This is a genomic window from Cellulosimicrobium sp. TH-20 (assembly GCF_002105775.1).
Taxonomy (GTDB): domain Bacteria; phylum Actinomycetota; class Actinomycetes; order Actinomycetales; family Cellulomonadaceae; genus Cellulosimicrobium; species Cellulosimicrobium funkei.
In genome coordinates this window covers 3033219-3146686 of record NZ_CP020857.1, presented here as the reverse complement: position 1 = coordinate 3146686, position 113468 = coordinate 3033219, and the positions used below count along the sequence as shown (strand labels likewise).

104 protein-coding genes, 7 tRNA genes and 1 riboswitch (2 of these 112 cut by a window edge) are annotated in these 113468 nt (G+C 74.6%); of the genes, 67 read left to right on the top strand and 44 right to left on the bottom strand.

Features of this window, described 5'->3' with window-relative positions; all coding sequences use genetic code 11:
- The 3 genes from B8281_RS13980 to B8281_RS13970 form a co-directional block, all read left to right on the top strand.
- A protein-coding gene (locus tag B8281_RS13980) for a trimeric intracellular cation channel family protein (protein ID WP_085388037.1) crosses the window boundary here: on the top strand, positions 1 to 602 show its 3' portion. 52 nt of this gene lie to the left of the window's left edge; 602 of the gene's 654 nt are visible here — the last part of the coding sequence; its start codon lies off the left edge, out of view; the stop codon is at positions 600 to 602.
- 3 nt (positions 603 to 605) lie between these two features.
- Complete coding sequence (locus B8281_RS13975; RefSeq protein WP_232322575.1) at positions 606 to 1457, top strand: inositol monophosphatase family protein; 852 nt, start codon at positions 606 to 608, stop codon at positions 1455 to 1457.
- Positions 1458 to 1734: 277 nt separating this feature from the next.
- Positions 1735 to 2034 carry a DUF4193 domain-containing protein gene (locus B8281_RS13970; protein ID WP_021483601.1) on the top strand — a complete coding sequence of 100 codons (300 nt, stop codon included), beginning with the start codon at positions 1735 to 1737 and terminating at the stop codon, positions 2032 to 2034.
- Positions 2035 to 2171: 137 nt separating this feature from the next.
- Here the strand turns inward: B8281_RS13970 and B8281_RS13965 are convergent, their stop codons facing one another.
- Positions 2172 to 2687 carry a DUF3093 domain-containing protein gene (locus tag B8281_RS13965; RefSeq protein WP_034652389.1) on the bottom strand — a complete coding sequence of 172 codons (516 nt, stop codon included), beginning with the start codon at positions 2685 to 2687 and terminating at the stop codon, positions 2172 to 2174.
- 72 nt (positions 2688 to 2759) lie between these two features.
- On the opposite strand from B8281_RS13965, the gene dut reads away from it, so the two are divergent.
- The 4 genes from dut (at position 2760) to B8281_RS13945 (ending at position 5483) form a co-directional block, all read left to right on the top strand.
- Complete coding sequence (gene dut, locus B8281_RS13960; RefSeq protein ID WP_034652386.1) at positions 2760 to 3236, top strand: dUTP diphosphatase; 477 nt, start codon at positions 2760 to 2762, stop codon at positions 3234 to 3236.
- A 106-nt stretch (positions 3237 to 3342) separates the two neighbouring features.
- A complete protein-coding gene (locus B8281_RS13955) occupies positions 3343 to 4086 on the top strand; it encodes a DUF3710 domain-containing protein (RefSeq protein WP_043652079.1) in 744 nt (247 codons plus the stop codon).
- A gap of 1 nt (position 4087) precedes the next feature.
- On the top strand, positions 4088 to 4462 hold the full coding sequence (locus B8281_RS13950; RefSeq protein WP_034652381.1) for an OB-fold nucleic acid binding domain-containing protein: 375 nt from the start codon (positions 4088 to 4090) through the stop codon (positions 4460 to 4462).
- Between the two features lie 109 nt (positions 4463 to 4571).
- Positions 4572 to 5483, top strand: a complete 912-nt coding sequence (locus B8281_RS13945) for a DUF3159 domain-containing protein (protein WP_085388036.1) — start codon at positions 4572 to 4574, stop codon at positions 5481 to 5483.
- 25 nt (positions 5484 to 5508) lie between these two features.
- On the opposite strand, the gene B8281_RS13940 is transcribed toward B8281_RS13945, so the two are convergent.
- Positions 5509 to 6237 (bottom strand): TrkA family potassium uptake protein, encoded by a 729-nt coding sequence (locus B8281_RS13940; RefSeq protein ID WP_085388779.1) that lies wholly within the window; start codon positions 6235 to 6237, stop codon positions 5509 to 5511.
- Positions 6237 to 6890 carry a TrkA family potassium uptake protein gene (locus tag B8281_RS13935; protein WP_031316042.1) on the bottom strand — a complete coding sequence of 218 codons (654 nt, stop codon included), beginning with the start codon at positions 6888 to 6890 and terminating at the stop codon, positions 6237 to 6239. Before B8281_RS13935 ends, B8281_RS13940 begins: the two co-directional genes overlap by 1 nt.
- A gap of 94 nt (positions 6891 to 6984) precedes the next feature.
- On the opposite strand from B8281_RS13935, the gene B8281_RS13930 reads away from it, so the two are divergent.
- The 5 genes from B8281_RS13930 (at position 6985) to B8281_RS13910 (ending at position 14844) form a co-directional block, all read left to right on the top strand.
- Positions 6985 to 8988 (top strand): APC family permease, encoded by a 2004-nt coding sequence (locus tag B8281_RS13930; protein WP_034652378.1) that lies wholly within the window; start codon positions 6985 to 6987, stop codon positions 8986 to 8988.
- Between the two features lie 136 nt (positions 8989 to 9124).
- Positions 9125 to 10507: a class I SAM-dependent RNA methyltransferase gene (locus tag B8281_RS13925; protein ID WP_034652375.1), complete on the top strand. Its 1383-nt coding sequence runs from the start codon at positions 9125 to 9127 to the stop codon at positions 10505 to 10507.
- 78 nt (positions 10508 to 10585) lie between these two features.
- Positions 10586 to 10819 (top strand): hypothetical protein, encoded by a 234-nt coding sequence (locus B8281_RS13920; protein ID WP_034652372.1) that lies wholly within the window; start codon positions 10586 to 10588, stop codon positions 10817 to 10819.
- Positions 10820 to 11029: 210 nt separating this feature from the next.
- Complete coding sequence (locus B8281_RS13915; protein WP_076404955.1) at positions 11030 to 13849, top strand: aconitate hydratase; 2820 nt, start codon at positions 11030 to 11032, stop codon at positions 13847 to 13849.
- A 110-nt stretch (positions 13850 to 13959) separates the two neighbouring features.
- Positions 13960 to 14844: an arginase family protein gene (locus tag B8281_RS13910; RefSeq protein ID WP_085388035.1), complete on the top strand. Its 885-nt coding sequence runs from the start codon at positions 13960 to 13962 to the stop codon at positions 14842 to 14844.
- A gap of 34 nt (positions 14845 to 14878) precedes the next feature.
- Here the strand turns inward: B8281_RS13910 and B8281_RS13905 are convergent, their stop codons facing one another.
- Together B8281_RS13905 and B8281_RS13900 are read right to left on the bottom strand one after the other, a co-directional pair.
- Complete coding sequence (locus tag B8281_RS13905; protein WP_144682611.1) at positions 14879 to 15586, bottom strand: CoA pyrophosphatase; 708 nt, start codon at positions 15584 to 15586, stop codon at positions 14879 to 14881.
- Positions 15583 to 17034, bottom strand: a complete 1452-nt coding sequence (locus B8281_RS13900) for a GuaB1 family IMP dehydrogenase-related protein (RefSeq protein ID WP_085388034.1) — start codon at positions 17032 to 17034, stop codon at positions 15583 to 15585. Before B8281_RS13900 ends, B8281_RS13905 begins: the two co-directional genes overlap by 4 nt.
- A gap of 203 nt (positions 17035 to 17237) precedes the next feature.
- Between B8281_RS13900 and dxs the strand changes: the two genes are divergently transcribed.
- Positions 17238 to 19160 carry a 1-deoxy-D-xylulose-5-phosphate synthase gene (dxs, locus tag B8281_RS13895; protein WP_085388033.1) on the top strand — a complete coding sequence of 641 codons (1923 nt, stop codon included), beginning with the start codon at positions 17238 to 17240 and terminating at the stop codon, positions 19158 to 19160.
- 90 nt (positions 19161 to 19250) lie between these two features.
- On the opposite strand, the gene B8281_RS13890 is transcribed toward dxs, so the two are convergent.
- The gene (locus B8281_RS13890) at positions 19251 to 20348 is read right to left on the bottom strand and encodes a glutamate--cysteine ligase (protein ID WP_232322574.1); all 1098 of its coding nucleotides are present in this window, start codon (positions 20346 to 20348) and stop codon (positions 19251 to 19253) included.
- Between the two features lie 378 nt (positions 20349 to 20726).
- On the opposite strand from B8281_RS13890, the gene pflB reads away from it, so the two are divergent.
- The 7 genes from pflB to B8281_RS13855 all read left to right on the top strand — a co-directional run bounded on the left by pflB (position 20727) and on the right by B8281_RS13855 (position 28562).
- Entirely contained in the window at positions 20727 to 23042 is a 2316-nt protein-coding gene (gene pflB / locus B8281_RS13885; RefSeq protein WP_061268197.1) for a formate C-acetyltransferase, read from the top strand.
- 20 nt (positions 23043 to 23062) lie between these two features.
- Positions 23063 to 24055 (top strand): pyruvate formate-lyase-activating protein, encoded by a 993-nt coding sequence (gene pflA / locus B8281_RS13880; RefSeq protein ID WP_085388031.1) that lies wholly within the window; start codon positions 23063 to 23065, stop codon positions 24053 to 24055.
- Between the two features lie 132 nt (positions 24056 to 24187).
- Positions 24188 to 24808, top strand: coding sequence for a GrpB family protein (locus tag B8281_RS13875; RefSeq protein ID WP_085388030.1), 621 nt, complete (start codon positions 24188 to 24190; stop codon positions 24806 to 24808).
- Between the two features lie 64 nt (positions 24809 to 24872).
- A complete protein-coding gene (locus B8281_RS13870; RefSeq protein WP_085388029.1) occupies positions 24873 to 25076 on the top strand; it encodes a ribbon-helix-helix protein, CopG family in 204 nt (67 codons plus the stop codon).
- 1 nt (position 25077) lies between these two features.
- The gene (locus tag B8281_RS13865; protein WP_085388028.1) at positions 25078 to 25467 is read left to right on the top strand and encodes a type II toxin-antitoxin system death-on-curing family toxin; all 390 of its coding nucleotides are present in this window, start codon (positions 25078 to 25080) and stop codon (positions 25465 to 25467) included.
- A complete protein-coding gene (locus B8281_RS13860; RefSeq protein ID WP_157446637.1) occupies positions 25464 to 27746 on the top strand; it encodes a DEAD/DEAH box helicase in 2283 nt (760 codons plus the stop codon). The genes B8281_RS13865 and B8281_RS13860 overlap by 4 nt, the downstream gene beginning before the upstream one ends.
- Positions 27747 to 27806: 60 nt before the next feature.
- Positions 27807 to 28562 carry a PIG-L deacetylase family protein gene (locus tag B8281_RS13855; protein WP_085388026.1) on the top strand — a complete coding sequence of 252 codons (756 nt, stop codon included), beginning with the start codon at positions 27807 to 27809 and terminating at the stop codon, positions 28560 to 28562.
- Positions 28563 to 28659: 97 nt separating this feature from the next.
- On the opposite strand, the gene B8281_RS13850 is transcribed toward B8281_RS13855, so the two are convergent.
- From B8281_RS13850 to B8281_RS13830, 5 genes are all read right to left on the bottom strand, one after another.
- Positions 28660 to 30822, bottom strand: a complete 2163-nt coding sequence (locus B8281_RS13850; protein ID WP_085388025.1) for a 3-hydroxyacyl-CoA dehydrogenase NAD-binding domain-containing protein — start codon at positions 30820 to 30822, stop codon at positions 28660 to 28662.
- Between the two features lie 2 nt (positions 30823 to 30824).
- Entirely contained in the window at positions 30825 to 32120 is a 1296-nt protein-coding gene (locus tag B8281_RS13845; RefSeq protein WP_085388024.1) for a thiolase family protein, read from the bottom strand.
- 190 nt (positions 32121 to 32310) lie between these two features.
- Complete coding sequence (locus B8281_RS13840; RefSeq protein WP_228485323.1) at positions 32311 to 33354, bottom strand: peptidoglycan bridge formation glycyltransferase FemA/FemB family protein; 1044 nt, start codon at positions 33352 to 33354, stop codon at positions 32311 to 32313.
- Positions 33355 to 33375: 21 nt separating this feature from the next.
- Complete coding sequence (locus B8281_RS13835; RefSeq protein WP_085388023.1) at positions 33376 to 34650, bottom strand: ribonuclease D; 1275 nt, start codon at positions 34648 to 34650, stop codon at positions 33376 to 33378.
- Positions 34647 to 35267: a DUF3000 domain-containing protein gene (locus B8281_RS13830; RefSeq protein WP_034655857.1), complete on the bottom strand. Its 621-nt coding sequence runs from the start codon at positions 35265 to 35267 to the stop codon at positions 34647 to 34649. Before B8281_RS13830 ends, B8281_RS13835 begins: the two co-directional genes overlap by 4 nt.
- A gap of 258 nt (positions 35268 to 35525) precedes the next feature.
- Here B8281_RS13830 and gndA point away from each other — a divergent pair, with 258 nt between their 5' ends.
- Complete coding sequence (gene gndA, locus B8281_RS13825) at positions 35526 to 36962, top strand: NADP-dependent phosphogluconate dehydrogenase (protein ID WP_085388022.1); 1437 nt, start codon at positions 35526 to 35528, stop codon at positions 36960 to 36962.
- A 220-nt stretch (positions 36963 to 37182) separates the two neighbouring features.
- The gene (locus B8281_RS13820) at positions 37183 to 38352 is read left to right on the top strand and encodes a DegT/DnrJ/EryC1/StrS family aminotransferase (protein WP_085388021.1); all 1170 of its coding nucleotides are present in this window, start codon (positions 37183 to 37185) and stop codon (positions 38350 to 38352) included.
- A 102-nt stretch (positions 38353 to 38454) separates the two neighbouring features.
- On the opposite strand, the gene B8281_RS13815 is transcribed toward B8281_RS13820, so the two are convergent.
- Positions 38455 to 39687, bottom strand: a complete 1233-nt coding sequence (locus B8281_RS13815) for an ATP-grasp domain-containing protein (protein WP_085388020.1) — start codon at positions 39685 to 39687, stop codon at positions 38455 to 38457.
- 100 nt (positions 39688 to 39787) lie between these two features.
- Between B8281_RS13815 and B8281_RS13810 the strand changes: the two genes are divergently transcribed.
- Positions 39788 to 40528: an aspartate/glutamate racemase family protein gene (locus B8281_RS13810; RefSeq protein ID WP_051876965.1), complete on the top strand. Its 741-nt coding sequence runs from the start codon at positions 39788 to 39790 to the stop codon at positions 40526 to 40528.
- Between the two features lie 61 nt (positions 40529 to 40589).
- On the opposite strand, the gene B8281_RS13805 is transcribed toward B8281_RS13810, so the two are convergent.
- Entirely contained in the window at positions 40590 to 41075 is a 486-nt protein-coding gene (locus B8281_RS13805) for a hypothetical protein (protein ID WP_085388019.1), read from the bottom strand.
- 5 nt (positions 41076 to 41080) lie between these two features.
- On the bottom strand, positions 41081 to 41950 hold the full coding sequence (locus B8281_RS13800; protein WP_085388018.1) for a dihydrofolate reductase family protein: 870 nt from the start codon (positions 41948 to 41950) through the stop codon (positions 41081 to 41083).
- 37 nt (positions 41951 to 41987) lie between these two features.
- Between B8281_RS13800 and zapE the strand changes: the two genes are divergently transcribed.
- A complete protein-coding gene (gene zapE / locus B8281_RS13795) occupies positions 41988 to 43109 on the top strand; it encodes a cell division protein ZapE (protein ID WP_043656975.1) in 1122 nt (373 codons plus the stop codon).
- Positions 43110 to 43112: 3 nt separating this feature from the next.
- Here zapE and B8281_RS13790 read toward each other — a convergent pair whose 3' ends face one another.
- The 4 genes from B8281_RS13790 to glgX all read right to left on the bottom strand — a co-directional run bounded on the left by B8281_RS13790 (position 43113) and on the right by glgX (position 50786).
- Complete coding sequence (locus B8281_RS13790; RefSeq protein WP_051028334.1) at positions 43113 to 44003, bottom strand: polyphosphate kinase 2 family protein; 891 nt, start codon at positions 44001 to 44003, stop codon at positions 43113 to 43115.
- Between the two features lie 14 nt (positions 44004 to 44017).
- Positions 44018 to 45847: a malto-oligosyltrehalose trehalohydrolase gene (treZ, locus tag B8281_RS13785; protein ID WP_085388777.1), complete on the bottom strand. Its 1830-nt coding sequence runs from the start codon at positions 45845 to 45847 to the stop codon at positions 44018 to 44020.
- A gap of 62 nt (positions 45848 to 45909) precedes the next feature.
- On the bottom strand, positions 45910 to 48582 hold the full coding sequence (gene treY / locus B8281_RS13780) for a malto-oligosyltrehalose synthase (RefSeq protein ID WP_085388017.1): 2673 nt from the start codon (positions 48580 to 48582) through the stop codon (positions 45910 to 45912).
- The gene (glgX, locus tag B8281_RS13775) at positions 48579 to 50786 is read right to left on the bottom strand and encodes a glycogen debranching protein GlgX (protein ID WP_085388016.1); all 2208 of its coding nucleotides are present in this window, start codon (positions 50784 to 50786) and stop codon (positions 48579 to 48581) included. The genes treY and glgX overlap by 4 nt, the downstream gene beginning before the upstream one ends.
- Before the next feature lie 214 nt (positions 50787 to 51000).
- Between glgX and B8281_RS13770 the strand changes: the two genes are divergently transcribed.
- On the top strand, positions 51001 to 51216 hold the full coding sequence (locus B8281_RS13770) for a hypothetical protein (protein ID WP_021482368.1): 216 nt from the start codon (positions 51001 to 51003) through the stop codon (positions 51214 to 51216).
- Positions 51217 to 51235: 19 nt separating this feature from the next.
- Here the strand turns inward: B8281_RS13770 and B8281_RS13765 are convergent, their stop codons facing one another.
- From B8281_RS13765 to B8281_RS13725, 9 genes are all read right to left on the bottom strand, one after another.
- Positions 51236 to 51550 carry a hypothetical protein gene (locus B8281_RS13765; RefSeq protein ID WP_306303318.1) on the bottom strand — a complete coding sequence of 105 codons (315 nt, stop codon included), beginning with the start codon at positions 51548 to 51550 and terminating at the stop codon, positions 51236 to 51238.
- 56 nt (positions 51551 to 51606) lie between these two features.
- Complete coding sequence (locus B8281_RS13760; RefSeq protein ID WP_085388015.1) at positions 51607 to 51930, bottom strand: DUF2277 domain-containing protein; 324 nt, start codon at positions 51928 to 51930, stop codon at positions 51607 to 51609.
- Between the two features lie 47 nt (positions 51931 to 51977).
- Positions 51978 to 52862 carry a hypothetical protein gene (locus B8281_RS13755; protein ID WP_085388014.1) on the bottom strand — a complete coding sequence of 295 codons (885 nt, stop codon included), beginning with the start codon at positions 52860 to 52862 and terminating at the stop codon, positions 51978 to 51980.
- A 51-nt stretch (positions 52863 to 52913) separates the two neighbouring features.
- Positions 52914 to 52988, bottom strand: a tRNA-Val gene (locus B8281_RS13750).
- Between the two features lie 14 nt (positions 52989 to 53002).
- Positions 53003 to 53073: transfer RNA gene (locus tag B8281_RS13745), tRNA-Cys, on the bottom strand.
- A gap of 54 nt (positions 53074 to 53127) precedes the next feature.
- A tRNA-Gly gene (locus B8281_RS13740) sits at positions 53128 to 53200 on the bottom strand.
- Between the two features lie 159 nt (positions 53201 to 53359).
- Positions 53360 to 53431 (bottom strand) — tRNA-Val (locus tag B8281_RS13735).
- Between the two features lie 21 nt (positions 53432 to 53452).
- Positions 53453 to 53523 (bottom strand) — tRNA-Cys (locus B8281_RS13730).
- A 48-nt stretch (positions 53524 to 53571) separates the two neighbouring features.
- A tRNA-Gly gene (locus tag B8281_RS13725) sits at positions 53572 to 53644 on the bottom strand.
- Positions 53645 to 53817: 173 nt separating this feature from the next.
- Between B8281_RS13725 and B8281_RS13720 the strand changes: the two genes are divergently transcribed.
- The 3 genes from B8281_RS13720 (at position 53818) to B8281_RS13710 (ending at position 55970) form a co-directional block, all read left to right on the top strand.
- Positions 53818 to 54927 carry an anthranilate synthase component I family protein gene (locus tag B8281_RS13720; protein WP_085388013.1) on the top strand — a complete coding sequence of 370 codons (1110 nt, stop codon included), beginning with the start codon at positions 53818 to 53820 and terminating at the stop codon, positions 54925 to 54927.
- Entirely contained in the window at positions 54924 to 55844 is a 921-nt protein-coding gene (locus B8281_RS13715) for an aminotransferase class IV (protein ID WP_085388012.1), read from the top strand. Before B8281_RS13720 ends, B8281_RS13715 begins: the two co-directional genes overlap by 4 nt.
- 54 nt (positions 55845 to 55898) lie before the next feature.
- A tRNA-Val gene (locus B8281_RS13710) sits at positions 55899 to 55970 on the top strand.
- Positions 55971 to 56043: 73 nt separating this feature from the next.
- Here B8281_RS13710 and B8281_RS13705 read toward each other — a convergent pair.
- The 4 genes from B8281_RS13705 to B8281_RS13690 form a co-directional block, all read right to left on the bottom strand.
- The gene (locus tag B8281_RS13705; protein WP_085388011.1) at positions 56044 to 56928 is read right to left on the bottom strand and encodes a hypothetical protein; all 885 of its coding nucleotides are present in this window, start codon (positions 56926 to 56928) and stop codon (positions 56044 to 56046) included.
- Positions 56929 to 57526: 598 nt separating this feature from the next.
- Entirely contained in the window at positions 57527 to 58615 is a 1089-nt protein-coding gene (locus B8281_RS13700) for a hypothetical protein (RefSeq protein WP_085388010.1), read from the bottom strand.
- The gene (locus B8281_RS13695) at positions 58612 to 59022 is read right to left on the bottom strand and encodes a hypothetical protein (protein ID WP_085388009.1); all 411 of its coding nucleotides are present in this window, start codon (positions 59020 to 59022) and stop codon (positions 58612 to 58614) included. Before B8281_RS13695 ends, B8281_RS13700 begins: the two co-directional genes overlap by 4 nt.
- Positions 59015 to 59482, bottom strand: a complete 468-nt coding sequence (locus B8281_RS13690) for a hypothetical protein (RefSeq protein WP_085388008.1) — start codon at positions 59480 to 59482, stop codon at positions 59015 to 59017. Before B8281_RS13690 ends, B8281_RS13695 begins: the two co-directional genes overlap by 8 nt.
- A gap of 182 nt (positions 59483 to 59664) precedes the next feature.
- Between B8281_RS13690 and B8281_RS13685 the strand changes: the two genes are divergently transcribed.
- From B8281_RS13685 to B8281_RS13645, 9 genes are all read left to right on the top strand, one after another.
- Positions 59665 to 59880, top strand: a complete 216-nt coding sequence (locus B8281_RS13685; RefSeq protein WP_031316353.1) for a hypothetical protein — start codon at positions 59665 to 59667, stop codon at positions 59878 to 59880.
- Positions 59881 to 60007: 127 nt separating this feature from the next.
- A complete protein-coding gene (gene thrS / locus B8281_RS13680) occupies positions 60008 to 62038 on the top strand; it encodes a threonine--tRNA ligase (RefSeq protein ID WP_085388007.1) in 2031 nt (676 codons plus the stop codon).
- 6 nt (positions 62039 to 62044) lie between these two features.
- A complete protein-coding gene (locus B8281_RS13675) occupies positions 62045 to 62683 on the top strand; it encodes an HIT domain-containing protein (protein WP_369824893.1) in 639 nt (212 codons plus the stop codon).
- Complete coding sequence (gene pgsA, locus B8281_RS13670) at positions 62683 to 63351, top strand: phosphatidylinositol phosphate synthase (protein WP_034652127.1); 669 nt, start codon at positions 62683 to 62685, stop codon at positions 63349 to 63351. Before B8281_RS13675 ends, pgsA begins: the two co-directional genes overlap by 1 nt.
- The gene (locus B8281_RS13665; protein ID WP_085388006.1) at positions 63351 to 64331 is read left to right on the top strand and encodes a phosphatidylinositol mannoside acyltransferase; all 981 of its coding nucleotides are present in this window, start codon (positions 63351 to 63353) and stop codon (positions 64329 to 64331) included. Before pgsA ends, B8281_RS13665 begins: the two co-directional genes overlap by 1 nt.
- A 2-nt stretch (positions 64332 to 64333) precedes the next feature.
- Entirely contained in the window at positions 64334 to 65539 is a 1206-nt protein-coding gene (locus B8281_RS13660; protein WP_198163234.1) for a glycosyltransferase family 4 protein, read from the top strand.
- Positions 65536 to 66186 carry a hypothetical protein gene (locus B8281_RS13655; RefSeq protein WP_085388004.1) on the top strand — a complete coding sequence of 217 codons (651 nt, stop codon included), beginning with the start codon at positions 65536 to 65538 and terminating at the stop codon, positions 66184 to 66186. The genes B8281_RS13660 and B8281_RS13655 overlap by 4 nt, the downstream gene beginning before the upstream one ends.
- A gap of 284 nt (positions 66187 to 66470) precedes the next feature.
- Complete coding sequence (pdxS, locus tag B8281_RS13650; RefSeq protein WP_051027591.1) at positions 66471 to 67319, top strand: pyridoxal 5'-phosphate synthase lyase subunit PdxS; 849 nt, start codon at positions 66471 to 66473, stop codon at positions 67317 to 67319.
- A 59-nt stretch (positions 67320 to 67378) separates the two neighbouring features.
- On the top strand, positions 67379 to 67942 hold the full coding sequence (locus B8281_RS13645) for an NUDIX hydrolase (protein ID WP_085388003.1): 564 nt from the start codon (positions 67379 to 67381) through the stop codon (positions 67940 to 67942).
- 6 nt (positions 67943 to 67948) lie between these two features.
- Here B8281_RS13645 and B8281_RS13640 read toward each other — a convergent pair whose 3' ends face one another.
- Complete coding sequence (locus B8281_RS13640) at positions 67949 to 68620, bottom strand: hypothetical protein (RefSeq protein ID WP_085388002.1); 672 nt, start codon at positions 68618 to 68620, stop codon at positions 67949 to 67951.
- Between the two features lie 83 nt (positions 68621 to 68703).
- Here B8281_RS13640 and pdxT point away from each other — a divergent pair, with 83 nt between their 5' ends.
- The 11 genes from pdxT to B8281_RS13585 all read left to right on the top strand — a co-directional run bounded on the left by pdxT (position 68704) and on the right by B8281_RS13585 (position 80856).
- Positions 68704 to 69366: a pyridoxal 5'-phosphate synthase glutaminase subunit PdxT gene (gene pdxT, locus B8281_RS13635; RefSeq protein WP_076404917.1), complete on the top strand. Its 663-nt coding sequence runs from the start codon at positions 68704 to 68706 to the stop codon at positions 69364 to 69366.
- A 6-nt stretch (positions 69367 to 69372) separates the two neighbouring features.
- Complete coding sequence (locus B8281_RS13630) at positions 69373 to 70134, top strand: YebC/PmpR family DNA-binding transcriptional regulator (RefSeq protein WP_021483558.1); 762 nt, start codon at positions 69373 to 69375, stop codon at positions 70132 to 70134.
- Positions 70135 to 70334: 200 nt separating this feature from the next.
- Entirely contained in the window at positions 70335 to 70904 is a 570-nt protein-coding gene (gene ruvC, locus B8281_RS13625; protein ID WP_034654762.1) for a crossover junction endodeoxyribonuclease RuvC, read from the top strand.
- Positions 70905 to 71101: 197 nt separating this feature from the next.
- The gene (gene ruvA / locus B8281_RS13620) at positions 71102 to 71737 is read left to right on the top strand and encodes a Holliday junction branch migration protein RuvA (protein WP_043651863.1); all 636 of its coding nucleotides are present in this window, start codon (positions 71102 to 71104) and stop codon (positions 71735 to 71737) included.
- Positions 71738 to 71739: 2 nt separating this feature from the next.
- Positions 71740 to 72816: a Holliday junction branch migration DNA helicase RuvB gene (ruvB, locus tag B8281_RS13615; protein WP_061267253.1), complete on the top strand. Its 1077-nt coding sequence runs from the start codon at positions 71740 to 71742 to the stop codon at positions 72814 to 72816.
- 188 nt (positions 72817 to 73004) lie between these two features.
- Entirely contained in the window at positions 73005 to 73463 is a 459-nt protein-coding gene (gene yajC, locus B8281_RS13610) for a preprotein translocase subunit YajC (RefSeq protein WP_021483634.1), read from the top strand.
- An 81-nt stretch (positions 73464 to 73544) separates the two neighbouring features.
- Positions 73545 to 75542: a protein translocase subunit SecD gene (gene secD / locus B8281_RS13605; RefSeq protein ID WP_232322573.1), complete on the top strand. Its 1998-nt coding sequence runs from the start codon at positions 73545 to 73547 to the stop codon at positions 75540 to 75542.
- The gene (gene secF / locus B8281_RS13600; protein ID WP_043651870.1) at positions 75542 to 76660 is read left to right on the top strand and encodes a protein translocase subunit SecF; all 1119 of its coding nucleotides are present in this window, start codon (positions 75542 to 75544) and stop codon (positions 76658 to 76660) included. Before secD ends, secF begins: the two co-directional genes overlap by 1 nt.
- The gene (locus B8281_RS13595; protein ID WP_081895974.1) at positions 76657 to 77262 is read left to right on the top strand and encodes an adenine phosphoribosyltransferase; all 606 of its coding nucleotides are present in this window, start codon (positions 76657 to 76659) and stop codon (positions 77260 to 77262) included. Before secF ends, B8281_RS13595 begins: the two co-directional genes overlap by 4 nt.
- A 74-nt stretch (positions 77263 to 77336) precedes the next feature.
- Entirely contained in the window at positions 77337 to 79679 is a 2343-nt protein-coding gene (locus B8281_RS13590; protein WP_043651895.1) for a bifunctional (p)ppGpp synthetase/guanosine-3',5'-bis(diphosphate) 3'-pyrophosphohydrolase, read from the top strand.
- 70 nt (positions 79680 to 79749) lie between these two features.
- Positions 79750 to 80856 (top strand): ATP-dependent DNA ligase, encoded by a 1107-nt coding sequence (locus B8281_RS13585; RefSeq protein ID WP_085388001.1) that lies wholly within the window; start codon positions 79750 to 79752, stop codon positions 80854 to 80856.
- Positions 80857 to 80886: 30 nt separating this feature from the next.
- On the opposite strand, the gene ligD is transcribed toward B8281_RS13585, so the two are convergent.
- From ligD to B8281_RS13565, 4 genes are all read right to left on the bottom strand, one after another.
- Positions 80887 to 81963: a non-homologous end-joining DNA ligase gene (gene ligD, locus B8281_RS13580; RefSeq protein ID WP_085388000.1), complete on the bottom strand. Its 1077-nt coding sequence runs from the start codon at positions 81961 to 81963 to the stop codon at positions 80887 to 80889.
- A 10-nt stretch (positions 81964 to 81973) separates the two neighbouring features.
- Complete coding sequence (locus tag B8281_RS13575) at positions 81974 to 82627, bottom strand: hypothetical protein (protein ID WP_085387999.1); 654 nt, start codon at positions 82625 to 82627, stop codon at positions 81974 to 81976.
- 90 nt (positions 82628 to 82717) lie between these two features.
- The gene (locus B8281_RS13570) at positions 82718 to 84499 is read right to left on the bottom strand and encodes a DUF349 domain-containing protein (protein WP_085387998.1); all 1782 of its coding nucleotides are present in this window, start codon (positions 84497 to 84499) and stop codon (positions 82718 to 82720) included.
- Positions 84496 to 85245, bottom strand: coding sequence for a peptidylprolyl isomerase (locus B8281_RS13565; protein WP_085387997.1), 750 nt, complete (start codon positions 85243 to 85245; stop codon positions 84496 to 84498). The genes B8281_RS13570 and B8281_RS13565 overlap by 4 nt, the downstream gene beginning before the upstream one ends.
- 212 nt (positions 85246 to 85457) lie before the next feature.
- Between B8281_RS13565 and B8281_RS13560 the strand changes: the two genes are divergently transcribed.
- The 3 genes from B8281_RS13560 to B8281_RS13550 all read left to right on the top strand — a co-directional run bounded on the left by B8281_RS13560 (position 85458) and on the right by B8281_RS13550 (position 88396).
- Positions 85458 to 86240 carry an MBL fold metallo-hydrolase gene (locus tag B8281_RS13560; RefSeq protein ID WP_338074497.1) on the top strand — a complete coding sequence of 261 codons (783 nt, stop codon included), beginning with the start codon at positions 85458 to 85460 and terminating at the stop codon, positions 86238 to 86240.
- Positions 86241 to 86301: 61 nt separating this feature from the next.
- The gene (gene hisS, locus B8281_RS13555; protein WP_085387996.1) at positions 86302 to 87699 is read left to right on the top strand and encodes a histidine--tRNA ligase; all 1398 of its coding nucleotides are present in this window, start codon (positions 86302 to 86304) and stop codon (positions 87697 to 87699) included.
- A gap of 28 nt (positions 87700 to 87727) precedes the next feature.
- Positions 87728 to 88396: a M23 family metallopeptidase gene (locus B8281_RS13550; RefSeq protein WP_085387995.1), complete on the top strand. Its 669-nt coding sequence runs from the start codon at positions 87728 to 87730 to the stop codon at positions 88394 to 88396.
- 17 nt (positions 88397 to 88413) lie between these two features.
- On the opposite strand, the gene B8281_RS13545 is transcribed toward B8281_RS13550, so the two are convergent.
- The 3 genes from B8281_RS13545 to B8281_RS13535 are packed head-to-tail and all read right to left on the bottom strand — an operon-like array spanning position 88414 to position 91746.
- A complete protein-coding gene (locus B8281_RS13545; RefSeq protein ID WP_198163072.1) occupies positions 88414 to 89202 on the bottom strand; it encodes an energy-coupling factor transporter transmembrane protein EcfT in 789 nt (262 codons plus the stop codon).
- Positions 89199 to 91049 (bottom strand): ABC transporter ATP-binding protein, encoded by a 1851-nt coding sequence (locus B8281_RS13540; protein ID WP_085387994.1) that lies wholly within the window; start codon positions 91047 to 91049, stop codon positions 89199 to 89201. The genes B8281_RS13545 and B8281_RS13540 overlap by 4 nt, the downstream gene beginning before the upstream one ends.
- Positions 91042 to 91746, bottom strand: a complete 705-nt coding sequence (locus tag B8281_RS13535; RefSeq protein ID WP_085387993.1) for an ECF transporter S component — start codon at positions 91744 to 91746, stop codon at positions 91042 to 91044. The genes B8281_RS13540 and B8281_RS13535 overlap by 8 nt, the downstream gene beginning before the upstream one ends.
- A 105-nt stretch (positions 91747 to 91851) precedes the next feature.
- Positions 91852 to 91970, bottom strand: a riboswitch (TPP riboswitch).
- A gap of 144 nt (positions 91971 to 92114) precedes the next feature.
- Between B8281_RS13535 and B8281_RS13530 the strand changes: the two genes are divergently transcribed.
- The gene (locus tag B8281_RS13530; RefSeq protein ID WP_085387992.1) at positions 92115 to 92552 is read left to right on the top strand and encodes a hypothetical protein; all 438 of its coding nucleotides are present in this window, start codon (positions 92115 to 92117) and stop codon (positions 92550 to 92552) included.
- Between the two features lie 43 nt (positions 92553 to 92595).
- Positions 92596 to 94251 (top strand): Rv2578c family radical SAM protein, encoded by a 1656-nt coding sequence (locus tag B8281_RS13525; protein WP_085387991.1) that lies wholly within the window; start codon positions 92596 to 92598, stop codon positions 94249 to 94251.
- A gap of 6 nt (positions 94252 to 94257) precedes the next feature.
- On the opposite strand, the gene B8281_RS13520 is transcribed toward B8281_RS13525, so the two are convergent.
- Positions 94258 to 94725 carry a PPOX class F420-dependent oxidoreductase gene (locus B8281_RS13520; RefSeq protein WP_085387990.1) on the bottom strand — a complete coding sequence of 156 codons (468 nt, stop codon included), beginning with the start codon at positions 94723 to 94725 and terminating at the stop codon, positions 94258 to 94260.
- 284 nt (positions 94726 to 95009) lie between these two features.
- Between B8281_RS13520 and aspS the strand changes: the two genes are divergently transcribed.
- The 3 genes from aspS to B8281_RS13510 all read left to right on the top strand — a co-directional run bounded on the left by aspS (position 95010) and on the right by B8281_RS13510 (position 97569).
- A complete protein-coding gene (gene aspS / locus B8281_RS13515; protein ID WP_085387989.1) occupies positions 95010 to 96845 on the top strand; it encodes an aspartate--tRNA ligase in 1836 nt (611 codons plus the stop codon).
- 197 nt (positions 96846 to 97042) lie between these two features.
- Positions 97043 to 97180 (top strand): hypothetical protein, encoded by a 138-nt coding sequence (locus tag B8281_RS19310; RefSeq protein ID WP_157446635.1) that lies wholly within the window; start codon positions 97043 to 97045, stop codon positions 97178 to 97180.
- The gene (locus tag B8281_RS13510; protein WP_085387988.1) at positions 97177 to 97569 is read left to right on the top strand and encodes a hypothetical protein; all 393 of its coding nucleotides are present in this window, start codon (positions 97177 to 97179) and stop codon (positions 97567 to 97569) included. The genes B8281_RS19310 and B8281_RS13510 overlap by 4 nt, the downstream gene beginning before the upstream one ends.
- Here the strand turns inward: B8281_RS13510 and B8281_RS13505 are convergent.
- A complete protein-coding gene (locus tag B8281_RS13505; RefSeq protein ID WP_085387987.1) occupies positions 97545 to 98303 on the bottom strand; it encodes a response regulator transcription factor in 759 nt (252 codons plus the stop codon). The genes B8281_RS13510 and B8281_RS13505 overlap by 25 nt on opposite strands.
- Positions 98304 to 98393: 90 nt before the next feature.
- On the bottom strand, positions 98394 to 100640 hold the full coding sequence (locus B8281_RS13500; protein ID WP_332306524.1) for an MMPL family transporter: 2247 nt from the start codon (positions 100638 to 100640) through the stop codon (positions 98394 to 98396).
- A gap of 121 nt (positions 100641 to 100761) precedes the next feature.
- Between B8281_RS13500 and B8281_RS13495 the strand changes: the two genes are divergently transcribed.
- From B8281_RS13495 to B8281_RS13460, 8 genes are all read left to right on the top strand, one after another.
- Positions 100762 to 102255, top strand: coding sequence for a replication-associated recombination protein A (locus tag B8281_RS13495; RefSeq protein ID WP_061267269.1), 1494 nt, complete (start codon positions 100762 to 100764; stop codon positions 102253 to 102255).
- A gap of 198 nt (positions 102256 to 102453) precedes the next feature.
- On the top strand, positions 102454 to 103080 hold the full coding sequence (gene rpsD / locus B8281_RS13490; protein ID WP_021483439.1) for a 30S ribosomal protein S4: 627 nt from the start codon (positions 102454 to 102456) through the stop codon (positions 103078 to 103080).
- A 247-nt stretch (positions 103081 to 103327) separates the two neighbouring features.
- Positions 103328 to 103726 (top strand): DUF948 domain-containing protein, encoded by a 399-nt coding sequence (locus tag B8281_RS13485; protein ID WP_034650677.1) that lies wholly within the window; start codon positions 103328 to 103330, stop codon positions 103724 to 103726.
- Positions 103726 to 104085: a hypothetical protein gene (locus B8281_RS13480; RefSeq protein ID WP_043657021.1), complete on the top strand. Its 360-nt coding sequence runs from the start codon at positions 103726 to 103728 to the stop codon at positions 104083 to 104085. The genes B8281_RS13485 and B8281_RS13480 overlap by 1 nt, the downstream gene beginning before the upstream one ends.
- 66 nt (positions 104086 to 104151) lie before the next feature.
- Positions 104152 to 106839: an alanine--tRNA ligase gene (alaS, locus tag B8281_RS13475; protein ID WP_085387986.1), complete on the top strand. Its 2688-nt coding sequence runs from the start codon at positions 104152 to 104154 to the stop codon at positions 106837 to 106839.
- The gene (ruvX, locus tag B8281_RS13470; RefSeq protein WP_232322572.1) at positions 106836 to 107372 is read left to right on the top strand and encodes a Holliday junction resolvase RuvX; all 537 of its coding nucleotides are present in this window, start codon (positions 106836 to 106838) and stop codon (positions 107370 to 107372) included. Before alaS ends, ruvX begins: the two co-directional genes overlap by 4 nt.
- Positions 107369 to 108523 (top strand): endolytic transglycosylase MltG, encoded by a 1155-nt coding sequence (mltG, locus tag B8281_RS13465; protein WP_034654989.1) that lies wholly within the window; start codon positions 107369 to 107371, stop codon positions 108521 to 108523. The genes ruvX and mltG overlap by 4 nt, the downstream gene beginning before the upstream one ends.
- A complete protein-coding gene (locus tag B8281_RS13460) occupies positions 108520 to 109398 on the top strand; it encodes a shikimate dehydrogenase (RefSeq protein ID WP_034654987.1) in 879 nt (292 codons plus the stop codon). Before mltG ends, B8281_RS13460 begins: the two co-directional genes overlap by 4 nt.
- 14 nt (positions 109399 to 109412) lie before the next feature.
- Here B8281_RS13460 and B8281_RS13455 read toward each other — a convergent pair whose 3' ends face one another.
- Positions 109413 to 110123, bottom strand: a complete 711-nt coding sequence (locus B8281_RS13455) for an A24 family peptidase (protein WP_051028470.1) — start codon at positions 110121 to 110123, stop codon at positions 109413 to 109415.
- 170 nt (positions 110124 to 110293) lie between these two features.
- On the opposite strand from B8281_RS13455, the gene aroC reads away from it, so the two are divergent.
- From aroC to aroB, 3 genes are read left to right on the top strand one after another with little or no spacing between them, the layout of a single operon-like run.
- Positions 110294 to 111511, top strand: a complete 1218-nt coding sequence (aroC, locus tag B8281_RS13450) for a chorismate synthase (protein WP_085388771.1) — start codon at positions 110294 to 110296, stop codon at positions 111509 to 111511.
- Positions 111511 to 112137 carry a shikimate kinase gene (locus tag B8281_RS13445; protein ID WP_085387985.1) on the top strand — a complete coding sequence of 209 codons (627 nt, stop codon included), beginning with the start codon at positions 111511 to 111513 and terminating at the stop codon, positions 112135 to 112137. Before aroC ends, B8281_RS13445 begins: the two co-directional genes overlap by 1 nt.
- A complete protein-coding gene (gene aroB, locus B8281_RS13440; RefSeq protein ID WP_198163071.1) occupies positions 112134 to 113309 on the top strand; it encodes a 3-dehydroquinate synthase in 1176 nt (391 codons plus the stop codon). The genes B8281_RS13445 and aroB overlap by 4 nt, the downstream gene beginning before the upstream one ends.
- 15 nt (positions 113310 to 113324) lie before the next feature.
- On the opposite strand, the gene B8281_RS13435 is transcribed toward aroB, so the two are convergent.
- On the bottom strand, positions 113325 to 113468 hold the 3' end of the coding sequence (locus B8281_RS13435; protein WP_085387984.1) for a glycerophosphodiester phosphodiesterase family protein. 624 nt of this gene lie beyond the right edge of the window; 144 of the gene's 768 nt are visible here — the last part of the coding sequence; its start codon lies off the right edge, out of view; the stop codon is at positions 113325 to 113327.

Here is a 113468-nt window from a genome sequence, read left to right as displayed (position 1 = left end):
TCGCGGCGCTGTCCGGCGGGCTCGCCGCGGTGCGCAAGCGGTTCGACCTCGTCGGCGTCCTCGTGCTCGCGTGGGCCGCGGGACTGGGCGGCGGGCTCCTGCGCGACGTCCTCATCGGGGCGATCCCGCCCGTCGGCATCTCCGACTGGCGGCTCGTGGCCGTCGCCGCCCTCGCGGGCGTCGTCACGTTCTTCTGGCACCCGCGGCTCGAGCGGCTGCGGCGCAGCATCATCGTGCTCGACGCCGGCGCCCTCGCGCTCTTCGTGCTGTCCGGGACCATGAAGGCCCTGGAGTACGGCGTCGGCCCGCTCGCCGCGGTCTTCGCGGGCGTGCTCACGGGCGTGGGGGGCGGCATCCTGCGCGACCTGCTGACCAACGAGGTGCCGCTGCTGTTCCAGGACAAGCAGCTCTACGCCATCCCGGCGCTCGCGGGGGCCGCGCTCACCGCGGCGCTCGCCGAGGCGGACCTGCTCGGGCCGTTCTCGCAGGCGGCGGTCCTCGCGCTCGTGTTCGGCTTCCGTCTCGTCTCGCTGCGCCTCGGCTGGTCCGCGCCCGGCCCGTGGGAGGGTCGCCGGGCAGGCCGCGGGTCGGGCAGGATGTGAGCCGTGCGCCTCTTCATCGACGACCCCCGGCAGCCCGACGACGTCACCGTGGCCGACCTGCGCGACCTGGCCGAGCGCCTCGCGCGCGAGGCCGGCGAGCTGGTCCGCTCCGGCCGTCCCGACCGGGTCGAGGTGGCCGCGACGAAGTCGACCGCGACCGACGTCGTGACACGGATGGACGCCGACTCCGAGGCGCTGCTGCGCCGCGGCATCGCCGCCGCCCGCCCCGACGACGCGATCCTCGGCGAGGAGGAGGGCGCCTCGTCCGGGACGTCGGGCGTCACCTGGGTCATCGACCCGGTCGACGGCACGGTGAACTACCTCTACGGCGTCGCGTCGTACGCGGTGTCGGTCGCCGCGGTGGTCGGCCCGCCCGACCCGCTGGAGTGGACGGTGCTCGCCGGGGCGGTGCACTCGGTCGTCGACGACCGCACGTGGACGGCGGGGCTGGGAGCGGGGGCGACCCTCGACGGCCGGCCCGTGCACGTCAGCGCCGAGACCGACCTCGGCCAGTGCCTCGTGGGCACGGGCTTCGGGTACGACGCCGACCGGCGCCGCGCGCAGGCCCGCGTGCTGCTCGACGTGCTGCCGCAGGTGCGCGACATCCGCCGCCTCGGCTCGGCCGCGATCGACCTGTGCCTCGTCGCCACGGGCGAGCTCGACCTCTACTACGAGCGTGGTCTCAACCCGTGGGACATGGCCGCGGGAGCGCTCGTCGCGCACGAGGCCGGGGCGCTCGTGACGGGCCTGCGGGGTCGCGCCGCGGACCGCGAGATGACGGTCGCGGGACCGCCCGAGGCGGTCGCCCGGCTCGTCCGGATCCTCGAGGGCGCGGGAGCGGACTCCGACTCCTGACGGGGTGCCGTGCACCCGTGACCAACGACACCCGGGCGGGTGCCCGGCCACAGGGTGCATCACTCAGGGAAATGGTGCAGAATCCGGGGGCCCACCGGGAACAATTCCGGTGCGCCGCGCATTGATGAGCGTGCAGTGCCACGAACCCCCTCGGGGCACGACACGTCACGGGGTGCCCCCGCACCCCGCACCCGTGCCGCCCGGCACGACCGGCCGTCGCCGGTGGTCCGGACGTGCACAGTCGCGATCGACGATATTCCGGAGAGTGACCCCACAGATGGCAACAGACTACGACGCCCCCCGCAAGAGTGAAGAGGAGCTCAGCGAGGACTCGCTCCAGGAGCTCCAGGCTCGTCGCTCCGACAAGAGCTCGGGCGTCGTTGACGAGGACGAGACCGAGGCGGCCGAAGGCTTCGAGCTGCCCGGTGCCGACCTGTCCGGCGAGGAGCTCTCCGTCCGGGTCCTTCCCCGTCAGGCGGACGAGTTCACGTGCGCGAGCTGTTTCCTCGTGCACCACCGCAGCCAGCTCGCCTACGAGAAGAACGGCCAGCAGATCTGCTCGGAGTGCGCTGCCTGACCCGCCGCGCGCCACGGCCGACGGCCGCCGCCCCCTCCCCGGGGCGGCGGCCGTCGTCGTCCGCGGGGCCCGTAGGCCGAGCGGGGCGCGGGCGCGCGGTGAGCGGACGACCCGCCGCCGCGTGCGAGCGCCCTCGCTCAGGCGGCGTGCGCGGCGCGGACCGCGTCCGCCAGGCGCTGCGGGTGCCGGGTCGAGACGAGCCAGTACGGCGTCGGGTCCTGCGGGTCCTCGAGCACGACGTGCACCCCGGTGCGCGCCCACGCGCGCAGGCACACGTAGGCGCGCGCGTCGAGGCGGGGGCCGAGCTGGACGCGCATCGCGTCGGCGTCGAGCGTCGTCACCTGGCCGAGCAGCGACGCCGGGACGTGGGCCCGCCCCGCGCGCAGCTCGCCGTCGGCGACCTCGACGACGGGCGACGTCCACCACAGCGCGACGACGCCCGCGACGGCGGCCAGGCCGCCGACCCCGAGGGCGACGGCGTGGCTCGCCGGCCACAGGGCGATCCCGAGGACGAGCGCGAAGCCGAGCGCCGCGGCCCAGCCGCCGACGCCCGGGACGAGGCGCTCGCGGTAGGAGGCCGTGCCCGCGGTGCCGGGCGTCCCGGCGGCTCCGCGGGTCGAGGACGGGGTGCTGCGGTCGGCGGCGTCGGTCATGGGTCCATCATCCCAGCCCCGCGCACCGCGGCCGACGTGCTCGCAGCGCGCCGCGCGCACTAGGCTCTGCGGGTGCCGAACCACCAGCAGCCCTCGACCGGCGACGTCGACGTCCTCATCACGCTCCTCGACGACGTCCCCCTGCCCGCCTACGCCCACCCGGGCGACGCGGGCGCGGACCTCGTGACGACCGTCGACGTCGAGCTGGCGCCGGGGGAGCGCGCCGTGGTCCCGACGGGCGTGTCGATCGCGCTGCCCGACGGCTACGCGGCGTTCGTGCACCCGCGCTCGGGTCTCGCGGCCAAGCACGGCCTCACCGTCGTCAACGCGCCGGGGACCGTGGACGCCGGGTACCGGGGCGAGATCAAGGTGACGCTGCTCAACACCGACGCACGCGAGCCCGTCGTCCTGCGGCGCGGCGACCGGGTCGCGCAGCTCGTCGTCCAGAAGGTCGAGCGGGCGCGGTTCGTGCAGGCCGAGCGCCTGCCCGGCTCGCACCGCGGCGAGGGCGGGTTCGGGTCGAGCGGCGGCTGGACGCCCGCACCCTGACCGGCGCACCCGGCCCGCCGCTGCGCGGGCTAGTGTGGAATCAGTGCGGGGCGAGCGCCCCGTGAGGAGTCCCGGCCGAGTGCCGGGCAGGTGAAGGAGTTCGTCCGTGGGTCTGTTCCGTCGCTCCAGGTCGTCCGAGCCGACCGAGTCGCCCGAGCCGTCGGGCACGACGTCCGAGCAGGTCGGCGACGGCGCGTCCGCCCCGGAGGCGGCCGCCGAGGCCCCCGCACGCGGCCCGTACGACTCCGCCCAGGTGCCCGAGCGCGGCCCGCGCCTCGACCTCGGCGCGGTGTGGCTCCCCGGCGTGCCGGGCATGGAGCTGCGCATGGAGGTCGACAAGAAGACGCAGCGCATCACGGGCGTGGCGTGCGCGGTCGGCGGCTCCGGGCTCCAGGTGCAGGCGTTCGCCGCGCCGCGCACGGAGGGCATCTGGGACGAGATCCGCGGCGAGATCGCGGCGTCCGTCACCAAGCAGGGCGGCACCGTCGACGACCTGCCGGGCCCGTTCGGGCGCGAGCTGCTCGCGCGCATCCCCGCGCAGACGCCGGACGGCCGCCCGGGCGTGCGGCCCGCGCGCTTCGTGGGTGTCGACGGCCCCCGCTGGTTCCTGCGCGGCGTGCTCACCGGCAAGGCCGCGGTCGACCCGGCCGAGGCGCGCCTGCTCGAGACCGTGTTCGCGAACATCGTCGTCGTGCGCGACCAGAACCCGCGCCCGCCGCGCGACCTGCTCACCCTGCACCTGCCGGGCAAGGGCCCGGAGGCCGCCCCGGCCCCGACCCCGGCCGGTGCCCCCGAGACGCCGTCGTTCGACCCGCTGACCCGTGGGCCGGAGATCACGGAGATCCGCTGACATGGTCCCCACCCTGCGTGACGCCTGGCGCACCGCGCTCGCCTCCCAGGAGGAGCTCGCGGCCGACGAGGAGCGCACCGAGGCGGCCCGGCAGAAGGGCTGCCGTGCCGTCGCCGAGCTGCCCAACCGCCGCCGCGCGAAGATCTCCGGCGTCCTGCGGTCCGTCGTGCTCCGCCCGCGCGAGGGCGTACCGACGGTCGAGGTCGAGCTCTTCGACGGGTCCGGCGTCGTCGACCTCGTCTGGCTCGGGCGCCGCCGGATCGCGGGCATCGAGCCCGGGCGCCGCGCGCTCGTCGAGGGCCTCGTGTGCGACGTCGACGGCCGCCGCACCATCTTCAACCCGCGCTACGAGCTCCTGGCCAAGCCGGGGGAGTGAGCCCGGCGGCCGTCGTGGACGGCCGTGCCGTACGATCCTGCGCACCCGACCCGGCCGCACCGGCCCTCCCGCCGGCGCCGCCCACCCGAGCCCCCGAGGACGCCACGACATGACGAGCAGCAGCGACGCGACCGGCGGCCCCGTGGGCGGGCGCCCCGACCCGGGCCGCGCGCCCGAGCCCGTCGCGCACGACGCCGAGGTGGTCGAGACGGTCGTCGACGACGTCGCGGCGCCCGAGGACGGCCGCGCCCGCGGCGTGCGCGCGCTCGCGGGCGAGGACTTCTCGGTGGCCGACGCGATCGGCGGCGTGCGCGGGCTCGTGGAGTCCGTCGCGCCCGGGCTCGTGTTCGTCGTCGTCTACGTCGCCACGACCAACCTGCGCTGGGCGCTCGTCACGTCCGTCGCGGCGGCCCTCGTGGCCGTCGCCGCGCGCCTCGTCCAGCGCACGCCCGTGACGCAGGCGTTCGGTGGCCTTCTGGGCGTCGGCATCGGCGTCCTGTGGGCGTGGCGCTCGGGGGAGGCGCAGGACTACTTCGCGTGGGGCCTGTGGACCAACGCCGCGTACCTCGTCGCGCTCCTGGTGTCCGTGGTGGTCCGCTGGCCGCTCGTCGGGCTCGTCGTGGAGGGCTTCCGCAGCGGCTTCGGCGTGGGGACGGCGTCCGGCGGCACGACGGCGGACGCGACCGACGGCGAGCCCCGCGAGGGCGCGGACGTTCCCGCGCCGCAGCCCGCCGAGCCGGCCGCCGGGAGCGCAGGAGAGCCCGGCGCGTTCGCCCGCTGGGCGCGGGCGTGGCGGTCGGACCGCGCGCTCGTGCGCCGCTACACCGCCGCGACGTGGCTGTGGATCGGGCTCTTCGGGGCGCGCCTCGCCGTCCAGGTGCCGCTGTACCTCGACGGCGACGTCGGCTGGCTCGGCACCGCGCGCCTCGTCATGGGGATCCCGCTGTGGGCCCTCGTGCTGTGGCTCACGTGGATCCTGGTGCGCCGCCCCGCGACCGCCGGACCGCGGCCCGCGGCGTAGCCGCCCCGCCGCGCAGGCCGCGTCGTCAGAGCAGGTCGCCGCCGAGCTCGGGAGCCTCGACGGGCGCGTCCGGCGCCGTCGGGCCGTCCTCGTCCTCGCCGGCGAGCAGCCGCGCGAGCGCGCCCTCGTCCGCCTCGTTCCCCGTGACGAGCAGGAGCTCGTCCCCGACCTCGAGCGTGTCGTCCGCGCTCGGCGCGATGGGGCGCGTGCCACGCACGATCGCCGCGAGCACGGTGTCCGCCGGCCAGCGCACCTCGCCCACGCGTCGGCCGAGGAGCGGCGACGACGGCGGCAGCGTCACCTCGAGGATGTCCGCGCCGGACTGGTGGAACGTGAAGATGCGCACGAGGTCGCCCACGGCGACGGCCTCCTCGACCATCGCCGTCATGATGCGCGGCGTGGACACGGCGACGTCGACGCCCCACGACTCGTCGAACATCCACTCGTTCTTCGGGTTGTTGACGCGCGCGACCGTGCGCGGCACGCCGAACTCGGTCTTGGCGAGGAGCGACACGACGAGGTTCACCTTGTCGTCGCCCGTCGCGGCGACGATGACGTCGCACTCGTCGACCTTCGCCTCGGCGAGCGACGACAGCTCGCACGCGTCGGCGAGGAGCCAGTCGGCGTCCGCGACCTGCGCGACGCGCATCGCCGCGGGCTGCTTGTCGACGAGCATGACCTCGTGGTCGTGGCTGAGGAGCTCGCGGGCGATCGAGCGGCCGACGGAGCCCGCCCCGGCGATGACGACGCGCATCACTCGGCCTCGACCTTCGGTGCGTGGGTGAGCTTGCGTTCGACGACGGCGGCCCGCTCGTCGTCCATGAGCACGTGCAGCACGTCGTTCTCCTGCAGGACGGTGCGGTCGGTGACGAGGACGCCGTCGCCGAAGCGGCTGACGAACGCGACGCGCGCCTCGGTCGCGTCCTCGATGGCGCGCACGGTGCGGCCGATCCAGCCGGGGTGGAAGTCGACCTGGGCGAGCCGCACGCGCCCGGACGGGTCGCGGTACTCGTCGGTCGCGCCGAACGGGAGCATGCGGCGCAGCACCTGGTCGGAGGTCCAGCGCACGGTCGCCACGGTCGGGATGCCGAGCCGCTGGTAGATCTCGGCACGCTGCGGGTCGTAGATGCGCGCGACGACCTTCTCGACGCCGAACGTCTCGCGGACCACGCGCGCGGACAGGATGTTCGAGTTGTCGCCGTCGGAGACGGCGGCGAACGCGTACGCGTCCTCGATCCCGGCCTGCACGAGCGTGTCGCGGTCGAAGCCGACGCCGGTCACCTTCTTGCCCGTGAACTCCGCGGGCAGGCGCCGGAACGCGTCGGGGTTCTGGTCGACGACGGCGACCGAGTGGCCGCTCGACTCGAGGGACTGGGCGAGCGTCGCACCGACGCGCCCGCAGCCCATGATCACGAAGTGCACGCACCGAACGCTACCGCCCGCCGGGCCCGCGGGCGCGCACCAGCGCGACCGGGCGCCGTCGGGCATAGCATGTGGCCTCGTGTCGGAGATCGCTGATGCCGCGAAGCGGCTGCTGCTCGGACGGCCTGTCCGTTCCGAGCACCTGGGGCACACGCTGCTCCCCAAGCGCGTCGCGCTGCCCGTGTTCGCGTCCGACGCGCTCTCGTCCGTCGCGTACGCCCCGGACGAGATCCTCCTGACGCTCGCGCTCGCGGGCCTCAGCGCGACGATGATCTCGCCGTGGGTCGGCCTCGCGGTCGTGGTCGTGCTGCTCACGGTCGTCGCGTCGTACCGCCAGAACGTGCGGGCGTACCCGTCGGGCGGTGGCGACTACGAGGTCGCGACCGTCAACCTCGGCCCGACGGCGGGCGTCGGTGTCGCCTCGGCCCTCATGGTCGACTACGTGCTCACGGTCGCGGTCTCGATCTCCTCGGGCGCGCAGTACGCCGCGAGCGCGATCCCCGCGCTGCGGGACCACGAGGCGGCGTTCGCGATCGGCCTCGTCGTGCTGCTCACGCTCGTCAACCTGCGCGGGGTGAAGGAGTCGGGCACCTTCTTCGCGATCCCCGTCTACCTCTTCATGCTCGCGATCGGCACGACGGCGGTCGTCGGCTTCTTCCAGTACGTCACCGGCAACCTCGGCCCGGCGGAGAGCGCGGAGTTCGAGCTCACGGCGGAGAGCGGGTTCGACCAGGGGCTCATGGGCATCGCGGGCGCGTTCCTCGTGGCGCGCGCGTTCGCGTCCGGGTGCGCCGCCCTCACGGGCGTCGAGGCCATCAGCAACGGCGTGCCCGCGTTCCGCAAGCCCAAGTCGCGCAACGCGGCCACGACGCTCGCCCTGCTGGGCGGCATCTCGGCGGCGATGATGCTCTCCATCCTCTTCCTCGCCCGGGCGACGGGCGTGCACTACGCGGAGGACCCGCACGCGCAGCTCTCGCTCAACGGCGAGCCGCTCCCGGTCGACTACGTGCAGCACCCCGTGATCGGGCAGCTCGCGGAGACGGTGTTCAGCGGCGCGCCGATCCTGTTCTACGTCGTGTCGGCCGTGACGGGGCTCATCCTCGTGCTCGCGGCGAACACCGCGTTCAACGGGTTCCCGGTGCTCGGCTCGATCCTCGCCAAGGACGGCTACCTCCCGCGCCAGCTCCACACGCGCGGCGACCGTCTCGCGTTCTCGAACGGGATCATCACGCTCGCGGTCGCGGCGATCGTGCTCATCTGGGCCTTCGACGCCGAGGTGACGCGCCTGATCCAGCTCTACATCGTGGGCGTGTTCGTGTCCTTCACGCTGTCCCAGCTGGGCATGGTGCGGCACTGGACCCGCGCGCTGCGCACCGAGCACCAGCCGCGCGAGCGGTCCCGCATGCGCCGCTCGCGCGTCGTGAACACCGTGGGCCTCGGCATGACGGGCACGGTGCTCGTGATCGTGCTCCTCACCAAGTTCACGCACGGCGCGTGGATCGCGATCCTCGCGATGGCGATCGTCTTCGTGCTCATGAAGTCGATCCGCAAGCACTACGACACGGTGCGCGACGAGCTCGCGCTCGGCGACGACGCCGCGGCCGCCCGCGCGCTGCCGAGCCGTGTGCACGCGATCGTGCTCGTCTCGAAGATCCACCGCCCGACGATGCGGGCGCTCGCGTACGCGCGGGCGTCGCGGCCGTCGGTGCTCGAGGCAGTCACCGTCGGCGTCGACGCCGAGGACGTCGAGGACCTCATGCGGCAGTGGGAGGCCCTCGACCTCCCGGTGCCGCTGCGCGTGCTGGACTCGCCGTTCCGCGAGATCACGCGCCCCGTGCTGTCGTACGTGCGGTCGGTCCGCCGCGAGTCCCCGCGCGACCTCGTGGTCGTCTACATCCCGGAGTACGTCGTCGGGCACTGGTGGGAGCAGCTCCTGCACAACCAGAGCGCGCTGCGCCTCAAGGGCCGGCTCCTCTTCACGCCGGGCGTCGTGGTGGCGTCGGTGCCGTGGCAGCTCTCGTCGACGGAGGGGCAGACCGGGCTCGAGGGCGAGGGCTTCCGCCAGCGCTTCACCGGGTACTGATCGCGCCGGCGCGACTCCCGGAGGAGGCCCGGTCCCGACGTCGGGGCCGGGCCTTCGCGCGTCCGCGGCGGGGGGCGGCGGGAGCCCGGGGGAGAGTGCGGGGGGAGCGCGCGGGAGAGTCCGGGATACTGGGGGCATGCCGTCCTCCTCGCGTGGTCCTGCCGTGCCCTCCGACCGACCGTCCGACCCCGGCGCGGGTCGTCCCGAGCGCGCGCCGCGCCGGTCCGGCCGACGACCCGGCCGGCAGACCCGGCAGTCGCCGCGCGCGCTCCCTCGACCTGAGGTCGAGGTCGAGCTCGAGGTCGGCCCGGTGGCGCACGGCGGCCACTGCGTGGCACGGCACGAGGGCCGGGTCGTCTTCGTGCGGCACGCCCTGCCGGGCGAGCGCGTGCGCGCCCGCGTCACTGAGGGCGGCGACGCCGCGAAATTCTGGCGCGCCGACGCGGTCGAGGTCCTCGAGGCGTCGCCCGACCGCGTGCCGTCCGCGTGGCCCGAGGCCGGTCCGGGCGGCGTGGGCGGCGGGGAGCTCGCGCACGTCGCGCTCGGCGCGCAGCGGCGGTGGAAGCGCGACGTCCTGGCCGAGCAGCTGCGCCGCCTCGCGCACGTCGACCTCGACGATCTTCACCCTCAGGTAGAGGTCGAGGGTCTGCCGGGGGACGACGAGCGCGGCGGCCTCGCCTACCGCACGCGCGTGGACCTCGTGGCCGACGGCGGCGGCCGCGCCGGCATGCACCGCTTCCGCTCGCACACCGTCCTCCCGCTCGACGCGATGCCGCTCGCGAGCGAGGACGTCGCCGACCTCGCGGCGCACGAGAAGGTCTTCACCCGCTCGTGGCGCCCGGGCACCCGGATCGAGCTCGTCGCGCCCGTCGGGTCCGCGCCGGTCCTGCTCGTCGACGGCGAGCCCTGGCGCGGGGGCTCTCTCGACCACCGGCCCAACGCGCGGCGCAGCGTCACCGAGCGCGTCGTGCTCGGCGACCGCGAGCACACGTACCGGGTCGCCGCGGACGGGTTCTGGCAGGTCCACCGCGAGGCGCCCGCAGCCCTGACGCGCGCGGTGCTCGACGGCGTCGGCGACGTCGACGGCGCGCGCGTGCTCGACCTCTACTCGGGGGCCGGGCTGTTCACGTCGCCGCTCGCGGCCGCCGTCGGGGACGCGGGCACCGTGCTCGCGGTCGAGGGCGACGAGCGCGCCGTGCGCGACGCCCGGCGCAACGCGCACGGCCTCGAGCGGGTCGAGCTGTGGCACGGGCCGGTCGAGCAGGTGCTCGCCCAGGACGGGAGCGGCGCGGACGTCGTCGTGCTCGACCCGCCCCGCGTCGGTGCCGGGCGCGCCGTCGTCGAGGCCGTCGTGGGCCGCGAGCCGTCGCGCGTCGTCTACGTCGCGTGCGACCCGGCCGCGCTCGCGCGCGACGTGTCGTACCTCGCGGAGCACGGCTACGGGCTGTCGTCGCTGCGCGCGTTCGACCTCTTCCCCATGACCCACCACCTGGAGGCGGTGGCGGTCCTCACGCGCTGACCGCGTGGCGGCGCGGGCGCGCCGCTACGGGCGCATGATGAGGGGGAGACCCCTACGAGCACGGACGGTGAGGCGCGCATGACGAGCACGGCGGCGACGGGGACCCGGACGGTCGTCCGGGCGGCGAGCCAGGACGGGCCCGGCGACGGTCCGGACGACGTCCGGGACGTCGTCGGCGTGGGCGTCCTCATGCCGAACGGGCGGCTCGCGGGCCGGAGCTTCGCGTCGCGCGCCGAGGCGGAGGCGTGGGCGCGGCCCGAGGAGGGGGAGCAGGTCGTCGAGCTCAACGTCCTGTGCGACTGCGACCTCTGAGCCGTCGCCGACCCCATATATCTTGACGTCAAGATATATGGGGTATGCTGGTTGCGGTGCAGGTCGCAGCGGGTCGTGGACGAGCCGCCGGCCACCGCCCCAGCCGTCCTCCGGGACGCGGCCGGAGCGGCGCACCGGCCCGGCGTAGTCTGGGCGAAGCCCCCTGAACCATGGCATCCGTGCCACCGTCTCGCCACGAAGGAGCTACGAGTGAGCAGCGTCGACACGTTCGGGTCGAAGGGAACGCTGGAGGTCGGTGAGAACTCGTACGAGATCTTCCGCCTCTCCGCCGTCGAGGGTGTCGAGCGCCTCCCGTACAGCCTGAAGATCCTCGCCGAGAACCTCCTGCGCACGGAGGACGGCGCCAACATCACCGCGGACCACGTCCGCGCGCTCGCGTCCTGGGACCCGGACGCGCAGCCGGACACCGAGATCCAGTTCACGCCGGCGCGCGTGATCATGCAGGACTTCACCGGTGTCCCGTGCGTCGTGGACCTCGCGACGATGCGCGAGGCCGTCGCGGAGCTCGGCGGCGACCCGTCGCGCATCAACCCGCTGGCGCCGGCCGAGATGGTCATCGACCACTCGGTCCAGATCGACGTCGCGGGCCGCTCGGACGCGTTCGAGCGCAACGTCGAGTTCGAGTACCAGCGCAACCACGAGCGCTACCAGTTCCTGCGCTGGGGCCAGACGGCCTTCGACGACTTCAAGGTCGTCCCCCCGGGCACCGGCATCGTGCACCAGGTCAACATCGAGTACCTCGCGCGCACCGTCATGACCCGTGAGGTCGGCGGCGTGCTCCGCGCCTACCCGGACACGTGCGTCGGCACCGACTCGCACACGACGATGGTCAACGGCCTCGGCGTGCTCGGCTGGGGCGTCGGCGGCATCGAGGCCGAGGCGGCCATGCTCGGTCAGCCCGTCTCGATGCTCATCCCGCGCGTCGTGGGCTTCAAGCTCAACGGCTCCATCCCGGCGGGCGTGACCGCGACGGACGTCGTGCTCACCATCACGCAGATGCTGCGCCAGCACGGCGTCGTCGGGAAGTTCGTCGAGTTCTACGGCGCGGGCGTGGCCCAGGTGCCGCTCGCGAACCGCGCGACCATCGGCAACATGAGCCCCGAGTTCGGCTCGACCGCCGCGATCTTCCCGATCGACGGCGTGACGATCGACTACCTGCGCCTCACGGGCCGCAGCGACGAGCAGCTCGCGCTCGTCGAGGCGTACGCCAAGGAGCAGGGCCTGTGGCTCGACCCCGAGGCCGACGGCTACGTCGAGCCCGTCTTCTCGGAGTACCTCGAGCTGGACCTCTCGACGGTCGTCCCGTCGATCGCCGGCCCGAAGCGCCCGCAGGACCGCATCGAGCTCGGCGAGGCGAAGGAGTCGTTCGCGTCCGCGATCCTCGACTACGTCGACGCCCAGGAGGCGGCGCCGTTCACGGGTCTCGACGAGTCCGTCGAGGAGACGTTCCCGGCGTCCGACCCGATCGCCGCGGCCGCGCACGACGACCCGTCCGACCAGCCGGTCGCGCCGGGCCACGCCGACAGCGCGAAGCGCCCGCACAAGGTCGTCCCGGTCACGCTCGAGGACGGCACGACGACCGAGCTCGACCACGGGCACGTCGTCATCGCGTCGATCACGTCGTGCACCAACACGTCGAACCCCTCGGTCATGCTCGCGGCGGCCCTGCTCGCGAAGAAGGCGGTCGACCGCGGTCTCGCGTCGAAGCCGTGGGTCAAGACGTCGATGGCGCCCGGCTCGCAGGTCGTGACGAACTACTACGAGAAGGCCGGCCTGTGGCCGTACCTCGAGAAGCTCGGCTTCCACCTGGTCGGCTACGGCTGCGCCACGTGCATCGGCAACTCGGGCCCGCTCGCCGACGAGATCTCGGCGACGGTCAACGAGCACGACCTCTCGGTCGTCTCGGTCCTCTCGGGCAACCGCAACTTCGAGGGCCGCATCAACCCCGACGTGAAGATGAACTACCTCGCGTCGCCGCCTCTCGTCATCGCCTACGCGCTGGCCGGCACGATGGACTTCGACTTCGACGGCGAGCCCCTGGGCACCGACCCGCACGGCGAGCCGGTCTTCCTCAAGGACATCTGGCCCTCCCCGGAGGAGGTCCAGGCGACGATCGACGCGTCGATCGACCGCGACATGTTCACGAAGGACTACGCGGACGTCTTCACGGGTGACGACCGCTGGCGCGCGCTGGAGACGCCCGAGGGCGACACGTTCGCGTGGGACACCGAGTCGACCTACGTGCGCAAGCCCCCGTACTTCGACGGCATGGGCATGGAGCCGTCGCCCGTCACGGACATCTCCGGCGCGCGCGTGCTCGCGAAGCTCGGCGACTCGGTGACGACCGACCACATCAGCCCCGCCGGTGCCATCAAGGTGGACTCGCCGGCCGGCAAGTACCTCGCGGAGCACGGCGTCGCGCGCCGCGACTTCAACTCCTACGGCTCGCGCCGCGGGAACCACGAGGTCATGATCCGCGGCACGTTCGCGAACATCCGCCTGCGCAACCAGCTCCTCGACAACGTCGAGGGCGGCTACACCTTCAACTTCGTGAAGGACGCGCAGGACACGATCTACGACGCCGCGCAGGACTACGCCGCGCAGGGCACCCCGCTCGTCATCCTGGGCGGCAAGGAGTACGGCTCCGGCTCGTCGCGCGACTGGGCGGCCAAGGGCACGGCGCTCCTGGGCGTCAAGGCCGTCATCACGGAGAGCTTCGAGCGCATCCACCGCTCGAACCTGATCGGCATGGGCGTCCTGCCGCTGCAGTTCCCGGCGGGGGAGAGCGCCGAGTCGCTCGGCCTCGCGGGCACGGAGACCTTCGACATCGAGGGCATCACCGCGCTCAACGACGGCACCACGCCGTCGACCGTCAAGGTCACGGCCACCAAGCCCGACGGCACGAGCGTCGAGTTCGACGCCGTCGTGCGCATCGACACCCCGGGCGAGGCGGACTACTACCGCAACGGCGGCATCCTGCAGTACGTGCTGCGCTCCCTCGTCGCCTGACACGCACGCGCGTCCCGACGGCGCGTCCACCCCGGCCGGGGCGGGCGCGCCGTCGCCGTTCTCCACCAGCCCCTGCGCGGGTGTCGGGAGTCCGGCGTAGCGTCGGTCGCATGACACAGCGGTCGTGGTCGGTCCTGGGCGTCCCGTCGAGCGCGGCCGCCCACGGCCCCGGTCTCGAGAAGGCGCCCGCGGCGCTGCGTGCGGCCGGGCTCGTGGACGCGCTCCGGGCGCGCGGGCTCGTGGTCACCGACCAGGGCGACGTCGAGCCGGCCCGCTGGCGCGCGCACCACGTACCTGGGCGCCTGAACGATGTCGAGCGTGTCGCCGTGGGCGTCGGTCGCGTCCGCGAGGCGGTGGGGCGCGAGCTCCGAGCGGGTCGTGTGCCGCTCGTGCTCGGCGGCGAGTGCACCGTGACGCTCGGGGTCGTCGCCGCGGCCGTGGACGTGCACGACGACTGCGGCCTGGTCTACGTCGACGGCGGGCAGGACCTCTTCACGGTCGCGTCGCACCCCGAGGAGCCCATCGCCGACGCGACGGGCGTCGCCCACCTCCTCGACCTCCCGGGCGCGAGCCCGGAGCTGAGCGCCGTGGGGGCGCGACGACCGCTCCTGGACGCGCGACGGCTCGCGTTCCTCGGCTTCTCCGACGCCGAGGAGGACGAGGACGGCCGCGTCGCCGCGACCCGGGTCCCCGCCGCCGAGGTCTCCGCAGGTCCGGAGGCGGCGGCCCGTCGTGCCGTGGACGGCGTGGGCAGCAGGCCGTTCGTGCTCCACGTGGACGTGGACGTCCTCGACTTCTTCGCGCTGCCCGCCGCCGACGTGCCCGTCTTCGGGCGCGGGCTCGTCCCCGCCGAGCTGGAGCGCGTCGTGCGCGAGGTCGTCTCCGACCCGGACCTCGTCGCGGTCACGCTGGTCGAGTTCAACCCGGACCACGGCGGGTCGGCGACGGCCCGCGCGCTGGTCGACCTGCTCGCCCGCGCGTTCGCGCCCGGCTGACGCGGGGTACGGGCACCGAGGGCCGGGCGGGCCGTCAGAGCGGGGCGTCGAGCGTGCGCGTCCGGTCCCACGGCTCGGTCCAGCCGAGCCGGTCGAACAGCGCGTCGAGGATGCCGCCGGTGAAGCCCCAGACGAGGTGCTCGCGCCCGTCGGCCTCCACGAGGAAGCCGGGGCTCTTGTGCACCCGGCGGTCGCGGCGGACCGTCACCGTGCGGCGCCGGCCGGGGTCGAGCAGGTCGGCCACGGGGACCCGGAACACGTGGGCCGACTCGGCGGCGTCGACGGCGCGGACCGGGGTGGGCCGGGCCCACCACCCGAGCACGGGCGTGACGACGTGGTTGCTCACCGGCACGGGCAGCCGACCGAGCGTGCCGAGCACCTCGACGCCGTCCGGGTCGAGGCCCGTCTCCTCCTCGGCCTCGCGCAGCGCGCCGCCCACGGGGCCGTCGTCGTCGGGCTCGAGCCGGCCGCCCGGGAACGCGACCTGGCCCGGGTGGTGGCCGAGCGTCGTCGCGCGCGCGAGCAGGAGCACGTCGAGGTCGGCGGGGACGGCCGCGGCCGGGTGCTCCGCGGGCACCCCGTCGAGGACGCCGAAGAGCAGCAGCACGGCGGCGTCGCGCGCGTCCGGGCGCAGCGTCCCGACGGCGTGGCGCCACGGCTCGGGCCAGGCGCCGCCGTCCCGGGCGAGGGTCGCGAGCTGCGCGCGCGCCGACGCGCGCGCAGCCTCGGGCGGGGTCGTCACCAGCTCACCGGGAGCGGGCGGCCCTCCTCGTAGCCCGCGGCCGACTGCACGCCCACGACGGCGCGGTCCGCGAACTCGGCGAGGCTCGACGCCCCGGCGTAGGTCGCGGAGCTGCGCAGCCCGGACGTGGTCTGGTCGAGCAGGTCCTCGACGCCGGGCCGCTGCGGGTCGAGGAACATGCGGCTCGAGCTGATGCCCTCCTCGTACAGCGCCTTGCGGGCGCGGTCGAACGGCGAGCCGCCCGCGGTGCGGGCGGCGACGGCGCGCGCCGACGCCATGCCGAAGCTCTCCTTGTACAGGCGGCCCGTGCCGTCGTCGTGCAGGTCGCCCGGGGACTCGTAGGTGCCCGCGAACCACGAGCCGATCATCACCTGCGAGGCGCCCGCGGCGAGCGCGAGGGCGACGTCGCGCGGGTGGCGCACGCCGCCGTCGGCCCAGACGTGCTTGCCGAGCTCGCGCGCCGCGGCGGCGCACTCCAGCACCGCGGAGAACTGCGGGCGGCCGACGGCCGTCATCATGCGCGTGGTGCACATGGCGCCCGGCCCCACGCCCACCTTGACGATGTCCGCACCCGCCGCGACGAGGTCGCGCACGCCGTCGGCGGTGACGACGTTGCCCGCCACGACGGGGACGTCCGGGCCCACCGAGCGCACGGCGTCGAGCGCCTGGAGCATCTTGGCCTGGTGGCCGTGCGCCGTGTCCACGACGAGCACGTCCACCCCGGCCGCGAGGAGCTCCTTCGCCTTCGCCGCGACGTCGCCGTTGATCCCGACGGCGGCGCCGACCCGCAGGCGCCCGGCGTCGTCGAGCGCGGGCGCGTAGACCGACGAGCGCAGCGCGCCCTTGCGCGTGAGGACGCCGACGAGCGCGCCGTCGCGCGTCACGGGCGCGACCTTGAGGCGAGCGGTGTGGAGCTGCTCGTAGGCCGCCTCGAGCCCGGCACGACCGCCGTCGAGCACGGAGGCGTCGAGGACGAGGGGGTGGTCGGTCATCACCTGGTGGACCTGGGTGAAGCGGTCGACGTCGGCGCAGTCGGCCTCCGTGACCACGCCGACCGGTCGCCCGCCGTCCACGACGACCGCGGCGCCGTGCGCGCGCTTGCCGATGAGCGTGAGGGCGGTGTGGACGGTGTCGTGCGGGCCGACGACGACGGGCGTCTCGATGACGGGGTCCTTGGACTTCACGTCCGCGACGACGTCCGCCACGACGTCGGTCGGCACGTCCTGCGGGATGATCGCGATCCCGCCGCGGCGCGACACGGTCTCCGCCATGCGGCGCCCCGCGACGGCCGTCATGTTGGCGACGACGACGGGGATGGTCGTGCCCGTGCCGTCGGCGGAGGAGAGGTCGACGTCGAAGCGCGACGCGACCTCGGAGCGCGACGGGACGAGGAAGACGTCGCCGTAGGTGAGGTCGGTCGCGGGGGACTGTCCGGGCAGGAAGCGCATGGCTCCATCCTACGAGGTCGCATCCCGCCGTTGTCCGCACTGCGGAAGGAGAATTCCACGAACGTCGCGTCCGTGCGTCCGCGGCGCGAGTGTGCGTCAATGACGTGAAGGTCCCGTCGCCCGGCGCACCGCGGCGCAGGTCATCGGCCCGGACGGCCTAGAGTTGTCGGGCTGGTCGCACGGGAACGGAACGGAGCATCTGCATGAGCCTGCTTGGCACGATCACCTCGCCCGAGGACGTGCAACGGCTGACCCCGGGGCAGGCGCGCGAGCTCGCCGCGGAGATCCGGGCGTTCCTCGTCGACTCCGTCTCCCGCACGGGCGGCCACCTCGGCCCGAACCTCGGGGTCGTGGAGCTGACCATCGCGATGCACCGCGTGTTCTCCTCGCCCACGGACACCTTCGTGTTCGACACGGGCCACCAGTCCTACGTGCACAAGCTCCTCACGGGGCGCCAGGACTTCTCCGCGCTGCGCAAGCAGGGCGGGCTGTCCGGGTACCCGTCGCGCGCCGAGTCCGAGCACGACGTCGTCGAGAACTCGCACGCGTCCACCGCGCTCTCGTGGGGCGACGGCATCGCGAAGGCGAACGTCGTGCGCGGCCTCACCGACCGGCACGTCGTCGCGGTCATCGGCGACGGCGCGCTCACCGGCGGCATGGCCTGGGAGGCGCTCAACAACATCGCGGAGAGCCAGGACCGCCGGCTCGTGGTCGTCGTCAACGACAACGGGCGCTCGTACTCGCCCACGATCGGCGGCCTCGCGCACCACCTGTCGACGCTGCGCACCACGCACGGCTACGAGAGCTTCCTGCAGTGGGGCAAGCGCACCCTCAACCGGTCCGGGGCGCCCGGGCGGTTCGCGTACGAGTGGCTGCACGGCCTGAAGAAGGGCCTCAAGGACGTCGTCGCGCCCCAGGGCATGTTCGAGGACCTCGGCATCAAGTACGTCGGGCCGGTCGACGGCCACGACGTCGAGGCCATGGAGCACGCGCTGCGCCGCGCGAAGGCGTACGGCGCGCCCGTGATCGTGCACGCGCTCACCGAGAAGGGCCGCGGCTACACGCCGGCCGAGCAGGACGTCGCCGACCGCTTCCACGCCGTGGGCAAGATCCACCCGGAGACCGGGCTCCCGGTCGCGCCCTCGCGCTTCGGCTGGACGAGCGTCTTCGCCGACGAGATCGTCCAGATCGGGCGCCGGCGGTCCGACGTCGTCGCGATCACCGCGGCGATGCTCGAGCCGGTCGGTCTCAAGCCGTTCTCGCAGGCGTTCCCCGAGCGCACGTTCGACGTCGGGATCGCGGAGCAGCACGCCGCGACGTCCGCGGCCGGCATGGCGTTCGCCGGGCTGCACCCGGTGGTCGCGGTGTACGCGACGTTCCTCAACCGCGCGTTCGACCAGGTGCTCATGGACGTCGCGCTGCACAAGGCCGGCGTGACGTTCGTGCTCGACCGCGCGGGCATCACGGGCGACGACGGCGCGAGCCACAACGGCATGTGGGACATGGCGATGCTGCGCATCGTGCCGGGCCTGCGCCTGGCCGCGCCGCGCGACGAGGAGACCCTGCGGACCGCGCTGCGCGAGGCCGTGGACGTCGACGACGCCCCGACGGTCGTGCGGTACCCGAAGGGCGCGCTCTCGGACGCCCTGCCCGCCGTCGAGTCCGTCGACGGCGTGGACCTGCTCGCGGTGCCTGCGGGCGCGGGCGACGAGGCCGCTCCCGCCGCGGCGGCGCCGGGTGGTCCGCGCCGCGTCCTGCTCGTCGGCCTGGGCTCGATGGCCCGCGTCGCGCTCGACGCCGGGGAGTCGCTCACCGCGCACGGCGTCGACGTCACGGTCGCGTCGCCCACGTGGGTGCTCCCGATGCCGAGCGCGCTCGTCAAGCTCGCCGGGGAGCACGACCTCGTCGTGACGGTGGAGGACGGCGTCGCGGACGGCGGGGTCGGCGCGCTGCTGGCCCAGCGGGCGCTGGAGTCGGGCGTGCGCACGCCCGTGCACCCGATCGGCCTCCCGGCGCAGTTCCTCGACCACGCCACGCGCGATCAGGTCGTGTCCGCGTACCGCCTCACCGGGGCAGACGTCGCGCGCGACGTGCTGGACGCGCTCGCGGCGCTCGCACGCGGCTGACGACCCCTGCCGCGCACCCGGCTCCCGGGTGCGCGGCTCCGGACACGCGGACGGCCCGCGGCGCAGGTGCGCCGCGGGCCGTCGCGTCGGTCAGGAGTGGGTGACCTCGACCGCCTGCTCGACGACGGCGCGCAGGTCGCCGCCGGACGCCGCGTGCCACGCGCGCTGCCGGGCGGCGCCGTTGCCCCCGGACCACAGGCGCCCGAGCAGCTCGGTCACCGCGTCCAGGTCCCCGGCGTCGACGAGCGCGTCGCGCACGTGCGCGACGAGCTGGCCCACGACGTCGTGCGCGGGGGCCGGGCGCCAGGTGAGGGGCGAGACGAGGTCCTCCTCGAGGCCCGAGCGGCCGGCGCGCCAGGACGCGGTGCGCAGGATCTCGGGCCGCAGCTCGGGCGCGGGCGCGCCGTCGGCGGACTCGCGGGCCGCCGTCTCGACGAGGCCGCGGGCGAGCGCCGCGAGCAGCGTCGCGGTGTCCGGGTCGAGGCACACGTCCGCGACGCGGATCTCGACCGTGGGGTAGCGCGACGACAGGCGGGCGTCGAAGTAGACCATGTTCTCGTCGAGGATCGTCCCGGTCGCGACGAGGCCGTCGACCGCCGCGCGGTACGCCTCGGGCGAGCCGAACGCGCGTGTCGGGCCCGAGGTGGGCCAGCGCGACCAGACCTGCGACCGGAAGCTCGCGTACCCGCTGTCCTGGCCCTGCCAGAAGGGCGAGTTCGTGCTCAGCGCGAGGAGCGTCGCGAGCCACGGCCCGATCCGGTCGAGCACCGCGACGCCCTCGGTGTCGTCCGCGACGGCGACGTGCACGTGGCAGCCGCTCGTGAGCTGCTCGCGCGCGGTGAGGCCGAACGCGGCGCGCGCCTCGAGGTAGCGCAGGCGCGACACGGTCGTGCCCTCGAACGGCAGGGGAGACGTCGAGAGCGCGGCGACCCGGGCCCCGACGCGGTCCGCGGCCTCCTGGGCGCGACGCCGGCCCTCGCGGATCTCGGTCGCGAGCTCGTCGATCTCGCGGCGCGGGTGCGTCGCCGTCTCGAGCTGCTCCTCCATGAACTCCGACTCCAGCGAGCCGGTGCCTCCGCCCTTGTCGTCGGTGCCGGAGGCCTCGAGGGCCTCGGCCGCGCGGGCGACGGGCTGCCCGTCGTCGCCGACGAGCAGGAACTCTTCCTCGACCCCTACGGTGCGTTTCACCCGGGCAGTCTCACACGGATGCGCGCGGCACGTCCGGCGAGCGTGTGACGGGCGCCCGTGTCGTGCGTCACGACGGCGGCGCGGGGTCCCCGGCGGGAGGGGCCGGGGGCTTGTGAAGGTCATCACAAGACGTCCTCGACACGGGGCTTGAGGGGGCGAGGAACCGCGGGATCCCGCCATTCCTGCGGGGTCCCGCCCGCCTCGGGACCTAGGTCCCCGGGCGGTCCCGAACGCCTCCGCCACGGGCTCCGGGAACCTAGCCTGGAGGTGGCGAAGGAGCCCGTCGGAACCTCGGCCGAGGGCCCCACCCGGGACCTCGCGAGGCCGGCGGGTCCGGCCGGCGCGCGGACCCGCGCGTCAGGCACGAGGGAGGTCCAGATGACCAGCGTTTCCGAGGCAACCGGCACGACGAGCGGCGGCCGCGCGACGGGGGCGGGCGCCGTCGACCCGCAGCGCGACACCGCGCACGTCCCTGCGTGGGAGGGCTTCACCGACGGCCCGTGGCGCGACACGGTCGACGTGCGCGACTTCATCCAGCGCAACTACCGCCCGTACACGGGCGACGCGTCGTTCCTCGCCGGCCCCACGGAGCGCACGACGGGCATCTGGAGCACGCTGTCCGCCATGTTCCCGGAGGAGCGGGAGATGGGGATCTACGACGTGGACACCCGCACGCCCGCCGGCATCACGGCGCACGCGCCGGGCTACATCGACAAGGCGCACGAGGTGATCGTCGGTCTGCAGACCGACGCCCCGCTCAAGCGCGCGATCATGCCGAACGGCGGCTGGCGCATGGTCGAGGGCGCGCTGGAGACGTACGGCTACGAGGTCGACGAGACCCTGCGGAAGGTCTTCACCGAGTACCGCAAGACGCACAACCAGGGCGTGTTCGACGTCTACCCGCCGAACGTGCGCGCGGCCCGCAGCTCGCACATCATCACGGGCCTGCCCGACGCCTACGGCCGCGGCCGGATCATCGGCGACTACCGCCGCGTCGCGCTCTACGGCGTCGACGCGCTGATCGCCGCGAAGAAGCTCGACAAGCTCGGTCTCGACACGCAGCCCTTCAGCGAGAAGGTCGTGCGCGAGCGCGAGGAGCACGCGGAGCAGATCCGCGCGCTGGGCGAGCTCAAGGAGATGGCGGCCTCGTACGGCTACGACATCTCCGGCCCGGCGACGACGGCCCGCGAGGCCGTGCAGTGGCTCTACTTCGCCTACCTCGCCGCGGTGAAGGAGCAGAACGGCGCCGCGATGTCGCTCGGCCGCACGTCGACGTTCCTCGACGTGTTCATCGACCGCGACCTCGAGGCCGGCCGCATCACGGAGTCCGAGGCGCAGGAGATCATCGACGACTTCGTCATCAAGCTCCGCATCGTGCGGTTCCTGCGCACACCCGAGTACGACGCCCTGTTCTCCGGCGACCCGACGTGGGTCACCGAGACGATCGGCGGCATGGGCGAGGACGGGCGCCCGCTCGTCACGAAGAACTCGTTCCGGTTCCTCCAGACGCTCTACAACCTCGGCCCGGCCCCGGAGCCGAACATGACCGTCTTCTGGAGCCCGGAGCTGCCGCAGGGCTTCAAGGACTACTGCGCGCAGGTCTCGATCGACACCTCGGCCGTGCAGTACGAGTCGGACGAGCTCATCCGCCAGCACTGGGGCGACGACGCGGCGATCGCGTGCTGCGTGTCCCCGATGCGGGTCGGCAAGCAGATGCAGTTCTTCGGCGCTCGCGTGAACCTCGCCAAGACGCTGCTCTACGCGATCAACGGCGGCCGCGACGAGATCTCCGGCAAGCAGGTCTCGCCCGTGGCGGCGCCCGTCGAGGGCGACGTGCTCGACTTCGACGACGTCATGGCGAAGTTCGACGCGACGATGGACTGGCTGGCCGCGACGTACGTCGAGGCGCTCAACTGCATCCACTGGTCGCACGACAAGTACGCGTACGAGCGCATCGAGATGGCGCTGCACGACAAGGACGTGCTGCGGACCATGGCGTGCGGCATCGCGGGCCTGTCCGTCGCCGCGGACTCGCTGTCGGCGATCAAGCACGCGAAGGTCTCCGTCGTCCGCGACGAGCGCGGCCTCGTCGTCGACTACGTCACCGAGGGCGAGTACCCGACGTTCGGCAACGACGACGACCGGGCCGACGCGATCGCCGTCGACCTCGTCGAGCGGTTCATGGCGAAGGTGCGCACGCACCCGACGTACCGTGACGCGGTGCCCACGCAGTCGGTCCTGACGATCACGTCGAACGTCGTGTACGGGAAGGCGACGGGCAACACGCCCGACGGCCGCCGCGCCGGCGAGCCGTTCGCCCCGGGTGCCAACCCGATGAACGGGCGCGACACGCACGGCATGCTCGCCTCGGCGCTGTCGGTGGCCAAGCTGCCGTACGACGAGGCGCAGGACGGCATCTCGCTGACCAACACGGTCGTGCCGAGCGGCCTCGGGCGCACCAAGGAGGAGCAGGTCACCAACCTCGCCGGCCTCCTGGACGCCTACATCGGGTCCGAGGGGTACCACATGAACGTCAACGTGCTGAACCGCGAGACGCTCCTGGACGCCATGGACCACCCGGAGAACTACCCGCAGCTGACGATCCGCGTGTCCGGGTACGCGGTGAACTTCGTCCGCCTCACGCGCGAGCAGCAGCTGGACGTGCTCTCGCGCACCTTCCACGGCGCGCTCTGACGAGCGCTGAGGAGCCAGCCATGACCGTCACCCTTCCCGGCCCCGCCCTCCGCCCGTCGCGCGGGTGCGGCGTCGCCGGGGGCACCCTGCCCGACGACGCCACGCGCCTCGAGGTCCCGGGCGTCCCGACCTCCGCGGCCGAGCCCGCGGCGTCGGGCGCGCCCGTGGGCCACGCGCGCCGGGCCGGCGCGGGCCTGGACGGGCTGACGGTCGCGGACGTGGACCGGGCCGACAAGCTCGCGGCGATGCGCGCGGGCGAGCTCGGCTCGGTCCACTCCTGGGAGCTCGTCACCGCCGTGGACGGGCCGGGGACCCGGCTCACCGTGTTCCTCAACGGGTGCCCGCTGCGGTGCCTGTACTGCCACAACCCCGACACGTTCGCGATGAAGGACGGCAGGCCCGTCACGGCGGACGAGCTCCTCGGGCGCGTCCGGCGCTACCTTCCCGTCTTCCGGGCCACCCACGGGGGGCTCACGCTCTCGGGCGGCGAGGTGCTCATGCAGCCCGCGTTCGCGGCGCGCGTCCTGCGCGGTGCGAAGGCGATGGGCGTGCACACCGCGCTCGACACGTCCGGCTTCCTCGGTGCGAACGCGACCGACGCGATGCTCGACGACACCGACCTCGTGCTGCTCGACGTGAAGTCCGGCGACCCGGAGACCTACACGAAGGTCACGAGCCGCGACCTCGAGCCGACCCTGCGGTTCGGGCGGCGGATCGCCGAGCGCGGGCTCACCGGCCACGCGCCCGAGGTCTGGGTGCGCTTCGTGCTCGTCCCGGGCCTCACCGACCACCCGGACAACGTCGAGAAGGTCGCCGCGTACGCGGCGTCGCTCAACGCGATCCGGCCCGGCACGGTGACGCGCGTCGAGGTGCTGCCCTTCCACCAGATGGGCCGCGACAAGTGGGACGCGCTCGGGCGCACCTACGAGCTCGACGACACGCCCGCGCCGTCGGCCGAGCTCACCGAGCGCGTGCGCGGCCAGTTCCGCGCCCACGGCCTGACGACGTACTGACCCGACCCGCCGACGAGCGCCCGCTCGCCGAGACGGGAGAGGTGGCCCCGGACCGCCGTGCTCCCGGGGCCACTTCTCCCGTCTCGGCGGGTGCGCGCTCCCCGGGGCGGGGTCGGGTCGTAGGGTGCGCGGGTGCCTGCAGCGACCGTCGACGCCCACGACCCCCGATGGATCGACGCCGGGAGGCGGTGGACGGAGCGCGTCGCCGGCGCGCTCGCCGACCTCGCGAGCCCCGACGGCACGGGCCCGGTCGTCGTCGAGCACATCGGGTCGACGGCCGTCCCCGGGCTCGCGGCGAAGCCGATCATCGACCTCCAGGTGCGCGTCGCGCCGCTGCCCTCCGAGCCGGAGCTCGACGCTGCGCTCGGGCCGCTCGGGTTCTCGATCGAGCGCGGGGCGCGCCCCGACTCGCCCGGCGTGTACCGGGACGTCCCGCGCCCGGGCGCCGACCCCGCCCCCGAGCTCTACGCCAAGCGCCTGCTCACCCGCCCCGGTGACGAGGGTGAGCCGCCCGTGATCCTGCACGTCCGGCGCCTCGACTCGCCGTTCGCGGCGTACGTCGTCGCGTTCCGCGACTGGCTGCGCGCCGTCCCCGCCGAGGCCGCGGCGTACGAGGCGACGAAGCGCGACCTCGCCGCGCGCCACGCGGACGCCGACGACTACGACGACTACACGCGCGACAAGACGGCGTTCCTCGACGCGGCGCAGTCCCGGATGGAGCGCTGGACGGCGGAGGCCGGCAGGTCGTCGTGAGGGCGCCGGAGCGTGCCTGCGGCCGGGAGCGATACTGTGGTGATACCACGTCGGGAGGTGCGGGATGAGCGGCAACCAGATGGTCGTGCGGTTCACCGAGGACGAGAAGCGAGTCCTCGAGGCGGCCGCGGAGCGCGAGGGGCGCTCGCAGAACGAGATCGTCCGTGAGGCCGTACGACGGTACGGCGCGGAGCGCGACGCCCTCCGTGATCGACTGATCGCGGACGCGATCCGCGAGTACGGACCCGTGCTCGACAAGCTCGCCTGAGGTGGTCGCGTCGCGAGAGGTCGAGTACCTCGAGGTCGGGGACCTGCTCGCGGCGGCGCGCGCGCTGCTCCGGGCGGAGCCGGTCGTCCGCGACTGGGGTGCGCTCGACTCGGCCGTGCATCGTCCTCGCGCCTCGATGTTCGGTGAGGAGGCGTACCCGTCGCTCGACCTGAAGGCGGCCGCGCTGATGCTCTCCGTCGTCCAGAACCACGCGCTCGTCGACGGCAACAAGCGGCTCGGTCTCGTCGCCGTCGTCGTGTTCTACGGCATGAACGGTGTCGCGCTGCGTGCCCCCCACGACGACGTGTACGAGCTGACGATGTCGATCGCCGACGGCTCGACGCACGACGTGACGTACGTCGCCGAGTGCCTCGCTCGTTGGCACGCGTGACCGCGCCGCGCGCGGCGCTGCCCGACGTCGCCACCGCGCGGGCGGTCGTCGCGGACGCGGACGCCCTCGTCGCGCTGCTCGCGACCCTTTCCGCCGCGCCCGGGACGGCGCGCGACCAGGTGCGCGCCGCGTTCGGCGACAGCCGCGAGGAGAAGGTCCTGGCGCGCCTCGACACCGTCGACGTCGCGTCGCTGCGCGACGTCACGCGCGAGCGCCTGCGGCTCGGGGCGCTCGCGGACGCCGGTGTGCGGACGGTCGGCGAGGTCACGCGGCTCGGGCGCGACGGGCTGGAGAAGCTCCCCGAGATCGGCCCGCAGACGGCGACGCACCTGCTCGCCGCTGCCGAGCAGGTGGCGCGCGCCGTGCGCGAGAGCCTGCGCTTCCGGATCGACCTCACGCCGACGGACCCGGTCGCGACCGCGCTCGTCCAGGCGCTGCACACGCTCGACCAGGCCGACGCCGCCGTCGCGCGGTACGGCGACCAGGTGCGGGCCGCGCTCGCGGAGCACGAGCGCGTGCGCGCCGACGCGCTGGTGGCCGCGAGCGGGGCGCGCCGCCTGCTCGCGTGGGGCGAGCGGCGGCGTCGGGCGTCCGCGGCGGTCACGGTGCTCGCCGCGGTCGTCGAGCGGGCCCGGGTCACCGGGCTCGCCGAGGAGGCGCGGCGCGTCGTCGGGCTGCTCGCCGAGCCCGCGCGCCCGTACGACGTCTGGGAGGACTTCCGGCGCCGGTCCGCGGGGTACTACGCGCTGCTCGACGGCGTCGCCCCCACGGGCCGCGACGTCGCCGCCGCGGCCGGGCACCTGCCTGCCGAGCTGGTCGACCGCGTGCAGACGCAGGCGCTCGACGAGTCGCTGCTGACCGTCTCGCTTCGCGGGTACCAGGCGTTCGGGGCCCGCTTCGCGCTCGCCCAGCGCCGCGTCGTCCTGGGCGACGAGATGGGCCTGGGCAAGACGGTGCAGGCCGTCGCCGTCGTCGCGCACCTGGTCGCCCGCGGCGCGACCCACGCGCTCGTCGTGTGCCCGGCGAGCGTGCTGGAGAACTGGGTGCGCGAGCTGCGCGCGCACGCGAGCCTCCCGGTGCACGCCGTCCATGGCGAGGACCGGGAGGAGGCAGCCGCCGCGTGGCGCGCTGCGGGCGGCGTCGCCGTCGTGACCTTCGCGGGCCTGCGGCGCGCGGGGACCGAGGCGTTCGCGGCGGCGGCGCCGGCCGTGCTCGTCGTGGACGAGGCGCACTACGTGAAGAACCCGCTCGCGAAGCGGTCCGTGGCCGTCGCGGCCCTCGCGCGGACGACCGAGCACGTGCTGCTGCTCACGGGCACGCCCATGGAGAACCGGGTCGAGGAGTTCCGCACCCTGCTGGGCTACCTCCAGCCCGAGCTCGCGGCACGCCTCGACGCCGCGCACGGCGCCGCGGGCCCCGACGCGTTCCGGCACGCTGTCGCGCCCGCGTACCTGCGCCGCAACGCCGAAGACGTGCTCGAGGAGCTGCCCGAGCTCGTGCAGGTCGACGAGTGGGAGCGGCTCGGCCCGGTCGACGGCGCCGCGTACCGGGAGGCGGTCGCGGCGGGGTCGTTCATGGCCATGCGGCGGGCGGCGTTCGCCGTCGAGCACCCCGAGGACTCGGCGAAGCTGCGCCGGCTCGTCGAGATCGCGCGCGAGGCGGCCGAGAACGGGCGCAAGGTCGTGGTGTTCTCGTACTTCCGGGACGTCGTGGACGTGGTCGTGCGCGCCCTCGGCGACCTCGCGCTCCCGCCCCTCACCGGCTCCGTGCCCGCCCGCACGCGACAGACGATCGTCGACGACTTCACCGCGGCCGAGGACCCGCGCGTGCTCGTCAGCCAGATCGACGTCGGGGGAGTGGGTCTCAACCTCCAGGCGGCGTCCGTCGTGGTCCTGTGCGAGCCGCAGACCAAGCCCACGACCGAGGCGCAGGCCGTCGCGCGCGCCCACCGCATGGGGCAGGTCGAGACCGTCCAGGTGCACCGCCTGCTCACCGTCGACAGCGTCGACGAGCACCTCGTGCGCCTTCTCGGCACCAAGGCCCGGCTGTTCGACGCCTATGCGCGCCGCAGCGCGCTCGCCGAGGAGGTCGCGGGCGCGGTCGACGTGTCCGAGGCGTCGCTCGCGCGCGCGGTGGTCGACGCCGAGCGCGCCCGGCTGTTCGTCGACCCGGCCGTGACGTCGGTCGAGGACGCGCCCGTCGCGGGAGCGCCCACCGACGAGGTCCCTCCCGCCGGCGCGCTCGGTCACGCGACCGAGGACGCGCCCGCCGAGCACTGACGCGGCCCGGGCCTGCGCCGTCGTCGCGCTCGGCACCGGGACGGGGCATAGCGTGGCGTCATGACCGAGATCGACACCTTGCCCGCGCTCACCCCGCTGCGAGAGGACTGGTCGACGGCGCTCGCGGTCGTCGCGCACCCGGACGACATGGAGTTCGGCGCGGCCGCCGCCGTCGCGCGGTGGACCGCGCAGGGCAAGCGGGTCGTGTACTGCATGGTCACGAGCGGCGAGGCGGGGATCGACGGCATGGACCCGGACGAGGCGCGCCGCGTGCGGGAGGCGGAGGAGGTCGAGTCCGCACGCATCGTCGGCGTCGACGAGGTCGAGTTCCTCGGGCTGCCCGACGGCGTGCTCGAGTACGGCCTCACGCTGCGGCGCGCGATCGCGGGGGCGATCCGCCGTCACCGGCCCGACGTCGTGATCACCGGGAACTACCGCGAGACGTTCCCGGGCGGGATGCTCAACCAGGCGGACCACGTCGCGACGGGGCGGGCCGTCGTGGACGCCGTGCGCGACGCGGGGAACCGGTGGGTGTTCCGCGAGCAGGTCGAGTCGGACGGGATCGAGCCGTGGGGCGGCGTGCGCCAGGTGTGGGTCGCCGCGTCGCCCGACGCCCGGCACGGCGTGGACGTGAGCGCGACCTTCGACGCGGGCGTGGCGTCCCTGCGCGCGCACGCCGCCTACCTCGACGGCCTCGACTGGGAGGACTTCGACCCGGCGGCGTTCCTCGCGTCGATGAGCGCCCCGACGGGCGAGCGGATGGGCGTGGAGCACGCCGTGGCGTTCGAGCTCCTGCTCATGAACGGAGAGGACTGACCCACCCCCTCCGGCGGCCGCCGAGCAGGCGGTCGTGGCCCGTCCTGTACTCAGGACGGGCCACAACCACCTGCTCGGCGGAGGGGGAGGGGTTTCGTCAGACGCGCGATGTCGCCGGGACGTTGGCGACGCCGTCGGGCAGGAAGCGGCGGCCCAGGACCTTCTCGCTGTAGCCCGTGCGGTCGAGGTACGGCGTGATGCCGCCCAGGTGGAAGCCCCACCCCGCGCCGAGGATCATGCACAGGTCGATCTGCGACGGGCTCGCGACCACGCCCTCGTCGAGCATGAGCCCGATCTCCTGCGTGAGCGCCGTGAGCACGGAGTCGAGGACGCCCGCCTCGTCCAGTGCTCCGTCGCCGCCCGCCGCACCCGTGCCGAAGACCCGCTGGATCGCCGGGTCGACAGGCTTGGGCAGGCCCTTCGGCGCGTCGAGGACGACGGGGATCTGCTCGTCCACGATGCGCTGCAGGCCGGGGGACTCGGGGAACCGGTCGCCCAGGTCCTCGCGCAGCGACGTGAGGACGTGCAGGCCGACGGCCGGGCCGACGAGGTCGAACAGCGCGAACGGCGGCATCGGCAGGCCGAGCGGTGCGACGGCGCGGTCCGCGACCTCGACCGACGTGCCGTTCTCGACCGCCTCGACGATCTTGCCCATGAGCAGGATGAGCAGGCGGTTGACGACGAACCCGGGGCGGTCGGCGACGAGCACGGCCGTCTTGCGGAGCTTCTTCGTCATGGCGAACGCCGTCGCGAGGGCCGCGTCGTCGGTCTTCGCCGCCTGGATGATCTCGACGAGCGGCATCTGGGCGACGGGGTTGAAGAAGTGCATCCCGACGACGCGCTCGGGGTGCTGCAGGTCGGCCGCCATCTCGGTGATCGACAGCGCGGACGTGTTGGTCAGCAGCACGGCCTCGGGCGACAGGACGCCCTCGAGCTCGGCGAAGACCTTCTTCTTGAGCCCGAGGATCTCCGTGACTGCCTCGATCACGACGTCGCAGCCCGCGAAGTCGCCGAGCTCGGTCGTGCCGTGCACGGAGCCGACGATGCGCGCGCCGGTGTCCGCGGACATGCGGCCCGAGCGTACGAGCTTCTCGACGGTGGAGCGGACGTAGCCGAGGCCCTTGTCGACGCGCTCCTGGTCGAGGTCGCGCATGACGACCGGCACCTGGAGGCGCTGCGCGAACAGCAGCGCGATCTGCGCGGCCATGAGCCCCGCGCCCACGATCCCGACGCGGGTGACGGGGCGGGCGAGCTTCGCGTCGGGCGCGCCCTGGGGCCGCTTGCCCTTCGAGACGAGCTGGAACGCGTAGACGCTCGCGCGCATCTCGTCGCTCATGATGAGGTCCGCGAGGGCGTCGTCCTCGGCGGCGAACGCCTCCTCGCGCGACGCGGTGCGCGCGGCGGCGACGAGGTCGAGCGCGCGGTACGGGGCCGGGCGGGAGCCCGCGACCACGGCGTCGAGGCGCTGACGCGTCCCGGCGACGACGGCGTCCCACACGGGCTGCGGGTCGAGCTCGCGCCGCTCGACGACGATCTCGCCGCGCAGCACGGCCTCGGCCCAGCGCAGCGAGGACTCGAGGAAGTCCGGCGCCTCGAAGAGCGCGTCGACGAGCCCGATCTCGTACGCCTCCTTCGCCTTGAACGGCTTGTTCGCGGCCGGGCGGGCGAGGATGACGTCCATCGCCTTCTCGACGCCGAGCAGGCGCGGCACGAGGTAGGCGCCGCCCCAGCCGGGGACCAGGCCCAGGCCGACCTCGGGCAGCGCGAGCGCACCGGCGTCGGACGCGACGGTGCGGTACGTGCAGTTCAGCGCGACCTCGAGGCCGCCGCCGAGCGCGACGCCGTTGACGAACGCGAACGTCGGCACGCCCATGTCCTGGAGCAGCGTGTACGCGGCGTGCCCGGCGCGCCCGAGGGCGAGCGCGTCGTCGCGCACCTGGACGGCCGCGGCCTGCGTGAGGTCCGCGCCGGCGGCGAGGAAGTACGGCTTGCCCGTGATCGCGACGGCGACGATCTCGCCGTCCGCGGCCCGGCGCCGCAGCGTCTCGAGGGCCGCGTGCAGCTCCGCGAGGCCCTCGGGGCCGAGCGTCGTCGGCTTGGTGTGGTCGAGCCCGTTGTCGAGCGTGACGAGGGCGAGCGTGCCCGTCCCGCCGGGGAGCGCGACGTCGCGCACGAGCGAGTGCGTGACGCGCTCCCCGCGCGCGGCGTCCTTCGTCGCGTCCGCGGAGGTGGTGGGCGTGGTGTCGGTCGGTGCGCTCATCGTCAGTTCTCCGCGGTCTCGAAGGTGTGGCCGGAGTAGTCGGCGTGGTGCGGGTTCTCCCAGATGACGGTGCCGCCCATGCCGAGGCCGACGCACATGGTCGTCAGGCCGTAGCGCACCTCGGGGTGCTGCTCGAACTGGCGCGCGAGCTGCGTCATGAGGCGCACGCCCGACGACGCGAGCGGGTGGCCCATGGCGATGGCGCCGCCGTACTGGTTGACGCGCTCGTCGTCGTCCGCGATGCCGAAGTGGTCGAGGAACGCGAGCACCTGGACCGCGAACGCCTCGTTGATCTCGAACAGGCCGATGTCGTCGATCGTCAGGCCCGCGGACGCGAGCGCGCGCTCGGTCGCGGGCACCGGCCCGATGCCCATGACCTCCGGGTCGACGCCCGCGTACGCGAACGCGACGAGGCGCATGCGCGCCGGGAGCCCGAGCTCGTCGGCGACGTCGCCCGCGGCGAGCAGGCACGCCGTGGCGCCGTCGGTCAGCGGCGAGGCGTTGCCCGCGGTGACCTTCCCGCCGGGGCGGAACGGGGTCTTGAGGTCGCGGATCGAGTCGACCGTGGTGCCGGGGCGGGGGAGCTCGTCGGCCGTGGCCAGGCCCCACCCGAGCTCGGTCGACCGGGTCGCGACCGGCACGAGGTCGGGGGAGATGTCACCGTTCGCGAGGGCCTTGGCGTACTTGGCCTGGCTCGCGACGGCGTACGCGTCGGCACGCTCCTTGGTGAGGTGCGGGTACCGGTCGTGCAGGTTCTCGGCCGTCGCGCCCATGACGAGCGCGGAGGAGTCGACGAGGCGCTCGGCGACGAACCGCGGGTTCGGGTCCGACCCCTCGCCCATGGGGTGGTGGCCCATGTGCTCGACGCCGCCCGCGACGACGACGTCCTGCGCGCCCACGGCGACGTTCGCCGCGGTGGTCGTGACCGCGGTCATCGCGCCCGCGCACATGCGGTCGATCGCGAAGCCGGGCACCGACTTGGGCAGCCCGGCCAGCACGGCGACGCTGCGGCCGAGGGTGAGGCCCTGGTCGCCGGTCTGCGTCGTCGCGGCGAGCGCGAGCTCGTCGATCCGCTCCACGGGCAGCTCGGGGCGGCGGCGCAGGAGCTCGCGGACCGTCTTCACGGCGAGGTCGTCCGCGCGGGTCTCGGCGTAGATCCCGTCGGGGCGAGCCTTGCCGAACGGGCTGCGGACGCCCTCGACGAAGACGACGTCGCGCACGGGGCGTCGGCGCGAGCGCTGGGTAGCCGCCTGGGTGGGTGCCGAGGTGGGAGAGGGGGCCTCGTTGGCCACGGTCATGGCATCTCCATCCGATGCAGATGGTCGGGACGGCGGTGTCCGGAGCGGCACCGCTCGGGGGTCGTACGTGCGATACACGCTACCGCGGGTATCGGGAAAGCACGAGACCGATGCTACGACATGAAGAGACCCGGTATCGCATCGCGCGATACCGGGTCTCTTCGAGGTTCGGGGTGGCCGGGAGTCCGCCTCAGCGGCTCCCGCGGAGCTTGCGCACGACCTTCTTCGCGGTCGGCAGGCCCTTGTTCCACGCGGAGTACCACATTGAGAACGGCACGTCGACGCTGTGCACGAGCTCGTCGTCGTGCTGGGCGAAGCTGCGCTTGAACTCGCTGATCCCGTCGTTGAGCAGACCGTTCATGTCGTACCGGACCAGACCGGCCTGCTGCGCGAGGGTGATCGCGTGCCACTTCACCGGCGCGTTCGCGCGGAGCTTGCGGCCCGCGTCGTTGATGCCGCCGTAGAGCTCGAACGACGTCGTCGCCGACGACACGCACCACACGAACGACACCGGGGCGCCCTCGGAGAACGCGGCGACGAGCACCGAGTGCTCGCCGAGCTCGCGGTGGATCGCGAGGTAGTACTCGTCGTCGTGCAGCGCGAAGCCCGCTCGCTCGGCGGTCTCGTGGTAGACGTCGAGCACCTGGCGCACCTCGGCCTCGTCCGTCACGCGCCGCACCTCGAGGCCGGTGCGCGCCGCCTTGCGGATGTCGTACCGCGTCGACTTGCCCATGGCCTTCGTCAGCTCGTCCTCGGACTTGGTGAGGTCGAGAATCAGCGTCACCGGGTAGAGGATCGGGTTCGCCGCGGGGCGGGCGTCGGGCAGCGCGAGGTGCGTCCCGACCGGCCAGTCGGGCTCGATAGTGACGCCGACGCCGCCCACCGTCGTCTTGCACCACGCGACGACCGCACGGGTCACGGCGTCGCGCGTCGCGTCGTCGCCCACGCCCGGGCCGGCGCCCCAGCCGTCTCCCGCCGGCGCGATCACGGGCCCACGGGGCACGTGGCACAGCGCCTTGAACTGCGCCGGGAGGGACCGCACGAGAACCTGCGCCAGGCCGCGGACGCGGCCGTCGCCGTCCACCGCCTCCACGCGGTGCGGGGTCCAGGCGCCCGTGGCCTTGACCTCGCCCCAGCCCCACAGCTGCAGGGGGTGGCCGCCGAGCTCGTTCACCCGGGCGTCCCAGGAGGCTCGGTCGGTGACTGTCCGGATCGTCAGGTTCGCGTCGTGCACGCGGACGACCCTACCCTCCCGCTACCGCTCGCCGGCGCGCTCGAACGCGTCCGCGAGGAGCTCCGCGACGAGCCCCACCTGCCACTCGCGCGCCCCGCGGCCGCGCAGGAACGCGGCGATCCCTGCCGCGTCGGCGGGCTCCGGCGGCGTCCAGCACAGGCGCCGCAGGGCGTCGGGCTGGAGCACGTTCTCGACGGGCAGCGCGTACCGCTCGGCGAGCTCCTGCACGACGCCGCGCGCCGCGTCGAGCCGTGCCGCGGCGCCCGGGTCGCGGTCCGCCCACGCGCGCGGCGGGGGAGGGGCGTCCGTGCGCGGCCCGCGCGTGGTCGGCAGCGCGCTCGCGGGCAGCGCGAGCGCGGCGTCGACGGCCCGCTGCCAGTACGCCGCGCGACGGCGCGTGCCCTTGCCCGCGAACGGCGGCAGCTCGACGAGCTGGCCGGCCGTGCGCGGCAGCGCCTCCGCCGCGGCGACGATCGCGCGGTCGGGCAGGACCCGCCCCGGGGCGATGTCGCGGGCCCGGGCCGTCGCGTCGCGGGCCTCCCACAGGCTGCGGACCACGGCCAGGCGCCGCGGGTCGCGCAGCGTGTGCGTGCCGGACGTCCGGCGCCACGGCTCGGGTCGAGGGGCCGGCGGCCCCGCGGTACGGACGGCCTCGAACTCCTGCGCCGCCCAGTCCGCCTTGCCCGCCTCGTCGAGCCGCTCCCCGAGCGCGCGGCGCAGCGGGACGAGCACCTCGACGTCGAGCGCCGCGTACCGCAGCCAGTCCTCGGGCAGGGGCCGCGTCGACCAGTCCACCGCCGAGTGCTCCTTGGCGAGGCCGAGCCCGAGCACCTCGGCGACCACCGCCGCGAGGCCGACGCGCTCCATCCCCAGCAGGCGGGCGGCGAGCTCGGTGTCGAACACGCTCGCCGGGACGACCCCGTGCTCCGCGAGCCCCGGCAGGTCCTGGGACGCGGCGTGCAGGACCCACTCGGCGTCCCCGACCGCCTCGCGCAGCGGCGACAGGTCGGGCACGGCGACCGGGTCGACGAGCGCGGTGCCCGCGCCCTCGCGGCGCACCTGCACGAGGTAGGTGCGCTGGCCGTACCGGTAGCCGGACGCGCGCTCGGCGTCGGCGGCCACGGGGCCGCTCGCGGCGGCGAACGCCTCGACGACGCGAGCGAACGCGGCGGGCGTGTCGACGACGGGGCCGACGCCGTCGGACGGCTCCGTCAGCGGGGTGACGACGGTCGGGGCGCGCTCCGCCCCGGGTGCGGCGTCGAGCGGAGGGGGAGCGGGTGCTGCGGTCGAGCTCATGAGCCCACGGTATTGCGTCGCGCGGGGGGTCGAGCACCGAGGGGGGTCACGCCCTCGGGCAGCGGCGGCAGCCCGGCGGCCGTGCACAGGAGCTGCGCCCACGCCGCGAGGTGGTCCCCGAGGTCGGCCGTGCCCGGGCCCGGCGCGACGGGCGTCCACGACGCGCGCATCTCGAGCTCGACGTCGTTGTGCTTGCCGGCCAGCGCCCCGAAGCTCTGCGACAGCACGCGCGTGACCGTGCCGCCCTCCGCGCGCACGACGGCGCCCGTGTCGTGCAGGGCGTCCTCGAGCCACGTCCACGCGACCTCGGCGAGCACGTCCTCCGCCGCCATCTCCGGCTCCAGCGTCGCGCGCACGAGCGTCACGACGCGGAACCGGCCCTCCCACGCCTCTTGGCCCGCCGGATCGTAGAGGACGATGAAGCGCCCCGACGCGAGCTCGGGGTCGTCGGAGCGCGCCGCCTCGACCTCGCCCGTGAGCGCGACCGACCACGGCGCGATCCGGCGCGGGGCGGGGACTTCGCGCAGCGTCACCTCGGGTCGCAGCCGTCGCGCGCCGAGGGCGTCGAGGACGGCACGGAACTCCGGGGGAGCGTCGGTCCCGTGAGGGGTGGTCACCCCGGCACAGTACGAGCGGGAGGGGCGGGTCGGACGCACGCCGCGCGGGTGTCATCGAATCGTGACCCCGACTTCGTCACGATCCCTGCGGGTGACCGGATCGTGGCACCGCCGGGGCGCGACGGCGCCCGAGGACTAGGCTGGCAGCGTATCCATCCCCGGTGCACCCGGCCGCGCGCCCGCGCCCGGCCCGGTTCCGCGCCTTCCCGCGCGCAGCCGTCGTGCGCCGGGACCGACCCTCGAGGAGCAGGGAAGCAGATGTCAGCACGCGCACAGATCGGTGTGACCGGACTCGCCGTCATGGGTCGCAACCTGGCCCGCAACTTCGCCCGGCACGGCTACACGGTCGCGGTGCACAACCGCTCGTACGCCAAGACCGAGTCCCTGATCGCCGAGGCGGGCACCGAGGGCGACTTCGTGCCGTCGGAGTCGATGGCGGACTTCGTGGCCTCGCTCGAGCGCCCGCGCAAGGTCGTCGTCATGGTCAAGGCGGGCGCGGCGACCGACGCGGTCATCGACGAGCTCGTGCCGCTGCTGGAGGAGGGCGACATCGTCGTCGACGCCGGCAACGCGCACTTCCCCGACACGATCCGCCGGGAGAAGGCGCTCGCGGCGCTGGGCCTGCACTTCGTGGGCACCGGCGTCTCGGGCGGCGAGGAGGGCGCGCTCAACGGCCCGTCGATCATGCCGGGCGGCACGCGCGAGTCGTACCAGAGCCTCGGCCCGATCCTCGAGGACATCTCGGCGAAGGTCGACGGCGTGCCGTGCTGCACCTACGTCGGGCCCGACGGCGCCGGCCACTTCGTCAAGATGGTGCACAACGGCATCGAGTACGCCGACATGCAGCTCATCGCCGAGGCGTACGACCTGCTCAAGCAGGGGCTCGGCGCGTCCGCGCAGGAGATCGGCGAGATCTTCGCGCAGTGGAACACGGGCGACCTCGAGTCGTTCCTCATCGAGATCACCGCGGACGTGCTCCAGCACGTCGACGCGGAGACCGGCAAGGCGTTCGTCGACGTCGTGCTCGACCAGGCGGAGCAGAAGGGCACCGGCCGCTGGACGGTGCAGAACGGCCTCGACCTCGGCGTGCCGATCACGGGCATCGCCGAGGCGACGTTCGCGCGCGCGCTGTCCGGCTCGGTCCCGCAGCGCGAGGCCGGCCGCGCCGCGCTGCCCGCCGACGCCGCGGCGTGGGACGTGCAGGACCGCGACGCGTTCGTCGAGGACGTGCGCCTCGCGCTCTACGCGTCGAAGGTCGTCGCGTACTCCCAGGGCTTCGACCAGATCGCGGCCGCGTCGGCCGAGTACGGCTGGGACATCGACCGCGGCGCGATGGCCCGCATCTGGCGCGGCGGCTGCATCATCCGCGCGCGCTTCCTCAACCGCATCACCGAGGCGTACGAGCGCGACGCGCAGCTCCCGCTGCTCCTCGCCGACGAGTACTTCACCGGCGCGGTCGGCAACGGCCTCGCGGCGTGGCGTCGCGTGGTGGCGCAGGCCGCCCTCAACGGCGTGCCGACGCCCGCGTTCTCGTCGTCGCTCGCCTACTACGACGGCGTGCGGGCCGAGCGCCTGCCCGCCGCGCTGATCCAGGCGCAGCGCGACTTCTTCGGCGCGCACACCTACCGCCGCGTCGACAAGCCGGGTGTCTTCCACACCGAGTGGTCGGGCGACCGCACCGAGTCCGACGCCTGACGTTTTCCCCGACGTCCCGACGGCGGTCGTCGCGCTCCGGCGCGGCGGCCGCCGTCGCGCGTCCCGGCCCGCACGTCCTGTCGCCCGCACGTCCCGTCGCGCGGCCGGTCCCCGTGCGCGTGACGAGCGGCTCGGCCCGGGCGGCCCGCCGACGTGGCAGGCTAGGCGCGCGGGCCGCTGCGTCGGCCCCGACCCCTGACGCCGGACGACACGGAGAACGATGAGCCGCCACCCGCAGGACGCGACCGCGACGAGGATGCTCGCCGACCGGACGGGCACCGACCCGGCCGACTGGTTCCTCGTCTTCAAGGCCCGCTACGGGATGGAGGTCGTGTTCCGCGCGCTCGCCGAGGCCCGGGGCCCGGGCGACGTGGTCACGCAGGTGTTCACGTGCTCGACGGCGGTCGACCCGGTGCTCGTGGCCGGGCTGCGGCCGGTCTACGCCGAGGTGTCCCCGGCGACGGTCGCGATCGACCCCGACCGGCTCGCCGTCGGCCCGGACACGCGGGCGGTCGTGCTGCAGAACACGTTCGGCATCGTCGACGAGGCGGCGGCGCGGCGCCTGCGCGACGCCGCGCGCTCCGTCGGGGCGCTGCTCGTCGAGGACAGCGCGCACTGCGTGGGGCGCCTCGCGCGCGACGCCGACGGCACGCCCGTCGCCGACGTCTCGTTCCACTCGTTCGGCGTCGAGAAGCTGCTGCCCACGCGTTTCGGCGGGGCGGTGTGGGTGAGCCCCGCGCTCGACCCGGCGCTGCGCGCCGCGACGGTGGCGGCGCTCGACGCGCTGCCCGTCGTCGGGCCGCGGCTCGACCTCGCCGCGCGCAGCTTCCGCACCCAGGTGCGCGTGCTCAACCGCCTGCCCGGCGCGGCGGCGGGCAAGGTGCGCGGTGCGCTCACGGCCGTCGGGGCGTACGAGCCTGCGATCGCTCCCGTGGAGAACCGGGGCGGGCTCGCGCACCCGCCGCAGCGCCCGTCCGCGTGGGTGGTGGACCGCATGGTCGACGCGCTGCGGTCCAGCGGCGACACCGAGGCGCGCCGCGCCGACACGGTCGCGGAGTACGTGCGCGGGCTGTCGGGCGTCGTCGAGGTCCCGGCCGGGATCGGGGAGCGCGCGCCGCTCGTGCGGTTCCCGTTGTTCGCGCCCGACGCCGCGACCGCCGACCGCCTGGTCGCCGAGCTCACGGCCGCCGGGTACTACGTCGGCAAGTGGTACCGGCCGGCGCTGTTCCCGGGCCCGGACGACCCCGCGGTCTACGGGTACACCCCGGGCGATCCCGCGCTCGCGACGACGGAGGACCTCGTCGCGCGCGTCGTCAACCTGCCGACCACGGTCGGCGTCGCGACGGCGCGCCGCCTCGTCGAGGCCGTCCGGTCCGCCCTGGGCGCCTGAGCCCCACGACCAGGCGGTCCGTGACGGCCGACCAGGCGATCCCGGCGCGTCCGCGCCACCGGACGGGTCAGAATCACCTGGTCGGCGCCGGACCTCCCGCGGTTACGCCGACGGGCGCGAGCGCGCGAACTTCACGTAGTCGAGCGTGTGGCGCAGGTCCACGCGCCACACGTCCAGGCGGCGGCGCAGGCTGCGGTCGGGCGCGTACCGCAGGGTGTGCCACACGCCGTGCTTGCGGGCCTTCTTCACGCGGTGGCGCAGCGACACCGGGACGAGCGCCCGGACGACGGGGTAGGGCACGTTGACCCACAGGCGCGCGTCCGACGTGACCTGCTCGGGCAGCTCGCGCCCGTACACGAGGTCCTCGACGTAGCAGCGCGCGAGGTTGCCGCCGGCGGCCATCGTGTAGAAGCTCGCCGCGCCCTGGCGCAGGTTGACCTCGAGGATCTTGCTCGTGCCGGTGCGGCGGTCGTACATGACGTCCAGGTTCGCGGCGCCGACGTAGCCGAGGCTGTCGAGCAGGTGCCGGACGGACTCCGTGAGCCGGTCGTCCTTCATCGTCACGACGGCGTTGTAGTTCCCGACGAGCTTCGGGTCGTACTCGCCGAGCACGATCTGGGCCGCGGACAGGAACCGCAGGCGGCCGTGGCGGTCGGAGTACGTGTTGACCACGCGCATGACCGACTCGTCGCCCGCGAGGTACTCCTGGACGATGAGGTCGTCCGTGTAGCCGGCGGCGTAGATGCGGCGGCCGACGTCGCGCAGCTCGGCCGCGTCCTGGACGAGGTACACCTTCTTCTTGCCCTCGAACCGCAGGCGCGGGTAGGTGTCGGTGTCGGCCGGCTTGAGGATGAGCGGGTACGGGAAGGGCAGGTCCTCGCCGAAGCCGGGGGCGTCGACGTCGGCCGCCGTGGCGATCACCGTCTCCGGGTGCGGCACGCCGAGCTCCGCGCACGTGCGCGCGAAGTCCGTCTTGTTCATGAGGCGCGCGGCCAGGTCCTCGCCGACGAGCGGGATGACGTAGAGGTCCTCGAGCTCGGCCCGGTGGGCGATGACGACGTTCGTGTAGAACTCGATGTTCGCGATGAGCAGGCGCTTGCGGCCCGGGAACTCCTCGGCGAGCTCGCGCAGGACGGCGACGATGCGCTCGGGGTCGTCGAAGTCGCGGTAGGTGCGCACGTCGACGATGCGGGAGTCCGCCGTCTCGCGCAGGGGGAAGCGGCCCAGGGCCAGCGTGCGGACGCCGTACGCCTCGTGCAACGACCTCGCGATGTTGTAGGTGTTGAGGTTGGTCCCCAGGACGATGGGGAGGAACTCGGCGTTGCCGTACGTCATCGCGGAGGGTCGTCCGTTTCTCTGTCGGGTCGGCGGGCGTCCGCCATCCTACGGTCCGCGCCGCCCGCTCCCCGGGACGCGGGCGCCGTAGGATCCACGGGTGACGTCGCGACCGGACCAGGACCACGCCCAGCCCCTCGTCGGAGTGCTCGGAGGTGTCGGGCCGCTCGCCACGGCCTACTTCCTGCAGCTCCTCGTCGCGCTCACGGAGGCCGAGCGCGACCAGGACCACGTGGACGCCGTCGTGCTCAACCACGCGACGATCCCCGACCGCACGGACTTCATCCTCGGGCGGTCGGACGCGGACCCGGGCCCGGTGCTCGCGCGGGACGCGGAGCGGCTCGAGCGCTTCGGCGCGGACTTCCTCGTCATGCCGTGCAACACCGCGCACTACTTCACGCAGCAGGTGCTCGACGCGATCAGCGTCCCGTTCGTGTCCATCATCGACACGACGGTCGACGCGGCGCGGGCGCGGGTCGACGACCTGCGGGCGGTGGGCCTGCTCGCGACGGCGGGGACCGCGGCGTCGGGCGTGTACCAGGACGCGTTCGCGCGCCACGGGGTCGAGGCGCTCGTGCCCGACGACGGCGACCAGGCGCTCGTGTCGCAGATCATCTACGAGCAGGTGAAGGCGGGGCGGCCGGTCGACATCGAGACGTTCCGCGCCGTCGCGGGGCGGCTCGTCGAGCGCGGGGCCCAGGTGATCGTGCTGGGCTGCACGGAGCTGTCCGTGGTCGCCGTCGACCACGACCTCCTCGCCGACCCGCTCTACCTCGACTCGACCGACCAGCTCGCCCGCGCGACGATCCGCCGCGCCGGGCACCGCGTCCGCGGGGCGTGACCCCGCGGGTCCGCCGACCGCCGGGCCGGCCGGCGCGCTCGTCGGCCGGACGCGCGGAGGATCAGCCCAGCTCGCTCGTGCCCGAGTAGAGGTGCAGCACGGGGACGTGCAGCTCCTCGCGCGCGCGGGAGGCCCAGTCGGTGTGGAACGTGTCCTCGACCGCGTGCGGGTAGGTCACGACGACGATCTCGCGCGCCCCGCCGGACGCGACGGCCGTGCGCAGCGCCGGCAGCGGGTCGTCGTCGACGACGACGCCGTCCGCCTCCCGGCCCGCCGCGCGGAGCTCGGCCACGCTGCGCTCGAGCTGCTCGCTCGCCTCCGCCTTCGCCGCCGTGGGCGAGGGCTCGCGGCCCAGGACCTCGTCCCACGCCTCCTTGAGCTCGCCCACGCTGAGGTGGTCGATGATTCCCGAGATGACGTTGCGCTCGGTGTCCGCCGGGACCAGCACCCGGTAGGCGAGCTGCTCGTCCTCGTGCAGCGACAGGATGTGTTGCACGTCGGCCGGGTTGAGCGTGTCTTCGGTCAGGACGAGGATCGTGTCGGTCACGCGGGTCAGCCTAGCGGGAGGAGCCAGCGCGCGGCGGTCGTACCGGCGGGCGACCCGGGCCGGTCCTCGGGGGCGTGCAGCAGGTGGGTGAGGCGTGCCCCGCGGGGGAGCGCCGTCGTCGTCCCGGGAGCCGGGGCGCCGCCGACGATCCGGCCCGGTCCGGGCCCCACGAGCGTCGGGGTGGTCGTCACGCACAGCTCGTCGACGAGGTCCGCGGCGAGGAGGTCCGCCAGCAGCGACGGGCCGCCCTCGGTGAGCACGCGCGTGAGGCCGCGCCCGGCGAGCGCGGCGAGCCCCGCGGCGAGGTCGAGCGCGTCGCGTGGCCCGCGCGCGTCGTCCGTCGCGTCCTGCCCGACGACGAGCACCCGGTCCGCGGGCACGTCGCCCCGGGCGGTGGCGGCCCCGGCCGGGCCGGTCAGCACGAACGGCGGGCGGTCCGTCCCGGCGAGCGCCGGGGGCACGCGGCCGCTGCGGCTGACGACGGCGAGCTCGAGCGGGGCGTCGTGCAGGTGCCGCAGCCCGCGCGGCCGGCCGAGCGGGGTGTAGCCCTCGGCGCGTGCCGTGCCCGCCCCGACGAGCACCACGTCCGCCAGCGCCCGCAGGACGCGGAACACGCGCCAGTCCGCGTCGTCGTTGATCGACCCCGACCGCTGGTCGGGGCCCCACGCCGCCCCGTCGACGCTCGCGACCATGTTCGCGCGCACGACGCTCGCCCCGCGCACCGGGGAACCGTAGGCGTAGAGCGCGGCGAGCCGGTCCTCGCGCGGGTCGGGCGGGAGGTGCTCCGCGGCGGGCAGGAGCACGTCGAGCGCGGGGAGGTCGGTGCGCCCGCCGGGCGCGACCGGCCCGCCGGGCGGGGTGGTGGTCGAGGTCACAGCGGCCAGGCTAGCCGCAGGCGTAGGCTGGATCCTCGTGACTGCGCCCGCCTCCGGTGGTTCCTCGGCCCCGGCAGCCCTCCCCGGCACCGCCCGCGCGTCGGCCTCCTCGCCGACCCCCGGCGGGCCCGTCCGCGCCCTCGCCGACGTCCGGCCCTCGGTACCTCCCGCCCGGCTCCTCGCCGACCTCGTGCCGCCGCGGCACTTCGCCGACGCGCGGTTCTCGACGTACCGCGCCAACGCCGCCTACCCGAGCCAGGCGCGCACCGTCGCGCGGCTCGAGGAGGTCGCGACCGCCGTCGTGAAGCCCGCGCGCAAGGGGCTGTTCGGCGCCCGGAAGCAGACTGCGCCCGCGGTGTACATGGACGGCGGGTTCGGGGTCGGCAAGACCCACCTGCTCACGTCCCTCGCGCACGCGGTGGGCCTCGACGTCAGCGCGTACGGCACGTTCGTCGAGTACACGAACCTCGTCGGCGCGCTCGGGTTCCGGGCCACGGTGGACGCGCTCGCCACGAAGAAGCTCGTGTGCATCGACGAGTTCGAGCTCGACGACCCGGGCGACACCGTCCTCATGTCCCGGCTCCTGCGCGAGCTCGCGGACCGCGGCGTGGCGCTGGCCGCGACGTCGAACACGCTCCCCGAGGCCCTCGGCGAGGGCCGCTTCGCCGCCGAGGACTTCCTGCGCGAGATCCAGGCGCTCGCGGCCCGGTTCGAGGTGCTGCGCGTCGACGGCGAGGACTACCGGCACCGCGCGGTCGTCACGGACTCCGCGCCGCTGCCCGAGGCCGACGTGCGGGCGGCCGTCACCGGCCGGCCCGGCGCGACCCTCGACGTGTTCGACGACCTGCTCGCGCACCTGTCGCAGGTCCACCCCAGCCGATACCGGGCGCTGCTCGACGGCGTCGAGGTCGTCGCGCTCACGGGCGTGCATCCCGTCACCGAGCAGTCCGCGGCGCTGCGCCTCGTCGTGCTCGTCGACCGCCTCTACGACCGCGACGTGCCCGTGCTCCTCGCCGGGACCGACGCGTACACGGGGGAGCGGAGCCTGTTCACCGAGGAGATGCTGCGCGGCGGGTACCGCAAGAAGTACTACCGCGCGCTCTCGCGCCTCGGCGCGCTCGCGGAGGACGGCCGCACGGTCGCGCGCGGCGCGGCCTGAGCGTCACGTCGCGGCGAGGCGCGCCTTCTCGACCGCGACGTCGAAGTCGGCCGGGGGCCACCCGAGGTCGAGGCCGCGCAGCGCGTCGAGCAGGAGCTCGCTCACCGCGAGGCGCGCGAACCACTTCCGGTCGGCCGGCACCACGTGCCACGGCGCGACGTCGGTGCTCGTCCGGTCGAGGACGGCCTGGTACGCCTCCTGGTACGCGGGCCACTTCTGGCGCGAGTCGACGTCGTTCGGGTTGTACTTCCAGAACTTGTCCGGGCGCTCGAGCCGCTCCATGAGCCGCGCGCGCTGCTCCTCGTAGGAGACGAGCAGGGCGACCTTGACGATCGTCGTCCCCGCCGCGGCGACCTCGGCCTCGAAGCGGTTGATCTCGTCGTAGCGCGACTCCCAGACCTCGGGCGGCACGAGCGCGTCGACGCGCGCGACGAGCACGTCCTCGTAGTGCGACCGGTCGAAGACGCCGATGTACCCCGGCTCGGGCAGCGCGCGGCGGATCCGCCACAGGTAGTCGTGCCGCCGCTCCTCGGGCGTGGGCACCCCGAACGACCGGTGCGCGACGCCCTGCGGGTCGACGAGCCCGACGACGTGCCGCACGATCCCGCCCTTGCCCGCGGTGTCCATGCCCTGCAGCACGAGGAGCACCGACCGCGACCCGCCCGAGCGGCCCTCCGCGAAGAGGCGCTCCTGCAGCTCGGACAGCTCGTCCGCGTGCTGCGCGACGAGGGCCTTCCCGGCGGCCTTGTCGCCCGTGAACCCCGGGGTCGACGCGCGGTCGAACGCCGCGAGGTCGAAGCCCTCCGGCACCCGCAGCGCCCGCTCCGGCGGGACCTCCCAGGCGCCCTCCGCGCCGCCGCCGTGCGTGGCCTTCGTCTTCGTCGTCGTCGCCATGGGCGCGAGCGTAGTCACCCGCGCGCCAGGACGGCGACCGAACGCGCGGGCAGGTCGACGTGGTGCCGGCCCGCCCGGGTCGCCGGGTCCCAGGCGGCGAGCACGCGCGGCGTGCCGCCGAGCGCGAGCCGCAGGCGCCGCGGGGCGTCCCCGAGGTTCACCGCGACCGCGACGGTGCGCCGGTCCACGACGAACGCGGGCCCGCCGTGCGGGGCGGCGCCCGTCGTCGGCTCCTCGCCCGACGCGTCGTCGTCCGGGCCGCCCGGGCCGTGGACGCGCACGAGCGAGAGGTCGCCCGAGCGCACGTCGGGCCGCGACCGCAGTGCCACCAGGTCCCGGTACCAGGCGAGCAGGCGCGCGTGCTTGCCGCGCTCCCGCTCGGACCAGTCGAGGACGCTCGCGTCCCGCGTCGAGCGGGCCTGCGGGTCGGGCACGGGGTCGCCGCCGCCCCACCCGTGGTCGGCGAACTCGGCCGCCCGGCCCGCGCGGACCGCCTCCGCGAGCTCCGGCTCCGCGTGGTCCGTGAAGAACTGCCACGGCGTGGACGCGCCCCACTCCTCGCCCATGAACAGCATCGGCGTGAACGGCGACACGAGCACGAGCGCCGCGGCCGTCGCGAGACCGCCGCCGTCGAGCGTCGCCGACGGCCGGTCGCCGTGCGCGCGGTTGCCCACCTGGTCGTGGTTCTGCGCGCTCACGACGAACGCGTGGCCGTCGGTCCCGGCGGGGACCGGGTGACCCCAGTCGCGCCCGCGGAACGTCGAGAACGTGCCGTCGTGCACGAACACGCCCGTGAGCGCCTTGCGCAGCACCGCGACCGAGCCGAAGTCGACGTAGTAGCCCTGGCGCTCCCCGGTGAGCAGCGCGTGCACGGCGTGGTGGACGTCGTCCGCCCACTGGGCCCGCATCCCGCGCCCGCCCTGCTCCACGCCCGTCACGGTCGCGGGGTCGTTCTCGTCCGACTCGGCGACGAGCGTCAGCGGCCGCCCGAGCTCCTGCTCCACGCGGTCCACGCGCCGCGCGAGCTCCGCGAGGAGGTGCGTCGGGGAGTCGTCGACGAGGGCGTGCACCGCGTCGAGCCGCAGCGCGTCCACGTGGAACTCGACGAACCACCGCTCGGCGTTGTCGATCACCCACTCGCGCACCTCCCGGCTGCCCGGGCGATCGAGGTTCACGGCCGAGCCCCACGGGGTCGTGTGCGCGTCCGTGAAGTACGGGCCGAACTCCGGCAGGTAGTTCCCCGACGGGCCGAGGTGGTTGTAGACGACGTCGAGCACCACCGCGAGCCCCCGGGCGTGCGCGGCGTCCACGAACCGCTGGAGCGCGCGCGGACCGCCGTACGGCTCGTGCACCGCGTACAGGTGCACGCCGTCGTAGCCCCAGCCGCGCTCGCCCCCGAACGCCGCGACCGGCAGGAGCTCGACCGCGCCGACGCCCAGCGCGACCAGGTGGTCGAGCCGGTCGATCGCCGCGTCGAGCGTGCCCTGCGGCGTGAACGTCCCGACGTGCAGCTCGTAGAGAACCTCGCCGCGCACGTCGCGGCCCGGCCACGCGGCGTCCGTCCAGGCGAACGCCGGGTCGAACGTGCGGCTCGGCCCGTGCACCCCGTACGGCTGCCACGGGCTGCGCGGGTCCGGGCGGCCCGGACCGCCGTCGACGGAGTACCCGTAGTCCGTGCCCCACGGCAGCTCGTGGTCGTACCCCCACCAGCCCGGCACGTGCGCGCCCACGAGGCGCAGCGGGAGGCGCTCGGCGCCCTCGAACGTGCCCGAGCCCTGCTCCGGCAGCAGGAGCTCGACGCTGCGCGCCGTCGGCGCCCACACCACGGGCCGCGGCCCCGGCACGGCGAGGAGGGGCGTGGCCTGGGGTGCGGGGACGCGCGGGGGCGGGGCCGGTGCGCCCGCCGTCACGGTGCGCCCTCGCCCGTCGCGGCGGCGCCCTCGCCCGTCGCCGCGGCGCTCGCGGCGGAGCCCGGCGCGACGAGCAGCGCGACCGGCAGGTCGGCGAGCAGGTCCGCGACGCGGACGCTCCCGGCCGGGTGCTCGCGCCCGGTGAGCACGTCGACCCACGTGCCCGTGCCCGCGGGGAGCGCGACGACGTGGTCGCGCCACCCGCCGAGGCGGTCGACCGTCCCGGCGAGCCGGGTCGCCACCGTGACGACGTGCGCGACGGCCGCGTCGTCTTGCCGGTCGCCACCGGACGCGTCGGCGGTCGCGGGGTCGCCGGTGGGGGTGCCGGCCGGGGCCGTACGCGCGAACGCGAGCGCGCACGGCGTCGACGACGCGACGGGCGCGTACCCGGCGCCGTCGCCGACGAACGCGGCGGCGAGGGCGCGGCGCACGCGCAGGGCGCGCGCGGTGACGAGCAGCTTCTCGTCCGCGAGCGTGCGCGCGGGCGCGCCACCGTCGAGCCGCGCGAGGCGCTCGGTGAGGTCGTCGACGTCCACGGGGCGGCGGTTGTCCGGGTCGACGAGCGTGGGCGCGTACGATTCGGCGCCCTGGTAGACGTCCGCGACGCCCGGGGCCGTGAGCCGCGTGAGCGTGATCCCGAGGCTCGCGGCGCGCAGCTCCTCGCGGTGCTCGCGCGCCCACCGGGCGAACGCCCCGGTCACGGCGGGGTCGGCGAGCGCGCGGCGGGCGAGCTCGGCCACGGCCTCCTCGTACGCCTCGTCCGGGCTCGTCCACGACGTCGCGACCTTCGCCTCGCGCAGCGCCTTGCGCAGGTAGTCGACGAGCCGGTCGGGAGAGATCGCGGCCTCGGACGTGCCGTCGGGCGCGTCGTCCGGCGTGGTCGCGTCGGGGAGCCAGGTCCCGGCCACGGTCTGCCACAGCAGGTTCTCGGCGAGACCGTCGACGAGGACCCCGCGGTAGGGGGCGGTCGCCGCGCGCACCTCGTCGACGAGCCGCGACCACGCGCCCGCGTCCTCGGACAGCACGCCGAGGGCCGCGCGCGTGTCCTCGCCGCGCTTGGTGTCGTGCGTCGACCCGGCCGTGAGGGCGTGCGGGGTGAGCGCGGCGAACCGCTGCGCGAACGCGTGCCAGTCGTGCACGCCGAGGCTGAACCGGTCCGGCTCGCCCCCGACCTCGCACAGGCTCACGAGCTCGGTCCAGCGGTAGAACGCCGTGTCCTCGACGCCCTTCGCCGTCACGGCCCCGCACACCTGCTGGAAGCGCACGACGAGCTCGTCGCGGCGCGCCTCGCGCCGTCGCCCCGCGCTGCCGACCTCGCGGCCGAGCACGAGGTCCACGACGACGGCGAGCGTCTCCGCGCGCTGCGGGTCGAGGTGCGCGCGGGCGCGCTCGGCCGCCTCCTCGACGGCCCGGACCGCCTCGTGCCGCGGCGGGGTGCCCGGCACCACGTACGCGCGGTAGCGGTCGAACGCGACGAGCAGCTCGCGCAGGCACTGGTGCAGGCCGCGCCACGTGTGGTCGCGCAGGCGCGGGTCGTCGTGGCAGACGGCGGCCGCCAGGTCCGTGAGCCGGTGCACCTCCGCGTAGAGCGGCCCGGCGACGACCTCGCGCTTCGCCTCCTCGACGAGCGCGCCGAGGCCGCCGGGCGGCGCGCCCGTGAGGCGCGTCATCACCGCGTCGAGGCCCGACCGGCCGCCCGGGTCGACGAAGAGCTGCTGCAGGCGCCACGCGACGTCGTAGCCGGTCGTCCCGACCGTCGCCCAGTCGGGCGGCACCTGCTCCTCGCCCGCCAGGATCTTCTCGACGACGACCCACGCGCCGTCGGTGCGGTCCGCGAGGCGCTGCAGGTACTGCGCCGGGTCCGCGAGGCCGTCGGGGTGGTCGATGCGCAGGCCGTCGACGACCCCGGACGTGACGAGGTCGAGCACGAGCGCGTGCGTCGCGTCGAACACCTCCTCGTCCTCGACCCGGACCGCGACGAGCGACCCGACGTCGAAGAACCGGCGGTAGTTGAGCTCCTCGTCGCCCACGCGCCAGTAGGCCAGCCGGTAGTGCTGGCGCTCGACGAGCTCCGCGAGCGGCAGGTCCTCCGTCCCGGCGCGCACGGGGAACACGTGGTCGTAGTAGCGCAGCACGCGCCGGGGCCCGGGCGTGCCCGGGACCTCGACCTCGTCCAGCACGAGCTCGCCCGCCGCGAGCACGTCGCCGAGGCGCGCGCCGAGGACGGGCATGAGGACCGCGCCCTCGCCCGCCGACCAGTCGACGTCGAACCACCGGGCGTACGGGGAGGCGGAGCCCTCCTCCAGGACCGACCACAGCGCACGGTTGTGCCACGCGGGGGTGGGGACCGCCATGTGGTTCGGGACGACGTCGAGCACCATGCCCAGGCCCGCGTCGCGGGCCGCGGCCGCGAGCCGGCCGAGGCCCTCGCGCCCGCCGAGCTCGTCGCTGATCCGCGTGTGGTCGACGACGTCGTACCCGTGGGTCGACCCGGGCGCCGCCTGGAGCACCGGCGAGAGGTAGAGGTGCGTGACGCCGAGGCTCGCGAGGTACGGCACCTGGCGCGCGGCGTCGTCGAACGTGAGGTCGGGGCCGAGCTGGAGCCGGTACGTCGACACCGGGACGCGGAGCGGCGCGCCCGGCGTGCCGGCGGGGGAGACGGCGGTCATCGCAGCGGCGGGCGGGTCAGGACGATGACGCTGCGGCCCGTCACGGACACGGTCTCCCCGGGCTGCAGCACCTCGCCGACGTCGACCGTGCCGTCGGTGTCCAGCACGACGTCCCAGCTCTCCCCGTAGGCCGCCGGCGGCACGGTGAAGTCCAGCTCCTCGGAGTGCGCGTTGAGCAGCAGCAGGAACGAGTCGTCGACGATCGGCTCGCCGCGCCGGTCCTGCTCGGGGATCGCGTCGCCGTTGAGGAACACCATGACGGTGCGCGCGTAGGCGTGGTCCCAGTCCTGCTGGTCCATGCGCGAGCCGGTGATGTCGAGCCACTCGATGTCCGGGAGGTCGTCGGGACCCTCGGGCATGCCCGGCTCCGCGCCGTCCTGCCGGCCCACGAAGAAGCGCCGCCGGTGCAGCACGGGGTGGTCGCGGCGCAGCCACACGACCCGGCGCGCGAAGTCGAGGAGCGCGGCCCGCTCGTCGTCGAGGCCCTCCTCGCCGCCCCAGTCCATCCAGGTGATCTCGTTGTCCTGGCAGTAGCCGTTGTTGTTGCCGCGCTGGGTGCGCGCGATCTCGTCGCCGTGCGCGAGCATGGGCACGCCCTGTGAGAGCAGCAGCGTGGCGAAGAAGTTCCGGCGCTGGCGCGCCCGCAGCGACCGCACGTCGGGGTCGTCCGTCGGGCCCTCGACCCCGCAGTTCCAGGACCGGTTGTGGCTCTCGCCGTCGTTGTTGTCCTCGCCGTTCGCCTCGTTGTGCTTCTCGTTGTACGACACGAGGTCGTTGAGCGTGAAGCCGTCGTGCGCGGTGACGAAGTTGATCGAGGCGATGGGCTTGCGCCCGCCGTGCTCGTAGAGGTCGGACGAGCCCGTGAGGCGGCTCGCGAGCTCGGGCAGCGTCGAGGGCTCGCCGCGCCAGAAGTCGCGCACCGTGTCGCGGTAGCGCCCGTTCCACTCGGTCCACAGGGGCGGGAAGCCGCCCACCTGGTAGCCGCCGTCGCCGAGGTCCCAGGGCTCGGCGATGAGCTTGACCTGGGAGATGACCGGGTCCTGCTGCACGATGTCGAAGAACGCCGAGAGGCGGTCGACCTCGTGGAACTGGCGCGCGAGCGTGGCCGCGAGGTCGAAGCGGAACCCGTCCACGTGCATCTCGGTCACCCAGTACCGCAGCGAGTCCATGATGAGCTGGAGCACGTGCGGCGAGCGCATGAGCAGCGAGTTGCCCGTGCCGGTCGTGTCGAAGTAGTGCGCCTCGTCGCCGTCCACGAGCCGGTAGTAGGCCTTGTTGTCGATGCCGCGGAAGCTCAGCGTCGGGCCGAGGTGGTTGCCCTCCGCGGTGTGGTTGTAGACCACGTCGAGGATGACCTCGATGCCGGCCTCGTGCAGCGCCTTGACCATGGTCTTGAACTCCATGACCTGCTGCCCGCGCGTCCCGTGGGCCGCGTAGCCGTTGTGGGGCGCGAAGAACCCGATGGTGTTGTAGCCCCAGTAGTTCGACAGCCCCTTCTCGACGAGCGTGGGGTCGTTGACGAACTGGTGCACGGGCATGAGCTCGACCGCCGTGACGCCCAGCGTCACGAGGTGCTCGACGACGGCCGGGTGCGCCATCCCCGCGTAGGTGCCGCGCAGCTCCTCGGGCACGTCCGGGTGGAGCATCGTCATGCCCTTGACGTGCGCCTCGTAGATGACGCTGTCGTGGTAGTCCCGGTTCGGCGGGCGGTCGTGGCCCCAGTCGAAGAACGGGTTGATGACGACCGACATCATCGTGTGCCCGGCCGAGTCGTCGTCGTTGAGCGGGGGAGCGGGCGGGGGCGCGTCGTCCTCCTCGCCCTCGGCGGGCTCGTCCGCCTGCGCGACCTCGTCCGCGTCGGCGAAGCGGTAGGAGAACAGCGACTCGTCGCCGTCGATCTGCCCCTCGATCGCCTTCGCGTACGGGTCGAGCAGGAGCTTCGCCGGGTTGCAGCGGTGGCCGTTCGCGGGGTCGTAGGGGCCGTGCACGCGGTAGCCGTAGCGCGTGCCGGGTCCCTTGCCCGGGAGGTAGACGTGCCAGACGTGCGCGTCGATCTCCTGGACGTCGACGCGGGTCTCGGTGCCGTCGTCGTTGAAGAGGCAGAGCTCGACGCGCTCGGCGATCTCGGAGAACAGCGCGAAGTTGGTCCCCGTGCCGTCGTACGTGGCGCCGAGGGGGTAGGGGTGGCCTGGCCAGGTCTGCATGTCCCTGAGGATGTCACGGGGTCCTGTTCGCTGTCGTCGCAGGAGACCCCTCGGTGACGCGATCGATCTCGACCGGGGTCTCCCGCCGCGATCAGGACATTAATAGTGTGCCAAGCGGCGGTCGACCTCCTGGTCGCCCCGCCCGTGCGGCGCACCGACCCGCCCGGAGGCGGACGGTCGTGCATCGTGCGGGCGGACCTGGTAGACCCGTGCCATGAGCACCCACGCACACCACCGCGACGACCTCAACCAGTCCGACATCGCGTCCGCCCGGCTGTCCCCGCGCCGCGAGGACGAGGGAGAGGGGTCCGGCGACGTGCTCACCGGGGGAGACGCGACGAAGGCCCCGCAGTCGCTCTCGGAGAACGAGCGCCGGCCCATCGACGGCGCGTCGTCGGGCACGTCCTGGGACGACCCGGACGAGCTCTAGGAACTTCGCGCCCGGCCCCTCAGTCGACGCGCGGCAGGCGGTCGGCGTCGACCGCGATGAGCCGTGGCATCCCCGCGGGGGCGACGGCGCTGAGGGCGAGGTAGCGCGCCTCGGCCCGGTGCAGGCGGATGTGCTCGTCGACGGTCCAGTCGGGACCGTTGGTGAGCGGCATGCCGCACGAGCAGTCGATGGTGACGCGCCCGGCGGCGTCCTCGCGGACCTGCCCGATCGTCACGTGCTCCGACCGCGCGTCCGCCTTGGCGCGGCGCATGGTCGCGCTCACAGGCTCGGGCCGGTGGGCCTGGGGCGGGGGCGAGGCGGGTGCGTCGGTCACGGGTTCCGAGCCTAGACGCCGCCGGGACCTCGTCGCACCCGTCCTGGCCGTGGCCTTCAGTGGGTGTGCGCGATCCCGAGCTCGTGCGCCCGCTCGTGCTCGCGCTCTGCGGCCTCGCGGGCGGCGATGCGCGCCCGGACCTCCTCGCGCCGCAGGGGCGGGACCGTCGTCGGCGGGTTGCGGCGTTCGGGCAGCTCGTCGAGCAGGCGCGCGACGATCGCGGTCACCTCGTCGACCGCGCGCTCGAACGGCTCCTCGGTCGCGGCGCTCGTGCGCTGGATGCCCGTGACCTTCCGGACGAACTGGCGCGCGGCCGCCTCGATCTCCTCGTCGGTCGCGGGCGGCTCGAGGCCCCGCAGGGTCGTGATGTTCCGGCACATGCCTCGACGCTACGTGCGTGTGAGGAGCGCCACAAGGGCGGCCGAGGTCAGGAAAGGCGAGCCGTCACCGCGAGCTGCTCGCCCGCCTCCACCCGCACGTCCGCCACCCGCACCCCCGGCGGCAGGTCGGCTGCGAGGTCGACGTGGCGCCCCTCGACCTTCGCCAGCTCGCCGCGCGCCACCACGAGCAGCGCCGCGACGACGGGGTTGCGGCTCGACAGCTCGAGGTCGCGGACGGTGAGTACCATGCGCGCGTCGACCTCGGCGGTACCGGTCGCGCGCACGCTCGCCGAGAGCAATCCCTTGCGCACGCGGGCGAACGCCTGGAGCGACACCGTGCGTGGCCCCGTCGCGACGAGGTCGACGTCGAGCGAGGCCAGCGTGAGGCCGATGTTCTGCAGCTCGGTGGCGACGATCCTCCGGGCGGTGGCGAGGACCGCCTCGCGCGGGGCCGAGACGCGGACGTGCCCGCCGAGGGGCGCGGCGTCGTCGGGCTCGACGCCCTCGACGGCGAGCGACCCGTCGGCGCCCTCGACCCAGCGGAAGCGCAGCCCTTCGATCTCGGCCGTGACGTCCACGGGGACGTCGTCGACCAGGAGCGGGTGCGCGTCGACCCGGAGCCGGCGCACCACCGCGTCCTCGCGCGAGCGGACGTGCTCGACGTCGACCGTCGGGGAGGTGCTGCGCCCGGACGAGGAGGCGGGGCGGTCCGCCCCCACCCGGACCCGGACGCCCGTGAGGTCGACGTCGAGGCGAGAGACGTCCGCGCCCTCGAGGTCGGCGTCGAGCCGGACGGCTGCCGTGCCCTCGACCTCGGGGCCCAGGGCGTCGAGGGCGGCCGGCCGCAGGCGTGCGAGCAGCTCGGGGGCGGTCGTGGGACGCGGGGCCGCGCCGAGCGGCAGGACGTCGTGGGCGGGGCGCTGGTCGGGCATGCGCCGAGAGTAGACGACGAAGGCCGCCCCGGCGTCGGGACGGCCTTCGAGTGGTGGGCGATACTGGGATCGAACCAGTGACCTCTTCCGTGTCAGGGAAGCGCGCTACCGCTGCGCCAATCGCCCGGGTGCTGCATACGAGGTGGAGATGGGATTCGAACCCACGTATACGGCTTTGCAGGCCGCTGCCTCGCCTCTCGGCCACTCCACCTTGAGACGCGTCCTCTCATGCTCCCGGGGGAGCGGGCCAGAGAGTGGGCCTCCGAGCGGATGACGGGACTCGAACCCGCGACCCTCACCTTGGCAAGGTGATGCTCTACCAACTGAGCCACATCCGCGCGGCCGGTCCGTCGGGGGCTCTCACGAACCCCGTGGTGATCGGCGCGAAGCACATACTAGCCGACTTCCGCCCGGACCCGTGCATCCGGTCCAGGTGATGGTCGGCGCGAGAGAGGCCGCTCCGGACGGTGCCGGGGCGGCCTCTCTCGTCGTGCTCGTGGGCGATACTGGGATCGAACCAGTGACCTCTTCCGTGTCAGGGAAGCGCGCTACCGCTGCGCCAATCGCCCCAGAGGGGTGGTGCTGTTGCGAGGTGGAGATGGGATTCGAACCCACGTATACGGCTTTGCAGGCCGCTGCCTCGCCTCTCGGCCACTCCACCGCGACCTGCCCTCCGCCACCACGAGGGCGGCGGGAGGGTGGGCCTCCGAGCGGATGACGGGACTCGAACCCGCGACCCTCACCTTGGCAAGGTGATGCTCTACCAACTGAGCCACATCCGCGCGGCCGGACCTTGGAGCTTCGGGGAGCGTTTCCCCCGGCCCTCCGGCGTTCCGGCGCGTCCCAGACATTAGTCCACGTTCGCGTCCGGCGTCCAACCGGCCCCGCCGAGCCCGCGGTCGGTGCTCGGGGGCCGGGGGTCCGGGCGGAGGTGCGCCCTGGGTAGCGTGGTCCCGTGCCAGGACCTGGGAGAACACCCGCGCCGGGGTTCGCTCGCTTCGCCGGGCGCGCCGCGAGCGGCGTGCTCGAGTGCGTCGACCTCCGGCGCGAGCCGGAGCGTCTGGCCGACGACGGGCCGTGGTTCGTGGTCGCCGACTTCGACGGCCCTGCCCGCGGCGGCCGGGCGCGCGCGTGGCGGTTCGCCGAGCGGCTCGCCCCGTCGGACCTGGACGGCGCCACGCCCGCGGGAGCAGAGGCCGACCCGTGGCGCGGGCCCGACCCGTCCGCGTGGCGCAGCTCCCTGGACCGGGCCGGCTACGAGGCCGCCGTCGCGCACGTGCGCGACGAGGTCCGGGAGGGCGAGGTCTACCAGGCGAATGTGTGCCGCGTGCTCGCGGCCCCGCTCGTCGGCCCGGGTGGCGGCGAGCCCGACGCCCGGGCCCTCGCGCGTCGTCTCGCACGGGGCAACCCCGCTCCCTACGGGGGCGTGCTCCACGTGCCGGCGGGGTCCGGCGTCGACCCGGTGTGGGTCGTCAGCGCCTCGCCCGAGCTGTACCTCCGGGTCGCGGGGGGCACGGTGACGTCCGGACCCATCAAGGGCACCGCGCCCACCCCCGCGGGGCTCACGGCCAAGGACCGGGCCGAGAACGTCATGATCACCGACCTCGTGCGCAACGACCTCCAGCGCGTGTGCGAGCCGGGGACCGTCGAGGTCACGGACCTGCTCGCGGTCGAGCAGCACCCGGGCCTCGTGCATCTCGTGAGCACGGTGACAGGACGCCTGCGTGCCGGGCTCGCGGGGTCGGCCGCGCTGTGGCCCACGCTGCTCGAGGCCACCTTCCCGCCGGCATCGGTGTCCGGGGCGCCCAAGTCGTCCGCGCTGCGGATCATCGACGCCCTGGAGCCCGTGCCGCGCGGCCCCTACTGCGGCGCCGTCGGCTGGGTCGACGGCGACGAGGCCGTCCTCGCCGTCGGGATCCGCACCTTCTGGTGGTCCGACGGCGTCCTGCGCTTCGGCACGGGCGCCGGGATCACCTGGGGGAGCGACCCCGCGCGCGAGTGGGAGGAGACCGAGCTCAAGGCGCGCCGCCTCGTCGGCCTCGCCTCGGGCACACTGGAGCCATGAGCACCCCTGCCGCCACGACACCGACGTCCGCGAGCGCGACCGAGAACCTCGTGATCTGGGCCGACGGGCGCCTCGTGTCGCCTAGCAAGGTCGCGCTCAGCGCGGTCGACCACGGCCTGACCGTCGGGGACGGCGTGTTCGAGACGTGCGCCGTGTTCGACGGCCGCGCCTTCGCGCTCACGCGCCACCTGCGCCGGCTCGCGCGGTCCGCCGCCGGGCTCGGCCTCGACGCGCCGGACGAGCGCCGCGTGCTCGACGGCGTCGAAGCGGTGCTCGCCGAGGCGGACGCGCGCACGCGTGCCGGCGCCGGGCCGGTGGGCCGGCTGCGCATCACGGTGACGGCCGGCGTCGGGCCGCTCGGGTCCGGGCGCACCCCCGGCGAGCAGACCGTCGTCGTCGCGGTCGGCCCGGCGGTCATCCGTCCCTCCGGCCGCGCGGTGCGGTCGCCCTGGACCCGGAACGAGCGCTCCGCCGTCGCCGGGCTCAAGACGACGTCGTACGCGGAGAACGTCGTGGCGCTCGCCGACGCCGTCGGCAAGGGCGGCGACGAGGCGCTCCTCGCCAACACGGCCGGCGACCTGTGCGAGGGCACCGGGGCGAACGTCTTCGTCGAGCGCGGGGGCGAGCTCGTCACCCCGCCCCTGTCCTCCGGCTGCCTCGCGGGCATCACGCGCGAGCTGCTGCTCGAGTGGGCGGCGGAGGACGGCCTGCCCGCGCGCGAGGCGCGTCCCGGCGAGCTCCCGTTCGCCGTGCTCGACGAGGTGACCGCGGGGGAGTCGGCGCTGCTGCTCACCGGCTCCGTGCGCAACGTCCAGCCGGTGACCTGGCTCGACGGCGCGGACGTGGCCGCGGGGGAGCTCTCCGTGGCGGCGCGGGACCTGTTCGAGCGGCGTCGTCGCGAGCGTCTCGACCCGTGAGGGCGGCCGGTTTTTCGATCCGGTCCGTTTCAGGCTAGTATCGACCACGCACTCGGGCGATTGGCGCAGTGGTAGCGCGCTTCGTTCACACCGAAGAGGTCACTGGTTCGAACCCAGTATCGCCCACCGAGCAGAGGCCGTCCCCGCACCCGCGGAGGCGGCCTCTTTCGTGTCCGGGGCCGGCGGCGGTCGTCCGGAGTCAGCCGGTCGTGGCGTCCGGCTCGCTCGGCGTCCTGACCTCCAGCCCGACGCCGGCTCCCGCGGCCTGGTCGGCAAGGTGCTGCCACGCGGCGGCGTTCGGGACGGCGCCGGGCGGCGGGGTGACGGTGATCGCGCGGTCCGTGACCTCGACGTCGTCCACGCCGAGCTCGAACGCGCCGCTGATCAACGGTGCCAGGACCGCCATGTCCGCGTCGGGCGAGAGGTCTGCCACCAGAGGTCTCGTCGCCGAGGTGCCCGGGTCGCGGTCCTCGTCCCACCACCCCACGTAACGGAGCGGCAGCGCCGTGCCCTCGTCGTGGAGCGCGCGGAGCGCGTCGAGCAGGCGGGCGCGCTCGGCGGACGTCGTCACGACGACGAGCGCGCGGTCGGGGTCGTCGAGGGAGGGCGCCGCTCCCGCGGTGAACCCCGGCGAGGAGAAGTCGCCGTCGTACCCCGGCAGCAGACGACCCATCGCGGTGCTCGCGGCGGCGAACCCGGCCACCGTCTCCTCGGCGAGGCACGCGCTGTCGTACGGCGCCGCGTTCTGGAGGGTCACCGACCCGGCCTCGTCGGTGTCCGGTGCCGCGGTGGTGAGCGTGAGGCGCGTGAGGGGCGCGTCGCGCGCACAGCTCGTCTCGACGAGGCGGCGCACCTGCTCGGCGCCGAGGTCGTCCTCGAGCCGGACGGTCGCCTCGTGGTCGTCGGGCCCGACGAGCTGGTTGTCGCGGAACTCGTACTCCACCGACGCGACGCCGTCGACCTGCTCCATCGTCTCCGCCCAGGTCTGCTGGGCGGATGCGCACCCGGCGAGGACCGCGAGCGCGAGCCCCCCGAGGACCTGGGTGAGCAGCGCCTTCCGCTCGGTGCGTTCCGCTCCCGTCATGGGAAGACGGTAGTGAACCGTGGCGCACGTGACACCCGGGAGCCGGCGCACGTCGAGCGGGTGAAATCTGACGCCGCTCCGCACCGCCGAGCACCCCGGTGCAGGGGGATCGTCCATGACGAAACGGGGCAAAGTGCTCCCCCGGATGCCCTCGTCCCGGGGGAGGCGGGCGGCGCGCGACAGATCCTGGACGAGCGCCCAGCCTGCACGGTGCCCCTCTGCCGGGCACAGTGCTCGCAGGACCGGTGAAGGCGGTCCGCGCCACCGGGCACACCCGCCGCAGCGTTGCCGTGACGGTCCCGGTGGTCGTCCTGCCGGTCCTCGAGGGGTCGTGCGGACGTCGCTCCTCCTCCGTGCGCAGGGGGCACGGAGGGGTCGCCGGTCGTCGTGGACGCCGCCCCGGGCGTCGTCGCCCCGGCGGTGTCGTCGCGAGCAATCCGCGTTCCGAGTCGTCCTTCATGGACACCTCGGGACCGTTGAGATTTCAACTGTGAGGCACGTTGCGCCCCCGTGCGTCTGTCTGTAGGTTGAGCCCGCCCGCCGAGGCCCGGCGCGGGGGCAAGCGCGCAGGGGGAGCTTGGCGTCGGGCCCGGCGGGCTCAGACGCCCGCGAGGACGCGGGCCGTCTCCTCCGAGCTCGTCCGGTCGCGCAGCGCGCGGCCCAGCCGACGCAGCGCGTCGTCGTCCGCGAGCAGGTCGGACCAGTCGTCCGGGTCGACGCTCGGGGCGTCACCCCGGGCCCGCCGCGTCGCCGCGAGCTGGAGCTGGTAGGCGAGGATCACCTCGCGCGGGCTGCCGGGGACGGCGACGCGCACGTGGTCGACGTCGTCCCGACGCGAGTGCAGCGCGAGCGCGGCGAGGCCGTCGAAGATCTCGATGGTCCGGTGGTACTCGTCCACCGCCGCGCTGGACCCGGGGAGGCCCCCGCCGCCCACGGTCGCCACGACGAAGGCGTGCAGGTGCCCGAGATCGCGGCGGCGCTCGCGGGCGAACGCCGCCGACGACGCGAGCTGGCCCACGATGCCGACCGTCAGCAGGACGCTCGCCGCGAGCACGAGGTACCGGGTGCGCACGCCGAGGACGAGGTACGGCTCGGCGCTGCCGGGCTCGTGCAGCAGCGCGGCCACGAAGCTGAGGACGGCCCACACCATGGCGACGACCGCCCCGGCCGCCGCGACGTCCATGCCCCACCGCAGCCGCACGGGGCGCCGCGAGCGCGTGCGGACGCACGACACGGCGAACGTCGCGGTCGCCGCCACGAACGCGCCGTAGTACAGCGCGCGGTACACCCACATGAGCGGCCGGCCGGAGCTCTGGGCGTCGAGGTCGAGGGTCGTCCACGGCCCGCTCGCGACCGCGAGCGCGACCATCGCCCCGCCGACGAGACCGGCCGCGAGCGCCACGTGCCGCGTCCGTGGCGCGTGCCCGGTCGTCGTGCTGTACGCCCACACGCCGACGAAGAGGCACCCGGCGACGAGCGCGACGTGCTTGGCGACCTCGTGCGTGCCGCCGGGGGCGTGCGTCTTGAGGAGCTCGGCGACGGCCGGGACCCGCAGCGCTGACGCCACCGCGACGAACGCGAGGCCGAGCGGGAGAGCCGCGTCGGTGCCTGTTCGGGCGCGCAGCGCCGTCCATGTGGCGGCGGTGACGAACAGGGCCGTGGCGAGGAGGTCGAGCACGTGGCTCATCGGTAGAGCTCGAGGGACGTGAGGCGTGCGGCCGAGCTCCCGTGCGACGCGATGGAGATCATCAGCTCGCTCGCGAGGCGCTCGACGCGCTGCTCGGCGGGGTCGTCGTGCACGTCGCGGCACCCGGTGGGGACCGGGCCCGGAGCGGGGCCGGGGCGGATCGCGTCGAGCACGTGCACGAGCTCGTGCGCGACGACGTGGTCGCGGTGGGGTCCGGGGAGCGTCTGGCGGGCGTCGACGAGGACGAGGTCGCGCTCGGGGAACGCGAGCCACAGGCCGGTGACGCCGGGGCCGAGGTCGCCCTCGACGACCTCGAGCGGCTTGCCGCGGGCCGCGGCGACGAGGCGGCACGCCTCCTCGATGCTGCGGGCGCGGTCGAGCCCTGCGGCGCGCAGGAGGTCATCCATGGTCGGCCTCCGGGGCAGGAGGGTGCCCGTGGGGCGTGCCGGGCGGTGCCACGGGTGGGAGGTGCTCGAGGCTCCGTACGCGGTCGACGATCTCGATGATGGCGCGGACGTTCTCGGGGGACAGCCCCTGGGCGCGCAGCGCGAACTGCTCCACGCCCTCGTCGGCGAGCGCGGCGCGCAGGCGGTCGTCGGGGCTCTCGTCGGGGTCGACGAGGCTGCCCGTGCTCACGTTGAAGAAGGCGGCGATGCCCTCGACGACGCGCAGGCTGGGCGACGAGCGGTGCCCGCCGCGCAGGGCGCTGAGGTACGCCTCGTTGATGGAGTAGCCGCGCTCCGTCATCCAGTGGGCGGCCTCCCTGTTGGTCACGGGACGCCCGCCGCGGCCGCGCGCGAAGAGCTCGTTGAGCCGGTGCCGGAAGACGCGCGCGGTGCGCTCCCCGGGTGCCACGTCGTCGTCCATGGGCCGATTCTGGCAGGCCCGGACCGCGCGTGCGCCGGTCCGGGCCGGCGGGTCACGCGGGTCGTGGCCGCTGCCCGTGCCCCGTCGCGCGGCGTGGTGCCGCCGGGTAGCGTTTCGTGCGGGCGCGGGACGGCCGCCGCCCGGCGCGGGACGCGCGCACCACGACCCCCGAGGGAGCCGGTATGAGCGAGCAGACACCGAAGGACCGGGGCGGACTCGGCGACCTCCTCGGCAAGGCCAAGGAGTTCATGACCGAGGAGCGCATCGACAAGGCCAAGGAGTTCATGACCGACGAGCGCATCGACGAGGTCGCGGGAAAGATCAAGTCGGTCGCCCCGGACTCCGTCGACCGGCACGTCGACACCCTCGCCGAGAAGGCGAAGAAGGCCAACGACTGACCTGCGGGTCGGTACGATCGAGGGGCGCCGTCCACGACGGCGCCCTTCGTGCTGTCGGGGACGCCCCGGCGCCGGAGGACCTGACCGGGCGCCGCGGGCGCCTCCCGCCACAGAACGGAGCACGGACGTGTCTGACGTCGTCTCGTCACCACTCACCATCACCCTCGACGCGGAGGAGACCACGGTGACGACGGGCACGACGGGCACGGACCTGTTCGCGTCGCGTCGCGACGTCGTCGTGATCCGCGTGAACGGGGAGCTCAAGGACCTCGACACGCCGGTCGCGGACGGCGACGTCGTCGAGGGCGTGACGATCGACTCGCCCGACGGCCTCGCGGTGCTGCGGCACTCGGCCGCGCACGTGCTCGCGCAGGCCGTCCAGCAGGTCAACCCGGACGCGAAGCTGGGCATCGGCCCGCCGATCACGGACGGGTTCTACTACGACTTCGACGTCGAGACCCCGTTCACCCCCGAGGACCTCAAGGCGCTCGACAAGGCGATGTCGCGCATCATCCGTGAAGGCCAGACCTTCCGCCGCCGCGTGGTCACCGAGGACGAGGCGCGCGCCGAGCTCGCGCACGAGCCGTACAAGCTCGAGCTCATCGGGCTCAAGGGCTCCGGCACCGCGGACGACACCGAGGGCGCGAACGTCGAGGTCGGCGGCGGCGAGCTGACGATCTACGACAATGTGCGCGGCGCCGGGCGCGAGAGCGAGACGGTGGTCTGGAAGGACCTGTGCCGCGGCCCGCACCTGCCGAGCACGCGCCTGATCGGCAACGGCTACCAGCTCATGCGCTCGGCCGCGGCCTACTGGCGCGGCAGCGAGAAGAACCCGCAGCTCCAGCGCATCTACGGCACGGCGTGGCCGACGAAGGACGAGCTCAAGGCGTACCTCGAGCGCCTCGCGGAGGCGGAGCGCCGCGACCACCGCCGGCTCGGCAACGAGCTCGACCTGTTCTCCTTCCCGGAGGAGATCGGCTCGGGCCTGCCGGTGTTCCACCCCAACGGCGCGACGATCCGCATGGAGATGGAGGAGTACTCGCGCAAGCGGCACGTCGAGGCCGGCTACTCGTTCGTGAGCACGCCGCACATCACCAAGGCGAACCTGTTCCAGACGTCGCGCCACCTCGACTGGTACGCCGACGGCATGTACCCGCCGATGCACCTGGACGAGGAGCTCGACGACGACGGCAACGTCAAGCGCGCGGGCCAGGACTACTACCTCAAGCCGATGAACTGCCCGATGCACAACCTCGTGTACCGCTCGCGCGGGCGGTCGTACCGCGAGCTGCCGCTGCGGCTGTTCGAGTTCGGCACGGTGTACCGGTACGAGAAGTCGGGCGTCGTGCACGGGCTCACGCGGGCGCGCGGCTTCACGCAGGACGACGCGCACATCTACACCACGCGCGAGCAGATGCGCGACGAGCTGGGCTCGCTGCTCTCGTTCGTGCTGGACCTCCTGCGCGACTACGGGCTCGACGACTTCTACCTCGAGCTGTCGACGCGCGACCCGGAGAAGTCGGTGGGCGACGACGCCACGTGGGAGGAGGCGACCGAGGTCCTGCGCCAGGTCGCGACGGAGTCGGGCCTCGAGCTCGTCGCCGACCCGGGCGGCGCGGCGTTCTACGGCCCCAAGATCTCGGTCCAGGCGAAGGACGCGATCGGCCGCACGTGGCAGCTCTCGACGATCCAGCTCGACTTCTTCGAGCCGGAGCTGTTCGAGCTCGAGTACACGGCGTCCGACGGCACGCGCCAGCGTCCCGTGATGATCCACCGCGCGCTGTTCGGCTCGATCGAGCGGTTCTTCGGGATCCTCGTCGAGCACTACGCGGGCGCGTTCCCCGCGTGGCTCGCGCCCGTCCAGGTCGTTGCGGTCCCCGTCGCGGAGCCGTTCAACGACTACGTGGCCGACGTCGTCGCGCAGCTCAGGGCGCAGGGGATCCGCGCGGAGGTCGACTACTCCGACGACCGGTTCGGCAAGAAGATCCGCAACGCCAGCACGCGCAAGGTCCCGTTCGTCCTCATCGCGGGCGGCGAGGACGCCGAGGCGGGCGCCGTGTCGTTCCGCTACCGCGACGGCCGCCAGGACAACGGCGTGCCCGTCGCCGAGGCCGTCGAGCGGATCGTCTCCGCCGTGCGCGACCGCGTCCAGGTCTGACGGCGCGTGAGCGACGAGCGCACGGGGACGCCCGGCGCGGCCGACGAGGCCGCGCCGGGCGCCGCACCCGACCCCGCGACCGGTGCGACGGTCGAGACGCCGGACGCGCACCCCCGGTTCGACGACGGCCTGGACCGGCTCTGGACGCCGCACCGCATGGTGTACATCGGCGGGCAGGACAAGCCCGCTGACGACTCGCGCGGCGAGTGCCCGTTCTGCCGCGTGCCGGACCGCACGGACGAGGACGGGCTGATCGTCGCGCGCGGCCGGACGGCGTACGTCGTGCTCAACCTCTACCCGTACAACCCGGGCCACCTCATGGTCGTGCCGTACCGGCACGTCTCCGACTACACGGAGCTCACGGAGGCCGAGACGGTCGAGGTCGCGCACCTCACGCAGACGGCCATGCGGGTCGTGCGTGCGGTGTCCGCGCCCGACGGCTTCAACCTCGGCATGAACCAGGGCGCGGTCGCGGGTGCGGGCATCGCCGCGCACCTGCACCAGCACGTCGTGCCGCGCTGGGCGGGGGACGCGAACTTCCTGCCGATCGTCGCGCAGACGAAGGCCGTGCCGGAGCTGCTCTCCGACACGCGGGCGCGGCTCGCGGCCGCGTGGCCGACCACCGGCGAGGGGGACGACGCCTGATGTTCGGTCGCCTGCGCGCGCTCACCACGCGCCTGTTCACGCCGCTCGCCGCGTTCCTCCTGCGCGTCGGGGTGAGCCCGGACGCGGTGACGGTCACGGGGACGCTCGGCGTCGTCGTCGGCGCACTGTGGCTCTTCCCCACGGGCCACCTTTTCGCCGGGGTCATGGTCGTCATGGTCTGCGCGTTCGCCGACGTGCTCGACGGCGTCATGGCGCGCCGCGCCGGCCGGTCGGGTCCCTGGGGCGCGTTCCTCGACTCGACGCTCGACCGGCTCGCCGACGCCGCCGTGTTCGTCGGGCTCACGCTGTGGTTCGTCCGCGCCGACGACCCCCGCCTCACGCCCGACCTCGCCGCGTGGGGGACCGTCGTCGCTCTCGCGTGCCTCGCGCTCGGCGCCGTCGTGCCGTACGCGCGGGCCCGCGCCGAGAGCGTCGGCATGACCGCGCAGGTCGGGATCGCCGAGCGTGCCGACCGCCTCGTCGCGGCCCTCGTCGCCGCCGGGCTCGTCGGCCTCGGCCTGCCGCCCGTCGTGCTCGTCGCCGTGCTCGGCCTGCTCGCGCTCGCGAGCGCGGTGACGGTCGTGCAGCGCGTCGCGACGGTGCGCCGTCAGGCGCTCGCCCTCTCCGCGAGCGCCTCCCGGACCGACGACACGGAGGACGGTCGCTGATGGCCCTCGACGCCGGCAAGGCGTTCACGTTCGCCTGGCGCAACGCGCGCAAGGTGCCCGACCCGCTGCTGCGCGGGCTGTTCGACGCGATCGCCGACGTGACGTGGCTCGTGCACGGCGGGGGAGTGCGCCAGCTCGAGCGCAACCTCGCGCGCGTCCGGCCCGGGCTCTCGCCGCGCGCCTTGCGCCGGCTGTCGCGCGCGGGGATGCGGTCGTACATGCGGTACTACCGGGAGGCCTTCACGCTCCCCGCGTGGACGCCGGAGCAGGTCGAGGCGCGCGTGCGGCTCGTCGGGTACGAGAACCTGGCCGAGCACCTCGACGGCGACCGGAGCCCGGTGCTCGCGCTGTCCCATCAGGGCAACTGGGACCTCGCGGGCGCGTACGCGACCCCGCACATCGCGCCCGTGCTGACGGTCGCGGAGCGGCTGAAGCCCGACGAGCTGTTCGAGGAGTTCCTCGCGTTCCGCACCGGGCTCGGGCTCGAGATCCTCGCGCTCGGCGACGGTGACGTCTTCCGCGACCTGGTGCGCGGCGCGAGCCGGCCGGGGAAGATCATCCCGCTGCTCGCCGACCGCGACCTCACCCACCGCGGCGTCGAGGTCGACCTCTTCGGCGAGCGGGCGCGGGTCGCGGCCGGGCCCGCGGCGCTCGCCGTGAGCACGGGCGCGCCGCTCGTGCCGGCCGGCATCCACTACGAGCGGCTGCGCGGGGAGCGGCGCCGGGCCGCGGGCTCGCCCTGGGGCCTGGTCATCCGCTTCTTCCCGCGCGTCGAGATCGCGGCGGACGTCCCGCGCGCCCAGCGGGTGGCCGCGGCGACGCAGTCCTGGGTCGACGCGCTGAGCGTCGCGATCCGCGAGCACCCGCAGGACTGGCACATGCTCCAGAAGGTGTTCGTCGACGACCTCGACGCCGAGCGCTACGCGCGCACGCGCGCCGCGGCGGGCGAGCCGTCCCCGGACGCGGAGCGTGCCGCATGAGCCTGCGCGTGGGCATCGTGTGCCCCTACTCGTTCGACGCCCCCGGCGGCGTGCAGTTCCACGTGCGCGACCTCGCCGAGGCGCTCATGGCGCGGGGCCACGAGGTCTCCGTGCTCGCCCCGGCCGACGACGACACGCCCGTCCCGGACTACCTCACCTCCGCCGGCGGTGCGGTGCCGGTGCGCTACAACGGCTCGGTCGCGCGGCTCACGTTCGGCCCGCGCACGGCGGGCCGCGTGCGCCGGTGGCTCGACGCCGGACGGTTCGACGTGCTGCACCTGCACGAGCCCGTGACGCCCTCGCTGAGCATGCTCGCGCTCTGGATCGCGCAGGGCCCGATCGTCGCGACGTTCCACACGTCGCTCGTGCGCTCGCGCGCGCTCCAGGTCGCCTACCCGCTCGTGCGGCAGAGCCTGGAGAAGATCGACGCGCGCATCGCGGTCTCGGAGGACGCGCGGCGCACGCTGGTGGACCACCTGGGCGGGGACGCCGTCGTCATCCCCAACGGCGTGTACGTCGACACGTTCGCCGACGCCGTGCCCAGCCCGGCCTGGCAGGGCACGCCCGAGGCGCCGACGATCGCGTTCCTCGGGCGCCTCGACGAGCCGCGCAAGGGCCTGCCCGTCCTGACGGCCGCGATCCCGCGGATCCTCGAGCAGCTCCCCGGCGCACGGTTCCTCGTCGCCGGGCGCGGCGACGACGGCCGGGACGCCGCGATCGAGGCGCTCGGCGCGCACGCGTCCTCCGTCGAGTTCCTCGGGGGCGTGAGCGACGAGGACAAGGCGAGCCTGCTCGCGTCGGTGGACCTCTACATCGCGCCGCAGACCGGGGGCGAGAGCTTCGGGATCGTCCTCGTGGAGGCCATGAGCGCCGGGGCGTGCGTCGTCGCGAGCGATCTCGGCGCGTTCCGCCGCGTGCTCGACGACGGCGCCGCGGGCGTGCTGTTCCCCGTCGGGGACCCCGAGGCGCTGGCCCGCGCGGTGGTCGACGTCCTCGCGGACCCCGACGCCCGCGCGGCGCACCGGGCGCGTGCGGCCGAGTTCGTGCGGCGGTTCGACTGGTCCGCGGTCACCGACCAGGTCTCCGCGGTCTACGACATGGTGCTCGCGGCGTCCGAGGCGGTCATCCCCGTGCACGAGGACCCGCGCTCGCGCCGCGGCGGGCGGCTGCTGGGCCGCGTCCGCGAGGAGGAGGTGGGTCAGCCGTGACCTGGTCCGAGACCGCCGTCCTCGTCCTCGTCGTCGCGGCCCTGGCCGCGTGGCTGCTGTGGGTCGCCGCGTCGCGGCTCGACCGCCTCCACCGCAAGGTCATGGCGTCGCGGCTGGCGCTGGACGCCCAGCTCGTGCGCCGCGCATCGGCCGCCGTGGACCTCGCGGCGTCCGGCGAGCTCGACCCCGCGAGCTCCGTCCTCGTCGCCGAGGCCGCGCACGCCGTCCTCGACGACGACGCCGACGCGCGCCGGCTCCGTGAGCAGGTGCCCGGCCTCGTGCCGGCGGACGGCCCGCGGCCCCGGCGCCTCCTGGGCGGCATGGCGGAGTCGCGCGCGCTCGCGGAGAGCGACCTCACCGCGACCCTGCGCTCCGCGCTGGAGGACGCGGACGACCTCGCCGAGGTGCGGTCGGTCCCCGCGGGCGACGAGCTGCTCGCGACGCTGTCCGCCGCGTGGTACCGCGCCCAGCTCGCGCGCCGCTTCCACAACGAGGCCGTCGCCCAGGCGCTGCGCGTGCGCAGCAAGTGGTGGGTGCGTCTGTTCCACCTCGCGGGCCACGCGCCGATGCCCGTCACGGTCGAGCTCGACGACGCCGCGCCCGACGCGCTCGTGCGCCCCGTCGCCAGCGCGGTCACCCCCGACTGAGGGGCGGCTCTCGCGGGTCGTACCGGGCCCGGCGGCCCGCTCCCGGCCGGTCCGGGGACCGGAGCCGTGGACGGCCCGGCGATAGGATGGGGAGCGCGTGGGAGCATGTGCCGTCGAGCCTGTTCGACGGCGTCCGCGCGCGAGCGCGCGACGTTCCCCTGACCTGAAGGTGTGAGGTACCGGTGACCAACGTGGCCGACCAGAACGTCCCTGCCGAGAGCGCCCCGGGCGCCGCGACCACGGAGGGTGCCGGCGCGGTCGGCACCGCGAAGGTCAAGCGGGGGATGGCGGAGATGCTCAAGGGCGGCGTCATCATGGACGTCGTCACGCCCGAGCAGGCGAAGATCGCCGAGGACGCCGGGGCCGTGGCGGTCATGGCGCTGGAGCGGGTGCCCGCCGACATCCGCGCCCAGGGCGGCGTCTCGCGCATGTCCGACCCGGACATGATCGACGGGATCATCGAGGCCGTCTCCATCCCCGTGATGGCCAAGGCGCGCATCGGCCACTTCGTCGAGGCGCAGGTGCTGCAGTCGCTCGGCGTGGACTACGTCGACGAGTCCGAGGTCCTCACGCCCGCGGACTACGCCAACCACATCGACAAGTGGCAGTTCACCGTCCCGTTCGTGTGCGGGGCGACCAACCTCGGCGAGGCGCTGCGTCGCATCACCGAGGGCGCCGCGATGATCCGCTCCAAGGGCGAGGCCGGCACGGGCGACGTCTCCAACGCGACCACGCACATGCGCACCATCCGCGGGGAGATCCGCCGCCTCACGTCGCTCCCCGAGGACGAGCTGTTCGTCGCCGCGAAGGAGCTCCAGGCGCCGTACGAGCTCGTCAAGGAGGTCGCCGCGACCGGCAAGCTCCCGGTCGTCATGTTCACGGCCGGCGGGATCGCGACCCCGGCCGACGCCGCGATGATGATGCAGCTCGGAGCCGAGGGCGTGTTCGTGGGCTCGGGCATCTTCAAGTCCGGCAACCCCGCCCAGCGCGCGGCCGCCATCGTCAAGGCGACGACGTTCTACGACGACCCCGACGTGATCGCCAAGGTCTCGCGCGGTCTCGGCGAGGCGATGGTCGGCATCAACGTCGACGACATCCCCGTCCCGCACCGTCTGGCCGAGCGCGGCTGGTGACCGACCGCCGCGCGTCGCAGCCGTCCGTCGTCGTGCCGACGACGGACGGCTGAGCCGTCGTGGCCGAGGCCGCCGGAGCGCCGTCGTCCCTGGGCCCCGACTGGGTGCTCGGGGACGACGGCCTGTACTTCCGTCGCGGCGCGCGCGTGCTGCTCCTCGACGACGCCGATCGCATCCTCCTGGCGCGCGGGCACGACGTCGACCAGCCCGAGCGCTCGTGGTGGTTCACGATCGGCGGGGGAGTGGACCCGGGCGAGAGCGACGTCGACGCCGCGCTGCGCGAGGTCCACGAGGAGACGGGCCTGCGCCTCGACCCGGGCGCGCTCGTCGGCCCGGTGTACACGCGCAGCGCGATCTTCGACTTCTACCGGCAGCACTGCCGCCAGGACGAGGTGCTGTTCCTCGCGCGCGTCACCGGGGCGGACCGCGACGGCGGGCTCAGCCGCGCCGGGTGGACCGACGTCGAGCTCGACGTCGTCGACGAGATGCGCTGGTGGACGCTCGACGACCTGCGCGGCGTCCAGATCGAGGTGTTCCCCGAGGGGCTGCCCGACCTCGTCGCACCGCTGCTGCGCGGGTGGGACGGCGTGACGCGGCACCTCGGCACGGCGCGCGCGGACTGACCGGCGCTACGCCCGGCGGGCGATCACCCGCCACACGATCCCGCCGACGAGCAGCCCCGCGCCCAGCAGCCCGCCGCCGATCGCGACGAACCACAGCACGATCGTGCCGCCGAGCGTCGCGAAGAACGTGCCGAAGCGCCAGCCCTCGGTGACGACGAACGTCGTGCCCGCGGGCGCTGCGCCCTGCGCGACGGTCACCGTGCACGTCCCGGACGCCGGCGGCGTGACCTCGGCCACCGTCGTCGCCTGGGAGGAGCCCAGGCCGGAGCTGCCGGACACCGACGGGGCGCTCACCGTGAGGTCGCCGTCGGCGCAGGTCACGGTCACGTCCTCGACGTCGAAGCCCGCGCCGTCCGAGGACCCCGCGCTCCCCACCGCCCAGATGCTGTACGGCTGGCCGCCCGTGACCTCGAGCTCCGCCTCGCCCGGCACGTCGCCCGACGCGAGCGCCGCCGACCCGGGCCGACCCGCGCCGTCGATCACGCCGGTCGGCAGCGCCCGGACGAACGTCGTGACGCCGAGGACCCCCGCCACGAGCGCGAGCACGAGCACGACGGCGCCGACCACGATCATCGTCGTGGCGCCGCGCGTGCTGCGCGGGGGCCACGGCGCCGCCCCGGGGTACGGCGCCGGACCGGGCGCGGGGTAGGGCTGGCCGGGGGCGGGCGGGTACGTCACGACGGCGAGGCTAGCAACCGTGGGCGCGGCCGGAGGCCCACCGCGGGACAAGCGGCGGAGCCGCCGACGTATCATTCCCCTTCGTGACGATCACGATCGGTGTCCTCGCCCTCCAGGGCGACGTGCGCGAGCACCGCGCCGCGCTCGAGGCCGCGGGCGCCCGCACGGTCGGCGTCCGCCGCCCCGAGGAGCTCGCCGCGGTCGACGGGCTCGTGCTCCCTGGTGGCGAGTCGACGACCATCGACAAGCTCCTGCGCATCTTCGAGCTCGACGAGCCGCTGCGCGCGCGCATCGCCGAGGGCCTGCCCGTCTACGGCTCGTGCGCCGGCATGATCCTGCTCGCCGACCGCATCCTGGGCGGCACCGCCGACCAGCGCACCATCGGCGGGCTCGACGTGACGGTCCGGCGCAACGCGTTCGGCCGGCAGGTCGACTCGTTCGAGACCGACCTCGCGTTCGCGGGTCTGGCGCCGGCGGACGACGGGCGCGACGGCGCACCGAGACCGGGCCAGGACGAGGACGCGGTGCACGCCGTGTTCATCCGGGCGCCCTGGGTCGAGGAGGCCGGGCCCGGGGTCGAGGTGCTCGCACGGATCCCCGAGCACGGCGCACCCGGCATCCCGGCGGCTGCCGCCGGTAGGATCGTCGCAGTCCAGCAGGGATCGCTGCTCGCCACCTCGTTCCACCCGGAGATCTCCGGGGACGCGCGCGTGCACGAGCTGTTCGTCAGAATCGCGAAGGGGTAGGAACGCATGTCAGGGCACTCCAAGTGGGCCACGACCAAGCACAAGAAGGCGGCCATCGACGCCAAGCGCGGCAAGCTCTTCGCGAAGCTCATCAAGAACATCGAGGTCGCGGCGCGCACGGGCGGCGGTGACCCCGCGGGCAACCCGACGCTGTTCGACGCCATCCAGAAGGCGAAGAAGTCGTCGGTCCCCAACGACAACATCGACCGCGCCGTCAAGCGCGGCTCGGGCACCGGCGCCGACGCCGTCGACTACCAGACGATCATGTACGAGGGCTACGGCCCCAACGGCATCGCCGTCCTGGTCGAGTGCCTCACCGACAACAAGAACCGCGCGGCCTCCGAGGTCCGCCTCGCGTTCAGCCGCAACGGCGGCAACCTCGCCGACCCGGGCTCCGTGTCCTACCTCTTCGCGCGCAAGGGCCTCGTCGTCGTGCCGAAGGCGGAGGGCGTGACCGAGGACGACGTCATGCTCGCCGCGCTCGAGGCGGGGGCCGAGGAGGTCACCGACTCCGGCGACGTCATCGAGGTGCTGTCCGAGGCGAGCGACCTCGTCGCCGTGCGCACCGCGATCCAGGAGGCGGGGATCGAGTACGACTCCGCCGACTCGATCTGGCACCCGTCCATGGAGGTCGAGGTCGACGCCGAGGGCGCGCGCAAGATCCTGCGCCTCATCGACGCGCTCGAGGACAGCGACGACGTGCAGAACGTCTACGCCAACTTCGACGCGTCGGACGAGGTCATGGCGGAGCTCGAGAACGACGACTGATCCGGCGGAGCTCGCGTCCTGACGGTCGGGTCGCGGCGCGGCCGGAAGGTCGGCGCGCGGTCTACCATCCGCGGCGCTCGCGCCGCTCCCGCCAGGCCCGCCACGACCGCGCACCGACCTCCCGGCCCCACCGCTGGCTGGTCCGTCGCCGGACCGCGTGGCACGGCCGCTCCGTGCCGTTCACGTGAAAGGGTCGAGGCGTGCGCGTTCTCGGAGTGGATCCTGGGCTGACCCGGTGCGGTGTCGGGGTGGTGGACTCCGCGCGAGGGCGGCGGGCCGAGCTCGTCGCGGTCGGGGTGATCCGGACGGACCCGGAGCTGAGCGTGGACCTGCGGCTGCTGCGGATCGCGGAGCGGCTGGACGCGTGGTTCGACGAGCACGTGCCCGACGTCGTGGCGGTCGAGCGCGTGTTCGCGCAGCACAACGTCGGGACGGTCATGGGCACCGCGCAGGCCGCGGGCATCGCGATGGTCGGGGCGGCGAAGCGGGGCGTCCCCGTCGCGCTGCACACGCCGTCGGAGGTCAAGGCCGCGGTCACGGGGAGCGGACGCGCCGGCAAGGAGCAGGTCCAGCGCATGGTCGCGGGGATCCTCGGCCTCGCGGAGCCGCCAAAGCCCGCGGACGCGGCCGACGCGCTCGCGCTCGCGATCTGCCACCTCTGGCGCCCCGCGGGCGCCCTCCAGGGCGGCGAGCGGCACGAGCTCACCGCCGCGCAGCGCGCCTGGGCGGCCGCCGAGCACGCGGCGAAGGGACGGCGCGCGCCGCGCTAGCGGCGCCGGTTCCGCCGGTCGTGCCGGTGGGGGTGCCGGCGGTCCGTGTCGGTCGGTCGGCGGGTGGGCGGCCCTTGCTAGAGTGACCGCGGTCGTACGGGTGTTCGACGCGCCCCTCGGCGCGCGGCCCGACGGCGGTCCTCGGGCCGGCGGACCATCGGACCAGGCCGGGGCTGCCGGCCGGGAGAGGAGCCTGCGTGATCGCGTCCCTGAGCGGTGTCGTGGCGAGCGTCCAGCTCGACCGCGCCGTGCTCGAGGTCGGGGGAGTGGGCTACCTCGTCCACGCCACGCCCGCCACGCTCGCCGGCCTGCGCGTCGGGGAGACGGCGCGCCTCGCGACAAGCCTCGTCGTGCGCGAGGACTCGTTCACGCTCTACGGCTTCGCCGACGACGACGAGCGCGCCGTCTTCGAGACCGTCCAGACCGTGAGCGGCGTCGGTCCGCGCCTCGCTCTCGCGATGCTCGCCGTGCACACGCCCGACGGCCTGCGCCGTGCGGTCGCGGGCGCCGACATCGCCGCGCTCGTGCGCGTCCCGGGCATCGGCAACAAGGGCGCGCAGCGGATCGCGCTCGAGCTCGGCGACAAGCTCGGCCCGCCCACGGGTGCCGACGCTCCCGAGGCGGGATCGACTGCGTCGGCGTCGGCGCCGCGTCCGGAGGACCGACGCGACCAGGTGGTCGAGGCCCTCGTCGGGCTCGGCTGGAACCTCAAGGCCGCGGACGACGCGGTGTCCACCGTGCTCGCCGAGGCGGGCGTCGACGTCGTCGAGGCACCCGACGTGGCGGGCGCGCTGCGTGCCGCGCTGCGGGTGCTCGGCGGGCCGAGGAGCTGACGATGGCGACCTTCGACCAGGTGGGACTCGACGACCTCGGCGGGGACGGCACGTTCTCGTCCGAGCGCATCGTCGCGGCGGGCGCGGACGACCTCGAGCGCGCGGCCGAGGCCGCGCTCCGGCCACGACGGCTGGAGGAGTTCGTCGGCCAGGCCGTCGTGCGCGACCAGCTGTCGCTCGTGCTCCAGGCCGCGCTCGCGCGGGGGAGCGCACCCGACCACGTCCTCCTGTCGGGGCCACCCGGGCTCGGCAAGACGACGCTCGCCATGATCATCGCCGCGGAGCTCGGCACGTCGCTGCGCGTGACGTCGGGGCCCGCGATCCAGCACGCCGGCGACCTCGCGGCGGTGCTGTCCTCGCTCGAGGAGGGCGAGGTCCTGTTCATCGACGAGATCCACCGGCTCGCGCGACCGGCCGAGGAGCTCCTCTACATGGCGATGGAGGACTTCCGCGTCGACGTCGTCGTGGGCAAGGGGGCCGGGGCGAGCGCCATCCCGCTCTCGCTGCCGCCGTTCACGGCGGTCGGCGCGACGACGCGCGCCGGGCTCCTGCCCGCGCCGCTGCGCGACCGGTTCGGCTTCACCGGGCACCTGGACTTCTACTCGGGCGACGAGCTCGAGCGCGTGCTGACGCGCTCGGCCGGCCTGCTGGGCGTCGCGCTCGACCCCCAGGCCGCCCGCGAGATCGCGGGGCGCTCGCGCGGGACGCCCCGCATCGCGAACCGCCTGCTGCGGCGCGTGCGCGACTGGGCGCAGGTGCGCGGCGACGGGACCATGGACCTCGCGGCCGCGCGCGCGGCCCTCGAGGTCTACGAGGTGGACCCGATCGGCCTCGACCGGCTCGACCGCGCGGTGCTCACCGCGCTGTGCACCCGCTTCAACGGCGGTCCCGTGGGCTTGACGACGCTCGCGGTGACGGTGGGCGAGGAGGCGGAGACGGTCGAGACCGTGGCCGAGCCGTACCTCGTGCGCGAGGGGCTGATCGGGCGGACGCCGCGGGGCCGCGTCGCGACCCCGGCCGCCTGGGCACACCTCGGGCTCACCCCGCCGCGCGAGGGCGGCACGCTCTTCGACGCCTGAGGCGACGCCGGCGGTCACGGGCTCGCGAGGACGCTCCGTGACGGCGGTCACAGGCGCTCCGCGGGTGGTCCTAGAATGGTCGGACCCGGGCGGGCGGAACTCCGCGGCGAGACGGCTCGTTGGTGAACCGTGCGCGCACGCCTAGACTGCGCGCAGATCCCGCACAGAACAGGACACGAGACTCCGTCATGGATATCAGCTTCATCCTCATCCTCGCCCTCGCGGCGGGTGCGATGTTCCTCATGACCAGCCGCACCCGCAAGCAGCAGCGCGAGGCCCAGAACTTCCGGGCGACCCTCGCCCCCGGGCAGGAGGTGATGACGGGCTCGGGCATGTTCGGCACGGTCGTCGACGTCGACGACGAGGCCGACGTCATCACCATCGAGTCGACGCCGGGCAACCAGTCCCGGTGGCTGCGCGCCGCGATCGCCAAGCTCGTCGAGCCCCCGGTCGAGGAGACCGAGGAGACGACGGCGGACGACGCGTCCGAGGACGCGGCCGAGTACGGCACCGCCGGTGCCGACGCCGGGACCACCACGAAGGGCGACGTCGACGACCTCGTCGTGCCCGACGACCTCTCCGGTCTGACCGACGACCGGTCGGAGAAGGACCGCGGACGCCGGGACGACGGCACCGACATCAAGTGACCCTATGCCGGTCGCTGCCGCGACCGGCCTGACGCGGTGGGCCGCGAGGCCCACCGCACACGCACGAGAAGAGACGGACAGTTGGCCACCAGCAGCACACGAGCGAGGCCCGTACGGACCCTCGTCACCCTGGGAATCCTCATCGTCGTCCTCTTCGGGTCCCTCTTCGCGGGCACGAAGCTCGACCCGAAGACCGAGGACAACCCGGGCGGGGCGAGCCTCACCCCGGGCCTCGCGCTCGATCTCGAGGGTGGCACGCAGATCATCCTGGAGCCCGTCACCACCGACGGCTCGCAGCCGACGGCCGAGGACATCAACCAGGCGATCAACGTCATCCGCCAGCGCATCGACGCGCAGGGTGTCTCCGAGGCCGAGATCACGAGCCAGGGCCGCAACAACATCGTCGTCGGCATCCCGGGGCAGCCGTCCCAGGAGACCATCGACCTCGTCAGCACCTCGGCCCAGATGCGCTTCCGCCCCGTGCTCTCCGTGGGCATGCCGACGGCGACGCCCGCCGACGAGTCCACCGACCCGGCCGCGGGCGACGACGCCGCGGCCGAGGACGCCCCGGACGCGACGGAGTCCGCGGACGCCGCCACCGACGGCGCGACGGACCCGGCGGCCGAGGACGGCACCGACCCGGCGGCCGACGCAGCGACGGACGCCCCGGCGGACGACGCCACGACGGACCCGGCGCCGGAGACGACCCGCCCGGAGAACCCGAGCGACCTCGCGCAGATCACGCCGGAGCTGCAGGCGCAGTTCGACGCGCTCGACTGCACGCTCCCCGAGAACCTCGTGGGCGGCGACAGCGGCCCGACCGACAGCGCGTTCGTCTCGTGCGCCGACGACGGCACGGCCAAGTACATCCTCGGCCCGGTCGAGATCGAGGGCACCGACATCTCGAACGCGAGCTCCGGCCTGCGCGTCGGGCAGAACGGCGTCGTCACCAACGAGTGGGTCGTCAACATCGAGTTCGACTCCGAGGGCACCAAGGCCTTCCGTGACGTCACGACGCGTCTCACGACGCTCCCGTCGCCGCAGAACCAGTTCGCGATGGTCCTCGACGGCCTCGTCATCTCGGCACCCGTCTCGCAGGTCGCGATCCCCGACGGCAAGGCCGAGATCTCGGGCAGCTTCACGCGAGACAGCGCGGCGACGCTCGCGAACCAGCTCAACTTCGGCTCGCTTCCCCTGACGTTCGAGGTGCAGAGCCAGGAGCAGATCTCCGCGACGCTCGGCTCCGAGCAGCTCGAGAAGGGTCTGCTCGCGGGCGCGATCGGCCTGCTGCTGGTCGTCATCTACTCGCTCTTCCAGTACCGCGTGCTCGGCCTGGTCACCGTCGCGTCGCTCGGCATCGCGGCCGTCGTGACGTTCGGCGTGATCTCGGTGCTCTCGTGGACGATCGGGTACCGCCTGTCTCTCGCCGGCGTCGCGGGGCTCATCGTCGCGATCGGTATCACCGCGGACTCGTTCATCGTGTACTTCGAACGCATCCGCGACGAGCTGCGCGACGGCCGGACGCTGAACTCCGCCGTGGAGAAGGGCTGGCAGCGTGCCCGCCGCACGATCCTCGCCTCGGACGCGGTGAACTTCGTCGCCGCGGTGGTCCTGTACTACCTGGCGGTCGGCGGCGTGCGCGGCTTCGCGTTCACGCTGGGCCTGACCACCCTGGTCGACCTGATCGTGGTGTTCCTCTTCACGCACCCGCTCATGCAGCTCCTCGCCCGGACCAAGTTCTTCGCGAACGGCCACCCGGCGTCGGGTCTCGACCCGCGGCGCCTCGGGGTGCGCGGCACGCGGTACGCAGGTCGCGGCCGCGTCGTCGGGGCGACCTCGACGGCACCCGCGGACGGCGGCGACGTCGTCGAGGACGCGCCGGTGCAGGACGCCCCGGCGCGCGAGCGCACGGCGCCCGTCCGGGAGACGGTCGGTGCCGGCGTCGGCCGGTCCGACGGCCCGCGCATGACCATCGCCGAGCGCCGTGCCGCCGAGCGGCGGGCCGCCGCCTCCGCGGACGGCGACGAGGGGTCCCCGGCCGCTGACGCGGCGGGCGACGAGAACGAGGAGAAGCACTGATGGCCAGCGGTTTCGCCCAGTGGGGCAACGACCTGTACACGGGCCGCCGGTCCTACGCCATCGTCGCCAAGCGGCGCGCCTACTTCGTGGTGGCGCTCGTCCTGGTCGTCCTGTCCCTCGGCATCATCGGGGTCCGGATCGCCGGTGACGGGCTCAACCTCGGCATCGAGTTCCGCGGCGGGTCGGAGTTCACCGTCTCGGGCGTCTCGGACACCTCGCAGCAGCCGGCGCTCGACGCCGTCGCGGCGGTCGCCCCCGAGGAGGTGCCGCGCGTCACCTCGGTGGGCTCCAGCACCGTGCGGGTGCAGACGGCGGAACTCAGCAACGCGCAGGTCGAGCAGGTCGCCGTCGAGCTCGCGAGCGCGTACGACGTGTCCGAGGGGGAGGTGACGAGCTCGTACATCGGCCCCACCTGGGGCAAGGACGTCTCCCAGAAGGCGATCGTCGGCCTCGTCGTCTTCCTGCTCCTCGTGAGCCTGGTCATGACGATCTACTTCCGGAACTGGCGCATGGCGCTCGCCGCGGTCATCGCGCTGTTCCACGACCTCATCGTCACGGTGGGCATCTACGCGGCGATCGGCTGGGAGATCACGCCGGCGACGGTGATCGGCCTCCTGACGATCCTCGCGTACTCGATCTACGACACGGTCGTGGTCTTCGACAAGGTCCGCGAGAACACCGCGGGCGTCCTCGACCAGACGCGCAGCACGTACGCCGAGCGGGCCAACCTCGCGATCAACCAGACGCTCGTGCGCTCGATCAACACGTCCGTCGTCGCGCTGCTCCCCGTCGCGGGCATCCTCTTCATCGGGGCGTTCCTGCTGGGCGCGGGCACGCTGCGCGACATCGCGCTCGCGCTCTTCGTCGGCATGGCCGTCGGCGCGTACTCGTCGGTGTACCTCGCGACGCCGCTCGAGGTCGCGCTGCGCGAGCGCGAGAAGCCGATCCAGGAGCACACGGCCAAGGTCCTCGCGCTGCGCGCGGAGCGGGCCGAGGTCGCGGGCGACGAGGAGGACGCCGCGCTCGCGGCGGCCGGCGTCGGGGCGGGGCACCGCCAGCTCCAGCCGGGCGCGCACCAGGGCAACAAGGCGCAGCCGCGCCGCCGTCGTCCCCGATGACGGCACCCGGTCACGTGCCGGCCGGCGAGGCGGGCGGCCTGCGCGCCGTCCACCTCGCCGGCCTCGGCCCGGAGCGCGCCTCGCGCGTGCTCGAGCTCGTCCGCGCCGTCCCGGACTACCCGGGACCCGGGATCGTCTTCCGGGACATCACCGGCCTGCTGGCCGACGGCGACGCCTTCGGCCACGTGGTCGAGGCGCTCGGCGACGTCGCGCGCGCCGCGGGCGGGGTCGACCTCGTCGCGGGCATGGAGGCGCGGGGGTTCCTCATCGGGGCGCCGCTCGCCACGCACCTCGGCGTCGGGTTCGTGCCGCTGCGCAAGGCGGGCAAGCTCCCGCCGCCCACGGACACCGTCACCTACGACCTCGAGTACGGCACCGCGACCATCGAGCTCCGGTCGGGAACACTGCCCCCGGGTGCGCGTGTTCTCGTGGTGGACGACGTGCTCGCGACCGGGGGCACGGCGGCCGCGGGCGCCGAGCTCGTCGAGCGCGGGGGAGGCGTCGTGGTTGGCCTGGCGTTCCTGCTCGAGCTCGAGGGCCTGGGCGGCCGCGAGCGGCTCGCGGGCCGCGAGGTGGCCACGCTGGTCCACGTCGAGTCGTAGGATTGCCACTCCGGTCGTCTCGGCTGGTCGCCGGCATCGTGCCGGTGGCGGCCGCCCTGCGGAAGGAGGCGCGCATGAGCGAGAACACCCGGACGTCGCGCGCTCCTGAGCGCGCGGGCGCCCCGACCTCCGGCACCGGCGGCTCGGGCGGGCGCGGCGTGCGCTCGCGCCTGGTCCGCTTCGGCGCGCGCCCCAACGCGGGCAGCCCGGCGCTCGAGCCGGTGCTCCAGGCCGTCCGCACCAACCACCCGCGCACGGACCTGAGCGTCATCGAGCGCGCGTACGAGACCGCCGAGCGCGCCCACCGTGGCCAGCTGCGCAAGAGCGGCGACCCGTACATCACGCACCCCGTCGCGGTCGCGACGATCCTCGCCGAGCTCGGGTTCGACGGGTCGACGCTCGCCGCCGCGCTGCTGCACGACACGGTCGAGGACACCGACTACTCGCTCGCGCAGCTCACCGAGGAGTACGGCGAGGAGATCGCCATGCTCGTCGACGGCGTGACCAAGCTCGACAAGGTCACGTACGGCGACGCGGCGCAGGCCGAGACGGTGCGCAAGATGGTCGTCGCCATGGCACGGGACATCCGTGTGCTCGTCATCAAGCTCGCCGATCGCCTGCACAACGCGCGCACCTGGAAGTACGTGTCGTCGTCGTCGGCGGGGCGCAAGGCGCGCGAGACGCTCGAGATCTACGCGCCGCTCGCCCACCGCCTCGGCATGAACACGATCAAGTGGGAGCTCGAGGACCTGTCGTTCCAGGCCCTGTACCCCAAGGTGTACGACGAGATCGTCCACCTCGTCGCCGAGCGCGCGCCGGCGCGCGAGGAGTACCTGGCCGTCGTGCGCGAGCAGGTCACGGCCGACCTGCGCAGCGCGAAGATCAAGGCGACCGTCACCGGCCGGCCGAAGCACTACTACTCGATCTACCAGAAGATGATCGTGCGCGGCCACGACTTCGCGGAGATCTACGACCTCGTCGGCGCGCGCGTCCTGGTGGACAGCGTCCGGGACTGCTACGCCGCGCTCGGTGCGCTGCACGCGCGGTGGAACCCCGTGCCGGGGCGGTTCAAGGACTACATCGCGATGCCGAAGTTCAACATGTACCAGTCGTTGCACACGACGGTCATCGGGCCGGGCGGGAAGCCGGTCGAGATCCAGATCCGCACGCACGAGATGCACCGGCGCGCGGAGTACGGCGTCGCGGCGCACTGGAAGTACAAGGAGACCGCGAAGTCGGGCGGCAAGACGGCGAAGGACGACGCCGCGGCCAACGACATGCGGTGGCTGCGCCAGCTCGTGGACTGGCAGCGCGAGACGGCCGACCCGGCCGAGTTCCTCGACTCGCTGCGCTTCGAGATCGGCGGCGCGGAGGTCTACGTCTTCACTCCCAAGGGCGACGTCATGGCGCTGCCGGCGGGCTCGACGCCGGTCGACTTCGCCTACGCGGTGCACACCGAGGTCGGGCACCGGACCATGGGCGCGCGCGTCAACGGCCGGCTCGTCCCGCTCGACTCGACGCTCGAGAACGGCGACTCGGTCGACGTCCTCACCTCGAAGTCCGAGAACGCGGGTCCGAGCCGTGACTGGCTCGCCTTCGTCAAGAGCCCGCGGGCGCGCAACAAGATCCGGCAGTGGTTCTCCAAGGAGCGCCGCGAGGAGGCCGTCGAGCACGGCAAGGACGCGATCGCCAAGGCGATGCGCAAGCAGAACCTGCCGATCCAGCGCCTGCTGTCGCACGAGTCGCTCGTCGCGCTCGCCAACGAGCTCCGCTTCGCGGACGTCACCGCGCTGTACGCGGCGATCGGCGAGGGCCAGGTGTCGGCGGCGAACGTCGTCTCCAAGCTCGTCCAGGCGATGGGCGGCGAGGAGGGCACGGTCGAGGACGTCGCCGAGACCGCGCGCCCCGGGAACACCGCGCGCCGCGTGCGCACGGGCGACCCGGGCGTCATGGTCAAGGGCGTCGACGACATCTGGGTCAAGCTCGCGAAGTGCTGCACCCCGGTCCCGGGCGACGAGATCATCGGGTTCGTCACGCGCGGGCAGGGCGTGAGCGTGCACCGCGCGGACTGCGCGAACGTCGTCGGGCTGCGAAACCAGCCCGAGCGGATCGTCGACGTCTCGTGGACCACGGGCAGCAACGCCATGTTCCTCGTGCAGATCCAGGTCGAGGCGCTCGACCGCGCGCGCCTGCTCTCCGACGTGACGCGCGTCCTGTCGGACAATCACGTGAACATCCTCTCGGCGACCGTCTCGACCTCGAACGACCGCGTGGCGATGTCCCGCTTCGTCTTCGAGATGGCGGAGCCCGCGCACCTCGCGCAGGTCCTCAGCGCGGTCCGCAAGGTCGACGGCGTGTTCGACGTCTACCGCATCACGGGGACGAAGGCCGCCGAGACGGCGCAGCTCCCCGCCTGAGCCGGGGCGGGGAGGCGGCTCGGCGGCACCACGCCGCGCAGGGCGGCAGGCCCGGTGGCAGCATCGGCACATGGACCTGCCCGTCATGCCCCCCGTGCTGCCCATGCTCGCGAAGTCCGTGCCCGCCGTGCCCGAGCCCGACGCCGTCGACGGCGGGTACGTGTACGAGCCGAAGTGGGACGGCTTCCGCGCGATCGTGTACCGCGACGGCGACGAGGTGCGGCTCGACAGCAGGAACGCGCGTCCCATGGACCGCTACTTCCCCGAGGTCGTCGAGGCGGTGCGGGCTGCTCTGCAGCCCCAGTGCGTGGTCGACGGTGAGATCGTCGTCGCGCGGGACGGTCGCCTCGAGTTCGAGGTCCTCCAGCAGCGCATCCACCCGGCGGCGTCGCGCGTGCGCCTGCTCGCGGAGCAGACCCCCGCAGCCCTCGTCGTGTTCGACGTGCTCGCGCTGGGGGACGAGGACCTCACGCGCGCGCCGCTCGCGCGGCGGCAGGAGGTCCTCGACTCCCTGGGCCTCGACGGCCCGGCCGTGCACGCCACGCCCCGCACGCGCGACGTCGCCGTGGCGCGGGAGTGGTTCGACACGTTCGAGGGGGCGGGCCTGGACGGCGTCGTCGCCAAGCCGCTCGACGGCACGTACCAGCCGAACAAGCGCGCGATGCTCAAGATCAAGCACGGCCGCGAGGCGGACGTCGTCCTCGCGGGGTACCGCCTGCACAAGACGTCGACCCCCGCGAAGCCGCTGCTCGGCTCGCTCCTGCTCGGCCTGTACGACGACGCGGGCCAGCTCCAGTTCGTCGGCGTCGCCGCGTCGTTCCCGACGGCGCGGCGCGCCGCGCTGGTCGAGGAGCTCGCGCCGCTCGTCGTCGAGCCGGGCACGCCGGACGCGGACGCGCACCCGTGGTCCGGGTGGGAGAACCCGGCCGGCGAGCGGAGGCCGGGTGCGGTGTCGCGCTGGAGCTCGGGCAAGGACCTGTCGTTCACGCCGCTGCGCCCGGAGCGCGTGCTCGAGGTCGCCTACGACCACATGGAGGGCTCCCGGTTCCGGCACACCGCGCAGTTCCGGCGCTGGCGCGACGATCGCGACCCGGAGTCGTGCACCTACGAGCAGCTCGAGGAGCCGGTGCGCTACGACCTCACGGGCATCCTGCCCGGGGCGCCCGGCGTCGACTGACGCCGCCCGCACCCGCGTGGTCGCGGCACGTCAGTCCCGGGCGCGGTCCCGATCCTTGCTCGGCTGGACGCGCTTGGGCTCGCCGGGCATCTTCGGGTACTCGGGCGGGTAGGGGAGGTCCCCGAGCCCGTGCTCGGCCTCGTCGCGCCGGGACAGCTCCAGGGCGGGCTCGAGCGACGCGCCCGGGTCCTCCCGGTCGGCGCGCAGGGGTGCGAAGAGGTCGCCCACCGCGGCGAGGCGCGCGGGCATCGACAGCACGTCGAAGTCGTCCGGGTGGACGTCGCCGAGCTCCTCCCAGCGCAGCGGAGCGGACACCGTCGCGCGCTGATTGGAACGGATCGAGTAGGCCGACGCGATCGTGCGGTCGCGCGCCATCTGGTTGTAGTCGACGAAGATCTTGGCGCCGCGCTCCTCCTTCCACCACTTCGTGGTGACCTGGTCCGGCAGGCGGCGTTCGAGCTCACGACCGATCGCGATCGTCGCGCGGCGCGCGGCCACGAAGTCCCACTCGGGCGCGACCGGGACGAACACGTGGATCCCGCGGCCGCCCGACGTCTTGGGGTAGCCGGGGAGGCCGAGCTCGTCGAGGATCTCGCGCAGGTGCGGTGCGACGCGCACGGCGTCGTCGAAGTCGGTGCCCGGCTGCGGGTCGAGGTCGATGCGGAGCTGGTCCACCGCCTCGACGTCCCCGCCGCGCACGGGCCACGGGTGGAACGTCAGCGTGCCGAGGTTGGCCGCCCAGGCGACGACGGCGAGCTCCGTGGGGCACACCTCGTCGGCCGTGCGCCCGCTCGGGAACGCGATGCGCGCGGTCTGCACCCACTCGGGCGCGCCCTTCGGGATGCGCTTCTGGTAGAACGCGTCGCCGGTGTTGTCCGTGCGCGTGCTCATGCGCGCGCCCTCGAACACGCCCTTGGGCCAGCGCTCGAGCGTCGTCGGGCGGTCGACCAGGGCGCCGAGGATGCCGTCGCCCACGTCGAGGAAGTACTGCACGACGTCGAGCTTGGTGAGCCCGCGCGCGGGGAAGACGACGCGGTCCGGGCTCGTGACGCGCACGGTCCTTCCTCGGACGTCGAGCTCCACGGGGGGAGTCGTGGCTGCGGCCATGCCGACCAACCTAGACCGGGTCGTCGGTCCCGGCGAGCAGGAGCGCGAGGGTGCGTCGCGCCTGCGGCCGGCCGGCCCACCGGTGGCGCAGCTCGAGCGACCGTGCCGCCGCACGGGCGTCGAGCCCGCACACCGCGTCCAGCCGGCGCAGGGTGCTCAGCGCCTGCACCGGCTCGCACCGGGTGGCGACGTCGAGCGCGGTCCGCAGCACCGACGTGACGAGCACGCCCGCGACGAGGGTCGTCTCGTCGCGCAGCACGTGCGCCTGCCGCGCGGCCCGGCCCTGCCGCGGCGGCGGACGGTGACGCCCGGGCGGGTGGACGACGTCGAGCACGCGGGGCGGCGCGGAGCCGCACAGCACCCACGCGGCGGCCGCGCCCGCGAGCACCGTGCCGCGCGGGACCTGGTCGCGGACGGCGAGCGCGCGCAGCGTGGGGGTGACGGGGACGCTCGCCGGAGCGGCGACGTCGCCCCACAGCCGACGCAGGGCGCCCGCGCGGACGAGCTCCTGGAAGGCCGCCGGCCCGCCGACGTCCTCCGGGACGACGAGCAGGCCGAACTCCGGTCCCGGCGGCGCGAGCAGGTGCGCGAGCGCGGCGGCGCGGACGTGCCCCGTGGCGCGGGCGGGTGCGGCGTGGTCGGGCGCGGTCGTGGCTGCGGGCACGCCCCTACCGTGCCGCACGGCGGTGGGGACACGGAAGGGCCGGCGCGCGTCTGTGGACGAGCGCCGGCCCTGCGACCGAGCGGGAGTGCGTCAGCCGCGCGAGTCCTCCGCCGCGCGGACGACCTGCTCGAGCCAGGAGCGCCTCGCGGCGAGCGCCGTCTCGGCCTCCTTGACCGCGCGCGCGTCCCCGCGGCTCTGCGCGGCGGCGAGGTCGGCCTCGAGCGCCTCGATCGCGGCCTCGAGCTGCGCCGCCGCACCCTCCGCGCGGGCGCGCGTCTCGGGGTTGCTCCGCGTCCACTGCGCCTGCTCGGCGTCGCGGACCGCGTTCTCGACGGCGCGCAGACGGCCCTCGACGCGCTGCAGGTCGCCGCGCGGCACGCGGCCGGCCTCCTCCCAGCGCTCCTGGAGGTCGCGCAGCGCCGCCTTGGCCGCGGCGAGGTCCTTGACGGGCACGAGCGCCTCAGCCTCGGTGAGCAGCGCCTCCTTGACCTCGAGGTTCGCCGCGTACTCGGCGTCCGTCGCGGAGTTCACCGCGTCGCGCGCCTGGAAGAACGTGTCCTGGGCGGCGCGGAAGCGGGCCCACAGCGCGTCGTCGTCCTTGCGGCTCGCCCGGCCCGCGGCCTTCCAGCGCGCCATGAGGTCGCGGTACGCGCCCGCCGTCGGGCCCCAGTCGGTGCTCGACGACAGCGCCTCGGCCTCCTCGACCAGCTTCTCCTTCGCGGCCTTCGCGGAGGCGTTGCGCTGCTCGAGCTCGGCGAAGTAGTGCCGGCGCTCGCGGTCGAACGCGGTGCGCGCGTGGCTGAACCGCTTCCACAGCGCCTCCTCGCTCGCGCGGTCGATGCGCGGGCCCGAGCGCTGGGCCTCCTTCCAGCGCTCCAGCAGCCCGCGCAGCTCCTCGCCCGCGGGCCGCCACTGCATGCGGCTCGGGTCGGTCGCGGCGATCTTCTCGGCGGCCTCGATGATCTCCGTGCGGGCCTCGAGAGCCGCGGCCTTCGCCGCGGCGCGCTCCGCCTCGAGCTGCGCGCGACGCTCGGCAGCGGCGCCGCGCAGCGACTCGACCTGCGCCCGGAGCCCGTCGAGGTCGCCGACCGCGGAGGGCTCCGCGGTCTCCTCGGTGAGCCGGGCGATCGTCTGGTCGATCTCCTTGACCGACAGGTCCGTGCTCGTCAGCCGCGCCTCGAACAGCGCGACCTTCGCCTGGAGGTCGAGGTAGCGGCGCACGTACAGCGTGAGCGCCTCGTCGGCGCCGACGCCCGGGAACTGCCCGACGGAGCGCTCGCCCGCGCTCTCGCGGACGTACACCGTGCCGTCCTCGTCGACCCGACCGAACGCGGCGGCGGCCTTGGCGGCGGCCGAGTCGTCGGCCAGCGCCGGGACGGCGGGCACCTCCGGCACGACGGCCGCTGCGGCGGGAGCGCCCGCGGCCGGGGCGGCCGGCTTGCGCGGCGGGTGCGGGAGCGCCGACGGCCTGGGCCGCGGCCCGGGACGCGGGGCGGCGGGCCGGGGTGCCGCCTCGGCGGTGGGAGCTGCGTCGGCGGGAGCGTTGTCGGCTGCCTCGGCGGCAGGCGCCTCCGGTGCCGCGTCAGCGGGCGCGGCGGTCTCGGCCTCGGCGGCAGGCGTGGCCTCCGCCTGCTCGGCCGGGGCGGCCTCCTCGGCCGCGGCGGCGGCGGGACCCTCGTCGGTGGCCTCGGTGGCCTCGGTGGCCTCGGTGGCCTCGGTGGCCTCGGTGGCCTGGGTGGCCTCGGTGGCCTGGGTGGCCTCGGTGGCCTCGGGCGTCGGCTCCACGTCTGTCGCGTCGACCCGTCCGGTCTCGCTCGCCTCCGCGGGCTCCGGTGCCGGTGCGCTCGCCTGGTTCTGGGCGGGATCGCTCACTGGGTCTCAACTCCTTCGATGGTGACCGGGGTGGCGGGGGACCCGTCGCCGGATCCGTCCTGCGTCCCCGCGTCAGCGACTGCCTGGACGACGTCCAGGCCGGACGTGATGGTGCCGAACACCGTGTAACCACCCGCTGCGTCGGACGGGATGGTCGAGTCCTCGTAGACGAGGAAGAACTGCGAGCCCATCGAGTCGGCGTCCCCGCCCTGGCGGGCCATGGCAACGGTCCCCGCGGGGTAGACGTCGTCGGTGGGGGCGTTCTCGACGGGGCCGAACTTGTAGCCCGGGTCGCCCGTGCCGGTGCCCGTCGGGTCGCCGCACTGGAGCACGTAGATGCCCGACGTCGTGAGGCGGTGGCACGACGTGCCGTCGAAGTACCCGGACTCGGCGAGGGACACGAAGCTCGCGACCGCCTGCGGGGCGACCGCGCCGTCGAGAGTGAGCGTGAGGTCGCCCGCGCTCGTGGTGAGCGTCGTGGTCCAGTCACGGCCCTCGGCGGCGGACGCGGGCGGCAGGGTGTGCTCGCCGGAGGCCGCCGCGCCCGTGTCGCCGCCCGGGTCGGTGCCGGGATCCTGGGTGGCGGCGAGCGCCCACCAGACGGCGACGCCGATCACGACGAGCGCGACGACGACGCCCACGATCGACCACGTGCGCTGGCGCTTCGCCCGGAGCTGGGCCACGTGACGGTCCCACTTCTCCTCACGACGACGCGCCTGCTCGCGCTCGCGACTCTTCGTCGACACCCCAGCTCCTTCGTCCGGCGCCGCGACGGCGCGCACGGTCGACCCCGGTGCTGCCGTGGTCGGTACGGGACAGTCTAGGCACCGAGAACCCTGGTGGCGGGTGGATTTGCCGCGCGCAGGTCACGGTCCGGTATCGACGGCGCCGCCCGAAGCGCGCGCTGCGCCTGCCCGGAGCCGCCCCGCCGCCCGTGCCGCGGGCTACCCTCGCCCTCGTGGACCGACCTCGTGGCACGACGCCGACTCCCTCTGCCGAGCACGGCGCGACCCCGCCCGGACCGGCCGTGCACGTGGTGGTGGCGCCCGTCTTCGGCACGAACTGCACGGTGGTGAGCGCCCCGGGCGGCGACTGCGTGGTGGTCGACGCGGGGGCCGGGGTCGCGGACGCCGTCGTCGCGCACGTCCGCTCCGCCGGCCTCGTGCCCCGCGCCGTCCTCGCGACGCACGGCCACGTCGACCACACGTGGGACGCCGCGGCGCTCGCCGACCGCTTCGGGGTTCCCGTCGTGCTGCACGCGGCCGACGCGTACCGGCTCGCGGACCCGTTCGGGAGCCTGGAGCACGGCGGGCCCGCCGCGAGCCGGCCGGGCGCCGTCGTGTCCGGCCCGCTCGGCGCGGCGCTCGCGGCGGCCGGCGCCGGGCCGCAGGACTACCGCGAGCCGAGCCGCGTCGAGACGTTCGACGTGCCTGCGGGCGGCGAGCAGGAGCTGCGCTGGGGCGGCGTCGCGCTGCGCGCGGTGGGCGCGCCCGGGCACACCGAGGGCTCCACGCTCTACCTCGTGGGCGAGCCGGGAGCGGGTCTCGTGCTCAGCGGCGACGTCCTCTTCGCGGGCTCCGTCGGCCGCACCGACCTGCCGGGCGGGGACGGCGCGACGATGGCCCGGACCCTGCGCGACGTCGTCGCGCACCTGGACCCGGCCTGGGACGTGCTCCCGGGGCACGGCCCGGCGACGACGGTCGCACGCGAGCTGGTGACGAACCCCTTCCTCGCCCGCTGAGCGCAGGACCGGGGGCCGGACGATGCGGTCGCCGGTCCCGGCGTCTGGGAAGATCTGACCCATGGCCAGGCCCACACCTCTCTCCGGTTTCCCCGAATGGCTCCCCGACGGTCGGATCGTCGAGCAGCACGTCCTCGACACCCTGCGCCGGGTGTTCGAGCTGCACGGGTTCGCCGGGATCGAGACACGCGCGGTCGAGCCGCTCGACCAGCTCCTGCGCAAGGGGGAGACGTCGAAGGAGGTCTACGTCCTGCGCAGGCTCCAGGAGGAGCCGCAGGACGACGCCGCGGCCGGGTCGGCCGCGAAGGGTGACAAGCAGCTCGGCCTGCACTTCGACCTCACCGTCCCGTTCGCGCGCTACGTGCTCGAGAACGCCGGGCACCTCGCGTTCCCCTTCAAGCGCTACCAGATCCAGAAGGTGTGGCGCGGCGAGCGCCCCCAGGACGGGCGCTTCCGCGAGTTCACCCAGGCCGACGTCGACGTCGTCGGCGCGGGCGAGCTGCCCTACCACTACGAGGTCGAGCTGCCGCTCGTCATGGCCGAGGCCCTGGGCGCGCTGCGCGACATCGGGGTGCCCGAGGTCCGCGTCCTGGTGAACAACCGCCGGGTCGCCGAGGGGTTCTACCGCGGGCTCGGCATCGACGCGGTCGACGACGTCCTGCGCCAGATCGACAAGCTCGACAAGGTCGGCCCCGAGAAGGTCGCCGCGCTGCTCGAGTCCGAGGCGGGCACGACGCCCGAGCAGGCGCAGGCGTGCCTCGCGCTCGCGGGCATCAGCGGGAGCGACGCCGGCGTGGTCGACCGGGTGCGGGCGCTCGCGGCCGAGCACGGCGTGGAGAACGAGCTGCTGGAGACCGGGCTCGGCGAGCTCGGCGCGCTGATCGAGGCCGCGAGCGCGCGCGCCCCGGGCGTCGTCGTCGCCGACCTCAAGATCGCGCGCGGCCTCGACTACTACACCGGGTCCGTGTACGAGACCGTGCTCGTGGGCCACGAGCAGCTCGGCTCGATCTGCTCGGGCGGCCGCTACGACACCCTCGCGTCCGACGGCGCGAACACCTACCCCGGCGTCGGCCTGTCGATCGGCGTGTCCCGGCTCGTGTCGCGCCTGCTCTCCGCCGGCCTCGTGCGCGCGACGCGCGCGGTGCCGAGCGCCGTCGTCGTGGCCGTCACGAGCGAGGAGACGCGCGATGCCTCCGACGCGGTCGCGCACGCGCTGCGCGCCCGCGGGGTGCCGGTCGAGGTCGCGCCCGCCGCCGCGAAGTTCGGCAAGCAGATCCGCTACGCCGACCGGCGCGGCATCCCGTTCGTCTGGTTCCCCGGGCGCGTCGAGCACGACGGCACGCGCTCGCCCGACCAGGTGAAGGACATCCGCTCGGGGGAGCAGGTCGACGCCGACGCCGCGACGTGGGAGCCGCCCGCCGAGGACCGCTTCCCGCGCGTCGTGCCCGTGGAGGGCTGACCCGCCGCACCGGGGAGGGGAGGGCGACGTGACGCGACCGGTCGAGCTCGCGCTGCCCTTCCAGGGGACGTGGCTCGTGCGCAACAGCCCGGCGCGCCGCGTGCCGAGCCACGGCACCGACCTCTTCGCGACGACGTACGCGATCGACTTCGTCGCCGTCCGAGGGCGGCGCACCGCCGCCATGCGCGACTGGCGCACCGTGCTGGGCACCGAGCCGCCCGAACGGTTCGTCGCGTTCGGGCGGCCCGTGCTCGCCCCGGCGGCGGGCACCGTCGTCACGGTGCACGACGGCGAGCCCGACCACGAGGCCCGCCGGTCGCCCACCGCGCTGCTCGGCTACGCGCTCACGCAGGCGGCGCGGGCGCGCGGCGGTGCCGCGGCGCTCGCGGGCAACCACGTGGTGCTCGCCCTCGACCCGCCCGGCTCGTACGTCGTCCTCGCGCACCTGCGCGCCGGGTCCGTGGCCGTCGAGCCGGGCCGACGCGTCGCTGCGGGTGACGAGCTGGGCCGGTGCGGGAGCTCGGGGAACTCGACGCAGCCGCACGTGCACGTGCAGGCCATGGACGCGCCGGACGCGCTCGTCGCCCGCGGGCTGCCGCTCGTCTTCCGGGCCTTCCGCGAGCGGTCCCGCGACGGCTCGTCGCGCGTCGTGGACCTCGGCGTCCCGGCGGAGGGTGCGGTCGTCGAGCCCGCGTGACCGCGGTCCGGCAGGCCTCACGCCGTGAGCGCGCCCAGCCCCGTGACCCACCCCCCGCGGATTCCGACGACGACCACCGCCGCGGCGACGGCCAGCACGGCGACCGCGGCGACGACGTCGGGCACGCCGAGCGGGACGGGCCGCGCGGTGGTGCGCGGACCCGACCCCAAGCCCCGCGACTCGAGCGCCACGGTCAGGCGCTCGGACCGGCGCACGGCGCCGACGAGGAGGGCGAACGCCGCGGTGCCGAGCGCGCGGGGGGACCGGGGGAGCGTGCCGGGGCGCCGCCGCGGGTCGCGCACGGCCTGCGCGCAGCGGATCGTGTGCCAGGCGTCGGGCAGCTCGACGAGCAGCCGGTGGGCCGCGAGCACCGCGTACGTCCACGTCAGGGGCAGCCGCCCGTGCTGGTGGAGGCTCGTCATGAGGCGCACCGGGTCGGTCGTCACCGCGACCGTGAGCGAGAGTGCGCCGACGAGCAGCGTGCGCACGGCGAGCCCGGCGCCGATCGTCAGGCCGTCGGAGCCGACGGTGACCGGGCCCAGGTCGACCGGGTCGCCGCCGGGCCGGGTGGCGACGTTGACGACCAGCAGGCTGGTCGCGAACACCAGGAAGGGCACGTGCGCCAGGGCGAACGTGCGCACCGGGACGCGTCCCGCGACCAGCAGCGCCGCGACCGTGAGCACCCACCCGATCGCGGGGGTGTACGGGTCGGTGACGAGCAGCGCACCCGTCGACACGACGAGGACGGTCGCCAGCTTGACCGTCGGGTTCCAGCGCCCGAGGGGCGTGCTGTGCGGCGCGCTCACGGGGCGACCTCCGCGAGGGCTGCGGGCGCGGTCACTGCGGGTTCGGCCGCGACGGCGGTGCCCGAGGCGGCGTCGAGCGCCCGGACGAGCGCGCCCGGGTCCACGCCGTGGCGGCGGCCCGTGCGGGCCCACCACGCGAGCAGGGGAGGACGGCGCAGGCGGGCGCGCCGGCACAGCGCGTCGTCGGCCAGCACGGTGGCGGGCGGCCCGAGCGCCACGAGCCGGCCGCCGACGACGACGGCGACACGGTCGGCGAGGGCCGCGACGAGCGCGAGGTCGTGCGTGACGACGACCACCGCGCCGCCCGCGTCGGCGCGCTCGCGCAGCGCGTGGGCGACGGCGTCCGCCTGGGAGCGGTCGAGCCCCGACGTGGGCTCGTCGGCGAGGAGGACGGGTGGGTCGAGCACCGTCGCCGTCGCGAGGGACAGTCGCCGCTGCTCGCCGCCGGAGAGCCGGTACGGGTTCGCGTCGGCGAGGTGCGTGAGGGCGAACGCGTCGAGGGTGCGCGCGACGCGTCCGTCGACGTCGTCGAGCCGCGCGAGCCGGGCCGACCAGGCGACCTCGTCGAGGACCGTGCGCGCGAGGAGTTGGTGCTCCGGGTCCTGGAACACCATCGCGACGGGCGAGCCGGGCGCCGTCGTGACCTCGCCCGTGGTCCGTTCGAGTCCCGCCAGCCCGCGCAGGAGGGTCGACTTGCCGCCGCCGTTCGGCCCCACCACCGCGAGCACCTCGCCCGCGCGCACGTCGAGGTCGACGTCGCGCACCACCGGCGTCTCGTCCCGCCCGCGCCCTCGGCGGCCTGCCGCGGCGCGGTGCACCGCGAGGCGACGGGCACGCAAGGCGACCGGGCCGGGCGCCGCCGGGCCGGCGTCCGCGTCACGGGGGTCCGCGTCACGGGGGTCGACGGTGCGGGGGTCGACGGTGCGGGGGGCGGTGCGCGCGAGGTCGACGAGCCAGGCGTCGGTCGCGGGCGCGCCGAGCGTGCCCGGGGCCCCTGCCTGCCGGAGCCGGACGTCGAGCGGCAGCCAGCACCCGAGCGCGGCGAGCGTGGCGGCGTGCGCGCGCAGGACGGCGGTCGTGGGGCCGTGCGCGACGACGCGGCCGGTGTCGTCGAGCACGAGCGTCGCGTCGGGGAGCGTCCCGACGTCGTCGAGGCGGTGCTCGACGAGCACGACCGACCGGCCGGGGGTGTCGGGCGCGTCCCGTCCGGGCGCCCGGACGAGCCCGCCCACGAGCGTCCCGACCTCGTGCGCCGCGGCCGGGTCGAGGAACGCCGTCGGCTCGTCGAGGACCACGAGCTCGGGGTCGGCGACGAGCGCCGCCGCGAGGGCGACGCGCTGCGCCTCGCCCCCCGACAGCGCGTGGGTCGGCCGGTCGTGCAGGTGGTCCGCACCGACGGCGGCGAGCGCGGTGGCGGCGCGGGCGTCCATCGTGCGCGGGTCCGCGGCCCGGTTCTCGAGCGCGAACCGCAGCTCGTCGTCGACGCGGGCGAGGCAGAGCTGGTCGCCCGGCCGCTGCTGGACGAGGCCGACACGCGCGGCGAGCGCCGCCGGGGTCGTGTCGCGCGGGTCGACGCCCGTCACGCGGAGGTCCCCCGCGACGGAGCCCGGCAGCGTGTGGGGCACGACGCCGACGAGCGCGCGCAGCAGCGTGGACTTCCCGCAGCCCGAGGGGCCGAGCACGAGCAGCCCGGTGCCCGCGGGGACGGTGAGGGTGAGGTCGTCGAGCACGCGCGTGCCGTCGTGGCCCACGGTGACGGTCAGGCCGGCGGCGGCGACGGCGTCGGGCAGGTCGCCGGGCACGGCGTCCGGCGTGACGTCCGGTGCGGCGGTCGGTGCCTCAGCCACGGCGGTCAGCCCCGATCGCGAAGGCGTCGAGCGCGCCGGTGCGGGCGAGGGCGTCGCCGAGGAGGCGCGCCGCGATCCCGCACAGCACGACGCACGAGACGACCTGCACGCCGAGCCGGAGCATCGCGTAGTCCTGCCCGAGCCAGCCGAAGCGGACCGCGTTGAACGCGTACGTGACGAGCGCCGCGCTGACGCCCGACGCGACGAAGACCCACCAGCCGTAGCGGCGGTACCGGGTGAGGGCGAAGGGGATCTCGGCACCCACGCCCTGGACGAGCCCCACGAGGACGAGCAGCGGGCCGGCGGGCGACGCGAGGAAGACCACCTCGACGAGCGCCGCGAGCGTCTCGGTGAGGATGCCGACGCCCGGCTTGCGCACGATGTACGTCGCGAGCGGGCCGACGACGATCCACGCGCCCGCGAGCACGTTGGCGGCGAGGTCCGCGAGCGGGCCCATGGCGAGCTGGAGCGGGGCCCAGAGCTGCACGAACGCCCAGTAGACGAACCCGAACACGACCCCCAGCACGGCGACGAGGACCGTCTCGTGGAGGGTGAGGCCGCGGCGTCGGGCACGGCTCGGGGGAGCGGCGACGGCGCGGTCCCGGGGGGCGGGCGCGGGGCGCGCCTCGTCGGGCCGGCCGTCGGACGTGGCGGTGGGCGGGGTCGCCCGGGGCGGCGTGGTGCGGGGCTCGGTCATGCGGTTCCCTCCGTCGGGCCCCCGGGGCGAGGGGTGCACGACGGCGCGCCACCGCTGCCCCCGCGCGGACGGCACGCGCGGGGCGCGGGCACGAGCGCGCAGGGGACGGTGACGTCCGCCCTGCTCCCTTCGCTGGTACGAACCAGATCAGGTTCCACGGGTCTGCAGGAGGACGGGTGTCCGGCCTGCACTCTCAGCGCTCGTGCGCTCCCCGGGGGCGTTCGGCCCGACCCTAGGGCCTGGACGCCCGCCGGACAATCCCGGCGTCTCACCCACCGGGACGCCCGGCCGCCGTGAGAAGGTGACGGCGACGAGGCGCCCGCGCGGACCGGGGACGGGCTCCGACCACGAGGAACGAGGCAGCCCGCATGAACCGAGACAACGACCCCGCCGCGGTCGCCGAGCTGGACCGCCTCGACGAGGCCGTGCGGAGCGCGCCCGCGGGCGACACGTCGGCCCAGATCGCGCTGTGGCGGCAGACGGTGCGCCTCGGCACGTGGTTCTTCATCGCGCGGGGGTCCGAGGACCAGCCTCGTCCGTACGCCGTCGCTGCGGACCAGGGGCCCATGATCTGCCTCTACAGCAGCGCCGCGCGCGCGGACGAGGCGGCCCGGGCGCTCGGTCTGGCGGACGACGAGACAGGCTCCGTGCCGCTGCTCGGGGTACCCGTGCCGGCGGCGATCGACTACGTCGCGTCCTTCGGCGCGGCCGGGGTCGTCGGTGTCGCGCTGGACCACCCGCGCATCGGCCACCACATCCCCCTCGGGAACCTGGCGCTGCTCAAGGCGTGGTCCGCCGACGGCTGACCCGTTCTTGACAGCGCGTTCGAACGTTTGTTCGAATGGCGCGATGCGGTGGGACGGACAGGTGCTCGGCGCGGACGACGGCGCGCTCCCCGGGCTGGAGCGGGTCGGCCTCGTCCGCAGCGTGCGCACGCCCGAGTTCGCGGGCATCACGTTCCACGAGGTCACGGCCAAGAGCGCGCTGTCCAAGGTGCCGGCGATGTCGCGCATGCCGTTCCGGTGGACCGTCAACCCGTACCGCGGGTGCAGCCACGCGTGCTCCTACTGCCTCGCGCCCGCCACCCCGGTGCTGCTGGCCGACGGCACGCAACGGCCGATCGGCGAGCTGCGTGTCGGCGACGAGATCGTCGGCACCGCCCCGCACGGCGCGTACCGGCGCTACGTGCGCACCCGGGTGCTCGACCGCTGGACCACCCGCAAGCGCGCCTACCGCGTGACCCTCGCCGACGGCACGCGCCTCGTCGCGAGCGGCGACCACCGGTTCCTCACCGAGCGCGGGTGGCGCCACGTCGTCGGCGGTGCCGGGCACCGTGCCCGCCTGGCGCTCGGCGACGTGCTCGTCGGGCCGGGCGCTGCAGCGCTCGCGGACGGGCGGCCCGTCCTCGACGGCCAGGACGTCACCGGCGGCGAGGCGCTGCGGGTCGACTCCCTGGAAGCACTCGACGGGCCGGGGGAGACGACGGAGCTGGTCGACATCACGACCGGCACGCGCGACTTCGTCGCCGCGGGGGTCGTGAGCCACAACTGCTTCGCCCGCCCCACGCACCAGTACCTCGACCTCGACGCGGGGGAGGACTTCGACCGGGAGGTCGTGGTCAAGGTCAACGTCGACGACGTGCTGCGGGCCGAGCTCGCCCGCCCGTCCTGGGCGCGCGAGGCCGTCGCGCTCGGCACCAACACCGACCCGTACCAGCGCGCCGAGGGTCGCTACCGCCTCATGCCCGGCATCATCGACGCGCTCGCCGGGTCGGGCACGCCACTGTCCGTGCTGACCAAGGGCACGCTCCTGCGCCGCGACCTGCCCCTGCTCGTCGACGCGGCCTCACGCGTCGAGGTCGGGATCGGCGTGTCCCTCGCGCTCCTGGACCCCGAGCTCCAGGCGAGCGTGGAGCCGGGCACGCCCTCGCCGCGTGCGCGGCTCGAGCTCGTCCGCACGGTCCGGGAGGCCGGTCTGCCGTGCGGCGTCATGGTCGCTCCCGTGCTGCCGTGGCTCACCGACTCGACCCGCGCGCTCACCGAGCTGCTCGACGCCGTCAAGGACGCGGGCGCGACCGGCGTCACGGTGCTGCCGCTGCACCTCAAGCCCGGCACTCGCGAGTGGTACATGGGCTGGCTCGCGCGCGAGCACCCGCGGCTCGTCCCCGGGTACGAGCGCGTGTACGGCCGCGGCACGTACGCCTCGACGGCGTACCGGTCCTGGCTGTGGGACCGGGTGCGGCCGATGCTCGAGGCGCGCGGGTTCGCCGTCGCGGGGCACCGCGGCCCCGCGGGCGTCGAGGGGCGGTTCCGCCGCGGCGAGCCCGGCGACCGGCGACGCCGGTCAGGACCGCCGACGGACGGCGCCTACCCGGCCGGCAGCCTCGCCGTCGACCCGGCGCCGCAGGACGCGCGCCACGGCCACGGCGGGGCGCTCGCGGGCATGCCGGTGGACGGCGGCGGGCTCGACGTCGTCGGCGGGGGAGTGGAGCAGGTCCTGTTCTGACCTGTCTCAGGCGTCGGCGAGGCGCGCCGGGAAGCCACCCGTCGCCACCGGTCCCCAGCGCGTGATCGTCAGCCGCACGAGCGACTTGCCCTGGGTGACCATCGCGGCGCGGTACTCGTCCCAGTCCGGGTGCTCGCCGCCGACGGCGCGGTAGTAGTCGACGAGCGGCTCGACCGACTCGGGCAGGTCGATCACCTCCGCATCGCCGTCGACCTGCACCCACGGGTCGGAGAACCGCTCGCCCAGGGACAGCAGCGACGCGCGCGGGTCGCGGCGCACGTTGACCGCCTTGGCACGTTCCGGATACGTCGACACGACGACCCGACCCGCGTCGTCGACGCCGTACGTGACCGGGCTGAGCTGGGGGCGGCCGTCGGCGCGGGTGGTGACGAGGACGCCGTCGTGCCGGGAGCGCAGGAACTCCTCGAGCTCGTCGCGCTCGACGCGCCGGTTCGTCGCGATGGTGCGTGCCACGGGTCACCCTCCTTCGTGCGGGCGGCGGGCCGGACGGCCCTGCCGCGGCCGGTCGGCCCGTGCGCGCCCGCAGGCGCCGCGCCGGTCCCGGCGGTGCCGCCACGGGACGTCGCGGCGGCACCGCCACGGTATCCGGTCGCCCCCGCCGGTCGAGAGCGGACCGTCGGCCGCCTCCGGTCGGAGGTATCCGGTCGAGCCGCCCGCCCGCCCGCACTAGACTTCAGCGGACGCGCCCCCGCTCCGGGAGCGCGACCCCCCCACCGCCCACCTGGAAGGAACCCTCCGTGCTGCGCACCCGAACGGCCGGCTCACTGCGGGCCGAGCACACCGGTCAGACCGTCACCCTCACGGGCTGGGTCGACCGTCGGCGCGATCACGGCGGCGTCGCCTTCATCGACCTGCGCGACGCCTCCGGCATCGCCCAGGTCGTCATCCGCGACGAGGCCGTCGCGCACCCGCTGCGCAACGAGTTCGTCCTCCAGGTCACGGGCGAGGTCTCGCGCCGCCCCGACGGGAACGAGAACCCGTCCCTGCCCACGGGCGAGATCGAGGTCGTCGCGACCGACGTCGTCGTGCTCAACACCTCCGAGGCCCTGCCGTTCCAGGTCTCGACGGCGCTCGCGGACACCGAGACGATCGGCGAGGAGGCGCGCCTCAAGCACCGCTACCTCGACCTGCGCCGGCCCGCCCCCGCGCACGCCCTGCGCCTGCGCGCCAAGGCGAACCAGGCCGCACGCCGCGTGCTCGACGCCGAGGAGTTCGTCGAGATCGAGACGCCGACGCTCACCCGCTCGACGCCCGAGGGCGCGCGCGACTTCCTCGTGCCCGCGCGCCTCGCGCCCGGGTCCTGGTACGCGCTGCCGCAGTCGCCCCAGCTTTTCAAGCAGCTCCTCATGGTCGCGGGCATGGAGCGCTACTACCAGATCGCGCGCTGCTACCGCGACGAGGACTTCCGTGCGGACCGCCAGCCGGAGTTCACGCAGCTCGACGTCGAGATGAGCTTCGTCGAGCAGGACGACGTCATCGCGCTCGCCGAGAAGATCCTCGTCGCGCTGTGGGAGCTCATCGGGTACACGATCCCGACGCCCATCCCGCGCATGACCTTCCACGACGCCATGCGGCTGTACGGGTCCGACAAGCCCGACCTCCGGTTCGGCAACCCCCTCGTCGAGCTCACGGACTACTTCCAGGACACCCCGTTCCGCGTGTTCCAGGCCGAGTACGTCGGCGCCGTCGTCATGGCCGGCGGGGCCTCGCAGCCGCGCCGCCAGTTCGACGCGTGGCAGGAGTGGGCCAAGCAGCGCGGCGCTCGCGGCCTCGCGTACGTGACGTTCGGCGAGGACGGCACGCTCGGCGGCCCCGTCGCGAAGAACCTGTCCGACGCCGAGCGTGAGGGCCTGCGCGAGGCGACCGGCGCGCAGCCGGGGGACGCCGTGTTCTTCGCCGCGGGCAAGACGTCGGACTCGCGCGCCCTGCTCGGCGCCGCGCGCCAGGAGATCGCGAAGCGGACGGGTCAGATCGACGACGACGCGTGGGCGTTCGTCTGGATCGTCGACGCGCCGCTGTTCAAGCCGACCGGTGAGGACGACGACGTCGACCTGGGCCACTCCGCCTGGACCGCCGTGCACCACGCGTTCACGTCGCCCACGCCGGACTGGGTCGACACGTTCGAGCAGAACCCGGGCGAGGCGCTCGCCTACGCCTACGACATCGTGTGCAACGGCAACGAGATCGGCGGCGGGTCCATCCGTATCCACCGTCGCGACGTGCAGGAGCGCGTCTTCGACGTCATGGGGATCGGGCCCGAGGAGGCGCAGGAGAAGTTCGGCTTCCTGCTCGACGCCTTCAAGTTCGGTGCGCCCCCGCACGGCGGCATCGCGTTCGGCTGGGACCGCATCGTCGCGCTGCTGACGAAGTCGGACTCCATCCGCGACGTCATCGCGTTCCCCAAGTCGGGCGGCGGGTACGACCCGCTGACGCAGGCACCCGCCCCGATCACGCCCGAGCAGCGCAAGGAGGCGGGCGTCGACGCGAAGCCCGCCGCCCCGTCGCGCGACGGCGGCACCGAGGGCGGCGCGGACGGCGACACGGCCGGCGAGAGCGGGCGCACGGACGCCTGACCCCAGCACGCTCGACGCCGAGGGCGCGCCACCCCGCCGGGTGGCGCGCCCTCCGCGCGTCCGGAAGCCGTTGATCCCGCTGCCGCGACCTCAGGATCTTGAGCAGATCCTGAGGTTTCGCTGCGCCGACGCGGCGGGTCCCTCGCGCCAGGGCGCGCAGGATCGGTCCCGTCGGACACCACGAGAACGAGGCACTCATGACCGCCCTGCTCACCGACCGCGACGCGGTCGACGTCGTCGAGCCTGCGCCCCACGGCGCCCGGCTCGACCGTGATCGGTGCACGCCCGACGAGACCCGGGGCATCCCGGGCCGCCACCACGGCCCCCGCACGTGAGGGAGGACCTGCGCCAGGCGTGGACGGCGCTCACGGACGACCTGGACGGCGACGTGCAGGCGGTCCGGCGCTTCTTCGTCGCGTACCGGGACCTCGTCGTCCCGCGGGTCGACGCGGCGGCGGTCGCGCTCGCCCGGGGCGACGACGAGGAGGCGCGCAGCACGCTGCTCACGGTGCGGTCGACGTCGCTCATGGTCGGGGCCGCGGAGGTCGGCGACGCCGCCTCCGCGGTGCTCGACCGGCACCGCGCCGGGCACCGCACGACCGCGGACGAGGCGCGCGCGCTCGCGACGCTGCGGGCCGCCGCGCGCAGCGCGTGCGACGAGGTGGCGCTGCTGCTCGGCGACCCGCCGCCCGCCGTCGGTCAGCCCGTGGGGTCGAACCGGTAGCCGACGCCGCGCACGGTGCGGATCCACCGGGGCGACGACGGACCGTCGCCGAGCTTGCGGCGCAGGTTCGCGATGTGCACCTCCACGCTGCGCCGGTCCGCGTCCGTGACGTACGTGCCGGCGTCGTACTCCTCGCCCCACAGGACGCGGACGAGCTCGTTGCGGCTGACGACGCGACCCGCCGCCTCGACGAGCGCTCCCAGGAGGTCGTACTCGCTGCGCGTGAGGTGGACGGCCTCGCCGTCGACCGTGGCGGTGCGGCGCGGGACGTCCAGCAGGAGCCCGTCCGACCCCACGAGGGTCGGCTCGTGGTCCGTCGGGGCGGGCCGTGCGGCGTCGGCGCCGTCCGACGGCAGGCCGCGTCGCGGGCGCCGCAGGAGGGCCTCGATCCGTGCGCGCAGCTCGCGCGGGCGGAACGGCTTCGTCTGGTAGTCGTCGGCACCGGCGTCCAGGCCCATGAGGGTGTCGATCTCGTCGGTGCGCGCGGTGAGCATCACGATGTAGGTGTCGGAGATCTGACGGATGCGCCGGCACACCTCGAACCCGTCGATGTCGGGCAGGCTCACGTCGAGGGTCGTCACGACCGGGTCGGTCCGCCGGACGAGCTCCACGCCCTCGACGCCGGTCGCGGCCGCCTCCGTGATGAAGCCTGCCTGACCGAGCACCGTCCGCAGGAGATCACGGATCTCCGCGTCGTCCTCGACGATGACTGCGGTGCGCGTGTTGTCCGCCATCCGTCTCCCCCCGTGCGACTGAGTCTGCCGCCTACCGTAGCCGCCCGCGGGAGTGCCCGCGCACGAACCGTCCCCGCCGGTCGGGGCGTCTCAGTGGGTGATCGCGAGCCGGCGGTGCACCCGGCGCAGCGGCCCGGGTGCCCACCAGTTGTACCGCCCGAGCAGCGTCATCGTCGCGGGGACCAGCAGGAGGCGCACGATCGTCGCGTCGATGAGGACGGCGACGGCGAGCGCGAACCCGACCTCCTTGATGACGAGCAGGTCGCCGAAGACGAAGCCCGCGAACACGACGACGATGATCGCCGCCGCCGACGTGATGATCCGCCCGGAGCGCTGCAGGCCGAGGCGGACCGCCTCGTCGTTGGAGAGCCCGGCGTCGTACAGCTCCTTGATGCGCGCGAGCAGGAACACCTCGTAGTCCATGGCGAGGCCGAACGCGAACGCGACGACCAGCGCGACGACGTACGTCTCGATCCCGCCCACGGACGAGAAGTTCAGCAGCCCTTCGAGGTGGCCGTCCTGGAAGACCCACACGAGGACCCCGAGCGAGGCGGCGAGCGACAGCGCGTTCGTCAGGAGCGCCTTCACCGGCACCACGACCGAGCCGGTCATGAGGAACAGCAGCACGAGCGTCGCGCCGACGACGATCCCCACGGCCCACCACACGCGCTCGCCGAGCGCCTCGAGGAAGTCGACCTGCCCCGCCGCCTGACCGGTGACCCACACGTCGAAGCCCGGGTCCGTCGCACGGACCTCCCGCACGACCGACACGGCCTCCGGCCCGCCGGCGTCGTCCGCGTCGACGTGCACGCCCACGACGGCGTACGACCCCAGCGGCGCCGCCGGGTCGACGCTCTCGACCCCGTCGAGCGCCGCCACGTCGTCGGCCCACGCCTGGGCGTCCTCGACGCTCGCGTCCACGACGGCGACGACCTGGGCACCCGCGCTCGACGGGTACTGCGCGGCGAGCTCGTCCACGAACTCGCGCTGGGGAGAGCCCTGGGGGAGCAGCTCGATCCCGGAGTTCCGCAGCTGCAGCCCGAGCACCGGCAGCGCGAGGACCACGAGGAGCGCCGCGGTGGTGAGCAGCACCCACAGAGGGTGCCGCTGGACGCGCCCCGCGAGACGGGAGAACGCGCCCTCGTCCGACTGCACGTCCGCGGTCCGGGCGAGCACGCGGCGCAGGCCCGGGACCCGGCCGAGCAGCCCCGGGCGGGCGAGGCGACGGCCCGAGTACGCGAGCAGCGCCGGGACGAGGGTGAGCGCCGTCGCGACGGCCACGAGCACGACGCCGAGCCCGGCCGCGCCGACCGCGCGCAGGATGTCGGGACGGAACACCATGAGCCCCGCGATGGAGATCGCGACCGTCAGCGCCGAGAACGCGACCGTGCGACCCGCGGTCTCCATGGTGCGCACCAGTGCTGCGTGCACCACGCCGTCGCCGCGCCGCCGGCGCAGCGACGGGTCGTCGCCCGCCTCGATCAGCCGGTGCAGCTCCTCCCGGAACCGCGACACCACGAGCAGCCCGTAGTCGATGGACAGGCCCAGGCCGAGCAGGGTGACGACGTTGACGATGGAGGCGTCGACGTCGAGCACGTACGTCAGGCCCAGCAGCACCCCGAGACCCGCACCGATCGACGCGACGGCCCCGGCCATCGGCATCGCCGCGGCGAGGAAGCCGCCGAAGACGAGCACCATGATGAGCAGCGCCACGGGGAGGGCGACGGCCTCACCCGTCGTGAGGTCCTCCTTCACCTGGCTCGTGATCGCCTCGACGATAAGCCCGTTCGACCCCACGAGGCCCGTCGCGTCGCCCGCCGCCTCCGGGGCGGCGTCCGCGAGCACGCCCGGCACGGCCTCGAGCTGCTCCACGACGCGGTCCGCGACCGCGTCGGTGCGCTCGGCGTCGAGGTCGGTGCGCAGCGTCACGACCGAGAGGAAGCCGCGCCCGTCCTGCGCGACGAGCGACTGCGCCGCGGGGTCCTCCACGCCGCCCGGGATCACGTACGGGTCGATGACCGTGTCCACGCCCTCGATGGCGACGAGGTCGGCGTCGACCCCCGTCATCGCCTCCACGACCTGGGGGTCCGCCGGGTCGACGCCGGACACCAGGAGCGTGATCTCCGTCCCGCCCTCGTCGTTCTCCGCGAGGACCTGCGACGCCCGCTCGCTGTCCGAGCCCGGGATCGTCGGCGCGCCCGTCGTCACACGGTCGAACACGCTCTCCCCGTGGACGCCGAACAGCGCCAGCGCGAAGCCGAGCGCTGTCAGCAGGACCCACACGACGACGGTGAGACGCGGGTGGCGGGCGACACGACGACCGAGGCTCGAGAACACGAGCGCCAGCATCCCACCCGCCCGCGCCGCGTGTCAGATCCCCCACGCCCCGGGGACAGACGTTCACCCGACCTCCTCGACCCGGCACCGCCGCGTGGGCGGCGGTGCGTAGGCTCGAGCCATGTCCACCGGTGATCTCTTCGGCGGCGACCTCTTCGGTGCCGCCACGTCCGGCGCGCAGGGCACGCCGCGACCCGGACCGGGGGCCCCGCTCGCCGTGCGCATGCGCCCCGCCACCCTCGACGAGGTCGCGGGCCAGTCCCACCTCCTCGTGCCCGGCTCGCCCCTGCGGCGGCTCATCCGGTCCGGCAGCGAGAGCGACGCGTCCGGCGGCCGCGCCGCGCCCGGCTCCGTCATCCTCTGGGGCCCGCCCGGCACCGGGAAGACGACGCTCGCCTACCTCATCGCGACCGCCTCCGGCCGCCGCTTCGTCGAGCTCTCCGCCGTGACCGCGGGCGTCAAGGACGTGCGCACCGTCGTCGAGGACGCCCGGCGCCGCCTCGCCACCGGCGGCGAGGAGACCGTCCTCTTCATCGACGAGGTGCACCGCTTCTCCAAGTCCCAGCAGGACGCGCTCCTGCCCAGCGTCGAGAACCGCTGGGTCACGCTCGTCGCGGCGACCACGGAGAACCCGAGCTTCTCCGTGAACTCGCCCCTGCTCTCCCGCTCGCTCCTGCTCACGCTCCAGCCCCTCGGGGACGACGACGTCCGCGCCCTCGTGCGGCGCGCCGTCGCCGACGAGCGAGGGTTGGGCGGCCTCGTCGCGCTCACCGACGAGGCCGAGGACCACCTCGTACGCCTCGCTGGCGGCGACGCGCGCAAGGCGCTCACCGTGCTCGAGGCCGCCGCCGGCGCCGCGCTGTCCGACGCCCCGGTGCCCGTGCCCGCGACGGCCGTCCCGGCCGACGACGACGCCGCGCTCCCGGAGGGTGCGGGGAGCGGCACGCCCGACGCCGGCCCCCCGCCGGTGCCCGTCGACCTCGACGCGGTCGAGCGCGCCGTCGACGTCGCCGCCGTGCGGTACGACCGCGACGGCGACCAGCACTACGACGTCGTGTCCGCGTTCATCAAGTCGATGCGGGGCTCCGACGTCGACGCCTCGCTGCACTACCTCGCCCGCATGATCGCGGCGGGGGAGGACCCGCGCTTCATCGCCCGCCGCATCGTCATCGCCGCCGCGGAGGACGTCGGCATGGCCGACCCCTCGGCACTACAGACCGCCGTCGCCGCCGCCCAGGCCGTCCAGCTCATCGGCATGCCCGAGGGACGCATCGTCCTCGCCGAGGCCGTCGTGCACCTCGCGACCGCCCCCAAGTCGAACGCCGCCTACCTCGGGATCGACGCGGCGCTCGCGGACGTGCGGGCCGGGAGGGCGGGCTCCGTCCCGCCGCACCTGCGCGACGCGCACTACCCTGGTGCCAAGCAGCTGGGGCACGGCGCGGGCTACCGGTACGCGCACGACGCGCCGCACGGTGTCGCGGCGCAGCAGTACCTGCCGGACTCCCTCGTCGGATCGCGGTACTACACGCCCACGGACCGCGGGTACGAGCGGCAGGTCACGGAGCGCCTCGGGCGCATCCGCGACATCCTCGACCAGGACGGCCCCGCGCGCTGACGGGGGCGGGGACCACGGCGCCCCACGTGCGGTAGACTTCTCAGGTTGCCTTCGCGGCGACCACCTGGGACCTCGGCCCCGACCCCTCGCTCCTCCTCGCGGTGGAGCGCGCGGTCCATCGGCTGGTCCCGCACCCGGACCCGGTTCTCGGGACCAGGTGTGACGTCAGAACCCGAACGACAGGAATGAGATACCGCTGTGACGTCTGTCAAGCGCTCGCGCCGCCAGGTCCGCCTGAGCCGCGCCCTGGGCATCGCCCTCACCCCGAAGGCCGTCAAGCACTTCGAGAAGCGCCCGTACCCCCCGGGTGAGCACGGCCGCGCCCGCCGCCGCACCGAGTCGGACTACGCGGTCCGTCTCCGCGAGAAGCAGCGTCTGCGCGCCCAGTACATGCTCCGCGAGAAGCAGCTCGCGCGTGCGTACGAGGACGCCCGCAAGGACAAGGGCTTGACCGGTGAGGCGCTCGTCGAGAACCTCGAGATGCGTCTCGACGCCCTCGTGCTCCGCGCCGGCTTCGCCCGCACCATCCTGCAGGCGCGCCAGGCGGTCACGCACCGCCACATCCTCGTCGACGGCAAGATCGTGGACCGCCCGTCGTTCCGCGTGAAGCCCGGCCAGACCCTCCAGGTCAAGCCGAAGAGCCAGGCGACGACGCCGTTCCAGGTCGCGGCCGCGGGCGCGCACCGCGACGTGCTGCCGGCCGTCCCGGGCTACCTGGACGTCCAGCTCGAGAAGCTCAGCGCGGTGCTCACGCGTCGCCCGAAGCGCGCCGAGGTCCCCGTGCAGTGCGAGGTCCAGCTCGTCGTCGAGTACTACGCTCGCTGATTTCTGCCCCGGACGCCTCGCTCACCGCTTCGTCGGCGAGCGGGGCGTTCGTGCGTCCGGGCCGGTGCCTCGGCCCGCCCCCGCAAGGGCGCCGTCGTGCCGCGCCCGACGACGGTCCCCGCCCTGGTGCGGGTAGTGTTTCGCGGAGCCGTGGGTACGTCCGCGAGGAGCCCGCGGCGACGACCGTCCCGCGCGCACGGCGCGCGGGTGCCGCGCCCGCGGCACCGTGACTGGCACTGGAGGAAGAATGTCCCTGGGAGATGTGGCCGGCCTCATCGCAGCCGTCGCGTTCGTGCTGCTCGTCGGCCTGCTCGCGGTGCCGCTCCTCAAGCTCGGCCGCGTGCTCGACGAGGCGCGCGCGAGCATCAAGGAGGTCACCGACCACTCGGTGCCGATCCTCGACGAGGCCGCGACGACCGTCGCCACGACGAACAGCCAGCTCGTCAAGGTCGACACCATCACCACGTCGGCCGCCCAGGTGAGCGAGAACGTCTCCGCGCTCACGGGCCTGTACGCCGCCACGTTCGGTGCGCCGCTGGTCAAGGTCGCCGCGTTCACGTACGGCGTGCGCCAGGCTGCCGCGCGCTCGTTCGGCGGCCGACGGTCGTCGGGCAGCTCCGCGAGCCGCGCCGAGGGGTCGCGCTGATGCGCCGGGTCTTCTGGATCGGCGTCGGGGTCGCGATCACGGTCGTGGTCGTCGTGCGCGGCAAGAAGGTCCTCGCGCGCTACGCGCCGGCGTCGCTCGTGGACCAGGCGACGGAGCAGGTGAACGGCCTCGGCGAGAAGGTCGTCGAGATCGCCCGCGACTTCCGCACGGAGTTCGCGCTCGCGCGCGACGCCCGCGAGCAGGAGCTCATGGCGGCGCTGCTCGCCGAGGGCCAGGAGGACCCGGACGCCGTCCGCGCGCGTCGCGCGGCCGGACGCCACGCGCGCCCCGCCGGCGCCGACCGGCACGCCTTCGACGACACGGACGACGTCGAGGACCTGCTCGGTTACTCCTTCTAGGACGCCGAGCCCGCGGCGCCCACCGCACCACCCCGCACGACCACCGACCTCTTTCCGAAGGACATCATGCGCACCGCCGAGATCCGCAAGCGCTGGCTCGACTACTTCGCCGACCGCGACCACACCGTCGTGCCGTCGGCGTCGCTCGTCTCCCCGGACCCGTCCACGCTGTTCACCATCGCGGGCATGGTCCCGTTCATCCCGTACATGACGGGGGAGCAGACCCCGCCGTGGGACCGCGCGACGAGCGTCCAGAAGTGCGTGCGCACCCTCGACATCGACGAGGTCGGCAAGACGACGCGTCACGGCACGTTCTTCCAGATGAACGGCAACTTCTCGTTCGGGGACTACTTCAAGGAAGGCGCGATCACCTACGCCTGGGACCTCGTCACGGGCGCGCGCGAGGAGGGGAAGTACGGCTTCGACCCCGAGAGCGTGTGGGTCACCGTCTACCACGACGACGACGAGGCGCGGCAGCTCTGGAAGCGCATCGCCGGCCTGCCGGACGAGCGCATCCAGGCCCGCGGCAAGAAGGACAACTACTGGTCCACGGGCCAGCCCGGCCCCGCGGGCCCGTGCTCGGAGATCTACATCGACCGCGGTCCGGAGTTCGGCCAGGAGGGTGGCCCCGTCGTCGACGAGGACCGCTACCTGGAGATCTGGAACCTCGTCTTCATGCAGTACGCGATCGACGACGTGAAGTCCAAGGAGGAGTTCCGGATCGTCTCGGAGCTCGCGCGCAAGAACATCGACACGGGCATGGGCCTGGAGCGCGTCGCCTACCTGCTCCAGGGCAAGGACAACCTCTACGAGATCGACGAGGTGTTCCCCGTCATCACCGCGGCCGAGGCGCTCTCGGGCAAGCGCTACGGCGCGAACCACGAGGACGACGTCCGCATGCGCGTCGTGGCCGACCACGTCCGCTCGGCGCTCATGATCATGAGCGACGGCGTGCGCCCGTCCAACGAGGGCCGCGGCTACGTGCTGCGCCGTCTGCTGCGCCGCTCGGTGCGCGCGATGCGCCTGCTCGGCGTCGAGGACCGCGCCATGCCCGCGCTGCTCCCGGTGAGCCGCGACGCGATGGCGCCGTCGTACCCGGAGGTCGCGACGGACTTCGCGCGCATCTCCGACGTCGCCTACACCGAGGAGGACGCGTTCCGTCGCACGCTCACGGCCGGCACGACGATCCTCGACACCGCCGTGTCGCGGGCGAAGGCCGCGGCCGGCTCGGGCGGGACGCCGCTGCTCGGCGGCGACCAGGCGTTCGCGCTGCACGACACCTACGGCTTCCCGATCGACCTCACGCTTGAGATGGCCGCCGAGCAGGGCGTCCAGGTCGACGAGAAGGCGTTCCGCGCGCTCATGACCGAGCAGCGCCAGCGGGCGCGCGCCGACGCGCTCGCGAAGCGCTCCGGCGGCGTCGACACGGCCGCGTACGAGTCGCTCGCGTCCGAGCTCGCGGCGCCCGTGGAGTTCCTCGGGTACACCGAGTCGTCCGCGGCGGTGCGCGTCGCCGGCCTGCTGGTCGACGGCGTCCCCGCCCCGGCCGCGACGGCCCCGGCGGACGTCGAGGTCGTGCTCGACCGCACCCCGTTCTACGCGGAGGCCGGTGGCCAGCTCGCCGACCACGGCACGATCGTGCTCGACGGCGGCGCGACCATCGAGGTCGACGACGTGCAGCGCCCCATCAAGGGCCTGTCGGTGCACCGCGGCCGCCTGGTCGAGGGCACCGCGGCGCTCGGCGACCCCGGAACCGCGACGATCGACCGCGACCGCCGCAAGGCGATCAGCCGCGCCCACTCGGCGACGCACATGATCCACAAGGCGCTCCAGGAGTCGCTCGGCAAGGACGCGACGCAGGCCGGGTCGGAGAACGCGCCCAGCCGCATCCGCTTCGACTTCCGCCGCTCGTCCGCCGTGCCCTCGGGCGCGCTCTCGGAGATCGAGGAGCGGGTCAACACCCAGCTCCAGGAGAACCTCGAGGTCACCGACCAGCTCATGCCGATCACCGAGGCGCGCGCCCTGGGGGCGATGGCGCTGTTCGGCGAGAAGTACGGCGACACCGTGCGTGTCGTCTCCATCGGCGGCGACTGGTCGCGCGAGCTCTGCGCGGGCACGCACGTGCAGCGCACGGGCCAGCTCGGCCTCGTCACGCTGCTTGGCGAGTCGTCGATCGGCTCGGGCGTGCGGCGCGTCGACGCGCTCGTCGGGGACGGCGCGTACGGCTTCCAGGCGAAGGAGCACGCGCTCGTGGGCCAGCTCACGGGCCTGCTCAACGTGCGGACCGAGGAGCTGCCCGACCGCGTGAGCACGCTCGTGTCGCGCCTGCGCGACGCCGAGAAGGAGCTCGCCCAGCTCCGGCAGGCGCAGCTCCTCGCGGCGGCCGGCACGCTCGCCACCGGGGCGGAGCTCGTGGGCGGCACGCGCGTCGTCGTGCACGACGCCGGCGAGGTCGCGTCCGCGGACGACCTGCGCGCGCTCGCGCTCGACGTGCGCGGCCGGCTCGGCGAGGCGGAGCCTGCGGTCGTGGCCGTCGGCGGCGTCGCCAAGGGCCGCCCGCAGGTCGTCGTCGTGACGAACGCCTCCGCGCGCGCGGCCGGGCTGCGCGCCGGCGTGCTCGCCAAGGCCGCGGCCCAGACGCTCGGCGGCGGTGGCGGCGGCAAGGACGACATGGCCCAGGGCGGCGGCACGGACGTGTCCGCGCTGCCCGCCGCCCTCCGGGGCGTGCGCGACGGCGCCGCGGCCGGCGCGTGACCGGCCTGCCCGTGCAGCCCGCCGACGACGGGCGCGCCCCCCTCCCGCGGGGGGCGCGCCTCGGCGTCGACGTGGGCAGCGTCCGCGTCGGCCTGGCTGCGAGCGACCCCGACGGGCTCGTCGCGACCCCCGTCGAGACCCTCGCGCGCGACACCCGCGGCGGCGCGGCGGTCCCCGCCGACGTCGCCCGCATCGCGGCCGAGGTCGACGAGCGCAACGCCCAGGTCGTGTACGTGGGCCTGCCGCGGCACCTCTCGGGCGGGGAGGGCGCCGCCGCCCAGGGCGCGCGGGCGTACGCTGGTGCGGTGGCTCGCGTCGTCGCACCGGTGCCGGTGCACCTCGTCGACGAGCGGATGACGACCGTCAGCGCCCACCAGGCGCTGCACGCGTCGGGACGCGCCGGGCGCAAGCACCGGAGCGTCGTCGACCAGGCCGCCGCCGTTATCATTCTGCAATCCGCTCTCGAGGCCGAGCGGGGCGCGGGGGTGCGCGCCGGAGAACCTGTAGACCCGACAGGAGACCACCGACCGTGACCGACCTGTTCGAACGGCCCGCAGTCCAGGGCGAGCAGCAGCCCGCGCGCTCCTCGCGCGCCGAGCAGCGCGCGCGCCGGGCCGCGAAGAAGCGACGCCAGCGCCGGCGCCGCCGGGCCCTCGTGGTCCTGCTCGTCTCGCTCCTCGTGGTGGGCGGAGCGGGCTACCTCCTGCTCAACAACGCCTCCGACCTCTTCGGGTTCGCGAACCCGCTCGAGGCGAAGGACTTCGACGGCCCGGGGACCGAGCCCGTCGACGTCGTGATCGAGCCCGGGTCCACGGGCCGCGACATGGGGGCCGTGCTCACCGAGGCGGGCGTCGTCGCGAGCTCCGCGGCGTTCGCCAGCGCGTTCGAGGAGAACCCGAACGCCGGCAAGATCCAGCCGGGCACGCACACGCTGCTCCTCGGGATGTCCGCGAAGGACGCCGTCGCGCGTCTCGTGGCGAACGACTCGCGCGTCGAGACGAAGATCACGATCCCCGAGGGCTACACCGTCAAGCAGATCCTCGAGCGGTCGTCCTCCGTCACGGGAATCTCCGTCGCGGAGTTCGAGGCGGCCATGGCCGACACCGCCGCCACGGGGCTGCCCGCCGAGGCGAACGGCAACTACGAGGGCTGGCTCTACCCGACGACGTACGTCCTCGAGCCGGGCGACGTCACCGCCACGGGGATCATCCAGGGCATGGTGAGCCAGACCACGAGCGAGCTCGCCGAGCTCGGCGTCGCGCCCGAGCGCTTCCAAGAGGTGCTCACGATGGCGTCGATCGTCGAGTGGGAGGGCAAGAACGCGGAGCAGCGGCAGAAGGTCGCTCGAGTGATCTACAACCGCATCGAGGACGGCATGCCGCTCGGCATGGACGCGATCGACGTCTACGGGCTGGGCAAGCCGGCCGGCCAGATCACGACCGAGGAGTTCCAGAATCCCGACCTCCCGTACGCGTCGCGCGTCCACAAGGGGCTGCCCCCGACCCCGATCGGGAGCCCGAGCCGGGAGAGCGTCGAGGCCGTCCTCAACGCGCCGGAGGGTCCGTGGCTCTGGTACGTCACCGTGAACCTGGACACCGGAGAGACGAAGTTCACCGACAAGTACGCGGAGTTCGAGCAGTTCAAGCAGGAGTACCGGCAGTGGTTGGAGGAGAACGAGGGGTGAGCGCGACGCGCCCGCCGCGACGGGCGGCCGTCCTCGGTCACCCCGTCGCGCACTCGCTGTCCCCGGTGCTGCACCGTGCCGCGTACGACGCGCTCGGGCTGGACGGGTGGTCGTACGAGGCGATCGACACGACCGAGGAGCAGCTCCCGGCCTTCGTCAACGGCCTCGACGCCTCGTGGGCGGGTCTGAGCCTCACCATGCCGCTCAAGCACGCCGTGATCCCGCTGCTGGACCACGTCGACCCGCTCGCGAACGTCGTCGGGGCGGTCAACACGCTCGTGGTGCAGCCCACGGGCGGGACGCGACCGACGTTCGTCGGGACGAACACCGACGTGCACGGCCTCGTGGCGGCGCTGCGCGAAGGACTGGGGGAGCGGGAGGTGCGCTCCGCCGTCGTGCTGGGCGCCGGGGCGACCGCCGCCTCGACGCTCGCCGCGCTCGCGCAGCTGGGCTGCGCGGCGCCGACCGTCCTCGTGCGCTCGCTCGGGCGCACGGGCAGTCTCCAGCGCGCCGCGCACCGGATGGGCGTCGAGCCGCGGTTCGAGGTGCTGGACCCGGCGTCGCCCGCGCTCCTCGACCGCCTCGCCGGCACGGACGCCGTCGTTGCGACCCTGCCGTCGCGTGCCGCCGACCCGGTGGCGGACGCGCTGTCCCGGGCCGGGGCGACGCCCGGCGGGGTCCTCCTCGACGTCGTCTACGACCCCCGGCCCACCGCGCTGTCCGTCGCCTGGACCGCGGGCGGCGGCACCGTCGTCGGCGGCGAGCGCATGCTCCTGCACCAGGCGGCCGAGCAGGTGCGGCTCATGACGGGCAGGACGGCGCCGCTGGCGACGATGGACCGCGCGCTCGGCTCCGCGCTCGGCGCCCCGGTCTGAGCCCGCCGGGGCGCTCAGCCGCCGAGGACCGCGCCGGTCGTCGTCTGCCCCCAGCCGGCAGCGACGCCCGCGCCGAGCACCATGAAGGGGCCGAAGGCCACCGCGGTGTCGCGGCGAGCGCGCCGCGAGATCACCAGCCCGAGCGCCCACGCCCCGCCGAGCAGGAACGGCAGGAGGAGCCCGGCGACGAGCTCGGCCCACCCCAGCCACGCGAGCGGGGTGCCGAGCGTGCCGGCGAGCTTCACGTCGCCGAACCCCAGCCCGGGCGGGTGCGCGAGCCGCAGCGCGGCGTAGGCGCAGAAGCCCACGGCGCCCCCGGCGAGCGCGCGGACGAGCGGCTCCCCGTCGCCCGCCGCGAGCGACGCGACCGCGAGCAGCACGACGACCGCGACCCCCGTCGGGAGCACGATCACGTCCGGCAGGCGATAGGTGCGTGCGTCGACCACGGCGAGCAGCGCACCGGCCGCGGCAACGACCACGAGGGCGGGCGTCGCCCACGACGGGCCCGACCACCACGCCGCGGCCAGCGCCGCGAGCAGCGCGAGCGCTCCACCCGCCCGGCCCGCGACCCGGAGCTCGCGAGCGAGGTCGGCGCGACGGCGTCGTCCCCACGACCTCGGCGCACCCGCGGTGACCACGGCCTCCCGTGCCTCGTCCGGTTCGTCGTCACCCGACCCGCGGAGCGATGCCGCGGCGTGCCTCGTCCCGTCCCCCTGCTGGACCATGCGAGGCACCGTAGCGCGCGCGCGGCGACGTGGGACGTCGTCGTCCACAGACCGCCGCGTCGGCGGGCACGGCGCGGGCCGCGGCGTCAGCTCAGCAGCCCTCGACCGCCGTCGGTCCGTACTGCGGGCGCCCGCCGGGACGGGCGCGCCGACGTGGGAGGATGGCGATCATGCTGCGTTGGTTGACATCGGGTGAGTCGCACGGTGAGGCCCTGGTCGGGATCCTCGACGGGCTGCCCGCGGGCGTCGAGCTCACGACGGACGACGTGCGCGCCGCGCTCGCGCGCCGCCGCCTCGGGTACGGCCGCGGTTCGCGGCAGAAGTTCGAGCAGGACGAGCTGCGCGTCCTCGGCGGCCTGCGCCACGGCGTGACCCAGGGCGGGCCGCTGGCCATCGAGATCGCGAACTCCGAGTGGCCCAAGTGGGTCGACGTCATGTCGTCCGACCCGGTGCCGCCCGAGGCCCTGCTCGTCGACGCCGGGACGGGCGACGTCCGGGAGATCGCGCGCAACCGCCCGCTCACCCGGCCCCGCCCGGGGCACGCCGACCTCGTCGGCATGCGCAAGTACGGCTTCGAGGACGCGCGCCCCGTGCTCGAGCGCGCCTCGGCGCGCGAGACGGCGACGCGCGTCGCGCTCGGCACGGCCGCGGCGAAGTTCCTCGAGCAGGCGCTCGGCGTCCGGCTCGTGTCGCACGTCGTCGCGATCGGGCCGGTCGAGGTCCCCGAGGACGCGCCGGTGCCCGGCCCCGACGACGTCGCCGCGCTCGACGCCGACCCGGTGCGCTGCTTCGACCCGGACGCCGCCGCGGCCATGGTCGCGGAGATCGACGAGTGCCAGAAGGCGGGAGACACCCTCGGCGGCGTCGTCGAGGTGCTCGCGTACGGGGTCCCCTCCGGACTGGGCACCTACGCGCAGAGCGACCGTCGCCTCGACGCGCGCCTCGCCGCCGTCCTCATGGGGATCCAGGCGATCAAGGGCGTCGAGGTCGGCGACGGCTTCCGCACCGCGCGCCGCCGCGGGTCCGCCGCGCACGACGAGATCGAGCGCGGCGCCGACGGCCGCATCCACCGTCGCAGCAACCGCGCCGGCGGCGTCGAGGGCGGCATGTCGAACGGCGAGGTGGTGCGCGTGCGCGCCGCCATGAAGCCGATCTCGACGGTGCCGCGCGCGCTCGCGACGGTCGACGTCGTCACCGGCGACGTCGCCAAGGCCCAGCACCAGCGCTCCGACGTGTGCGCGGTCCCGCCCGCGGCGGTCGTCGCCGAGGCGATGGTCGCGCTCGTGCTCGCCGAGCAGGCGCTCGAGAAGTTCGGCGGCGACTCCGTCGCGGAGGTCCGCCGGAACGCCGAGGCGTACCTCGCCGCGATCCCCGAGCTGCAGCGCTGATGACGCCCGTCGCCCCGGGGACCCGCCCGGTCGTCGTGCTGGTCGGCCCGCCCGGCAGCGGGAAGTCGACCGTCGCGCGCCACCTGGCCGAGCTGCTCGGCCTCGCGCAGCGCGACACGGACGTCGACGTCGAGACCACGGCCGGGAAGCCGGTCGCGGACATCTTCGTCGACCACGGCGAGCCGCACTTCCGCGAGCTGGAGCGTGAGGCCGTGACGACCGCGCTCGCGACGCACGACGGCGTCCTCGCCCTGGGCGGCGGCGCGGTGCTCGACGAGCACACGCAGACCGCGCTCGCGGCGTACGTCGCCGCGGGCGGGACGGTCGTGTTCCTCGACGTGAGCCTCGCGCACGCCGCGCCGCGCGTCGGCCTCAACCAGGCGCGCCCGCTCCTGCTCGGCAACCCGCGGGCGCGCTGGGCCGCCCTCATGGAGGCGCGTCGCCCCGTCTACGAGCGCGTCTCGACGCTGCACGTCGTCACCGACGCGCGCACGCCCGCCCAGGTCGCGCGCGAGATCCGCGGGCTCCTCGCGGGCGACGCCGTGCCCGGCACCCCGGGGCGCACGACGCCCGCACCCGCGCCGGCCGACCCCGCCGGCACCCCGGTCGAACAGGAGAACGCGTGACCCCCGACGCCACCACCCCCGCCCAGGACCCGGCCGCTGCCGCGCCGACGCGCGTGCGGGTCGCGGGCGAGCAGCCGTACGACGTCGTCGTGGGGCGCCACCTGCTCGGCGAGCTGCCCGCGATGCTCGGCGACTCGGTACGCCGGGTGCTCGTCGTGCACCCCGCGGCCCTCGCCGCGACGGCCGAGGTCGTCCACGAGGACCTCAAGGCGTCGGGCTACGAGGCATACGTCGCGGAGGTGCCGGACGCCGAGGAGGCCAAGACCGCTCAGGTGGCCGCATTCCTGTGGGGCGTGCTCGGGCAGCTGGACTTCACGCGCACGGACGCGGTCGTCACGGTCGGCGGCGGCGCGACGACGGACCTCGGCGGCTTCGTCGCCGCGACGTGGCTGCGCGGCATCCGCGTGGTGCACGTGCCGACGACGCTCCTCGCGATGGTCGACGCCGCGGTCGGGGGCAAGACCGGCATCAACACTGCCGAGGGCAAGAACCTCGTCGGCGCGTTCCACCCGCCGGCGGGCGTCCTGTGCGACCTCGCGGCCCTGGAGTCGCTCGGGCGCTGGGACTTCGTCGCGGGGCTCGCGGAGGTCGTCAAGACGGGGTTCATCGCGGACGAGCGCATCCTCGATCTCGTCGAGGCGCACGCCGACGCGCTCGCCGCATGGGGCACCCGGCCGACGGCAGACGAGACCTGGGCCGTCGTCGCCGAGCTCGTCGAGCGCTCGGTCGCGGTCAAGGCGCGCGTCGTGGGGGAGGACCTCAAGGAGGCCGGGCTGCGCGAGATCCTCAACTACGGCCACACGCTGGGCCACGCCGTCGAGCTCACCGAGCGCTACCAGTGGCGCCACGGCGCGGCCGTCTCCGTCGGCATGGTGTTCGCCGCCGAGCTCTCGCGCCTCGCCGGGAAGCTGGACGACGCGGTCGTCGATCGCCACCGCGCGATCCTCGGCTCGCTCGGGCTGCCCCTCACCTACCGGGGCGACCGGTGGGAGCAGCTGCTGTCCGCGATGCGCCGCGACAAGAAGTCGCGCGGCGACCTCCTGCGCTTCGTCGTGCTCGACGACGTCGCCCGCCCGACGCGCCTCGAGGGCCCGGACCCGACGCTCCTCGCCGCGGCCTACGCGGAGGTCGCGGCGGACGCGCCGGTGGGCCGGGGGCCGATCGCCCTCTGACGGATCCTCGGCGGGTCAGGCCCAGAGCCCCCGGCCGCGGAGCACGTCGCGCAGCACGTCCGAGCGGTCGGTGACGATCCCGTCGACCCCGAGGTCGAGCAGCCGGTGCATCGTCGGCGCGTCGTTGACCGTCCAGGCGTGCACCGCGACGCCGGCCCG

Excerpts from the sequence above, each read along its gene's own strand:
- B8281_RS13595 (WP_081895974.1), top strand. The coding sequence starts at position 76,657 with ATGACGGCACCCGGTCACGTGCCGGCCGGCGAGGCGGGCGGCCTGCGC.
- B8281_RS13965 (WP_034652389.1), bottom strand. The coding sequence starts at position 2,687 with ATGACCGACGCCGCCGACCGCAGCACCCCGTCCTCGACCCGCGGAGCC.
- B8281_RS13920 (WP_034652372.1), top strand. The coding sequence starts at position 10,586 with ATGACGAGCACGGCGGCGACGGGGACCCGGACGGTCGTCCGGGCGGCG.
- pgsA (WP_034652127.1), top strand. The coding sequence starts at position 62,683 with ATGTTCGGTCGCCTGCGCGCGCTCACCACGCGCCTGTTCACGCCGCTC.
- B8281_RS13790 (WP_051028334.1), bottom strand. The coding sequence starts at position 44,003 with ATGGCGACGACGACGAAGACGAAGGCCACGCACGGCGGCGGCGCGGAG.
- B8281_RS13705 (WP_085388011.1), bottom strand. The coding sequence starts at position 56,928 with ATGACGGGAGCGGAACGCACCGAGCGGAAGGCGCTGCTCACCCAGGTC.
- B8281_RS13695 (WP_085388009.1), bottom strand. The coding sequence starts at position 59,022 with ATGGATGACCTCCTGCGCGCCGCAGGGCTCGACCGCGCCCGCAGCATC.
- B8281_RS13925 (WP_034652375.1), top strand. The coding sequence starts at position 9,125 with ATGCCGTCCTCCTCGCGTGGTCCTGCCGTGCCCTCCGACCGACCGTCC.
- aroC (WP_085388771.1), top strand. The coding sequence starts at position 110,294 with ATGCTGCGTTGGTTGACATCGGGTGAGTCGCACGGTGAGGCCCTGGTC.
- B8281_RS13585 (WP_085388001.1), top strand. The coding sequence starts at position 79,750 with ATGGACCTGCCCGTCATGCCCCCCGTGCTGCCCATGCTCGCGAAGTCC.
- B8281_RS13910 (WP_085388035.1), top strand. The coding sequence starts at position 13,960 with ATGACACAGCGGTCGTGGTCGGTCCTGGGCGTCCCGTCGAGCGCGGCC.
- B8281_RS13835 (WP_085388023.1), bottom strand. The coding sequence starts at position 34,650 with ATGAGCTCGACCGCAGCACCCGCTCCCCCTCCGCTCGACGCCGCACCC.
- B8281_RS13935 (WP_031316042.1), bottom strand. The coding sequence starts at position 6,890 with ATGGGCTGCGGGCGCGTCGGTGCGACGCTCGCCCAGTCCCTCGAGTCG.
- B8281_RS13940 (WP_085388779.1), bottom strand. The coding sequence starts at position 6,237 with ATGCGCGTCGTCATCGCCGGGGCGGGCTCCGTCGGCCGCTCGATCGCC.
- B8281_RS13525 (WP_085387991.1), top strand. The coding sequence starts at position 92,596 with ATGCGGTGGGACGGACAGGTGCTCGGCGCGGACGACGGCGCGCTCCCC.
- B8281_RS13495 (WP_061267269.1), top strand. The coding sequence starts at position 100,762 with ATGTCCACCGGTGATCTCTTCGGCGGCGACCTCTTCGGTGCCGCCACG.
- B8281_RS13690 (WP_085388008.1), bottom strand. The coding sequence starts at position 59,482 with ATGGACGACGACGTGGCACCCGGGGAGCGCACCGCGCGCGTCTTCCGG.
- B8281_RS13590 (WP_043651895.1), top strand. The coding sequence starts at position 77,337 with ATGAGCGAGAACACCCGGACGTCGCGCGCTCCTGAGCGCGCGGGCGCC.
- gndA (WP_085388022.1), top strand. The coding sequence starts at position 35,526 with ATGTCAGCACGCGCACAGATCGGTGTGACCGGACTCGCCGTCATGGGT.
- secF (WP_043651870.1), top strand. The coding sequence starts at position 75,542 with ATGGCCAGCGGTTTCGCCCAGTGGGGCAACGACCTGTACACGGGCCGC.
- B8281_RS19310 (WP_157446635.1), top strand. The coding sequence starts at position 97,043 with ATGACCGCCCTGCTCACCGACCGCGACGCGGTCGACGTCGTCGAGCCT.
- B8281_RS13715 (WP_085388012.1), top strand. The coding sequence starts at position 54,924 with ATGAGCACCCCTGCCGCCACGACACCGACGTCCGCGAGCGCGACCGAG.
- ruvB (WP_061267253.1), top strand. The coding sequence starts at position 71,740 with ATGGCGACCTTCGACCAGGTGGGACTCGACGACCTCGGCGGGGACGGC.
- B8281_RS13900 (WP_085388034.1), bottom strand. The coding sequence starts at position 17,034 with ATGCGCTTCCTGCCCGGACAGTCCCCCGCGACCGACCTCACCTACGGC.
- pflA (WP_085388031.1), top strand. The coding sequence starts at position 23,063 with ATGACCGTCACCCTTCCCGGCCCCGCCCTCCGCCCGTCGCGCGGGTGC.
- B8281_RS13970 (WP_021483601.1), top strand. The coding sequence starts at position 1,735 with ATGGCAACAGACTACGACGCCCCCCGCAAGAGTGAAGAGGAGCTCAGC.
- B8281_RS13950 (WP_034652381.1), top strand. The coding sequence starts at position 4,088 with ATGGTCCCCACCCTGCGTGACGCCTGGCGCACCGCGCTCGCCTCCCAG.
- B8281_RS13535 (WP_085387993.1), bottom strand. The coding sequence starts at position 91,746 with ATGACCGAGCCCCGCACCACGCCGCCCCGGGCGACCCCGCCCACCGCC.
- B8281_RS13850 (WP_085388025.1), bottom strand. The coding sequence starts at position 30,822 with ATGAGCGCACCGACCGACACCACGCCCACCACCTCCGCGGACGCGACG.
- glgX (WP_085388016.1), bottom strand. The coding sequence starts at position 50,786 with ATGCAGACCTGGCCAGGCCACCCCTACCCCCTCGGCGCCACGTACGAC.
- B8281_RS13480 (WP_043657021.1), top strand. The coding sequence starts at position 103,726 with ATGCGCCGGGTCTTCTGGATCGGCGTCGGGGTCGCGATCACGGTCGTG.
- B8281_RS13700 (WP_085388010.1), bottom strand. The coding sequence starts at position 58,615 with ATGAGCCACGTGCTCGACCTCCTCGCCACGGCCCTGTTCGTCACCGCC.
- B8281_RS13815 (WP_085388020.1), bottom strand. The coding sequence starts at position 39,687 with ATGACGTACGGCAACGCCGAGTTCCTCCCCATCGTCCTGGGGACCAAC.
- alaS (WP_085387986.1), top strand. The coding sequence starts at position 104,152 with ATGCGCACCGCCGAGATCCGCAAGCGCTGGCTCGACTACTTCGCCGAC.
- B8281_RS13455 (WP_051028470.1), bottom strand. The coding sequence starts at position 110,123 with ATGGTCCAGCAGGGGGACGGGACGAGGCACGCCGCGGCATCGCTCCGC.
- B8281_RS13755 (WP_085388014.1), bottom strand. The coding sequence starts at position 52,862 with ATGCCCGACCAGCGCCCCGCCCACGACGTCCTGCCGCTCGGCGCGGCC.
- B8281_RS13945 (WP_085388036.1), top strand. The coding sequence starts at position 4,572 with ATGACGAGCAGCAGCGACGCGACCGGCGGCCCCGTGGGCGGGCGCCCC.
- hisS (WP_085387996.1), top strand. The coding sequence starts at position 86,302 with ATGGCCAGGCCCACACCTCTCTCCGGTTTCCCCGAATGGCTCCCCGAC.
- B8281_RS13845 (WP_085388024.1), bottom strand. The coding sequence starts at position 32,120 with ATGACCGTGGCCAACGAGGCCCCCTCTCCCACCTCGGCACCCACCCAG.
- B8281_RS13445 (WP_085387985.1), top strand. The coding sequence starts at position 111,511 with ATGACGCCCGTCGCCCCGGGGACCCGCCCGGTCGTCGTGCTGGTCGGC.
- B8281_RS13760 (WP_085388015.1), bottom strand. The coding sequence starts at position 51,930 with ATGTGCCGGAACATCACGACCCTGCGGGGCCTCGAGCCGCCCGCGACC.
- B8281_RS13770 (WP_021482368.1), top strand. The coding sequence starts at position 51,001 with ATGAGCACCCACGCACACCACCGCGACGACCTCAACCAGTCCGACATC.
- ligD (WP_085388000.1), bottom strand. The coding sequence starts at position 81,963 with ATGGCCGCAGCCACGACTCCCCCCGTGGAGCTCGACGTCCGAGGAAGG.
- B8281_RS13665 (WP_085388006.1), top strand. The coding sequence starts at position 63,351 with ATGGCCCTCGACGCCGGCAAGGCGTTCACGTTCGCCTGGCGCAACGCG.
- B8281_RS13485 (WP_034650677.1), top strand. The coding sequence starts at position 103,328 with ATGTCCCTGGGAGATGTGGCCGGCCTCATCGCAGCCGTCGCGTTCGTG.
- B8281_RS13870 (WP_085388029.1), top strand. The coding sequence starts at position 24,873 with ATGAGCGGCAACCAGATGGTCGTGCGGTTCACCGAGGACGAGAAGCGA.
- B8281_RS13505 (WP_085387987.1), bottom strand. The coding sequence starts at position 98,303 with ATGGCGGACAACACGCGCACCGCAGTCATCGTCGAGGACGACGCGGAG.
- pflB (WP_061268197.1), top strand. The coding sequence starts at position 20,727 with ATGACCAGCGTTTCCGAGGCAACCGGCACGACGAGCGGCGGCCGCGCG.
- B8281_RS13855 (WP_085388026.1), top strand. The coding sequence starts at position 27,807 with ATGACCGAGATCGACACCTTGCCCGCGCTCACCCCGCTGCGAGAGGAC.
- B8281_RS13530 (WP_085387992.1), top strand. The coding sequence starts at position 92,115 with ATGAACCGAGACAACGACCCCGCCGCGGTCGCCGAGCTGGACCGCCTC.
- dxs (WP_085388033.1), top strand. The coding sequence starts at position 17,238 with ATGAGCCTGCTTGGCACGATCACCTCGCCCGAGGACGTGCAACGGCTG.
- B8281_RS13630 (WP_021483558.1), top strand. The coding sequence starts at position 69,373 with ATGTCAGGGCACTCCAAGTGGGCCACGACCAAGCACAAGAAGGCGGCC.
- B8281_RS13820 (WP_085388021.1), top strand. The coding sequence starts at position 37,183 with ATGAGCCGCCACCCGCAGGACGCGACCGCGACGAGGATGCTCGCCGAC.
- B8281_RS13685 (WP_031316353.1), top strand. The coding sequence starts at position 59,665 with ATGAGCGAGCAGACACCGAAGGACCGGGGCGGACTCGGCGACCTCCTC.
- pdxS (WP_051027591.1), top strand. The coding sequence starts at position 66,471 with ATGGCGGAGATGCTCAAGGGCGGCGTCATCATGGACGTCGTCACGCCC.
- yajC (WP_021483634.1), top strand. The coding sequence starts at position 73,005 with ATGGATATCAGCTTCATCCTCATCCTCGCCCTCGCGGCGGGTGCGATG.
- treY (WP_085388017.1), bottom strand. The coding sequence starts at position 48,582 with ATGACCGCCGTCTCCCCCGCCGGCACGCCGGGCGCGCCGCTCCGCGTC.